The organism is Acinetobacter sp. P37, assembly GCF_057480965.1.
Genome location: NZ_JBLIYY010000015.1, coordinates 1 through 91,338 on the forward strand (window position 1 = coordinate 1; position 91,338 = coordinate 91,338).

The following is a 91,338-nucleotide window of genomic DNA, read 5'->3' on the forward strand; positions in this document are numbered from 1 at the left end:
TACACGTGGTGTTGCATACTGCCCGCACTGTGACGGCCCATTGTTTAAAGGTAAACGTGTTGCAGTCATCGGTGGTGGTAACTCAGGTGTAGAAGCAGCAATTGACCTTGCTGGTATTGTAGAGCATGTAACACTTGTTGAGTTTGATACTAAGCTTCGCGCTGACCAAGTCCTTCAAGACAAGTTAAACAGCTTACCGAATACCACTGTGATCATGAATGCATTGTCTACAGAAGTGGTCGGTGATGGTTCACAAGTGACTGCATTGAACTACAAAGACCGTGCAACTGATGAAATCAAAACGATTGAATTGGCTGGTATCTTCGTACAAATCGGTTTGTTACCAAACACTGATTTCTTAAAAGAAACAGCAGTTGAACTTTCAAACCGTGGTGAGATCGTAATTAACGAGCGTAACGAAACCAATGTAAAAGGTGTATTTGCTGCCGGTGACTGTACAACAGTGCCATACAAACAAATCATCATTGCGACAGGTGAAGGCGCGAAAGCTTCATTATCTGCTTTTGATTACATCATCCGCTCTGGTCAATAATTCAATTTAGACAGAACAGCAAAAGCCAGTTTTCGAACTGGCTTTTTTTATGACTGAAAATTCATGTCTTGTTTCATTTATAAATTAGCAATAAAACAAATATTTAACTCTCTGACGCTTTTCATTTACACAATAATGAGCAAAACAAACCGTTTAAAACTTGTACAGCAGCTTATTTGCACATTAAGATAAAACAATCATCACGGATTGATGGTTGACAATAACAACAAGAATGTTGGTCAAATTCGACTAAATGGAGAAAAGCAATGCACTATCAATATCACTGTGCTTGTTGCAACAAAGTATTGGCTTCAAGCGATAAAGAATGTTCCGAATGTGGCTCGCATAATATCCGTAGCCCATATGGCTTTTGGATATTTTGCATACTCAGTTGTTTGGCTGTTGCCATTCTATTTAAAAGTGTCCAAGTGTATTTGCAAAAGCATGATACTGAAGCGACAACCCAACTCAACATCTTTGAAGTACTCAAGCAAGATGGTAAAAATTAAGCTTTTTTACAACAGCCCAATACAGCCCTATGAACAAGCTGGCAATTTGTAAAATTTTAGCTAAGCTGAATTTAAGCACCGTTATAGGGTCGCGTTAAAGTCATTCAAAGAGATAAGTTAAAATGATGAAAGCCTGAATGATTTCAGGCTTTTTTATGCGCTAGCATCGCCCTGCTCACTTATCTTCACGAGGAAAATTCTTTAAACTATGACAATAGCAATGAGGTTCTAGACGATGGTGCAGTTAATCAAAAAAGGCGGTTTACGTGAACGCGCCAATCGTAGCCGATCATACAAAGGTTCTGAAAATACCGAAACCACCCTCAAGCCAAACCGCTATCGTGATCATGCTGAAACCACCGATGTTGCACAAGATCCATCAAATACAGCACCATCCAAAGACCAAGATCAAACCAATCCAGAGCAATAAAATTGGCACATAAAAAAAGCCAAGTTCTAAAACTTGGCTTTCGCTTTGCTGACAGCAATATATTCACTGCCCTTATAGATTGAACATTCTAATTGCGTCGAACCACAGCCAAATTGCAAAAATTAAAAATAACGCCCCTGAAACTACATCAATATAACTACCTGACCGTTGGTAGAGTGCTTTAATTTTAGGCAAAGACATAATCATCATAAACAAACTAAACACAATAAAGGTCTGAATCGGAATAATGACAGCTAGCTGTGCTTTTAGGTTACTACTGGCTGATGAACTCAACGCCAGTGAGAACACACTACTAAAATAAATCAATGTTTTCGGATTGGCTAAATTTGTAAATAAACCTAATAAAAAATAATTTTCAGTTTTCTGCTGACTTAAGGCCTGCCCATCTTCTAAATTGGCTGTTTGATTTAAACTTTTAAGCCCACCACTAAACATCGCCCAACCCATTTTCGCTAAGAAAAATCCACCAACAGCCATTAAAACTTGTTGTATCCATGGAAATTGCTCAACCAGCACCGTAAAGCCCAATAAGGTTAAAACGACCCATATCACAATCCCGACAGAGATTCCCGCAATAATTTTTAAGGTATTTGCACGGGTTGTTGATGCAGCACTTTTAGCAATTAATAATACGTCTGGACCTGGACTCAACTGCGCAACAAAATGAAGCACACAGATGGTGAATAACAGTGACATGCAAGCTGATTCATTTGAATTAAAACGTGAAGATTATATCGCTTGTTCAATTTTTTTGTTGGCAACACAATGTTTATTTTTAGGCCGTATCAAAATTTACGCAAAAAAAAAGCCGAATACACATTCGGCCTTTCATACTGAGTTAATTATTTTTTATTGACATCTTTCAGTTCAATTTGTTTCGCATCTGGCGTCACTTCACGAGCTTCACCATCAATAACGGATGAATCACGACCTGATTGCTGATTTTGCATATCTTGCATTTGACGCATCATATCTGCAAATGGGTTCTGACCTTGAGCACCGCCCATGCCTCCCATATCGCCCATCATGCCACCCATCATTTTTTCCATCATGGCTTGCTGACGCTTCATCATTGTTTTCATCATGACTGCTTTCATGGCATTTTGTACAGGTGGAATCAAAATAAGTAATGCCATAATATCTGAGATTAGACCCGGTAACAGCAATAAGAAACCAGCCAAAATTTTTGGTAAATTTCCAGTTAAAGCTGGATCATTACTCATTTGACCTGCTTGCATTTGCTGCATTTGAGGCATCAGACCTGATGAATATTTACGGATAATATTCATCCCTATAAAGAAGGCCGCCACGAACCAGAAAAAGACATACCACATGCTGCCGACGAGGTCGCCCACACCGATCCAGACAAACACTTCCAGGATCAAGCCTGCTAAAATCAGAAGAAATAATTTCATGAAAATTAAACAAATCTCAGTAAATTAATTTAAGGTGTTGCGTTCAACTGCTCAATCACTATCAAGCTTTTTTGACACGCTTATGTAACAATATGGGCATTATTTTATTTTTAAAGGGCAAATAGGGCAAACATGTCATTAATTATCGGTATTGACCCTGGGTCTCGCCTAACTGGTTACGGCATCATCGAAAAGGATGGTTCTAAACTACGTTTTGTCGATGCTGGCACCATTCGTACCGAAACTACAGAAATGCCTGAACGCTTAAAACGTATCTTTGCTGGTATTGATCGTATCGTAAAGTTTCACGGGCCTACTGAAGCTGCGGTTGAACAAGTATTTATGGCTCAAAACCCTGACTCGGCCTTAAAATTAGGTCAAGCACGCGGTGCTGCCATTGCCGCTTTAACCAATTTAGATTTACAAGTCGCTGAATATACTGCACGTCAAATCAAACAATCTGTGGTCGGCTATGGGGCTGCTGATAAAGAACAAGTCCAAATGATGGTTATGCGCATTCTGAACCTAAGCATCAAACCCCAGCAGGATGCAGCCGATGCTTTGGCTGCCGCAATTTGTCATGCGCATGCGTCTGGTAGTATGAGTAAAATGGCTGTACTGAATGCCTTAGGTGGTATGGCTCGTGGCCGAAGCCGTGTAAGCACTCGACGTCGGTAAATATTCCTCAAATCATATAGCTCAGTAATTCAGACTGTTTTCAAAACCCCACTCAATCTAGTGATCAAACTTAGCGAATCATTTTAAAACCCCTATAGTCTAATTCATGCATTGGAATTTCTTGCTGATCGATTTTAGTTACGTCTGCTCGTAAAGGCCCCACCAGACTGTGTTTAAGTATTTTATGAATGGCGTCTTCAGTTCCAATAATCAGCGCTTCAACTTCGCCCGTCGCTAGATTTTTCACATAGCCATTTAAACCAAGTGCAATCGCTTGCTGTTCAAACCAACGACGATAACCAACACCCTGCACTTTACCTTGAATTCGCAATTTAACTGCATGCATTTTAGTCTTCAACTCCTGAATGATTAACCACATGATAAACCGCTTGGGCCATATCCTGTGCCTGCAAACCTCGCATCCCCGATTTCGCCAATACATCACCTGCTAAAGCATGCAGGCTTACGATTTCATGCAGATGTATTTGCTGATGGAATTGTGCTTTTAAACTTGCAATCATCCCTGCAAGCACATCTCCCATACCGCCTGTACCCATTCCTGCATTACCTGCGGTGCAAATCCAAAGTTGATCTTCGAGTATCAAGCTGCCTGCGCCTTTAAGCACCCATTGACCTTGAAATTTTTCTTTTAAATACTGAATTGCTTGTAAACGATCTGCTTCAACTTCAGCAGTAGTAATACCCAGTAATTTCGCAGCTTCACCCGGATGTGGCGTTGCATAGGTTCGTGCATTCAAATTTTTAGGTGCTTCAGCTAGAAACCATAAGGCATCTGCATCCAAAACAATTTCCAAGGTTGACTGCTGAATCAATGGAAACCATGACTGAAACTGCTGTTGTGCCCAATCGTCACGACCAAGCCCCATGCCAAAGCTAATCGCATCGACATGATCGATCAGTTGCTGAATCACTTCTGTAGTTAAAGCATTGATATCGCGTAGCATAATATTCGGTGCGCGCGCCAAAATTGCGGTGTGATGTCGTGCATCACAAACAACCGTGACCTTACCTGCACCTGCATGGAATGCAGCCTCAGCAGCCATAATCACCGCCCCACCCATTTCAGCATGCCCACCAACTACCAAAACATGGCCATAACTGCCTTTATGACCAAAAGCTTGACGCGCAGGTAAGGCTATTTTCTGCGGCGACAAATACGCAAGTGGCTCTAGCTCTGCATCAGTCGGTATACATGCCATCACCGCAACTTCACCTGCATATTCCTTCGCTTGACCTGTAAATAGCCCTGCTTTTAGACCCAATGCCGTAAAGGTATAATCAGCTTGAAATGCGATGGGTAAAGGCTGCCCTGTATTGGCATGTAAACCGCTTGGAATATCAATCGCAACTTTGAGTCCCGTGCATGCATTTAATCGTTGAATAATGGCTTGCCATTCGCTAGAAAGTTCACGATTGAGCCCTATACCAAATAATGCGTCGATATAAACGTCATAGTCATGCTGAAAATCAAAATGTGTATAGATCTTGAGCTTGTGATCTATCGCTTCTTGTACAGCAGAATGTAAATCTTTCGATGCTCCAATTTCAGCGGCGTAAATATCGACTTGAAAGCCTGCTTGCTGTAGGTATTGCGCTGTAAGATAGCCATCTCCTGCGTTATTGCCCTGTCCACAACATACAGCGATATTTTTTAAATTTTGCTGCTTTAACCTTGGAATGAGTTGCTGAGCAATCGACCATGCGACCTGCTGCATCAGACCATAACTGCTATTGTGCTGAGCAAACCAACGCTGCTCCCAAGCTTGAATACTTTGGCTAAGATAAACAGGGCTATGGTAAACTTGCAGACGCATTGTTTTTCCTTGTTATGATTATGGCCGCTTCAACTCCTGCACAAAAAATTCCTGTCGATCAATATGATCCAGAAACCCTAAAAGCATGGATTAAAGCACAAGCCTTAAATTTAGGTTTTTCTGATTGTGTCATCGCAAAGCCAGATGCTCAAGAGGAACTCCCTCGTTTTAAAGAATATTTAGAACGTGGTTATCATGGCGATATGAAATTCCTAGAGGAAAACCTTGAAAAACGTGCCAATCCCGCACTTTTAGTCCCCGGCACCCGCAGTATTATCTGTGTCCGCATGGATTATTTGGTCGAAACCCCAAAACCACGTTATGTTCCTGATGAGCCAAATGCAGCCATCATTGCACGCTATGCACGAGGTCGTGACTACCACAAAGTCATGCGCGGTCGTCTAAAAACTTTGTCGAATATTATCCGTGAAAAAATCGGAGATTTTGAATCTAGACCCTTTGCCGACTCTGCACCAGTGTTTGAAAAATCCTTAGCTGAAAATGCAGGCATGGGATGGACAGGCAAACACACCTTACTGATCCATAAAAAATCAGGCTCATTTTTTGTATTAGGCGAGCTGTTTACATCACTCGATTTGCCTTTTGATTCGCCGGCAACCAAACATTGTGGTTCATGCAAAGCCTGTATTGATATCTGTCCAACTCAGGCCATCGTTGAGCCCTATATGTTAGATGCACGTAAATGCATTGCCTACTTAACCATCGAATACAAAGGCATCATTCCTGAAGAATTACGCCGTGGCATTGGCAACCGTGTGTTTGGTTGTGATGACTGTCAGCTCATCTGTCCATGGAATAGCTTTGCGCATAAAACTCAAATTGAGGACTTTTATCCACGTCATGGCCTCGACCAAGTGAGTTTATTAGATCTTTGGCAATGGGATGAAGCCACTTTTTTAAGCTGTACTGAAGGCAGTCCTATCCGACGAACAGGCTATCAAAGCTTTATGCGAAATATCGCGATAGGCTTAGGCAATGCACCATACAGTTCAAATATTGTTCAATCATTAAAAAATTCTCGCGAAAAACATGACGCGATTGTGCAAGTTCATATTGATTGGGCAATTGCAGAACAAAACTCAAAAATGCTTTAAGGACTTTTATTCTCTATTTTCCAGATCCTTACAAAGTTTTCATTTAAGCTAAAACTTAGTGACGTAATCCAAGAAAATTAATTTTTTAGCTCAAAATAAACATTGCAGCGATTGTGCTGTCATTTAGCATAACTTTGCAAGCATCTTAAATATCAAAAGTTCTTTGAAAAAGTCATTTCAATGCATTTTAGCTAAATTGCAATGTTACAAAATAGTCTTGGAAGTCTGCAAATTTTACGTATGATGATCTGCATTAGGCAGAAAATATGGATCATTTATGAGCTACCGAAATGACTGGACACATCCAGAAATACAAGAGTTGTATCAACAACCATTGATGGATTTATTATTCCAAGCACAGACCATTCACCGTGAATATTTCCAAGCCAATCATATTCAAGTCAGCACCTTACTTTCGATTAAAACCGGCAAGTGCCCTGAAGACTGTAAATATTGCTCTCAGTCTGCACATTATGACTCTGGATTAGAAGCTGAAAAACGTCTGGCTGTGGAAAAAGTCATCAATGAAGCGAAAGCTGCGCTTGCCTCAGGTTCTTCGCGTTTTTGTATGGGCGCTGCATGGCGCAATCCACATGAACGGGACATGCCCTATGTGCTAGAAATGGTGCGTGAAGTCAAAGCGCTGGGACTTGAAACCTGTATGACCCTTGGCATGCTGAATCAGTCTCAAGCAGAGCGCCTACATGAGGCAGGCTTAGATTATTACAACCATAACCTCGATACCTCTCGTGAGTATTATCCCAATGTCATTAGCACGCGTAGCTATGATGACCGTTTAACGACGCTAGACTATGTTCGCCAATCTGGAATGAAAATCTGTAGCGGCGGAATTGTGGGCTTAGGTGAAAGCCGTGATGACCGTATCGCCTTTTTGATGGAGTTGGCAACGCTGCCGATTCATCCTGAATCCGTGCCGATTAATCTCCTTGTCCCTATTCAAGGTACCCCACTTGCAGAGGTTGAGAAACTTGATGTGATCGAATGGATTCGCACCATTGCAGTCGCACGGATCATTATGCCAAAAAGCTATATTCGACTCTCTGCAGGTCGTGAATCCCTGAGTGATTCAGAACAAGCTTTGGCATTTATGGCAGGTGCAAATTCACTTTTTTCTGGTAAAAAACTGCTGACCACGCCAAATGCAGGCGAAGGCAAAGATCAGCTTTTATTTAGCAAACTCGGTTTAGTGGCTGAACAGCCCAAACCAAATGCTGCACAGCTTTCAACTGATGCCATGCAAATGGCTTAAAATAAGCCCCGAAGTTCGGGGCTTAGATCAATTGAATGATCAGTGATAGGTTTCAATGTGCAATGCAAGAGATGGTGCGAACAAATGAAATGGCTAAATCACCATGAGTAGGGAAAATATATTGTTTACTTAGCAAAGTTATGTGCTGTTATTAAAATTCCATAGCCTGCATTTAAATAATCCCCTTCACGGATGATGTCTTGGCCATTGACATGTTGAACCACCAATTGCTGCTGAATCACATCATAATGAAAAGATTCATAGCAATCTTGATGTTGTAATAACCATGCAATGGTATCTGCCATATTGGCATCGACGGTATAACGCTCGGCTTGAAAATCTTTACTCATATCTGCATAAAAACTGTGAATGTATTTCTATTTTAATGATTTAAAATTTAGCGGCATTAAAAAAGTGAGCTTTCGCTCACTTTTTTTTGGCTGAGACTCTGCATTACTTTGTCACACCGCACTTACGACATTCCTTGTGCGAACCGATTTCTTCCATTTGCTCGTATTCGTAAATATGCATGCAAAATAGTTTTCTGAATAATTGAAGCATGTTGTTAAAACTCCCATTTATTTATTAATTTGCTTCTGAATATTTCGTCCTGAAATATTATGAACATGCCTAAAACACGCCATAGCTAATTTATTATCATATTTTTCCAATGAGTCAAATATCTTTACTTTAAAATGACACAATTTCGGATAATCGGTTATTTTTAAGCCTCCCTTATATTCACCTGAGTTATAAGGATTTTTATTAATATCAACATCACAGATATAGATTAATTTTCAGCAAATTTCGCACAAAAAAACTCCCCCTTAGGAGAGTTTTTTCAAATAGATGATCACATGAGTAACGTTATTCACAAGCCCAGATTTAAACGTTCTGACTGGCAAACTTCGCACGTGCAGCATGCAATTTTTTATAGCTATCAATCAGACGTAAATGACGATCTAAACCTTCAAGTTGCATATTGGTTTCAGTTAAACCGTAGAAGCGAAGACTGCCATCCATTGAACCAATCACTGCATCCATACGTTCGTCACCAAACATACGACGGAAATTATGTTCATAGTCATTGAGATCTAAGTCATCGTCCAATTCAACTTCTAAAACCACATTCATGCATTGATAGAACAAACCACGTTCAACTGTATTAGTGTTGTACTGAAGGAAGGTTTCGACCAACTCTTTTGCTTCTTCAAATTCTTGTAAGGCAATATAGATCAGTAGTTTGAGCTCAAGAACCGTTAATTGGCCCCATACGGTATTGTCATCAAACTCAATCCCGATGAGCGTCACAATATCCGTGTAATCATCCACCTCAAGCTCTTCTAAGCGCTCAACCAGTGATACTAACTCATCTTCATCTAGGCGATGAATGTTTAAAATATCTTCACGGAAGTCCAAAGCTTTGTTGGTGTTATCCCAAACCAAGTCTTCAACCAAATACACTTCAGAATAACCCGGAACCAAAATACGACATGCCGTAGCACCAAGATGCTGGTAGACCGCCATATACACTTCTTTGCCCATGTCTTCTAGAATCGCAAACATCGCTGCAGCTTCTTCCGCATTGGCATTTTCACCTTCAGATGTGAAATCCCACTCTACAAAATCATAGTCTGATTGTGCGCTAAAGAATTTCCAAGATACCAAACCACTTGAGTCAATAAAGTGTTCTACAAAGTTATTTGGCTCAGTGACTGCATTTGAGCTAAACGTTGGTTTTGGTAGATCGTTTAGACCTTCAAAGCTTCGGCCTTGTAGAAGCTCGGTTAAGCTACGCTCTAAAGCTACTTCGAGTTTAGGGTGCGCACCAAAAGATGCAAAAACCCCACCAGTACGTGGATTCATTAAGGTTACGCACATCACAGGGTACTGACCACCAAGTGAAGCATCTTTTACCAATACAGGAAAACCTTGTTCTTCTAAGCCTTGAATACCCGCAACAATACTTGGATATTTGGCTAAAACCGCTTCTGGTACATCTGGTAGAGCCAATTCACCTTCTAAAATCTCACGTTTGACCGCACGCTCAAAGATTTCCGATAAACATTGCACTTGAGCCTCAGCCAAGGTATTCCCTGCACTCATCCCGTTTGACAAGTATAAATTTTCAATCAAGTTTGATGGGAAATACACTGTTTCACCGTCGGACTGACGGACAAATGGAAGAGAGCAAATACCGCGTGCTATATTTCCTGAATTGGTGTCATATAGATGTGTACCTAATAACTCATTTTCTGGGTTATAAATTTCACGTGTATAGTCATCTAAGATTTCAGTAGGTAACTCGCCTTCTGGGCCGGGTTGGAACCATTTTTCATCTGGGTAATGCACAAAGTCAGCATTGGCAATCTCTTCACCCCAGAACTGGTCGTTATAGAAGAAGTTGCAATTGAGACGTTCAATAAATTCACCCAAAGCCGAAGCTAATGCGCTTTCTTTGGTTGAGCCTTTACCATTGGTAAAACACATTGGCGATTGTGCATCACGAATATGTAGAGACCAAACATTCGGTACGATGTTACGCCATGACGCGATTTCAATCTTCATGCCTAAACCAGCCAAAATACCTGACATATTGGCAATGGTTTCTTCTAATGGCAGATCTTTACCTGGAATAAACGTGGTACTGTCTGACGCTAAATTTGGCATAAGTAAAGCTTGTGCATCTGCATCAATGCTTTCTACTTCTTCAATGACAAATTCAGGACCAGTTTGAATGACTTTTTTAACCGTACAGCGGTCAATTGAACGCAAAATACCTTGACGGTCCTTTTCAGAAATATCCGCAGGCAGTTCAACTTGAATTTTGAAAATTTGCTTATAGCGGTTTTCAGGATCAACAATATTATTTTGTGATAAGCGAATATTGTCTGTCGGAATGTCTCGCGCTGCACAATACACTTTTACAAAATACGCTGCACATAATGCTGAAGACGCTAAAAAGTAGTCGAATGGTCCGGGAGCAGAGCCATCGCCTTTATAGCGAATAGGTTGGTCGGCAATTACCGTGAAGTCATCAAATTTGGCTTCTTGTCGAAGGTTATCGAGATAATTAACCTTAATTTCCATGTGGGCACCTAAATATTCTTATGTGTCAGTGCAACACATAAAAATGAAAACATAAGCCGAATAACTCTAGGACATTGACTTAAAAATGTGAGGCCAGTACCAATCTAAGCGCTGTTGGGCACGGTACTGACAAGAATGGGCATTATTATAAGGTTATTTTGACTGTTTGATAACTTTTGTCGTGATTTACATCACGATAGGATTCGGCATTTTGTGCATTTTGATCGAATCCAAGCTCAACTGCTGCAACTACAGCCAATTTGTTGTGTTAGTGTGCAGCCGTGAAGAAAAAGGCTTGTCTTTTAAAAAAATCTTCGCTAGTATGCTTTTCGTCTGAACTTGTTGATAAATAACACATTCAGAATATAGGGCCTATAGCTCAGTTGGTTAGAGCAGCGGACTCATAATCCGTTGGTCCACAGTTCAAGTCTGTGTGGGCCCACCATATAAAACAACCCCTTACGTGCATTAATCGTGAGGGGTTTTTTAATGTTAAAAACTAAATAAAGTCAGTCTAAGCCTTTAAAAGATATGGCAGATAACATATAGATACGTACAAAATTTCAAGCCAACTTGAGTAAGCCACGATTGGTTAATACGAGAAGTGGGTTTCAAAGAAATACATTCAAGAAAAATTTAAAATCTTAAGTTCTAAATACCCGTAAATTAAGTCACGATTTGTTATACTTAAAAGATATTATTTTATTCATTATCAGCAAATGTTTTTTGATTCATGATTTTTAGAGATACTACATATTTCGCATTTTAAAAGCGCAAATATTAAGACTCAACCTGTTCAGGCTTTCTTAAGTCCAAATAAAACTCAACAATTGACCAAATAACAATCAAAGCAAACATAGCAACAGCGAATAACACAGCAGTTAAATAAATCATGCTTGAGTTCTCCGTTAGAAATCGAGTTAAGACCAACAGGCTAAAATTTTTAACCTACGACAAAAGTCTAATAAGAATTTCTGACGGTGCCTAGCCATATTTAGCAAATTTTTAAGAGTATTTTTATCTATGATGATAGCTTTGCTATATAAAATTTAACCGATTTATTGCTAAAAAGTATAATTTTTCAATCCGCCCTTCTTATTCCGATTTGAAATATCTGCACAATTCAGATCAAAGCTCACTTAAATCCTCTTGACTCATGATCCAAACAAGCAGAAATTACACCTTTTTAAAATCACCGTATCACCGACTATGTTGAAAAAGTTTATTGGCGAATCTGCATTTAAATTGGCAGGCTGGAAATACCACGTAGAACCTGATGTTTTAGAAAATAAACAAGTGATCGTCGGCTTTGAACACACCTCAATGATGGATGCTGTTCTTTCACTGGCCCTTTGCCAAATTTACGACATTAAAATTCACACGCTGATTAAAAAAGAACTCTTTAAAGGTCCATTTAAACCTGTTCTTGAAGCGATTGGCGGTATTCCTGTAGACCGTAAAGCCAATAAAGACATCGTGACTCAAATGGTTGAGCATTTTGAAGCTAGCGAAAAATTTAATTTAGTCATTGCTCCAGAAGCGACCCGTGCAGTACGTGGTGAAACACGAAAACCAATTCGTACAGGCTTTTGGTATATTGCTAAAGCAGCAGGTGTGCCGATTGTATTAATGTATGCCAACTCAAAAACCAAACAAGGTGGTATTTTTGGCAAGATTTACCCGACTGAGCTCGATCACGATTTAGCTTTAATTAAGCAACTCTATAAAGATAAAGTAGGTTTAGATATCGTGATCCCAGAACCTAAAAATAAAGACTAAGCACCATTCACGTTTTAACGATATATGTATTCAAAGATATAAATGTATCGTGCTCCACGCATTGTACATTTATATCTTCCTGTTATAACAAGATCAGACTCCCCCTTTTTGCCCGATTCTCATCATAAGAAAAATTACAGTACGGGCGTTTAGACATTTCGCATTATTTTCTCAAATTTGGATATTTTTTTTTCAACTACTCAATTCATGAAATCCAGTACTTTCACACAAAAAAGCCATTATGGTAGAATTTGCTCAATTTGATAGGCATAAGGCCAATCTACAAGGAGCATATTTCGCATGGCGGGTCATTCCAAGTGGGCTAATACTAAGCATCGTAAAGCAAAACAAGATGCAAGCCGCGCTAAAGTATTCACAAAATTTATCCGTGAAATCGTGACAGCTGCACGCTTAGGCGGCGGTGATGTAGCGTCTAACCCACGTTTACGTGCTGTTGTTGAAAAAGCATTAGTTGCAAACATGACACGTGACACCATTAACCGTGCGATCCAACGTGGTGTGGGCGGTGAAGAAAATACCGATCTAAAAGAAGTAACCTACGAAGGATATGGCGTTGGTGGTGTTGCGGTCATCATTGAAACAATGACGGATAACTTGAACCGTACTGTTCCTGACGTTCGTCATTGCTTCTCGAAAACTGATGGTAATTTAGGTACTGCAGGTTCAGTGGCTTATATGTTTACCAAACGTGGTGAGATTACTTTTGAAGATGTTTCTTTAGAAGATCAAATCATGGACATCGCTTTAGAAGCAGGTGCTGAAGACATCGAAGTAGATGAAGATGAAATTCTAGTTATCACCACACCTGAAACTTTCGGTGAGGTTCAGGATGCACTTGCAGCAGCAGGTTTAAAATCTGATAACGCCGAAGTGGTCATGAACCCTTCAACTAAAGCGTTAATTTCAGATATCGAACAAGCGAAAAAAATCATCAAAATGATTGATATGTTTGAAGATCTAGACGACGTTCAAAACGTGTATACCAACGTTGAATTTACTGATGAAGTAATGGCTGAGTTAGAAGCTTTATAATTCAATCGAGTGAAGTATAAAACGCACCCTTCGGTGCGTTTTTTATTGCCTAGCTTTCAACTGTTTGAGTTTATATATGAGGGCTGCATTTAAACCTTATTTAATAAGCCATTACAGTTAAAAACATTATATTGTTTAATTACAAAGCTCGAATGTAATGCAACCACATGTTCAATTTTACCAATACGTTTGAGTAAAATTTCACTATAATTTTCCATATCACGCGCAACGACTTCCACAATAAAATCGGCAGACTGCCCTGTCACTAAAAATGCATTAATCACTTCTGGAATACTTTCAAGTTCTTCTAAAAATTTAGCAAAGGTATCTGTATCATGTTTGCTTAAGGACACCTGCAGCAGCACATGCAAACTAAATCCCAATTTTTGATAATTAATTTCACGTTTCAGACCACTGATAATATTGTGATCAATCAATTGTTTGATCCGACGATGAACTGAACTGACCGATAAATTCACCCGCTCTGACAGTTCATTTAAATTGACATCTTCATGGGTCAAAATTTCTAAAATTTGTTTATCAAAACGGTCTAGTTCCATCAGTCTACTCCAGCCATTTTTGAAAACAGTGCTGATGATCCAGATTCATCAACACCTGTTGTCATTTTCAATGTTATTTTAACTTTTAAAATCAGCATTTATGTGCAAGTTTTCTCATGTATAGCATGATTTATTAAAAATAATAAAGCTCATATGCATTATGAACATAATAATTTGCATATATATCGTGTTTAAATGAATGTTTTTTCATCAAAGTTTAGTTTTTATATTCTAAATAACGTCTTTAGACAACCTACCAATAAAGCTTCTCGATGCATTCCATTGATCTGAATAAATCAATTTCAGATAAAAGGGAAAGATATTTTATTTATATTTTTCAATTTTTTATTTTTACTTTATTTTTCAATGTGCGCTCTATGTCACATTTCTTTTTTTTCACTTATTTACTTGGTTTGGTAATTACATTAAAAAATAGCGGCGGTTCATAAATATACAAAAAAACAAAAACGGAAGAATAAACATGGCAATTAAATCACTGAGTTCACTCAGCTCAAAATTAAGTTCTGTACTAAGTCCTTCCCTACAGCTCAGTACAATTAGCAGCACGGTCAGTAACCTACTTAGCCCACTTAAACCTACAACCAATATCACGGATACACTGACAGGATTATTGGGTAATTTAGGTGGCACAAAGTCTTTTGATTTTAGCGCACTGACTAAATCGCTTCCGCAAGTGATTAGCACGATTCAAAGTCTTACATCCAATAACGGTTCAAATTCGGATGCACTCAAGACTTTGATGACAACACTGCAACCGCTCCTACAAAATTTAGGTGGCAACGCTGGCTCAACAGAGATGAATCAGTTGGTTCAATCCTTACCTACCATTGTCAACAGCTTGCAAAGTTTACTGAGTAGCACCAATAATCAAGGTAATCTTCCTGACAATATCAGCAGCGCTGTAAATGCCATCAAACCACTGCTTGCTATGCTTGGAAGCGCAACTGGGTCAACGGATTCAACGCAAATTATCAATACATTCAGTCAAGTTTTAGAATATGCGCAACCCATTATTCAGATGATTGGGAGCTCGTCTTCTGGAAACATCGACTTTGGGCAAATTGCACAAGGTGCAACGACTGCCCTCCTGCCTTTATTAGCCTCAATCAATAAAGATAACTCAACTATTGATATGGAACAGTTGAGTCATGCTTTACCGACAGTGATTGAAAGTGTGACCAATCTAGTGACCGCCATTTCATCAGCCAACCAAGGGAATGTCCCTGAGACCATTTCAGGGGTGATCAAAGGACTTAATCCGCTGTTAGATTTACTGGCAAAAAGCGATGTCATCGATACGGATCAGGTTCAAACCGTCAAAGCGATTTATGATGTATTAAATAGCGTGAGCACCATTTTGGATGTGGTCAACAATCCATCCTTACTGACGCTTTCAACTGATTTAAATCAAGTAATTGATTCATTGAAACCAGTCATTGCTCTGATGGACAGTAATGGTGAAGCGACTCAGTTCCTCGATCAACTGACCATTCCAGATCTTGGCGATTTACTTGGCAATCTTGCTCCTGAAAAAATTGATCTTGGTTCTATCACGGATCAGTTCAACCAATTGACTGAAAACCTCACGGGCCAATTACCGAATATTAATGACCTATTGGAAAATTTAGGTTCTGCTCAAGGTGATTTTGATATCTCCACCATCATCCCAAGTATTAAGGATGCGCTAGGCAATATCTTCTACCCTGTTATGCCGCTGAATACTTTACAATCCGATAGTATCAGTCCAGTGCTGAATATTTTGGATATTCAACAACAAAGCTATATTTAAGGATTGAATGTCTGATGAAAAAGCGCGCTGTTAGGCGCGCTTTTTTAAAGCAGTATGACGCAAAGTTTTCATATAAAGAGCTTATACACCACGCCAATCTACCCGTGCGTTACGTTCTGTTTGGTATATACGTTGCACATATTGACCTAAAGGCAAATCGCTCAAATAGGCTTTGTAAGCTTTAAACTCTTCTGACAAGGTTTCGCCATGCTCTTTTTCCCACGGCGTTCCAACAATCTCTAATATCGGCGCCAACATTGAACACACTGCAATATCAGCCAAACCTAATCGGTCGCCTACAAAATAACGCCCACCTTGTTCGATCAGACGTTGATTTAAATCAACCACAATTTCGTCCAATCGCTCACGTGAAGCCGCAACCTTATCCGTATCTAATTGATAACCTTTAGAAACCAGTGCCTTTATAATGGGCTTGGAATATTTTTCAAACTGACGTAAATAGCCCTTTTCACCAATTAAAATATCAAGTGATTCTTCACTTTCATTTAATACATGTGCCAACCCCCAACGGCGCACATGTTGGCCTAACTCAATGGAGAGTTCATTAATTTCTAAAGCGTCTTCACGCAGTTTGACATCTGGACGGATCAGACTATGTTCGGGGTAGGTCGCATCCAAGTAAAAGGCGATTTGAGTTGAATCTGCAACCCAATGATCTTGATCACGTAAAATCGGTAATTTGTTTTGCCCTGTTTTAAGCTGTGCAAATGCACGATGTACACCCGGCATTAAATTATGAGCCACATAATCCAACTCTTTATGATCGAGTAACCAGCGCGCCTTTTCACAAAAATGTGAGAGTGGAAACTGGTAGAGAGTTCGCATAAATGCTCCATGTTTTTGTTGTAACTGTAGTTTATAAAACCCAGTAATTTTATAGGGATACTTTAGTCACTGTGTTATTGAAACACAATGTCATTTTTGCACCTATTCTGCATCCGTAGTGCAACTTAAATACCTATCCTGCCGTGAAATGATTTCGATAAAATCTATATTCAATAGCTGATGTTACGCATGTAAAAATAATTTCGCATTTTTAAAGTGATATTTGAGTCCTATTCAACGGAATCTTACATCTAAGGTTTGAATAAAGAGATTAGCCTTCGGCTGGAGGTACTCTTATGAAGCACGCTTCTCATTAGGCAAAATGAGAAGCGAAGCTTCGCAAGGAAACCATCTTGCGGAGCAGTGCTCCTCACCGCAAAATTCGTTCACTAGTGTTAAATTATTCAAAGTATCGCAAAAACATTTTTGATGAGAAGTATTCCCGTCTCAAACAGTTGCGGATGACGTTACCGCGTATCGTTTTTTATTTGAATCAAATTACACTTCTGATGTTACTGCGTAACATCAGTCAATAAGTTATACATTCTCCTGCCCATATCACCTGACTTTATTATGGCTTTCATGTAAAATCATCCACAATTTTTTTATAATACTTTGTGAGTTATTTCATGGGTTTTAACTGTGGTATTGTCGGCCTGCCGAACGTTGGTAAATCAACGCTTTTCAACGCATTAACCAAAGCTGCGATTGCTGCTGAAAACTTCCCATTCTGTACAATTGAGCCAAATACTGGGATCGTACCTGTACCTGACCCACGTATGGATAAACTTGCTGAAATTGTAAACCCACAACGTGTTGTCCCAACCACGATGGAATTTGTGGATATCGCAGGTCTCGTTGCTGGTGCATCTAAAGGTGAAGGCCTTGGTAACCAATTCTTAGCCAACATTCGTGAAACGGATGCTATTGCACACGTTGTACGTTGTTTTGAAGACGAGAATGTCATTCACGTAAATGGCAAAATTGATCCACTTGACGATATCGCAACAATCAACACTGAACTTGCACTTGCCGACTTAGAAGCTGTTTCTAAAGCAATTACACGTCTAGCAAAATCTGCAAAAGGTGGCGATAAAGAAGCGATTGCGACCAAAGCTGTTTTAGACAAAATCTTACCTTTACTGGATGAAGGTAAACCTGCGCGTGCAGCTGACCTTGATGAAGATGAACGTAAATTGGTGCGTGGTTATGGCTTCTTAACCCTTAAACCAACCATGTATATTGCCAACGTTGCAGAAGATGGTTTCGAAAATAATCCTCACTTAGAAGCAGTACAAAAATTAGCTGCTGAAGAAAATGCGATTGTGGTTCCACTTTGCAACCAAATCGAAGCAGAAATTTCATTACTTGAAGATGAAGATCGTGCTGAATTCCTTGAAGCTTTAGGCATGGAAGAACCTGGTCTAAACGTAGTTATTCGTGCAGGTTATGGCTTACTCGGCCTTCAAACATACTTCACAGCTGGTGTACAAGAAGTTCGTGCTTGGACAGTAAAAATTGGTGCAACTGCACCTCAAGCTGCAGGTGTGATTCACACTGACTTCGAAAAAGGCTTTATTCGTGCTGAATGTATTGCCTACAACGACTTCGTTCAATACAACGGTGAAGCTGGCGCTAAAGAAGCAGGTAAATGGCGTTTAGAAGGTAAAACATACATCGTTCAAGATGGCGATGTTTTACACTTCCGTTTTAACGTATAAGACAGTACTCATAAGAAGCCAGCAATTTGCTGGCTTTTTTAATTTCAGGCAAAAGCCCAAGCCAAAAAATAAGCATATTTAAAAACTTAAAACCTGCTTAAAAACAAAATTATATCGACACGAATACATGATTTGGTTGCTGAGTCACCACAGTGCAACGACTTAAATCTCTACCGTTCTGCTATAAATTTACTCATAGGCACTAATGCCTATTTTCATAGAACAATAGCAATGAAAAAAATCAGCACAATTCTAACAGCAGGTATCTTTACAATGCTTAGTGCAACTGCGTTTGCATGTCCACAAGGCACCACACTTACAGGTGGTACAGGTGCAAACCATAAAGGTGGTACTTGTGTTTCCATTGCTAAAGATGCAAAACATCAGGAACGTACTGCTACACATGCAGCACAAGTTGCGCAGCATGATGCAAAAGTCGCTCGACACGATGCAAAACAAGCCAGCCAATTGGCTCAAAGTAAAGTGAAACATAATCAAAAATTAGCAAAACATGATGCAGCTCAAGCACAGCATCTTGCAACACAAGCAAAATCAGAAGCTAAAACTTCAGCCCATGCTGCCAAAGCTGCAAATACTGACGCAAAAGCAAAAATCGCTGCACAAAAGGTCGCTGCGGAACAACATAAAGCAGCTGTTAAATCCTAAACAGTTGAGAATTAACACATCGTAAAAAAAAAGCCGGAATTATCCGGCTTTTTTATTTAAATCATTTATGGGTGAGCAGTATGTAATGCTTTTGCATCCATCTCTGCGCGCTGTCTTCTTGCTTCTGTCAGCATGCGTTGTTCAAGCTCTTTACGAAAGCCTAGTAGAAACACAAACTCAGCTAGAACAAATAAAGGCCCTATTGCCAAGCCAATGACATCATCCATAAACGCAGGCTTTTTCTTTTCATAATAATGACCGATAAATTGGATGATCCAACCCACTACAAAGATCCCCACACTCCAAATCAGCCATGACATAAGGCTCATTTTTTCGATCATTAAGGCTAAGGGATATGTGATTGCAAACATCAAAAGCATAATCAAACCGAAAATTTTATCTAAACTCAGGTAATAAATTACACTGGCAATAATCAACAACAATGCAAGGGTCAGTTCAAAACCTGAAATCATCAGCCCTGCTCGTGCGGTTAGACACATAATTGAAAACACAATAAGCGGAATACCCACAAAATGCGTCAGCACATTTTTTCGATCTAAATGATATGCTGCATATTGGCTCAGCAGTCTTTCAAATTTGCTCATTAACTTACTCCTTGTTCATTCACTCATTTCACTATATAAAAAATGCATCAATAAAGTTGTCATCTAATAGACAAGTTGGACCATAAAATAAGGATATGCTGTGCTGGACGCTCAATATGTGCATCAACTCAATAAAAATGTGTGGTATTCAGGCTTAAATATTTCCTTCCAAGACTTTATCTGCCGCCATGCCCTGACCTTAACTTTCGAAAAAGACGCACGTGTTTTTTTATCAGGACAGCGTTTTAATGGTATGTATGCTGTCTTAGAAGGCGCAGTTCGCTTAGGCTATATTGATATTCATGGCAAAGAAGCGATTGCCGCCATAGCTGAGCCGATTATGTGGTTTGGCGAAATATCCTTGGTTGACCAATTACCACGTTCTCACGATGCCGTCTGTACCAAAAAATCCACCTTATTACACTTACCAGCTCAAGCAATTCAGCAATTATTACAACAACACCCCGAGTTTTGGTTTCATATTGCCCAGCTCACCAGTCAAAAGCTTCGCTATGCTTTTATGGAACTCATTGCCTTACAAACGCAAAGTTTAAGTCAACGTCTCGCACAGCGCCTGCTGTTTATTTTAAATGGATATGGAAATCATTTGGAAATTGAGCAACACACCATACACATCTCGCAGGAACAACTTGCTCAACTTTTGAATTGCTCACGGCAATCAGTCAATCAGGAGCTTCAGCAATTTGAAAAAATGCAGGTGCTTCGTGTTGCGTTTAAAAAAATTGAAATTTTAGATCTAGCGCAGTTACATCAGATTGCTCATGCACTTCCTGTGCATGATGTCTGACATTTGTGATTTAAATAAGTGCATTTAATTGCACCAGAATGATTCTTTATAGTTATTTTGCTTTTATTTGTGGCACTTCGCTTTATCGAGTTTTGATCACGACAATAATTGGCAAACATTTACACTGTCAAAACCATTTGTACATGCTGCAACTTCTTGAGTTGATGCTTCTGATTTGTCTTCAGTCGCTGCTTGTACATTGACCGCTGTAGTCAAAACAGCCAAAACCGATAACTTCATTAATGTTTTTTTCATCTTAATCACCTATTCAACGTCTTTAATTTAACTTACATACTTCATCTTTTACGCAGTAATTTTTACATACTTTATCAAATAATGATAATTTTAATTTTTTATCACATTATCCATACTTTGTATTATTAATATTTTATAGATATTAATTAAAGAGAAGGTCAGACGACTGGCGTTCTAAAATGGGGGATTTTTATCAATAAATTTTTCTCAAAAGATATTTTTACTATTCATTATCAATGCTTTATCTATTTAACTTCAGAAAAAAACCATGCAATTTGGAATTTAGCTCAATACTACTGCAGCGCACTGATTTAATTTTTTATATGAAATAGCGATGCTTTTAGGAGGATTTTCCAATACTCTATTATAGATTTATTCTTGTTTTTTGATATTTTCTAAAAAAAAAGCAGTGAAAATTCACTGCTTTGATCAAGTTAAACGCCTATTTTTTTCGGATCGGTATTTCCGAGTTCAGGGTTTTCAATCGCACCTTTGCATTGATTTTTATCACGCTCATAATCTGCTTGCTTTTGTGCAACAGTCGAACTCTGATCAATACTTTCACGTGCCCAAATTTCCAGACTTGTCAAAGCCTTACGACACAGCGCGTATTTGCCTTCAGTCACAGAATCGGTCATTTTGACATTGATACGCCATTCCGTACTCAATTTACGCGCTGGAATACGAACTTTCTCTTCCATCTGATCGACTTGTTTTGCATAAACAATCGGATCGACTTCATTGATAAACGCCCAAGCTTTGGCAGCATACTCCGTTGCATCATTGGTTAATTTGGGTGCTGCTTTAATTTCGACTTGAGCTTGTTCAGCTCCATCATTACCACAGGCCTGCAACAACACCGTGCTGCTCAATAATGAAACAATCAGTATCCCACGCATCTTTAACCTCTGCATATCCAGCTCATTTCAGCAAACATATTCGGCAATATGCTAGTGAATTCGCGTACAATACTCAATCATCATTTGACCTGTTGTTCAACTCTTTCAAAGGTGTGTCGTGTCTGAGCACAAACTTCCTACAGTTCAGCCTGCGGGTTTTTGGCAAGGTGCTAAAGATAGTCAAGCCATTATCTTTACCTATCTTCCTGTTTCTTTTGCATTTGGGGTTTCTGCGACTCAATTTGGTTTCACTGCGTGGGAAGCCTTATTTTTATCTTGCTCTATGTATGCCGGTGCCAGTCAGTTTCTCGTCGTTGCGTTACTGGGAAGTGGAACATCCATTTGGATGACTGCACTCACTGTGATTGCTCTCGATATACGCCATTTGCTCTACGGTCCTGCTTTACAAAACCTGATTCAAGACCGACTCAATTTAAAGAAAACGGCAGTTTGGGCTTGGGGTTTAACCGACGAAGTTTTTGCATCAGGTATGATCAAACTGTCGCAACGTCGTCAAGAATGGTCAGAATCTTGGATGTTAGGACTCAGCTTATTTAGTTGGCTGTCTTGGGCAACAGGCTCATTTTTAGGCGGTTTATTTGCCGATCAAGTCAGCAACCTTCCACAATTTTTACAAGCTGCACTCGACTTCCTACTGCCTGCATTGTTTTTAAGCTTTTTACTCGCAGCATTTGAGAAAAAACATACATTTGTGGTCACGGTTACAATTATTGTTTCTGCGATTGCTTGTTACTTTATCGACTTGTCTGCTGCGATTTTTATCGGGATTTCATCAGGAATCATTGCAGGTTTGGTCAAACATTATGTCTTGAAAAAACCAGACCCTGAACATATAGGAGAAGCATCATGAATCTTGAAATTATCATGGTCGGTATCGTAGTCGGAATTGCCAATTTTGCTTCTCGCTTTGGGCCATTTTACTTTATTCAAAAACTTCAAAAGGGTTCACAACAACGTGGTTCCCTTTGGCTGAAAATTGCACTTGGCTCAATTGGTATTTCTGCCATTAGTTCCATGCTTGTTGTAGCAACCTTGCCGCCATTATTAGAAACACCTAATAAAAGTTTTGCCATGCTGGTGGGCTTCCTTGTGCTTGCGGGACTATATTTTAAGTTTAAGAAAATTGTCCCTGCGACACTAACTGCGGCACTGAGCTATGGTATTGTCTATACCTATATCCCTATCCCCTTTTAATCACCTATTAAAAAAGATGTTGTAAGTTGGTTGAAGCTTAGATATTTATCTTAAATTTCAATCAACTAGAATGATTTAATATTTAAAAACAACATATAAATACACAAATGCTAGGTAAAAGATGAAAAATCTATTAAAAAATTTAATCAAAAAATTAACCCCAAACCCAAATCATAATGAGCCAACAAGTTCAGAAAATATCGAAGATTTACCGTTATTTACACCGCAACTCCTTGATGAATGGATTAAAGCAGGCAAAACAGATGAAGTATTAGCTTTATTAGAAAAATACGAACCATATTTCACCACTGAAGACTATGCAATTAGTGGAGAGATCCTTTTAAGCCACAACCTGATTGATGAAGCAATTTATCATTTAGAAATAGCTGCAAATGAAAATGATCTTTACGCAATGAATCATCTGGGTTTCATCTACGGCTATCGCTATAAATATAAAGATTTGCCATTTGCACTAGAGATATTCCACACTGCAATTGAACTGGGCGATAAAAATGCATATTTCTCATTGGCAGATCTATATTCAGAAGAAATTGAAATTTTAGACCTGAATAAAGCCCTACATTATGCCGAGTTAGCGATCAAGAATGGCGAGTATAGTGCCTATTATATTATTGGTCGTTGCTACACAATCCGTCACGATTACGCTCAAGCACTGAGAGCATTTGAGCAACTTAAAGTCCATGGTTTAGTACAACATGCGTTAATGGGTATAGGTATATTGCATTATGAAGCGATAAATAGTGAGTTTTACAAACCTAGCTATGCCGAAGAGTTGCTCAAAAAGGTGGCTCTTGAATATGATTCTCCAGACAAATATTTTGAATTAGCCCGATTCTACACAGCCGAAACACCTTTTAAAGATATTGAAAGAGCCATTCAACTTTTCAAACAAGGAATTTCAATTGGTTGTATATATAGCGAAGCTGAATTAGAAAAATTGAGCGAATCAAGCGCACAGGACTAAATTTAAATACCAAACTTTATAAAAAAAATTGTTGGACAATATCATTTATTTATGTGAACACTCGCTTATCTCTCGAACAAGTTCTGCTATGCTTAAATTCCCATAAAATCAAGCATGGATGATTTACATGAGCGTCACTATTGGTACTCCACTTCAGTCTTCAGCGTATAAAGTCTTACTGTTAGGTTCTGGTGAACTCGGTAAAGAAGTTGTGATTTCATTGCAACGTTTGGGTGTAGAAGTTCATGCTGCCGATCGTTATGACCATGCTCCTGCCATGCAAGTTGCACATTTTTCTCATACTTTAAATATGGCAGATCCTGAGGCACTTAAAGCTTTAATTTCTCAAGTGAAGCCTCATTTGATTGTTCCTGAAATTGAAGCTATTGCGACTCAAGTTTTAGTCGAGATTGAAGAACAAAATATTGCCACTGTCATTCCTTCTGCAAAAGCTGTAAACCTGACAATGAATCGTGAAGGGATTCGCCGTCTAGCTGCCGAAGAGCTTGGACTACCGACTTCAGCCTACCGATTTGCCAACACACTTGAAGCGTTTCGTGCTGCATGCGATGACATTGGCTATCCAAACTTTGTTAAGCCTGTCATGTCGTCTTCGGGTAAAGGACAGTCACGTGTAAAAAGCTTTGATGAAGTCGATGCTGCTTGGGAATATGCACAAACAGGTGGACGTGTAAATCAAGGTACAGTGATCGTAGAATCACAAATTGACTTTGACTTTGAAATCACCCTGCTGACTGTTCGTGCAAAAAATGCAGAAACAGGTGAAATTGAAACATCATTCTGCGACCCGATTGGCCACCGCCAAGACGCTGGCGACTATGTTGAAAGTTGGCAGCCACAACTCATGACTGCTCTTGCTTTAGAAGAAGCCAAGCGTATTGCCAATAAAGTAACCATTGCATTAGGTGGATGTGGCATTTTTGGGGTGGAACTGTTTGTCAAAGGCGATAAAGTATGGTTTAGTGAGGTATCACCTCGTCCACACGATACAGGCCTTGTCACTCTTGCATCGCAATTCCAAAGCGAATTCGAACTGCATGCACGTGCCATTCTTGGTCTGCCTGTGAATACTGCTCGACACAGTACTGCTGCGAGCGCAGTCATCTATGCAGGCGTGGATGATACCAATTTATCATTTACTGGCTTAAATCTTGCTTTGGCTAATCCAGACACCGATTTACGCCTCTTTGGTAAACCAGAAGGCTTTAAACGTCGCCGTATGGGCGTAGCAACAGCACGCGCTGAAACCACAGATCACGCGCGTGAACTTGCTCAACATGCTGCACAACAAGTCAGTGTTCAACAAAACTAAGTTTGTAACACCTTAACGGACCACTGTTCATGATCAATACGCTTCCTCTGCTGAATTACATTAAAAGTAACCACGACATTCAGGCGATTAACCAATGGCGCTCAGATGTTGAAAATCAGCTACAGGAATGCTTTGAAAATGGACAGTCGATTCGTGATGTGATTTTGGCTCGATCAAACCTGATCGATGAAGCCTTAAAGTTCTTATGGACACATGCTGAACTCGACCAAACCGATCTCGGTTTATTTGCTGTCGGTGGCTATGGTCGCCGTGAAATGCTGCCATACTCCGACGTCGATATCATGATTTTGTCTGAAGATGAAATCAGCCCAGAACAAGAAAAACTCATCTCTAGCTTTATTTCAACACTTTGGGATGTTGGTAATTTCAAGCCGGGCATCAGTGTACGTACTATTAACGATTGTGTTACTCAAGCCACCAATGATTTAACCGTGGCAACAGCGCTGATCGAAGCACGTTTGATTGTGGGCAATGAACACCTAGCCAAATGGCCACGCCGTATCGTGTCACAGACATGGACGGATAAAACCTTCTATGATGCCAAAATGCAAGAGCAAGCCAAACGCTATGCTCAACATAACAATACCGAAAGCAACTTAGAACCCGATATTAAAAATGCGCCCGGCGGTATCCGTGATATCAACCAAATCGGATGGATTGCTAAGCGTCATTTCCGTGTCAATCGCATCTATGACCTTGTACATTTAGGTTTTATTTCAGAGTTTGAACTGGGTGTTCTTGAAGAAACAGAAAGCTTTCTTTGGGAAATCCGCCATCATTTACATCGCTTAACCAAGCGCGACGAAAACCGATTATTGTTTGATTATCAACGTGACATTGCTGCTAAATTTGGCTATCAGCGCGAAGAAGGTAAATCACCGAATTATCCAATCGAACAGTTCATGAAACGTTACTATCGTAGCGCTCAGCAAGTGACGACGTTAAATGAAATGCTCTTGGCTTATTTTAATGAATCTGTCATTACGCCACGCTTACCTGACTATGAACGTAAGATTGAAGAGATCAATGCCAATTTCAAATTAGTTGATGGTAAATTGGCTGTGCAGCATCATAAAATTTTCTCTGAAAATCCAAGTGCTATTTTAGAAATTTTCTACCTCTTGGCGAATCGTCCAGAAATTGAAGGGATTCGTGCCCGAACTTTACGTCTATTGTCTCTTGCGGCAAAACGTATTGATCAAAACTTCCGTGACAATCCTGCACATCAAGCCTTATTTATGGCGATCATTCGCTCACCCTACCGTTTATATGACACCATGGTGGCGATGAAACGGTATGGTGTGCTCGGCAACTATATTCCTGCCTTTGGGCAAATCATGGGACTCATGCAATACGACTTGTTCCATATTTATACTGTCGATGCCCATACCCTATTATTACTGCGTAATTTAAACCGTTTTAAAGAGCCTGAATTTGCTAAGGACTTCCCTGTCGTTAGCTCTGTATTCCAACGACTGGCGCGCCGTGACATCGTATATTTAGCGGCAATTTTCCATGATATCGCCAAGGGTCGCGGCGGTGACCACAGTGAACTTGGTGCAGCAGATGCGATTGAATTCTGTCGTACCCATGGGTTTACTGAACGTGAATGCAACCTTGTCGCATGGTTGATTCAAAACCATCTCCTAATGTCCGTCACTTCTCAGAAGAAAGACATCTCCGATCCAGATGTGGTGAAAGAATTTGCTGAGAAAATGGGCGATATGGAGCATCTCGACTATCTCTATACCTTGACAGTTGCTGATATCAATGCAACTAATCCTACGCTTTGGAATACATGGCGTGCATCCCTCATGCGCCAACTGTATACACAAGCGCGTGATGTGATTCGTTCTGGATTGGGTCGTCCTGTAGATTATCCAATGCTGATCGAAGACACTAAATTTTCGGCCAGTGAACTATTAGTCAACGATTTTTCGCTCTACGATGTAGAAACTGTTTGGCAAGAACTCGGTGATGAATATTTCCTAAAAGAATCTGCCGATGAAATCGCATGGCATACGCGCGCAATTTTAAAACATGGCAATAATGCAGAACCTTTGGTGATGATGCGAGCACATCGTAAATTTGCACAAGATGCAGTACAGATCTTTATTTACACTCAAGATCAACCTAACTTGTTTGCAACAACAGTGGCAATTTTGGACAGAATGAACTTAGACGTTCAGGATGCTCGGATTATTACTGCATCCACTGCATTTAGTTTGGACACCTATGTTGTACTTGACCGTTTTGGCACCTTATTAACAGATCCAGAGCGTGAGCAAACCGTTATTGAAGCGCTTAAAAAAGCCTTGAGCCAATCAGACAAGTACCCAGGCCTGATGCAACGTCGCATTCCACGTCAACTGCGTCATTTTGATATTGAAAATACCGTGAGTATTTCTTTTAATGAAGCGCTTCAACAAAATATGGTTGAAATTGCGACACTTGACCATCCGGGCTTACTTGCTAAAGTCGGTGGTTTATTTATGATGCAAGGCCTAGATATTCACTCTGCGAAAATTGCGACGCTCGGTGAACGTGCTGAAGATATTTTCTATGTCACTAAAAAAGATGGCTCACCTATGAGTGATTCAGAAGCGGAAACGTTTGCTGCACAGTTAAAGTCAGCACTTGATGAAGCTTCGAATCAGGTTTGTAGTCATCATTAACTTAAATTGATCGGTATCCATTCCATGAACTCCAGTTTGTCATTATTGCACCCTTATCCATTTGAAAAGCTAAATAAGCTATTTCAGGATGTGAAACCCGCAGATTTGCCTTTGATTCCCCTATCGATTGGTGAACCAAAGCATCCTGCACCGGAGTTTGTGAAACAGGCCATTATTGATAATTTTCAGCACTTATCCACTTACCCAAACAGCAAGGGTTTACCTGAGCTTCGCACAAGTATTGCAAACTGGTTAACCCGTCGCTTTAAACTGAATAGCATCAGTGCAGAGACCAACGTACTGCCGGTGTCAGGTACGCGTGAAGCGATCTTCTCGTTTGTACAAGCTTTGGTTAAACGTGAAGACACCCCTTATGTGGTGATGCCAAATCCGTTTTACCAAATCTATGAAGGCGCAACTTTACTTGCGGGTGCAGAACCTTACTTCATCAACTGTACAGAAGAAAATAACTACCTTGGCGACTTTGACGCTGTGCCAGCTGAAGTTTGGGAAAAAACCGCTTTACTGTTTGTCTGCACACCGGGTAATCCTACAGGTGCGGTACTTTCTAAAGAACAGTTTAAAAAACTGATTGCACTGTCTGACCAATATAATTTTGTGATTGCGTCGGATGAATGCTACTCAGAGCTTTGGTTTGATGAAGCACCTATTGGTCTGCTTGAAGTCTGTGCTGAAATGGGCCGTGATGACTATAAAAACTGCGTGGTATTCCACTCACTGTCTAAACGTTCTAACCTACCGGGTATGCGCTCTGGCTTTGTGGCAGGTGATGCTGCGCTTTTAAAACCTTATTTACAATACCGTACTTATCATGGCGCTGCGATGCCTGTTCAACACCAGTTGGCTTCAATTGCAGCTTGGGATGACGAAGCACACGTCGAAGAAAACCGCGTACAGTACCGTGCAAAATTTGAATTATTCCAACGCGAACTGGGTCACCTACTACCATTACAAAAACCTGATGCAGGGTTCTACTACTGGTTAAAAGTGGATAATGATGAAACTTTTGCCAAAATGCTGATGGAAAAAGCACACGTTAAAGTGCTTCCAGGCCGTTATTTATCACGTGATACAGCACAAGGTAATCCGGGTGAAAATCATGTCCGCTTAGCTCTGGTTGCAGATATTACCCAATGTGAAGAAGTGATTCGTCGCTTAAAAGCAGTACTTTAATTGATTTAAAGTGTTTTGCCTAAAACAAAAAATGCCCCAGATTTGGGGCATTTTTATTTGAGTCATTTCTTAACATTCGTTCAGAGCTAATCATCTAGCAATAATTACTTATAAACAATCATTGAGAAATCATTGAAAACCATTAGAAATCAAATGTACCACCCAATTTAAATGTTCGAGGTTCGCTCAGTGTTTAACGCTGTATGAAAAATAAATATGGTCATAACGGGTTGTTGTAAAGCGAATAGATAAACAGACATCCGAAAGGTTTTAGTTACTTGCAAAGTAATATCTTTCATTATTCATTAGATCCACCAGTAATAACAGATCGTTTATGGAACTTAAGACTTGCCTCTTGCTAGCGCTTATTGAGGTGGATGAACAGTAAATTCATGTTCAACAGTATAACTGAGATTTTTATCGACCATCGGAATAGGTTCAAGTCGTGCAACTAATAAGGATTTTTGTACTTTTTGATCAAAGTTTTTAGAGCCCGAACTTGCAATGAGTTTTGAGCTACCAATATAGCCTGTTGCAGCAATCACAGTGAGCTGTAGTTTGACAGGTTGCTTATATGTTTTTATCTCAGACGCAGACAGCACATATTTCGGTGCATTAACCCAAGAGACTTCATACATTTTCGGTTTTACATGTGGATCAATTACATCGGCAACACGCGTAGGTTGGTATTCTTCTATAGGTGTTTTTAATAATTGCAATAATGCGTTAATACGAGCATCTGTCGTACGGTCTAGATTGCTTACTACAACAGAAGTGTCCACAGACTCAGATATAGTCAGATTATTATCCGCCCATGCTTTACTCAAATATACGAGTAAAAAAAACGTTAAAACACAAATTCGACGTTTAACCATCTGCTTAAACAATGTTATGACCTTCAAATAAAGACACTTCAGTATAAAACATCCAAAAAAAATAAAGACGCTTCCGCGCCTTTATATCAACCTCAGTTCGGCCAATGATTCACTTCATTTTGACTGAGCCAAAGCTTTTTCAATATCTTCATTCAATGTTTCAGGCTTGGTCGTGGGTGCATAGCGGTTTAAGACCTGACCATTTTTTCCAATTAAAAACTTCGTAAAATTCCACTTAATGCCATTTCCCAATACGCCTTTCGAGTTATTGGTTAAATAACGGAAAATCACATGCGCTTCTGGGCCTTTTACATTCACTTTGGCAAACATTGGAAAAGATACGCCATAGTTTTTTTGACAAAATGCGCCAATTTGATCATTTGAACCCGGATCTTGTCCGCCAAATTGGTTGCATGGAAAACCTAAAACCTCAAAACCTTGATCTTTATATTGTTCGTAAATTTTCTCCAAACCAGCAAATTGAGGAGTAAACCCACATTTACTAGCGGTATTTACAATTAATAAAACCTTGCCTTCATAATCTGCAAAGGATTTATTACTTCCGTCCAGTAATTCTGCTTCAAACTGGTGAATGGTGGTCATGGATAAGTTTCCTCATCATTTTTTTGTTTTGTTTCTAATTCTAAGGATGCCGAATTAATACAATAACGTAATCCAGTCGGCTGTGGGCCATCATTAAAAACATGACCTAAATGTGCGTCACAATGATGACAAACAATTTCTGTTCTGACCATACCGTGTGTCGTATCTACATTTTCTTCTACCGCAGCAGGTTCAATCGGCTTATAAAAGCTTGGCCAACCACAACCGCTATCATATTTTGTTTCAGAAGAAAAAAGCGGTTCCCCGCAACAACGACATACATACGTGCCAGCTTGTTTCGTATTCCAATATTTTCCAGTGAAAGCTTGCTCCGTGCCTTTCTGACGCGTTATGCGAAACTCTTCTGGCGACAATTCTCTTTGCCATTCTCTTTCTGTTTTATTGAGTTTTCCCATGATGACGTCCCTTTATATCGTGGTATTTAAAATAGGATAATCCTATATTTACGTCATTCAATCTTAAATTTCTAGTCTTTATTCAACAATTTACAAAATCTATATAATGACCCAAAAAGCAAAAAGTAAGCAAATATAAAATCGTGGTGAGCAAAATACAAAATTAAATGCTTTTTTGTGAGCACTTTTAGTGATAATCTTAGCGCTACTCTTGCTCAGGATTAAAAAATGTCGCAGAAAAAGAGCGTAATTTTTAAAAATCTGCTGCCCGTGATCAAACAATATCAACAGGCAGGGTTTACGCATGAAAAAATAGTTGCTTTACTCAGAGACGAACATCATCTCGATTTAGTAACGACCGAGACATTTAAAAGCTATTTATACCGTTATGCAAAAGTGACCTCCACTCTTTCCGAGAATATAAAAATGCCGAATACGTTTAACACCCCCCGCGAAATTAAGAAATCGTCTAAGCTCGAGCATGTTTGCTACGACATTCGCGGACCTGTGTTACGAGCGGCCAATGAGATGGAAGAGGCTGGCCATAAAATTATTAAATTAAATATTGGTAACCCTGCTCCTTTTGGTTTTGAAGCACCTCAAGAAATTATTAACGACGTGGCACTCAACCTGCCTAATGCAATTGGTTATACCGACTCAAAAGGCATCTTCCCTGCGCGTAAAGCGATTTGTCAGTATTATCAACAAAAAGGCATCTTAAACATGCACGTCAATGACGTGTATGTCGGAAATGGCGTATCTGAACTGATCGTGATGGCAATGCAAGGCTTACTCGACGATGGCGACGAAATGCTAGTGCCTATGCCAGATTATCCGCTTTGGACAGCAGCAGTTAACCTTTCTGGCGGTACAGCTATTCACTATAAATGTGATGAAGAAAATTTCTGGTATCCAGATATTGCCGACATGGAAAGTAAAATCACCCCGAATACCCGCGGTATCGTGGTGATTAACCCGAACAACCCAACAGGTGCGGTTTACCCACGTCATGTGCTTGAGCAAATTGTAGCTCTTGCGAAGAAATACGACTTAATTTTATTTGCTGATGAAATTTACGACAAGATCGTTTATGACGGTATTGAGCACGTCTCTGTTGCTTCATTGGCGGGCGATCAGCTGTGTATTTCTTTCAATGGCTTATCTAAAGCGTATCGAATTGCCGGTTACCGTTCAGGCTGGATGGCAATTACAGGCGATAAATCACGTGCACTAGACTATATTGAAGGTTTAGACATGTTGGCGTCGATGCGTCTGTGTGCCAACCACCAAGCGCAATATGCGATCCAAACAGCCTTGGGCGGTTATCAATCGATTAATGATCTCATCCGTCCGGGCGGTCGTTTATATGAACAACGCAACATTGCTTGGGAAATGTTGAATGATATTCCGGGTGTGTCTTGTGTGAAACCAGAGGGTGCTATGTACTGCTTCCCTAAACTAGATCCAGAAATTTACCCAATTCAAGACGATGAGAAATTCATGCTAGATTTCCTCCGTGCTGAAAAAGTACTGTTGGTTCAAGGTACGGGTTTTAACTGGCCAACACCTGATCATTTCCGTGTGGTGTTCTTACCTGCTGAAAATGAACTACGTGAAGCACTCACTCGTTTAGGTCGTTTCTTGGCGAAAATGCGTTAATTCATAAGTGCTTTAAAAATAAAAAACCGTACGCCATGTACGGTTTTTTTATTACTGTATCTTTAAATTTAATTTCTTACTGTACGCACACCACAGCTATCTTTTTTGAATAGTTAAGTTTTTAAGAATTAATTTTTAGCTTAGACCTTAGTCAAAACTTTAAGATCTGTTGATTTTTCTATAGCCTATTCATGTTATTTTTTAACCAATCATAAAAATACATGAGTACAGGATGTTCTCAAACAAAATTAAACTGAGCTTATTTCTCTGTCTAAGTATGTGCCTTGGCATCGGGATCTTACGTTTTTCCTATACCGCACTACTCCCTTCAACCCGTGAAGCATTTGGTTGGAGCCCAAGTTTTGCCAGCATCTTAGGCAGTGCCAATTTGCTCGGCTACTTGATCGGTGCATTTTGGGCCATGAAATTACCCCAAAATAAAAGCATGGTGAGCTACATCCAACTCGCGGCTATTGCAGGGACACTCAGTTTACTCAGTTGTGCATTTTCAGGTTTTTCAGAACTTTGGTATAGCACTTGGCGCGTTATTTCAGGGATCAGCGGCGGCTTACTAATGATCCTCTCCCCAAGTGTCGTGGCCCAATGTTCACAGCTTCAAGACCGCTTTAAAATCAACTTTATTGGTTTCAGTGGTATTGGCTTAGGGGTGTTAATGGCAACGCTATTTTTGCCTTACATCCAAGATATTTCGACAATGTGGGCTTGGTTGATTTTGTTTTCTTTTTCAGCCCTGATTTGTATTTTAATCAGCGTGCTTTTGAAGAGTTTTAAATCACAGCTCACAACACTCACCGCGATTCCAGCAGTAGAACATAAAGTCGATGGAATTTTCTATTGTCTCTTAATTGTGTATAGCACCAGTGCTTTTGCTTACGTGCCCCATTCATTATTTTGGATTGACTATTTAACTCACACCCTACACCTGAGCCCGATCGGGATCAATTTCAATTGGATTTTATATGGTCTAGGGAGTGCTTTAGGGGCATTTGCTGCTTACTGCCTAGCACAAAAACTGGGAAATATTAGTGCTCTTAAAATTTTATATAGCAACTATGTCTTGGCGATTTTTATAGCGATTATTAATATCCATCCACTTTTTACTTTTGTTTCTTCTTTTGCTACAGGTTTGCTCAATCCGGCAGTGGTTTTTCTCACCTCTTATACCATTCTGCAAATCTATGGCAGCGCCTATAAAAAGCTCTGGAGTATTGCAACCCTGTGCTTTGCATCTATTCAATTGATTGGCGGTTTAAGCTTTAGCTTTTTACAGCGAATTGGTATTGATTATTCACAGCAATTTATTTTAGCCGCATGCGTACTCGGCATTGGAACAATGCAACTCTTTTGGTTCACTCGCACAGCAAAATTGAGCAAAAATACCGCCTAGGTAGATCACAAGACATTCAACTGCATCATCATTCACACATACAAAAGTCATGCATACAAAGAAAAGACCTATATAAATAGGTCTTTTCATTTTGATAAATGGTGAATGGGCTAAGCTTTTTTCAGCTTTTTCTTTAATTTTTTCAGAGCAGAATTATGCTTTGAAATTTTGTTCAACCTCGCTTTAATTCCCTTTTTAAGTGATTTGGTTTTCTTAGACAAATTCATCTCCTTCTCGTCTACGTATAAAACTTAAATTTCGTTCAATTAGAAAATCGTTTGACCAAATGAACTTTGACTTACAAAGTCTTTAGCCTATTAATGATGTTGTTGACGCTGATTTCGTTGATGTGGCTGTTGTTTCTGTTTCTTTTGGTCTTGTTGCTGTTGCTGTTGCTGTTGCTGTTGCTGATCAGTTTGCTGCTGTTGATCAGTTTGTTGGTTTTGTTGATGCTGTTTACGAGACATTTCATTTCTCCTTTTCATCACAAGTGTCGCAATGTACTACTACTAGATGTACTTCTACTAAAGGACAACAACCAATGTACCGCTAATTTTTAAGGATCCAAGCCGATAAATGTTTCGAATTACGTCATTGTAAAATCACTGGCGAATAATTAATTTGAAATCAATCCCCCTCTTTTTTTTGCATTACCTAAGTTCACGCTAATAGTGCGGTTTTAAACTTTTGGTAACATGACAAGCATGCCAGACCATCTGATTGATTGCGTGAAGTCACCTTTTGATTGCTGTTTTTTGAATGGTATTGAGAAGCTATGATTCTGTGTTTTTAATGTTTAGTCCTAAAAAAAGGACTGAATGATTCAATCCTTTTTACCTAGCCTTTTATGCATCTAGCTTTTTTACACCTAGATTAGCAAATAAAGTTAGTCCATATGCTCAATGATGGCTTGTCCAAACTCCGAACAACGCAAGAGTTTTGCACCTTGCATGAGTCGTTCAAAATCATAGGTCACTGTTTTGGCTTCAATCGCCCCCGCAATACCTTTAATAATTAGATCTGCCGCTTCAGTCCAGCCCATATTTCGCAGCATCATTTCTGCAGACAGAATAATAGACCCAGGGTTTACTTTGTCTTGACCCGCATATTTAGGTGCAGTGCCATGTGTCGCTTCATAAACTTGTACCGCGCCACCAATATTGGCACCCGGTGCAATACCAATGCCGCCAACTTCAGCCGCCAAAGCATCTGAAATATAATCACCGTTTAAATTTAGAGTAGCAATCACTGAATAATCGGTCGGACGCATGAGAATTTGTTGTAAAAAAGCGTCTGCAATCGCATCTTTAATCACGATCTCTTTGCCAGTTTTCGGATTTTTTATTTTGACCCAAGGACCACCATCTAGCAATTCACCACCAAAGCGCTCAAGTGCGACTTCATAGCCCCACTCTTTAAACGCTCCTTCGGTATATTTCATGATATTACCTTTATGCACCAAGGTGACATTCGGCTTATCGTTATCAATGGCGAATTGAATAGCTTTCCGAACCAAACGCTGAGAACCTTCTTTAGATACAGGCTTAATCCCGATACCGCAATTTTCCTCAAAACGAATCTTAGTAACACCCATTTCCTCTTTGAGAAACTTAATCATTTTCTTGGCTTCAGGTGAATCTGCTTTCCATTCGATCCCAGCGTATATATCTTCAGAGTTTTCTCGGAAGATCACCATATCTGTACGCTCAGGATGCTGAACAGGTGAAGGAACGCCCTTAAACCAACGGACAGGACGCACACAGACGTAGAGGTCTAATTCTTGACGTAGTGCAACATTTAGCGAACGAATACCACCACCGACTGGCGTCGTTAACGGCCCTTTAATTGAAACCACAAATTCACGTAAAGCCTCAAAGGTTTCTTCGGGCATATAGGTGCCATAAATTTTATTGGCTTTTTCACCACAATAGACTTCCATCCATTCTATGGCACGTTTTCCACCATAAGCTTTTTGTACTGCTGCATTCACCACGGTTTTCATCACGGGCGTGATATCAACACCAATACCATCACCTTCAATAAACGGAATAATTGGATTATTGGGAACATTGAATGATAAGTCTGAATTTACTGTAATTTTTGTCCCATCCACTGGAACGACGATCTTCTGATAACCCATTTTTATGATCCTCCCTGAGAAGCGAGTGAAAAAATAATTGCTGTTTGATAAGACTTTTAATTGCGCTTCACGCATAATACTCTAAAGCAAATCTACCTTTTTTGAGATTTAGATGGGAAATAGCTGCATTTCCCTATTGAATAAATCTTAACCAATTTGAATTATTGTATTTAATAGAAGTTATTTCCTATGAAAATCGTCATCTTAAACAAGCCATATGACGTGCTCTCCCAATTCCGTAAAGACGAAGCGCATATGACCATATCTGACTTCGTGGACGATCCTAGTCTACGTATTGCAGGTCGTTTAGATATGGACTCCGAAGGTTTGGTATTTTTAACCGATCATGGTGGTTTAAATCAGTACATCACCAATCCTGAAAATAAAAAGTTCAAAACCTACTTAGTGCAAGTCGATGGCGACATCACAGAAGAAGCGCTTGAACAATTACGTAACGGCGTTGAACTGAAAGATGGTATGACTTTGCCAGCCAAAGCCATTAAAGTGCAACAGCCAGAATGGTTATGGGATCGTGATCCTCCTGTACGTTTCCGTGCAAACATTCCAACCTCTTGGGTTGAAATCCAAATTTGCGAAGGCCGTAACCGTCAAGTTCGTCGTATGACTTCAGCAGTAGGTTTCCCGACTTTACGTTTAATTCGTACACGTATTGGTGCCATCGATTTAGTTCAATTGGGTTTAAAACCAGGTGAAACCAAAGAAATTGAGCCTTTACTGTACCCTGACTTTCAAAATGTACCTGCAGAAGAACCTTACCGTTCGCGCTCTTATGTGAAAAAACCAGGCGGTACAGGTGGTAAGCCAATGGTTCGTAAGAATAAAGATGGCTCAGTGAAAAAGTCAGGTACAAAACGTATCTGGCAAATGGATGAGAGCGAAAAACCAAAACGCCGTACCAATGGCACAACTCGTCCGAATACTAAAGCCCCTCGTGGCCGCGGTCGTAACGGACGTTAAGATTTAAGAATTAAAGCTCACGAAAGTGGGCTTTATTTTTCTAGGAAAAATTCTGCACCAAATTTTAATTCATTACATTTATAAACAAACAATCTAAGTTTCTTACTTAATTTTTTTCCATTTTTACAAGTAAAATTTATATTAAATTCAACCAATAATTCTTGTTCACGATTTAATAAATCTATTTGAAAATCCGTTAATTCTAAATTTATTTCTTGAATCACTCCTTTTTCTACACGGTCAATTTTTACTGCTAATAATTGCTTGCCACTTTCTTTAATTCTAAGATCAAAGATTTCTTCTCCAAAATTAATTAATTTAAAAATAACTTTGACAAATACATTTTGTTTTGAAGTTAATAGATGACTATTCGCTGAATTCCTATCAACATCTTGACCTAATACATTAAAAACTTCTGTATTAGAAATAAAAAATAGAGGCTCGAATAGCTTCTGCTGCTCAGCAAATTGATTTTTCTGAATAGTCACTAATTCTTTTTGTTGCTCAACATTTTTTTTCATCTCATCAATTTGCAACTGCAATGCTTTTTCTTGCTGTTCCAAAGCTTTGGTATTTTGATCTAATTGTTTACCTTGCTGGAGATACCCGAGTATTAACCAAAGAAAAGCAACTGGAGCAAATATACCTGCGAGAAAATCCCCTAGTGAATTCAGCTCTCTATTGGTAAATACAAAATTGTTTTGAACGCAAAATAGTCCTATAACTAAGAACCAAACTATAGTTATCGAAATTCCAATTATTAAATTTTTACTATTCATTTTCTAATAAAAAAACCCATACCTAAGTATGGGTTTTACATGAAAATTAAATACTTATCAAATTAAGCTTTCAACCACTTCTCAGCTTTAGCTTGATCTTCCACTTTAAGTTCAACTTCAGTTAATTCTGAACCTGCTGCTTTCACTTCAAAGCTCATCAGTTCATCGCGGCGGAATGCCAGTACGTTATAAGCTCCGTCTTGCTTGGCATATTTTTCTACCAATTTAACGGTCGCTTTTAGACCATCAATCGCAATAATCACATCGTTCGCAGACAAACCAGCTTTTGCCGCTGCACCATCACGACGAGCAGACTGAACCAACACACCTTCAGGCTTATCAGCCAGTTTTAGACCAAATGGCAATGATTTGTCATTTTTTAGCGTATAGCTTAAGCCAAACTCTGGGAACAACTGGTCTAACGGCAATTCATCCGTAGTATTAATCAAATGATTGATTTGTTCTAACCAATCATCACCTGTTAATTCATTACATAAATTGAAAATAGTCCGTTCATTCACTTGAATGCCGTTTTGTGCATTTTCATATAGCTTACGCATTAAGGCATCAAGACTTGAACCACGTAGGCGTAAGCCAAGGTCTAAACACAGCGCCACGAGGCAGCCTTTATTATAGTAACTGGTACCTGCATTATTTGAGTTTTCATCCTGACGGTAGAATTTCACCCACGCATCAAAGCTTGACTCAGCAACGGTTTGAATTTCACGACCCGGATTTTGCAAATAGCGATCAATTTGTGCTTTCAAAAGCTTGATATATGAATCCTGATTAATCACGCCGCTGCGCAATAAAATCAAATCATCATAATACGATGTAAAACCTTCAAATATCCAAAGCAAAGAAGTGTAGCCTTCTTTGTTCAAATCATAATTCACAAAGTTTTCTGGACGGATAAATTTTACTAACCATGAATGGAAATATTCATGGCTGCATAAACCTAAAAAACGTTGATAATCTGCCGAAGGCTCTACAGGTTCATTGGCTTTTGGTAAATCATCACGCGGGCTAATTAAACTCGTACTGTTTGGATGTTCCAAACCACCATAGCTATTCGCCGTTGCCATGGTCATAAAGGTATAGTCTTTAAATGGTGCTGAACCAAACATGGAAATTTCTGTCGAACAAATTTTTTCGATGTCTTGCTGCATACGCTGCGCGTTCATGGCATGTTTGCCCGAAACCACAAATTCGTGTGGAATGCCGTTAGCTTCAAAACTAAAACGGGTTTGTTCCGCCAGTTCAAACGGTGCATCAATTAACTGAGCATAGTTATCTGCATATAAGGTATAACGACCTTTCACTAAACTTTTTGACTTTAATCCTGTCGCAAGTTGGAAATGCTTTAACTCGGGTGGCAAGAAAACTTCAACCTCAATGGCTGTATGTTCTTGGTCAACTAAACCTAAACATGCGCAAGCTGGATTGACGTATAAACGGCTTTGATCAACATAAGCACCACGGACCGACAAATCGAAGGCATATACATCATATTCAACCGTGATCAACTCATGATCTGTATTGAATAAGCGCCATTTATTTTTTTCAAATTTCTCAATTTGTAACAAACGCCCATCTTCATCATAAGCTCGAACAGCTTCGATATGCTTCGAAAATTCTCGGATTAAGTAACTTCCGGGAATCCAAGTTGGTAAAGAAAGCACCTGTGTTGGATTTGCCAAGAAACGTGCAGTGACATGGACTAGATGCTGACGATAATCGTCAAATTCGATTTGATAATGCAACATAATGGGCGATATAAAATTAGTAAAAGATAACTTATCAATTAGATTAACATTTTTTACAACTGAATGCGGAACTGTCGCAATTGTCTACAATTATGACTAGTCAGCAGAAAAAAAAAGGCATAGCATGCCTAAAAATTTTTTCGTTTTACCACCAACGGAATGGTTGGTTAAGGAACCTCATTGAAACACGTGATCTACCTCATCGCGCTGCTTAGTTTTCTATGCTCCACGATAGCAAATGCTGCCCTTTTAAATATTGTCCCTGAAACCGTGGAAGCTGAAGCTTGGACCATTTTAGACCCTCAGTCGGGTCAGGTAATTGCAGAACATAATAGCCATGTTCAGCGTGCTCCTGCTTCACTTACCAAAATGATGGTGGCTTATATTGCTTTAAAGGAAATTAAAGCAGGTCATTTAAAGAAAAATGAAATCCTAACCGCAACCCCAGTTGTACAAGTGGTTCAATGGGATGAATCACAAATGTATCTCAAAGCTGGTGAACAAATTTCAGTTGATCAGCTTTTAGCAGGTCTTGTGGTCATGTCAGCCAATGATGCCGCAGTGACTTTAGCTGAACGTATTTCTGGTGATATTCCAAAATTTATTGAACGCATGAATAAAGAAGCTAAAGCTTTGGGCATGAATGATACCAATTTTCAAAATCCAGCCGGTATTACCATGCCAGAACATTATTCATCGGCGGCTGACCTTGCACGTTTAGGGCAAGCACTGGTGACTGAAACACCTGACTATTTGTATTATTCAAAACAACAAAGTTTTAGTTATAACCAACGCTTCCACCGTGCAACCAATATCTTATTAAAACAAGATCCCACCGTTGATGGCTTAAAAACAGGTTTTACTAAAGCTGCAGGTTATAATTTAGCTTTAACAGCCAACCGTTTGATCGCGAATCCTGACGCGCCAGAACGTCGTTTGATTGTTGTGGTATTAGGGGCAAAAAGTGGATTAAAACGTGCAGAAGTAGCACACAACCTCATGAACTTGGCTTATACCTATACACGTAATGAAGTTGCAATCAAAGATAAGCAATTAATTGCAGAATTACCTGTGGTTAAATCAACCTTGAAAATGTTTAAGGTAGAAACTCAACAACCTAAGCTGATTACTACTTCACTTTATGGTCAAGCTTATGCCATCGATTTAAAAGCTTTTGACCCTACACAGCAACGTATTCTTTTAAATACAGGCAATGGCCAAATTCAAGCCATTGAACCACTTCATGAAACACAGACTAAACTGAGTGTTGAAGTAAATGAAAAAGAACTCACTGCGCCTTTAGCTGAAGTGATGAAATTAGCCACCGTTACGGTTTATCAAAATAACCAATTGATTAATACCTTTGATATTGAAGACGACGTGCAAATTGAAGAAGCCAATATTTTTGAGCGTTTCATGATGTGGATCAAAGGTCTTTTTAGCATCTTTAATACGGATTCAGCAGAAGTTAAAACCTACCCTTTAGGTCAATGATGTGATTATGTAACTTGTAAGACAATTCGTTATTCGTGCAAAAAAGAAGATGGCATACTCGTGCCATCTTCTTTTTTTCAACAATAATAAAATAGGTAATTCAATGAATAACGCTGATGACTCCAAATTACACCATATTGTCATTGTCGGTGGTGGTGCCGGTGGTTTAGAACTGGTCACTCAACTCGGTGATTTACTCGGGAAAAAAAAGAAAGCACGCATTACCCTCGTAGATATGAAACTCACACATGTCTGGAAACCCCTTTTACATGAAATTGCCGCAGGGACTATGTCGGTTAGTGAAGAAGAAATTAACTACTATGCACATGCTGCGAAGCATCATTATGAGTTTGTCTTGGCTAAGTTTGAGAATGTTCATCCTACTGAAAAAACCATTCAGCTTAGCAAAGTCCAACAAGGTAAATATGAATCTACTCAAGAACAACTGCAACTGAGTTATGATACCCTTGTTCTTGCTTTAGGCTCAGTTTCCAACGATTTTAATACACCGGGCGTGTATGAACATTGTCACTATTTGGACAGCCTGCAACAAGCTGAAATCTTCCAACAAGATCTCTTACAGTTGTATTTGGATGCGCAAAATAGCAATACAGCACGTGAGTTGAAAATTGCCATTATTGGCGCAGGTGCAACGGGGGTTGAACTTTCAGCAGAATTGGTTGAAGCCAAAAATAATTTTTATAAATATGGTTTAAATAAAATTCATCCTCAAAGCGTACAGATCAATTTGATTGAAGGTGCTGATCGGATTCTGCCTGCACTCCCTGAAAAAATGGCCGAGCATGCTCAGCAGCAATTAAAACGCATGAAAATTGAAGTCTTAACCTCTAAACGTGTGGAAAAAGTCGATGCTGAACATGTTTATTTTAATGATGGCAGTAAAATTAAAGCTGAACTGAAGGTTTGGGCAGCAGGCATTAAAACACCAGAAGTAATTTCGAAGCTTGAAGGCTTTGAAAAAGACCGCATGGGGCGTTTGAGTGTATATGCAACATTACAAACTAAGGCACACCCAGATATTTTCGCGTTTGGTGATTGTGCACATTGCCAACCGCGTGCAGATGAGCCTGTCCTCGGCCCACGCGCTCAAGTTGCTAGCCAACAAGCGTCATTTCTCGTGGATTGCTTAAAGGCGCGTATCCGTGGTCAGCAACTCCCGATGTTCGTATTTTCAGACAAAGGTTCCTTAGTCTCATTAAGCAAGCATAAAGCGGTTGGTGAACTTTTAGGTCAGGTCAATGTTCAAGGCTTTGTTGCCAAATCAATGTACGTTTCACTTTATCGTATGCATCAAGCCACAATTTACGGCTACGCACATGCAGGACTATTAACGGCTAAAGATTTTGTTACACGAAAAATTGCGCCTAAAATTAAATTGCATTGAAATTTACAGATTTGCCCCGATTAATGAAAAAAGCATCATAAGCATTTAAAAATTGCATTTTTTTGATAAATTTAGTCTACAAAAGTGCAATTTCACTTTATGATGTAACCCTTAAAAAATTGAATGGATCAATAACATGACTGCTATTGCAAATAACTCTGTGGTTTCTTTCCACTACACATTGACTAATGCAGAGGGTGAAACTCTCGACCAATCTCAAGGTGAGCCACTAGCATATTTGCACGGCGCTGGTAACATCATTCCAGGTCTTGAAAAAGCTCTTTTAGGCAAAACAGTTGGTGAAAAATTCACTGTAACTGTACCTGCTGCTGAAGGTTATGGCGAATACAATCCTGATCTCGTTCAAGAAGTTCCTGCTCAAATGTTCCAAGGCGTGGATAACATCCAACCAGGTATGCAATTCCAAGCTCAAACTGATGACGGCGTTCAAATCGTGACAGTTAAAGCGGTTGAAGGCGACAACGTTGTTGTTGATGCGAACTTTCCACTTGCTGGTCAAGATTTAACTTTCGAAGTTGAAATCGTTGAAATCCGTGAAGCTTCTGCTGAAGAACTTGAACACGGTCACGTACACGGTGCAGGCGGTCACCACCACTAAGATCTTCTGATCTCTAGTGCAAAAAGGCAAAGTTTTTACTTTGCCTTTTTTATTGCGCCTGATATAGGTATGCCATATAAGAACTTTTCAAACTATTAAATACAAAAAAGCAGGCCACGGCCTGCTTTTTTAAAACGGATAATTAATTCTTATGAATTAACGACGTTGGTTATAAATCTGCTGCGCTGCAGGTAGATTTTTACGCATCGCTTCAATACGTTGTGAGTTTGATGGATGCGTTGATAAGAATGATGAACCTCCCGCACCTTCAAGCTTATTCATTTTTTCCCAAAGCGTAATCGCCGCTTGTGGGTTATAACCTGCACGTGCCATTAACATTAAGCCACCTTGGTCTGCACGGCTTTCCAAAGAACGTGAATAAGGCAGACCTATACCAATTTGACTACCCAACTGCGCGGCCGCAGTACCCAATTGACCGACATTATTACCTGCCGCACTTAAACCAATATTCAATGCAAGATCAGTTAAGGCTTGCGCTCCCAATTTACTTTTTGCATGCTCTTCAAGAGCATGGACCATTTCATGTCCCATAACTGCTGCAATTTCTGCATCGGTTAAATTCAGTTTATTGACGATACCTGTATAAAATACAACTTTACCGCCTGGAGCTACAAAGGCATTGACTTGATCAGATTTCATGACTGCCAATTGCCATTGGAACGCTTGACCCGTTTGGTTCATTTGGTCTGCAAATGGGCGAAGTTTGAGGAATACTGAATTAATTCGTTTATACGTACTTGATGAAGTATCTAACTGATTTTTAGAACGCGCATCCGCCACCATTTTGTTATAACTTTGTGTTGCTTGCGCGTTCAATGTAGCAGTATCCGCTCCTGCCATATCTGCCACTGTCGCACAGCCCGAAATCGTCATTACACCGGCCATACACAGGCTCGTTAGAATTATTTTTTTCATTAAGGATACTCCAGACCATTAAAATATAAGTGAATTTATGGATATTATATTCTTATGGTTTGGAGCTTAAAACGAAGTTATAGCGACTTATAATAGTATTTATGTAATTTTTTTAAGCTGAAAATTGAAGAACCAACCAATAGATTAAACAAACCACATTCAAGCCCAAATACACATGCATTAATGGCTTAATTTTTTCTTCTAACTGCACATTTTTTCGCTTAAAAAATAGGACAGCATTTTGTATCAAAACTATGGGTACAAGAATACAGGCAATAATCACCGACAACCCAATCAGGGCTTGATAAATTAATTGTGGATCTTGAGTTTGGGCACGAATGATCATCATAGCAATAGTGGGTGCTCCCCCCATCGCAAATAATAAAGAATAAAAAATGGTGGTCGAAATATTCTTTTGCATCCTGCACTTCTCTTCCTAATTCAAATTGCATTTTAGCAACTCACCACAAAGTGTATAGCGTACTAAAATGCAACTTTAGTCTTGAAAACCGCAGATATTAACGACGTACACTCGATGGTGTCGCATTTTTATAATATTGCTGCGCTTCCGGCATCATTTTTTGCATAGCAGCAATACGGTCATTATTGCTTGGGTGTGTAGACATAAATTTGCTCAGTGCGTCGTTGCCACTGTTATCATTCGCATTCATTTTTTTCCACAATGAAATCGCCGCTTCTGGATTGTATCCAGCCTTTGCCATCATCACTAGGCCACCTTTATCCGCGCGGCTTTCCAAATTACGTGAATACGGCAAGCCCACACCAAATTGACTCCCCAAGTCAAGCAAGGTTGCACCATAGCCACCTGCTGCATTACCTACGTATTGTGAACCTATACTCACTGCAAGATTGGTCAGTGCTGAAGCGCCAATTTTATTTTTTGCATGTTCTTCTAAAGCATGAACCATTTCGTGACCCATGATTGCTGCGACTTCATCATCCGTGAGTTTGAGGGTTTCGACGATTCCTGTATAGAAAACAACTTTCCCGCCGGGTGCAACATAGGCATTGATTTCTTTAGACTTGATTACGGCAACTTTCCAATCAAAAGCCTGACCCGTTTGATTCATCTGATCCGCAAATGGTTTCATTTTCCAGAAAACACGGTTTACTTTTTGATAAGTCGCAGACTTGGTATCGAGCACTTGTTTGGTCTGTGCGTCTTTCAGCATTGCGTTATAAGACTGTGTTGCCTGTAAGTTCAAAGATGCAGAATCAGCACCTGCAAGATCAGCAATCGTGGTACAACCTGATAAAGAAGCTGCTACGGCAAAGCATGCCAAAGATTTTTTATAATTCATCATGATCTCTAGTTATTTATAAAGAGTGTCAAATATATACAAAAAATTGACTGACTCAATATTTTTATGCTTATTTTTTTCAAAATCTTTATTTTTCCATGATTTAAATTTAATATCTGATGTTACCCCGTAAAAATAATTTCACATTTTTTAAATACTTTTAAGTATATTCAACGGAGTCTTACATCTTGGGTTTAAATACAGGGATTAGCCTTCGGCTGGAGGTACACACATGAAACAATGTTTCTCATTAGGCAAAATGAGAAGCGTGCTTCGCAAGGAAACCATCTTGCGGTGCAATGCACCTCACCGACAAAACTCGTTCACTAGTGTCAAAATATTTACAGTATTGCAAAAACATTTTTAATTAAAAGTAGTCCTGTCTCAAACACTTGCGGATGAATTATCGCGTATCATTCTTTTATTTGAATCAAATGGCACTTCGGATGTTACTGAGTACTATCAGTTTATAATACATGCCGTTTTTTGAAGTTATGTTCTTCGCTATATAAAAAAAGCCCCGCTTTCGCGAGGCTTTTACATCTTAATTCAACAGCACATTATGCGTCGAATGGATGACGTAATACGATTGTTTCATCACGGTCTGGACCAGTTGAAATGATGTCGATTGGACATTCAATCAATTGCTCTAAACGTTTCACGTAGTTAATTGCATTTTGTGGCAATTGATCTAGTGATTTCGCACCAAAAGTAGACTCTGACCAACCTGGCATAGTTTCGTAGATTGGTTTTAAAGTTTCAAATGCAAGCGCATCAGAAGAACCTACACAACCAGAATCAGCTGCTTCGTAACCTACACAGATTTTCACTTCTTCTAAACCATCTAGAACGTCTAGTTTAGTTAAGCAAATACCAGAAAGTGAGTTTACTTCTACTGAACGACGTAGAATTTCAGCATCGAACCAACCACAACGACGTTGACGGCCAGTAGACGCACCAAATTCAGAACCTACAGTACCCAAGTGTTTACCGATTGCATCACCAACATCGTTAGCAGCATCATAAACAAGTTCAGTTGGGAACGGACCAGCACCTACACGAGTTGTGTACGCTTTAGTGATACCCAATACATAGTCAAGGTGCAATGGACCAAGACCTGAACCAGAGCTTACGCCACCAGCAGTTGTGTTTGAAGAAGTAACATACGGGTATGTACCGTGATCAACGTCAAGAAGTGAACCTTGCGCGCCTTCAAACATGATTTTCTTACCTGCTTTACGGTAAGCATGAAGTTCGCCAGTCACGTCCATCACCATAGGTTCGATGACTTTACGCCATTCGTCACATAGAGCGATTACATCTTCAACTTTAACGGCTTCAACACCGAAGAATTGAGTCAATTGGAAGTTATGGTATTCAAGAAGCTCTTCTAGTTGAGCTTTAAGATGAGCACCACCACGAACCAAGTCAGCAACACGGATTGCACGACGAGCCACTTTGTCTTCGTATGCAGGACCGATACCACGACCTGTTGTACCAATTTTCGCATCGCCACGTTTTTTCTCACGTGCTTGGTCAAGGGCGATATGGTGTGGAAGGATCAATGGGCAGTTTGGAGAAATACGTAGACGTTCACGTACAGGCACGCCTTCTTTTTCTAAAACTTCCATTTCATGGATTAAAGCTTCAGGTGATAAAACAACACCATTACCAATTAAGCACAATACGTTGTCACGTAAAATACCAGATGGAATGAGGTGTAATACAGTTTTCTTACCACCAACCACAAGTGTATGACCTGCGTTGTGTCCACCTTGATAGCGAACTACCGCAGCCGCTTGATCTGTGAGCAGGTCGACGATCTTACCTTTACCTTCGTCGCCCCATTGGGTACCAAGTACCACAACATTCTTGCCCATAATAGCCTCATTGCATCATGCTGTTAAAATTGGAAAAAACGTGTGTGCCCGCAGGCACATTCGCGATTAAATTTGTTTGATTGTCCACTCGCCATTTGCATTCACCAACTGGTGCGTTGCATAAGGTGCTGAGCTTAAATCATCATTACCTAACAATTGAACAACACTGAATCCTTCGGTACGTGCTGCCTCAATTGCCTTTAATAAATCTGCTTCGATGCCTTTTGGCGCAACCAAAACTTGGCTTTTCTGAACTTGACCAGCAGTTAATGCATATAAGTCACAAGAGAAACCTGTCGCTGGACGCGCGCGACCGAAGTGTTCACCAATACCGTCATAGCGACCGCCTTGAGCCAATGGCGCAGCACGGTTTGGTGCATATACGGCATACATTAAACCAGTGTGATAATGGTATGAACGAAGTTCTACAACATCGATACCAATATGTAGTTCTGGCCAACGCACCTGAATTGCGGCTTGTGTCGATTTCACTGCATCAAATGCAAGTTTAAATGCTTCGTTATTTAAAACTTCAGCACTTAAATTTGCTTGTAACGCATCTAAATCACTTGCAAAACGACCTAATGTATAGAAGTCATCACCATTTGGAATGCTTTGTGTGAATTCAGCAAGTTCAGGTAGTGCTTTACGTTGATACAAGTCAGATAACTGACGTTCAACTGCTTTGCTCAAGCCAGCTTGTTTCACCATGCTGCGGAATAAACCGACATGCCCTAAATCAAGATGGATACCATCTGCATGACCTGCTTTAGCAAGCAAGTTGATCATGACATCAATCAGTTCAACGTCAGCATCAATGCTGTCTGAACCAAATAATTCTGCACCTAACTGTAAAGGTGCACGTGTGGTATTAAAACCCTGTGGCTTAGTATGTAGTACTGTACCAGCGTAGCAATAACGAGCCACACCTTCGACAGGATGTACATGCGCATCAATACGAGCCACTTGTGGTGTCATATCGGCACGCACACCAAGCAAACGACCTGAAAGTTGGTCGATCACTTTAAAAGTGGCTAAGTCTAAATCTTGATTCGATTCTGAAAGAGAAGATAGAGATTCGATGTATTCAATGAATGGCGTGTACACCAACTGATAACCTCGAGATGCGAGGAAATCTAATGCTTCACGACGCAAAGATTCAATCACTTGCGCCTGTTCTGGCAGTACATCAGCTACACCATCAGGTAATAACCATGTCTCTGAAATGGGCATGTTGTAAACCTAAATTCTTGTCAGCGCGGAACAAATCCGCATAAAAAAATCGGGAGCACACCCGATTTCTCCTAGTTTAGCACGATAGTTTTACGCTTGCACACGACTTTTTCATAAAAGATGCTTCAGCATTCATTACTTCATTTACAGCTTTAACTTTTACAACTAAATACATGTTTATGCTTAGATTTTAAAATCCTGTGAACGTTATTTTTTTAACCATTTGATAAAAAATAATCAGCACCCTGCTTTCTATAGATGAAGTTTTAAACAAAGTTATAAATATGATCAGGCTCAATAACTTAATTTAAGACACGAACATCAATCCAATGGAAGCGCTGTAGTTTGTTTAACGGCCTGTAACGGTATCTCTGTTTTTACATTTTGCACACTGGCAATCTGCGTTAAATGATGAATCTGAAACTTTCGATAGGCTTCTAAATCTGCCACGACGATACGTAAGAAAAAGTCACAATCCCCTGCCATGAGTTGACATTCAACCACCTCAGGCATCGTTTGAATCGCTGCGACAAAATCATTCACGGTTTTTGCATCTTGACCTTTTAGCCAAATCCGCGCAAATACCGTTAAACTTAAATTCAATTTTGACTGATTCAGTAAAGCCACATATTTCTCAATATAGCCTTCATCTTCTAGTTGCCTAACCCGTCTCAAACACGGCGAAGGTGATAAACCAACTAGTTGGGCCAATTCATTATTTTGTAGTTTTCCATTTTGCTGTAATGCTTGCAAAATGCGTTTATCTATCTGATCCATCAATAAAGGCACTAAATTTCACAATAATCTATATTTTAGCAATTTCATTGCACAATAAAAGCAACCTTTCCTAAAATAGCTGCCAAATGCCGCTCAGATATTCATAAAATATTGCTTTCGATCTCGCTTCATGGAAAACGTCATGTTGATGTTTAGACAAAGTACACTCAATCACACCCATTCACAGCATTCTATGGAGTTTAAACGAGGTCTAAAAACATCTATTCCAATGCTGCTGGGTATTATTCCTTTTGCATTAGTTTTGGGTGCTCAGGCAACACATAAAGGATTTTCTAGTTTAGAAGTTCCGCTTTTGACTGGCCTTAACTTTGCCGGTGGATCTGAATTTGCCATTTTGGAAGTTTGGACCAATCCCCCTAATATTCTCATGCTGATGTTTATTACGTTTTTAGTGAATAGTCGGCACCTATTAATGGGGGCGAGCCTTGTCCCGTATTTACGACATCTACCGAATCGTAAGGTTTATACCGCTTTATTTTTTATGTGCGATGAAAGTTGGGCTGTGGGTTTGGCTGATGCGCAAAAAAAATCTAATGTTTTGGGAATTCAGCGCGCCTTTAGTTTGATGTTCTATGCAGGCTTATGCTGTGCTCTATATTTGATGTGGGTTGGCTTTACCACGCTAGGGGCAATGATCGGGCCGATACTTGGCGATATTAGTCGACTTGGTTTTGATATGGCCTTCCCTGCTGTATTTCTTGTTTTACTGCGTGGCATGTGGAAAGGCTTTAAAGCGGCGCGTCCATGGCTGGTCAGTTTGATTGCCGCATCTTTGGCTTACTTGTATCTCCCTGCGGGCTGGTATGTTCCGATTGGCGCAGTTACTGGCATTGCTTCTGCATTTTTCCTAATTGGAGATGATGCATGATCCACACTAGCACCCTGATCGCGATTCTATTTATAGCCTTAACCACTTACCTGACCCGCATCTTGGGTTATATGTTACTGAAAAACCGTAGTCTCACCAACAAACAACGTCAAATTATGGAAGTTGTCCCCGGCTGTGTGTTGATATCAGTGATTGCGCCCTATTTTGTCAAAGATAATCCTGCCGATCTGATTGCGATAGCCATTACCCTATTTGCAGCATCACGTTTTTCGTTATTGCCTACCGTTGTGATTAGCATGCTTTCAGCAGCAGTATTAAGACAAATTTTGATTTAACTAAGTAATACGCGATCATGTTTTGAATAACGAAAGAACTACGATTTAAACCCAATGATGATGAATATTAGGAATCATCTTATTGGATAAAAAATACCTATACCTTGAGATCACATGCATTCAGTAAATATCGAGGTATGGGCAGTCTTTTGTATTTTTTTGATTAGCTTTGGTCTGTCTTGACCACTTTTGCCAAAAGGTTCACCAACTCTGCATTTTGCAATTCAACTTGCTGTAATTTATGTGTGGTCTGATCTAAAACTTCTTGCTGGATATGCATTTTCTTTGCAAGATCTTGCATAATTTCCAAGGTCTTTTTCAAGTTCGCTTCTAGATGCACCACTTTTTCCTCGAGTGGCAAGGTTTCATGCGCGGTAGATTGCGATACGTCACGATTAAACTGTAGCCAAATTAAAAAAATAACCGCCAGCGCCAATAATAAAATAAATCCCCAAAGTAACATCAACATCATGCTCAATACTCTTTATATATTTCTTTGACTTTCATCTTAAACAATAAATCGGCTGTGCTTGAATATTTTTTAAAGTTTTTCAATATTTTCAAGCCATATGTAGGTCATTAAGCATGATTTTTCATCTAATTTTAGAAAATAAAAAACACCTACAAGCTAGTAGATGTTTTCTATATTGGATAAGTTTGAATTTTTATAGAGAATGAAAACTTTCACATAAATCGAGCAAGCGGTTCGCATAACCCCATTCATTGTCATACCATGCGAAAACTTTTGCTTGTTTTCCTACCACCATGGTTTGATTCAAATCGACAATCAATGAATAAGGTGAATGATTAAAATCACTTGAGACCAAAGGTTCATCGGTTACTGACATAATTTCATGATAATCAAAACGTGCAGCTTTGCTTAACACTGCATTTAACTCATGCTTGGTGATAAGCGATTGGGACACAAAACTTAAATCGATTGCAGCAACATTGATAGTCGGTACACGAATCGAATAGCCATCGATTCGATCTTCCATTTTCGGCATGACCCGTTTCAATGCCCCTAGAGCTGAAGACGTCGTTGGAATAATATTTTGACCCGAAGCTCGCGCACGACGTAAATCACGATGTGCATGATCCAATACAGACTGATCCGCAGTCACAGCATGAATTTCTGTCATGAGTGCTGTGTCTATACCAAAGGCATCATCAATAATTTTGACTAAAGGCACCAAAGCCTGCGTGGTACACGACACACTCGAAATAATTTGATCCGTCGCTTTGACTTCATGATGATTAACACCATACACAATCGCAGCATCAACACTGTCAAACGGCGCCGCACCAATAATCACACGTTTGGCACCTGCACCAATATGTTGTGTGGCTGCCTCTCGCGATCTAAATAAACCTGTGCATTCAAGTACCACATCGACATTCAGTTGCTGCCAAGGCAAAAGACTCGGCTGTGCTTCATTTAAAACTTGCACTTTGAGATGTGCTTGGGCACAAGAGATGTCTAGAAAAATAGCGCCATCTTGTTCAAGAATTTCGACTTGGCCTGCAAAACGACCATGCGTGGTGTCATATTTAAACAAATGCACCATGGTTTCCACATCAGCGACATCATTTATGGCAACAATTTCATAATGAAATTCTTTTGGATTTTCAAACCAAGCGCGTAATACATTGCGTCCGATTCGACCAAATCCATTAATTGCCACTCGCTGCATGACTTACCCTTCATTTTGAAACAGTTATAAAGCGCTTATATATTAAAGGATTTCAACAATAATTCGTAATCATTAATTCTCTTAATACTTATTAAAATGGGTGTTGAGTGAAAATATTCAAAATAGCTTTTCGACTTTATAATGAAGAAAAATATTCTATAGACCATAAATCACAATGATGAAGCAAACACTACAACCATTTTATTTGTTCTGGCAAAAGCTTAAACCTACAAAGCTCTTTTACGCTTCCATCTCAATATTTTTGATATTTTTATTAGGTTCAACCGAGACTACAGCGCAAATATATCAACACTGTTCATCAGCGGAGATACAAAAATTACAACGCCTATTCTCAGACAATAATTCCTCCAATGCCAATGAACCTGTATTTCAGGACTGCATTCAACTTCAGCATAGTCGTCGATTATTAGCCCTTTCTAGTAATGCGACTGACGTGATTCAGGACAATGCGGGCAATTATGATCTAAAGCTTTATCTTATAGATAAAGGCACATTTCAAGTACTAAAAGTATTTAAGTCACCTAAAGGCATTGTGCCTACGACACGTTTAGATAATGTTCAATTTGATCTCACCCCCTATGCAAAAGATCAGGACTTGGTGGGTATTGCTTTAAAACAATCGCACATAGGCGGTATTCATTCATCAAGACGATTGCTTTACCTTTATGCCATTCAAACTGATTCAAAAATTTTAGCTGTCTTAAATGGACTAATGACCAACTACAACAGCAGTACACAAAGTGCTTGTGATGACTGGAATACTGAAGAATTAAAGCGCACCTTGCACATCAGCAATCAAACCCATAAGGGCTTCCCTATTTTCTTAATCAAAGAGTCGAGCATTAGCAGCCATTACAATCACAAAAACTGCAAAGCGTCCGCTGAACATGACCAAGGTCGTTATCAGCTCAAATTTGATGGCAAGGAATACCCCATTCAACACATAAAAAAGACAGATCCTGACTTATAAGCTGATTAATTCACGCCTTTAAAATTTGAAAATGCGTTTAGGATTTAAGTAAAATTTCATCTTAAATTTAAAAATAAACCAAAGTACCATTGAGTAAAAACTGCCAAAATTTTCACAACCATAATGAAAATGAATCAATTCAAATGAATTATATAAAAAGTCATATAGTTCATTGAAAATCATTGGTCACTACACCTTTTTCCGTTATAATTTAGCGTTTTTAAATTTTATGTCAGCATCTCAAGCCAGCTTTAAAATTTTGTAAGACTTGCTTGATATGCTATTACCAAATCGAAATTAGGAGAGACTTGGTTGTGAGTACTCGTTTTATGACATCAGCTGAAATTCGCGAAGCTTTTTTAAGCTACTTTGAATCGCAAGGGCATACACGTGTCGCGTCGAGTTCTCTGGTACCTGCCAACGACCCAACACTATTGTTCACAAATGCTGGTATGAACCAGTTTAAAGACTGCTTCCTTGGTCTTGAAAAACGTGACTACGTTCGTGCAACTTCTTCACAAAAATGTGTCCGTGCCGGTGGTAAACACAACGACTTAGACAACGTTGGTTATACAGCACGTCACCACACATTCTTTGAAATGTTGGGTAACTTCTCATTTGGTGACTACTTCAAACGTGATGCCATCACATTTGCTTGGGATTTCTTAACCAACGAAAAATGGTTAGGTCTACCAAAAGATAAACTTTATGCCACTGTTTACCATACAGATGACGAAGCATTTGATATCTGGAACAAAGAAATTGGTCTAGACGCTTCACGAATTATCCGTATAGGTGACAACAAAGGCGAAAAATACGCTTCAGATAACTTCTGGGCAATGGGTGATACAGGTCCATGCGGTCCATGTTCTGAAATCTTCTTTGACCATGGCGACCATATTTGGGGTGGCTTACCGGGCACTCCTGAAGAAGATGGCGATCGTTTCATCGAAATTTGGAACAACGTATTCATGCAGTTCAACCGTACTGCTGATGGCGTACTGCATGCCCTTCCTGCACCTTCTGTAGATACAGGTATGGGCCTTGAGCGTATTTCTGCAGTTTTACAGCATGTAAACTCAAACTACGAAATTGATCTATTCCAAAACCTACTTAAAGCTGCTGCTGAAATTATTGGTTTAGATACCACTGAACTTGAAGCAAAAGCGCAAGCAGAAAACAAACCAGTTGAATACCCTGCTTCACTTAAAGTTGTGGCTGACCATGCACGTTCTTGCTGCTTCCTGATTGCAGACGGTGTTAACCCGTCTAACGAAGGCCGTGGCTATGTACTTCGCCGTATTATCCGTCGTGCAGTACGTCATGGTAACAAATTGGGTGCGACTGGTTCATTCTTCTACAAAATGTTGCAGCCGTTAATCGAAGTGATGGGTGCTGCTTATCCTGAACTTGCTGCTAACCAGGCACGTATCGAAGCACAGCTTTTGAAAGAAGAAGAACAATTCGCAAAAACTTTAGAGCAAGGTTTGAAATTGCTTGAAAGCGAATTGGCTCAACTTAAAGGTTCAGTGATTCCAGGCGAAACTGTATTTAAACTTTACGATACTTACGGCTTCCCGACTGACTTAACAGCAGACATTGCACGTGAACGTGATCTCACCATTGACGAAGCTGGTTTCGAAGTCGAAATGGCGGCTCAACGTCAACGTGCGCGTGATGCTGGTAAATTTGCTATCGACTACAACTCAATTGTCAAAGTTGAAGGCGAGACTCAATTTGACGGCTATGACGCGACTCAAGGCCAAGGTCAAATTGTTGCAATCTACAAAGATGGCGAACAAGTTGATGAAGTTTTTGAAGGTGACGAAGCGCTGATCGTTCTAAACCAAACTCCTTTCTATGCAGAAAGTGGCGGTCAAGTTGGCGATACAGGTATCTTCAAAAACGAAACTGGTATTTTTGAAGTTCAAGACACCAAAAAATCAGGCGGCGCTTTTGTACACCAAGGCATCGTGACCATGGGTAACTTAAAAGCAGCTCAAGCAGTTGAGGCTATTGTTAAAGCGGATATCCGTGAAGCAACTTCACGCAACCACTCTGCAACTCACCTATTACATGCAGCACTTCGCCAAGTTTTAGGTACGCACGTACAGCAAAAAGGTTCATTGGTTGCAAGCGAACTTTTACGTTTTGACTTTGCCAATGACCAACCTGTTTCATTTGAACAGCTTCAAGAAATTGAACGCATTGTCAATGCCGAAGTGATTGCCAATACTGCTGTTTCAACTGAACTTTTAGACATCGATGCGGCCAAAGAAAAAGGCGCAATGATGTTGTTCGGTGAGAAATACGGTGACGAAGTACGTGTACTTTCAATGGGTACAACCAAAGATGAGAAAAACTTCTCTATCGAACTTTGTGGTGGTATTCACGTAAAACGCACAGGTGACATCGGCCTATTCAAGATTACATCTGAAGGCGGTGTTGCTGCAGGCGTACGTCGTATTGAAGCCGTTACGGGTACTAAGGCAGTTGAAGCTGCGCAAAAAGCAGATCGTGACATTCATGCAATCAACGATTTGCTGAAAGCGCAAAAAGATCAAACTTTAGAAAAAGTTGAAGCTTTGTCTCACACAGCATCTAGCTTGCAAAAACAAATTGAACAATTGAACCAAAAATTGGCAAGCTTCCAAGCCGCTGAGTTATTGAGTCAAGTTCAAGAGATTGCTGGCCGTAAAACATTAATCACCACGGTTCAAGGTGTAGATGCGAAATCACTTCGCAACTTGCACGACGGTGTGAAATCTAAGTTAGACAATGCTGTGATCGTGATCGCAGCGGTTGATGCCGACAAAGTGAGCCTCATTGCTTCGGTTGCTAAAGAATACACTGCTGCTGTAAAAGCAGGTGACATCATCAAACACCTTGGTCAAGAACTTGGCGGTAAAGGTGGTGGTAAACCTGATATGGCTCAAGGTGGTGCGCCTTATAGCGACAAACTTGAAGCGGTAATGACTGACCTCGTTGCATGGTTAGCTGCAAAATAAGACCAAAAGTCCTATAGCTCAAAGTGACTCACCTCCTTTGAGCAAATCAACAGGTTTAAGCAGTGTGTTTTTTAATGCTGGATCCTGCTTAAACACTGTTGATGCGTGAAAGCGCAAACTCAATCATCATGTTGAAACCAATATTCAACCTCTGGCTAAATGATGAAAATGGAGTCTAAAAGGCTGGGTTCATGTGAATCCCCTGCAGACACAAAGTATCTATTTGAACTCCTCCTACCTTGGAGTTCATAAGCTACGTGGTATATTAAAATCGCGCCGAAGTGCGGTCTTAAAATATGTGTAAGTGCTTTAAGTCTTTAGACTTATTTACTTGGTAAGGATAGTTATGGCATTAATCGTTCAAAAATATGGCGGTACCTCAATGGGTACTCCAGAGCGCATTTTAAATGTTGCTCGTCGTGTAAAGCGTTGGCATGATCACGGTCACAAAGTTGTGGTTGTTGTATCTGCAATGAGTGGCGAAACCAATCGTCTACTTGCTTTAGCGAAAGCCATTACCGAAACCCCTGATCCACGCGAATTAGACCAAATGGTGTCTACGGGTGAACAGGTAACGATTTCTATGTTAGCAATGGCACTTAACTCTATTGGTGTTGAAGCTAAATCACTTACAGGCCGTCAAGTCGGTATTAAAACTGACAGCGCATTTACCAAGGCGCGTATTGAAGCGATTGATACGGATGTATTGACTTCAAACCTTGACGCTGGACGTGTCATTGTAGTGGCAGGTTTCCAAGGCTTTGATGCCGAAGGTAACACTACGACTCTAGGTCGTGGTGGTTCTGACACTTCGGGTGTTGCATTGGCCGCCGCACTTAAAGCTGATGAATGTCAGATTTACACAGACGTTGATGGTGTTTACACCACTGACCCTCGTGTCGCTCCAAAAGCGAAAAAAGTTGATCGTATTTCTTTTGAAGAAATGCTTGAAATGGCATCACTTGGTTCTAAAGTCCTTCAAATTCGTTCTGTAGAATTTGCCGGTAAATACCAAGTGCCTTTACGCGTATTATCAAGTTTTGATAATGACGATGATGGCGCATTCGACGAAAACTTTAAACAAAACGTCGGGACACTAATCACCACTGAAGCGGAAGACAACATGGAACAACCAATCATCTCAGGTATCGCGTTCAACCGTGATGAAGCTAAATTAACTATTCTTGGTGTACCGGATAAACCAGGTATCGCTTCAAACATCCTTTCACCAATTGGTGATGCCAATGTTGAAGTGGATATGATTATCCAAAACGTTGAAGAAGACGGCACAACTGATTTCACATTTACAGTTAACCGTAGTGAATTATCAAAAGCGAAAGCCATTCTTGAAGCGACTGCACAAGAAATTGGTGCACGTGAAGTTGCAACTCGCGCAGACATCGTTAAAGTATCGATTGTTGGTGTTGGTATGCGCTCACACGCAGGTGTTGCAAGCAAAATGTTTACTGCTCTTGCAAAAGAAGGCATTAATATTTTGATGATTTCGACTTCTGAAATCAAAATTTCAGTGATTATTGATGAGAAATACTTAGAGCTTGCTGTACGTGCTCTACACACTGCATTCGGTCTAGACCGTGAAACAGGTGAATCAAGCGCACGTGCTTAATTAACCTTGCTGTGTGTCAAAATTTGTCATTGTTAGACAGATTTTGAAAAACATCGTAAAAATTCAGAGCCACTATAGTTTTTTTTATAGTGGCTCTGTTATATTAAACCTGAGGATTTTAAAATTTACTCAGTTTGCGACTGTCACAATGATTGTTTCAGATGCACTGCTAAATTTTTTGCTTTTACAAGTTATGAATTTTACATAACAGATCATTTGCAGGTTTTGCATTTTGCAAGGAGAGAAACATGCTGATTCTGACTCGTCGTGTCGGAGAAACATTAATGATTGGAGACCAAGTTAGCGTGACTGTACTTGGTGTTAAAGGTAATCAGGTTCGTATTGGCGTGAATGCTCCAAAAGAAGTATCTGTTCATCGTGAAGAAATTTACCAACGAATTCAACATGAACGCGCAATGCACGAACATCTCCAAAACATTGATCAAGAATATCAGCCATCTTTTGAAGAAACTGATTATTCCCAAAATAACTATAATCGCTAAGATTTAAGTTGTTTAAATCATAAAGCGGCTCATTAGGCCGCTTTAAATTTATCTAGAACATGCTTTTACTATAGACGTTCAACTAAGCTTTATTACTACCCTTCTAGAACTTTACGTACGGGGCCAAAACTGCGGCGATGTTCATCAATCACCCCATACTGCGCAATCGCTTCGAAGTGCGCTTTGGTTGGATAGCCCTTGTGTTTCGCAAAACCATACTGTGGATATTTTGCATCTAGTTCAACCATTTCGTGGTCTCGAGTCACTTTTGCCAAAATACTCGCAGCCGAAATTTCAGGATGAATCGCATCACCACCTACGACAGCATCACAGCTCATCGCTAAACCGGTTGGGACTTTATTACCATCTACCAACACGTGTTCTGGCTGTACATTGAGTTTTTCCACTGCACGACGCATTGCAAGTAATGATGCTTGCAAAATATTGATCTCATCAATTTCTTGTGCGGAACTTTCAGCAATCGCCCAAGCCAAGGCTTTTTCTTGAATCTCAATAAATAACTTTTCACGTTTTTTTTCAGTGAGCTTTTTAGAATCGTTTAAACCTTCAATCGGGTTATTTGGATCTAAAATGACAGCTGCCGCAACAACCGAACCCACCAATGGACCGCGACCCGCTTCATCTGCACCAGCAATTTTCATATATCTCTCACTCAAAATAAAATACGACCCTTAATTTGAATTTGCTAATACTCAGCAATACCAATGTCTGGGTCGTATAAATTGTTCTAAATCTTAGTTTTTAAATGTTTCGATCACGCAAGCATTTAAAGTATTTGTCACAATTTTAGCCGCAAGATTTGCTTGTGAAGTTTTATCCATTGCTGCTACAACCAAATCCGTTGCAGTCACGCTAGTTGTCGCTTTCTCGCCTACACATGAACACACTTCAGTTTGTAGTTCAGATTTTTGAGTTTCTGTTAATAGTTTTGAACCTGTTTTCCAGTAGCTGTTGTTATTTAGCTCAGTCACGCATTTTGCTTGAACACCTACTTTAACAGCCATCATTGCCAAGCTGTTTGCTGAAGTTGTACCTGTAGATGTACTTGTACCTGTTGTACCAGTCGCAGCACATGCAGAAAGTACAAGCGCTAATGGCGCTAGAACAGCAACTAATTTTTTCACGAATATTTCCTTTGTTCTGTTAATTAACGCGCATATTGTGCCCCAAATCACACACCATCTGATATGACTATTTAAAATAAATTCGGTAGTTGTGTAGTTAATCATCAAAGCCTGTGTTGCATATTCACAACACAGTGTCCCGATTTTAAACGACGCATATTTTTGTGGTCTGTATTAGAATCTGCATAAGATTAGACGCTTAAATAATCAACATGAGCAATAACACACAATACTACACTCGAACAGCTCAGGTCTTACATTGGCTGATGGCGATCATATTCATCGTGGCATGGTTAATTGGCTTTTATAGTGGTAATTTTCTGAGTTATGACGTCGATGGCAGCTTTAAAGGGCAAGTCATTACCCTCCATAAAAATATTGCTACTACGATTATTTTTCTGGTGGTGATACGAATCTTTTGGCGCTATACCCACCCCGCTCCAGATTTACCTGACAACATGTCCTCCGGCATGAAAACCTTGGCACATTTGGGTCATTTAGCACTGTATTTTGTACTACTGGCTTTGCCGATCACAGGTTGCTTATTCAGTTGGAGTGCAGGTCACCCTGCTCCCGTATTGTATTTGTTTGAAATACCACGCTTGGTACAAGATAATTCTGAATTATTAGCCATCGTGAAACCATTACATATTTGGATTTCTTGGGCAGCAGGCTTTCTCTTAGTGGGTCATATTTTGGCAGCGCTGAAACATCATTTTATAGATAAAGACCATGTGCTCAAAAGCATGACACAACAACCAAAACTTAAATAGAGACAAAATAAAAGCCACATCATGTGGCTTTTATTTTAAGCATTATCTTTTAATTCAGTACTTGCTGAGCACAACCGCGCATACTATTCAAAACAGCTTTAGAAATCAGTTTATTCTTTTCAGTTTCATTCACTGCAGCAGTCATCAGATCTTTCGCACCGATATCATCCATAGCATGCTCACTCACGCACTGACAAATCGCAGCTTGATTGTCTTTTTTCTGTTGAGCACTCATAAACAACGCAGCACCTTTCCAAATTTTAGAACTATTTAACTCTTGCGAGCATTGATATTCAATCACGGGCTTTAGCATACGCTGACTTAAACTTGATTTATCTGCACTAGCAGCGGATGAAATCAATACTGCGGCTAAAAATGTAATCGATGAGGCAAATATAGAGCGATTTGAATGAGAGAAAAGCATGATTTAAACATAAAAAAGGCAGTGAATATTCACTGCCTGAGATTATACGCTGATTATTAATTCAACGCTTCAATCTTTTTAATCCAAGTTTGTTTTTCCGCATCTGAAATAAATGATGCTTCAAAAGAGTTAATTGCCAGTTGCTTTAACTCTGCATTGCTTAAATCAAGTGCTTTGGTGATCGCAATAAAGTTATCATTCATATAGCCACCAAAATAAGATGGATCATCTGAATTGACGGTCACATGCACACCTTGTTGCAATAGTCGGCGAATATTATGATCAGCCATATCATTCACAACACAAAGTTTTAAATTACTCAGCGGGCAAACTGTTAATGGCATTTTCTCTGCAATTAAACGCTGCATTAAGACAGGATCTTCTTCTGAACGTACACCATGGTCAACACGATTTACTTTCAGTAGATCCAAGGCTTCCCATACGTATTCTGCTGGACCTTCTTCCCCTGCATGCGCAACAATAAGAAAACCTGCTTCACGTGCTTTGGCAAAAACACGTTCAAATTTTGATGGCGGATGCCCCACTTCACTCGAATCTAAACCGACACCAATAATTTGATCTTTATATGGCAAAGCCTGTTCTAGAGTTGAAAATGCTGCATCTTCAGATAAATGACGTAAGAAACACATAATCAGATGTGAGCTAATGCCCAGTTTTACTTTGGCATCATTACAAGCGCGTTGTAAGCCATTCAAAACAGTTTCAAAAGCAACGCCACGATCTGTATGAGTTTGTGGGTCGAAGAACATTTCAGTATGAACCACATGATCTTCTGCACATTTTTCTAAATATGCCCATGCTAAATCATAAAAATCTTGCTCATGAATCAGTACATTTGCACCTGCATAATAAATGTCTAAAAAAGACTGTAAATTATGAAAGTTATACGCTTCTTTTAATTCTTTGACTGACTGATAAGGAATTGCAATATTGTTGCGTTGGGCAATTGCAAACATGAGTTCAGGCTCAAATGTCCCTTCAATATGCACATGTAGCTCTGCTTTTGGCAAAGCGCGAATCAGCTCAAGTTGATCCATCTTTTATCCTCATAAAAATAAAAAAGGGTGCAAACTGAGTTTACACCCTTTCGCTATTTGACAGTATTAACCGCCAAATGCAGCAAATTTTAATGCCCAAAGTGCAGCAATAATCCAGACCATATACGGTACAGTTTTCGCCTTACCTGTAAGCAATTTAACTAATGCATAGCTGATGAAGCCCATTGCAATACCGTCTGCAATTGAATAGGTAAACGGCATAAATACAATTGTCAAGAATGCAGGGACTGCTTCAGTAATATCATCCCACTCAATAAGAACGATACCTTGAATCATCAATACTCCAACAAACAACAATGCTGGCGCAGTTGCAAAACTTGGTACTGACTGAGCAAGTGGTGCTAAGAACAATGCCAAAATAAACAATACAGCAACTACAACTGCAGTTAAACCTGTACGACCACCGGCAGCAACACCTGCTGATGATTCAATATAAGGCGTAGTCGAAGACGTACCCAATGCCGCACCCGCAACAATTGCAGATGAGTCTGCAAATAATGCTTTCTTCAAACGTGGTAATTTACCATCTTTTAATAAGCCTGCACGGTGTGATACACCGACCAATGTACCTGTAGAGTCAAATAAATCGACCAAGAAGAATACAAAGATCACGCCAATCAAACTTGCGGTGAATAGACCTTCGAAGTTCATTTGCATGAATGTTGGAGCGATTGAAGGAATAGCACCTACAACACCTTTAAATTCGTTGAAGCCCAGCAGGGTTGAAATTGCAGTAATCACCAAAATACTGATGATGATTGCACCACGTACTTTAAAGTGATGCATAACCACAACCATCAAGAAGCCAAGTAAAGCTAACAAGACAGACGGCTGTTTTAAATCACCCAGACTAACCAATGTTGCAGGGTTATCAACAATAATGCCGGCATTTTTCAAAGAAACCAGCGCAAGGAATAAACCAATACCGCCTCCGATCGCCAGTTTAAGCGACATTGGAATCGCATTGACAATCGCTTCACGGATTTTGAACATGCTGATAGCGATAAAAACAAGGCCAGAGACAAATACAGCTGCTAAAGCAGTTTGCCATTCCACGCCCATACCCAAACATACAGAATAGGTAAAGTAAGCGTTTAAACCCATACCGGGTGCTAAGGCAATTGGATAGTTAGCAACAAGACCCATCACCAAACAGCCAATGGCTGCTGCTAAACAGGTTGCGACAAAAACAGCGCCATGATCCATACCCGTTTCGGACAAAATCATTGGATTGACAATAATGATGTAACACATTGTCAAGAAAGTAGTTACACCTGCAATGACTTCTGTTTTGAAACTGGTTTTGTTTTCGCTCAGTTTAAACAGACGTTCAAGCATGTTCTCGGAAGATGGATTAGGAGTCGTCATGACCTAGCCCCTATGAAGTAAACTTTATGCATATAAGCATTCCACAAAATTAATCATGTCATGTATTCATCATTAATTTTGTGTATGCCTAAGCAACGAATATGCCAATTCGGCAGATTGTAGGCTTTAAAAAATCCTATTTTCAACAGCATACAACACGGTACAAATGTTGAAATTTGCAAACAAAAAAGCTGCATAAACTTATGCAGCTCCTCTATTTATGTCATTTAATTCGTATTTAATATCAATAAATACTGATCAAATTAATTTCGGCAAATTATAACACATTGATTTTTTAATGTTTCCAAATTTTCATCGCTTTTCAATTTAGTAAATTTAAGACATTGTTTTCTTTAAAAAGTTTCAAATTATTATATATAAAAATAAAATATCAATATTTAGACGAACTCTTCAAGATCATGCTTGAGCTCAATTCAAAAGCAGCAAGATTGATTTTTTAGCGCATATAAGGTGATGCGTTCAAATCATCATTGAACACCTGATTAATTTCTTGCTGTCGCTTTAACTCTGCATTTTTATAAACACTAAACCCTAAGAACACAATGCTGAGTATAAAAATTGGTATCAGTATTTTTTTCATAACAAAATTTTATTCATGTTTAAATATTTGGCTATAATAACAAAAAACTTAAACAAAAAAGTGACGTATTTCACAATTTTATATCTTATTAAGTCATTTAATAAGCTATTTGTTCGATCAATGTTAACTTTGTAATATATTTTAGACTGATAGACAAGATAATCGCTGAATGATTTTTCGAATCCTTTTCCCCTCAAAGCTTCAAATCATAGATCATTTCACATATGAAATTTAAAGCACGATCAATTTCACAGACCCACTATTAAGTCTCGAATGAAGAAGATGAAAAAAGCCGCTGACTTCTAAGCAGCGGCTATTCATATTTTTTACAGATTCAAAATTTTCAATCTTGAACTTAAGCGGCTTGTTGCTCATCTCGCTTAAAGACCAATTCGCCCTTTAAGCTACTCTCAGCATCGAAATAATATCCATCGGTATTAAACGACTTGATATCTTCAATACGTTCAATTTTATTTTCCAACAAATAACGCGCCATTAGGCCACGTGCTTTTTTGGCATAGAAGCTGATGACTTTATATTTGCCGTTCTTTTGATCGAGAAAAACAGGCTTGATGATTTCGGCTTTGATTTTTGATTCTTTGACCGACTTATAGTATTCATCTGAAGCAATGTTGACCAAAAGTTCAGAGCCGGCTTTTTCCAAATCGTCATTGATGAGATTGGTGATGGTATTGTCCCAAAACTCGTATAGGTTATGTCCACGTGGATTTTGCAGCTTGGTCCCCATCTCTAAACGATATGGCATCATTAAATCCAGTGGACGCAATAAACCATAGAGACCTGAGAGCATACGCAAATGGGTTTGTGCATATTCAAGGTCTGAGTTTGTAAGTTTATAAGCATCTAAACCGGTATATACATCACCTTTAAAGGCAAATATTGCTTGGCGTGCATTGGCAAAATCAAAATCAGGCTGCCAATCTCGGAAGCGCTCAACATTTAAAGTCGCAATTTTCTCACTGACACTCATCAAGCTTGAAATTTCACTTACCGACAATTTACGTGCGACTGAGATTAATTCTTCAGAATGATCTAATAGCCGTGGTTGAGTGAATTTTTCAGTCGGTAAAGGGGTTTCGTAATCTAAAGTTTTTGCTGGAGAAATTAAAGCGAGCATAAACATCCTGATTAATTTTTAATTAAACAAACTATAACAGTAGAGTATTTTCAAATCCAATCTGTGTTTTTGATAAACATAATCTGTAAACTATGCGACTCTCCCGCTTTCACATTTTAGTCATTATGTCAGAACAACTGTTCATTCAAGGGCCTGTTGGTCAGCTTGAAATTTTTGTTGATTATCCACAGGGTGAAGTGAAAGGATTCGCGGTAGTTACACACCCTCACCCATTGCAAGGTGGCACACCACAGCACAAAGTACCTGTGCTTTTAGCGCAAATGTTCTTAGAACGTGGCTATGTTGTCTATCGCCCAAGTTTCCGCGGCTCTGGCCAAAGTGCAGGAATACATGACGAAGGCAATGGTGAAACCAAAGATACCATGCAAGTCATTGAATTTGCTCGTAGCCAACACCCAAACTTGCCATTTTATGCAGGCGGTTTTAGTTTTGGTGCAAATGTCATGACTAAATGCTATGCCCTATTGCCAGTGGAGTTACAGCCTGTACAGACTATTTTATGCGGCTTACCAACCACAACAGTTGCAGGTGTACGTCACTATGTGACACCGCATATTAAGGGTGATATTTTATTTATTCATGGTGAAGAAGATAATGTCACACTGTTATCTGACTTGATTCAGTGGGCCAAACCACAGCGCCATTTAATCACGGTTTTGCCAGGTGCAAACCACTTCTTTACAGGTTATCTCAAACAGCTTCGTATTGCGATTTCACGCTTTTTAGTATAAACAATACCAAAAATGAGTCAGGCTTAACTGGCTCATTTTTTTTGCCTAGTGACCGCTCTATTCCCCACCAATATTTCAGATAAATTCACCCACAGCAATTCGATTTATCCATCTTTTTAATGCATTGGCGATCATTAGCTATTCAACATGTAAAGACCTAAGCCTATGCTCGTTTAATTTTGATTACGCCTCAATTTTTTATCTTAAAACCAATTATTTACTTGTTTAAATAATCAACTACAGAAATAATACCCAGAAAAATTAAGATAAAATTTAGAGGGAAAAATGAAATTTATTGTTGCTGTGATTTTAAGTCTAAGCATTGCAGCTTTGGTTTATTATTTTAATTCAACCCCATCCACAACGACAAATTTGCCAGCGTCTACGGTTGCTGCGAACGATGGTCCCAAAGCCTATTTGACTGCGTCATACAAGATGAATGTCGATGGTCGTGATTTTAGCTTAAAAATGGTCTACGACTTTCCCAACAGCCAAGTGTGTGAAGCCCAACTCAACAGCACTGACACCATGAATATGATTTCAACCTTTAAGCAACGCTGTTCGAGTGACTCAGTATGTAAAGAAGCAGATATTTCGTCTTGTTCATCTTTTACCGATCAAAAATATAAAGATATGCTCGATAAAAACTATCATGACACTCATTATATTTATTTAAGCGATAGCAAATTGACTGATCAACGTGGTGTGATCGTGTTTTGGGGACTCAATGAACAAGAGTCAGAAAAAATGTGTGACTATGTGAAAAAGAGCAATCGAACTATTAATCCTATCAATATTGAATGTCTATAACGTTGTTCGATATATTCCGTTAAAAATAAAAAAGCAGCGCTATGCTGCTTTTTTATAGATGATTTTTAATTCGATTTTTCAAATCATTTTGTCATTTGTTTCCATTGAAACTCACTATATGACTCTTCTTCTTTTAAACTGTTTTCGACCGCTTGAGCCAATTGGTTCAATAGACTTTGCTCAGTAATACGATCTAACCAATCTTGGTCTTCATCTGGATAAGAGGTAATTTCACAGACTAGACGACCGGATTCATCCTGCCCCTGACATGTCACTGAAAGCGGCAATTCATGCTGATCGACACTGACTGCAATCTGATCACCACTTTGCGATAACGTTTGAAAGCCATATTTCTCAAGCTTACTTGCTAAAAACTCAGCCACTTGAGTTTGAGTATCAGTACTGCTTTCAGCTCGATTTGAATCGCTATGGGCGGTGAATTGTAGTTTTCTCATGTATCTATCCAAAGACATTCTTGTTGTATAGTTTTAGCATAAGCAATTAAAACCAAACAGCCAAGCATTTGCTTGGCTGTTGTTGAATAAATATACAAATTTAGTGAATTATTTATTCACTTACCGCAATCGTTAAACCGGCTTGAGTCGCTAGCTCTGTAAATGTTGGGAAACTTGTTGCAACAGTTTCTGTACCCACGATATTAATTTCACCCGAAGTACGTAAACCTGCCATTGAGAAGCTCATTGCAATACGGTGGTCATGATGTGATTCGATTTGACCACCTGTGAAGATTGCTCCCCACTCACCCGCTTTGCCTTGACCTTCAATGATGATACCGTCCTCGGTTGGCGTACAATCGATACCCATAATTTTTAGGCCATCTGCCATCACTTGAATACGGTCTGATTCTTTCACTCGAAGTTCAGCTGCACCAGTCAAAATGGTTTGACCCTCTGCACAAGCTGCTGCGATAAACAGCGCTGGAAATTCATCAATCGCCAATGGTACTTGATCTTCTGGCATATGAATGCCTTTGAGTGTACGTGAACCACGAATACGAATATCTGCAATTGGCTCACCGCCAGCGATACGTTCATTTTCAACAGTCAGGTCAGCACCCATCTGTTTTAAAATTTCGATCACACCTGTACGTGTTGGATTAATGCCGACCGCTTCAAGTGTGACATCTGAACCTTCAGTAATCGCTGCACCCACCATAAAGAATGCTGCAGATGAAATGTCAGAGGGTACTTGGATATCCGTACCGACTAACTTGCCGCCACCTCGAAGTGAAATGCGGTTGCCTTCTGTTTTAACGTCATAACCAAATGCACGAAGCATACGTTCAGAATGGTCACGTGTCGGTTCTGGCTCAGTGACAACAGTTTCACCTTCCGCCCAAAGACCTGCCAACAAAATACCAGATTTTACTTGTGCAGATGCCATTGGTAAGTCGTAGTGAATACCTTTCAGGTTTTGACTTCCGGAAATAGACACGGGCGGCGTACCACGCTCACCTGTAGTTTGAATTTGCGCACCCATTTCACGTAATGGTTTAGCAATACGTTCCATTGGACGTTTTGATAATGACGCATCACCCGTCATCACTGAATCAAACTTCTGTGCCGACAACATGCCTGAAAGCAAACGCATTGAAGTACCTGAATTGCCCATATACAAAGCGCCTGCAGGTGCTTTTAAACCATGCATACCTACACCATGAATAGTAACTTCGCCATTTTTAGGGCCTTCAATACTCACACCCATATCGCGGAATGCTTGAAGGGTTGCCAAGGCATCTTCACCTTCAAGGAAACCCGTGACATGCGTTGTGCCTTCTGCAATAGCACCAAACATGATAGAGCGATGTGACACAGATTTATCACCTGGCACAGTAAATTTACCTTGGAATTGCTTTGGACCCGGTAAAATTTTGAATTGCTGTGTCGTCACTTTATTTTTCTCCATCAGTGGTTTCTTTGCGAGCATGTGATTGAAATGTTGACGTGCCGCTTGTGCATGCCCCAACAGTCCCATCAACGCTTGTGAATTTTCATCTTCAATCAGTTTGCGAAGAATAGCCAATTGTTTTTCAAAGCCATCTACCGCATTTAAAATTGCCTTTTTATTGGCAAAAAAGATGTCATGCCACATATGTGGGTCGCTTGCAGCAATGCGTGAGAAATCACGAAAACCGCCAGCGGCATAACGGAAAATATCTAAATTGTCTTCTCGGTTCGCGAGTTGCTCAACCAAGTTAAATGCCATCAAATGCGGAAGATGACTGGTATGGGCCAACACTTCATCGTGTTTTTCCACATCCATGCAAATTACTTCCGCTTTGGCAGCTTGCCACAATTGAATTAGTTTCTCTACAGCCCAATCTGCACTGCTAGGTAAAGGTGTCAAAATCACTTTGTGATTAGCAAATAAATCTACCTTACCTGCATGCACACCTGTTAGTTCAGCCCCAGCAATCGGATGCCCCGGTACAAAACCAGCAGGTAATTGCTCACCATAGACTGCTTTCGCTGCATCAACGACATTGCCTTTGGTACTTCCAACATCGGTAATAATCGTCTGTTCGGATAGATAAGGCTTGATCGCTTCAAGGACTTTTTGTGTCGCTCGTACTGGCAAAGCCAAGACAACGAGATCTGCACCTTTGACCGCTTCAGCAGGATCGCTATAACCCTGCTGAATAAGTCCTAAAGCTTTTGCATCTTCTAGAGTTTTTTGTGAACGCGTAGATGCCACAATTTCCTTAGCCAATCCTTCAGCAATCATGACACGAGCTAGGCTTGAGCCAATTAGCCCAAGCCCAATAAAAGCAACTTTTTCAAATAGTGGTACAGACATGACTTAAGCTTTAGCCTCTAAGCCCAAAACTTTAGCCAATGCCGCTAAGAATTTAGCATTTTCAGCTTCAGTCCCAATTGATACACGTAAATGCTCGGGGATACCAACTGGACGAACAATTACACCTTCTTTTAATAAAGCATTGAAAGTCTGTACAGGATCTGCTTTTACATTTACTAAAATGAAGTTGGCACGTGAAGGCACATACGCTAAACCTAAAGCATCAAAGCCTGACTCAAGTTGAGCCATACCCGCTTTGTTCACTACGCGTGATTTTTCAATAAATGCTTCATCTTTAAGTGCAGCAACTGCAGCCACCATCGCAAGATGGTTCACGTTAAATGGTTGACGAATACGATTGAGGAAATCCGTCACTTCAACTGAAGCCAAGGCAAAACCAACACGTAACGCAGCCAAACCATAGCATTTTGACATGGTACGGCTAACGATTAAGTTTGCGTATTGATCTAAGAATTTCAAGCTATTGAAGTTTTCTGGGAAATATTCCACATAAGCTTCATCTAAAACCACGATCACATTTGCAGGTACTTTTTGCATGAACGCTTCAAATTCAGCTTCTTCAAACCATGTACCTGTTGGATTATTTGGGTTCGCAATAAAAATCAATTTAGTATTGTCTTTAATTGCCGCAGCCATTGCATCTAGGTCATGTGAAAAACCTTTTGCAGGCACTTCAATCGCTTCAGCATTAATGGCTTGTGTCACCAGACCATACACAGCAAATGCGTGTTGGCTATACACCACAGAGTCTTGCTCTGAAACAAAAGCACGAGCGAAAATTTCTAGAAGATCGTTTGAACCATTACCTAACGTAATGCGGTCATGTGCAATACCAAATTGTTTTTCAACTTGGTCTTTCAAAATAAAACCGCCACCATCCGGATATCGACCAATTTCTGCAAGTTCAGCAGCAACCGCTTCTTTCACTTTGTCAGAACAACCCAATGGGTTTTCATTTGATGCGAGTTTTACGATATCTGTAATACCCAACTCACGCTCAAGTTCACTAATTGGTTTACCTGGTTGGTAAGGCTTTAGCTTTGCAATGCCTTCATTGGCTGGGACAAACGTCATTTTACACTTCCAGTTTTTTCAAATGATGAAGGTGATCAACTCCTGATGGAATTGATCACAGTTGTGATCTTAAAGAACAGCAATCGGATATGAACCCAATACACGAATTTCTTTTACTAACGGACGAATTTCTTCAATTGCCGCTTTCACGTTTTCTTGCTCAACATGACCTTCAAGGTCAACAAAGAAGACATAGGCCCATTTTTCAGGCAAGGCAGGACGTGTTTCAATACTGGTCAAACTGATATTGTGTTTTGCAAATGGTGCAAGAATTTCAAGCAGCGCCCCTGCACGGTCATGCGCAGAAATCAACAATGAAGTTTTATCATTGCCCGATTGCGGTACTTTCTCACGACCAATCACCAAGAAACGAGTAGTATTTTCAGGATTGTCTTCAATATTGCTATGCAAAATTTCAAGGTTGTAAATGTTCGCAGCGACTTCAGAAGCAATTGCTGCTGAGTGCCATTCATTGCGAATACGGCGTGCAGCTTCTGCATTTGAACTGAGTGCAACACGTTCTACACCTGGATAATGAGCATCTAACCAACCACGGCATTGCGCCAAAGTTTGTTGATGAGCATAAATTTGTTTAATGCTGTCTTTACGTGTGTTTTCAGACACTAGGAACTGATGATGAATACGCAGCTCCACTTCACCAATAACATTCAGATGTGAAGATTTGAAACAATCTAGGGTGTGGTTCACTACACCTTCAGATGAGTTCTCTACAGGCACAAGACCATAGTGCGCACTGCCTGCTTCTACTTCGCGGAATACTTCATCAATCGTTGGAAGAGGGCGAACAACAGCGTCTTGACCAAAGTGTTTCAACACCGCCGAATGTGTATATGTCCCAACTGGACCTAAGAACGCAATACTTTGCGGTGCTTCAAGAGCTAAACAAGCCGACATGATCTCACGGAATAAACGTGCCATTGTCACATCAGACAATGGGCCTTCGTTACGATCCATAACTTTACGTAAAACTTGCGCTTCACGTTCAGGACGATAAAACAATGGATTCTCTTCAGCAGCAAATTTTGCTTTTGCAACTGCCTCAGCTAGTTTCGCACGACGGTTGATAAGTTGTTGAATCTGCATATCAACAGAGTCGATATCTTCACGAATTTGAGCTAAGTCCAGAGAAGTCGGAGTGTTTTGATCATCGTTGATCATTGTTATGTCGCCCTTCAAAAAAATTTTGCAAACAGTATAACAATAGTTAGCTTTCAAATGTTGCGCAATACGACTTTGATGGTTTCAGCCTTAAAAACATACAGTTGATTAAAGCTTCATCAGCTTAACTTAAGAGCCAAAACAGCCAAACTGATAGGTAAAGCCATAATTAAGACAAATCTTACCTTTTGACGGCTTTATTGATCATTCATCTTGAGCAGCACAATAAATAGACCTTCTCTTTTCCTCCAAATTTGCATCAGATCCATCCCCTTGTATAAGCCCATCAATCAGTTTATTTCATTGGTCATTGCAGTTTTAAATTTTGCTCTCAATACCTGTAGCAAAATAAAAAATTCTAAACTTGGTTTTCATGGCATAGAAATAATTTGAAACTTAAAGATGATCTATATAAACACTTGGTCATTGATCGTTTTTTCAGTGACTTAATAGGCACTTTCATCTAGTGTTTACAGTCATTGACGCATTTATTACAAAAGACACAGGTAATTTTTTTCATTGCTTTGTAGTCTAAATATCAGAAAAAAAATAACAGACCCATAGGTACAAGTATGCACAAGAAAATTGCAGTGTTAGTGACCTACGATTTTGAAGATATTGAATACCTTGAGCCTGTGGAGGCCTTTCGAGCCGCTCGGCACAGCATTATCAATGTCGAAGATCAGGTTGGAAAAATCGTTTACGGTATTAAACGCCGTTCCCAGATCACCATTGACCAGAGTATCGAAGACGCCTCTGTCCATGATTTTGATGCCTTGTTTATCCCCGGCGGTTATTCCCCCGAGAAACTCGCTTTAGATGACCGTTTTATCTATTTTGTACGTAATTTTGCAGATAGCCAAAAGCCGATCTTGAGCAGTTGCCATGGTCCACAGTTGTTATTAGAAGCTGGTGTCATACAAGGTCGCCATTTCGCCCAATCTGAAACGCTGAAATCCGCTTTGTTAAACGCGGGTGTGGTGGTTTCGGATCAATCGGTCGTAAATGATAATAACCTGTATATATCGTCTCGTAGTACTTTAGATACGCCTGAATTTATTGAAGTCTGTTTGCAAGTTTTGGGGCAACCGTCATTATCATAGGTTTCAAAATATTCACGCAAAATTAAACACACAATCTAATTCAAATAAGCAAATCTATAGAAATACATCGTCTCTATAGAAATACATCCTAAAAAAAATAGCGAAGTCTTCACTTCGCTATTTTAATTTCAGCCTGATAAATTGTTTATCGACCTAAAATACTTCGTGCCACGATTTCTTTCATAATTTCATTGGTGCCACCGTAGATTTGCTGAATACGTGCATCAACAAAGAAACGTGAAATTGGATATTCGGTCATATAACCATAGCCACCAAATAATTGAAGTAGATTATGGGCCACTTTCATTTGCATATCGGTAGAAAAGCTCTTGAGTGCTGCTGCAGTTTCAACATCAAGTTTGCCTTGCATATAAAGTTCAACATTTTGATTATAAAATGCCGCTGTAGCCAATTCGTCAATCTTAGCCTGTGCCAAGACAAAACGAGTATTTTGGAACTGTCCGATCGCCTGTCCGAACGCTTGTCGCTCTTTAACATACTGCGTTGCCACATCAATGGAACCACGAATCGCACCAATTGCAGTCGAGGCAATTGCGGTACGTTCACGCGGTAACTCTTGCATCAAGTAAGCAAAGCCTTGTCCAGCTTGTCCCAAAAGTTGCTCTTTTGGCACTTTGACGTTGTCATAAAACAACTCAGAAGTGTCTTGTGCATGTAGACCAATTTTGTCGAGGTTGGTACCTTTCTTAAATCCATCCAAATGTGTATTGACTAAGAGTAGTGACACGCCTTTGGCACGTGCTTGTGGATCGGTTTTCGCGGCCAATACCACTAAGTCTGCATGTTGACCATTTGAGATAAAGGTTTTCGAACCATTGAGCAGATAATGATCACCCTGCAAAATTGCACTACTGCGCATAGACTGCAAGTCCGAACCTGCACCCGGCTCTGTCATACCAATAGCACCAACCACTTCACCCGTGACCATTTTCGGTAACCAATATTGTTTTTGTTCTTCTGAACCAATGTGCAAAATATAAGGCGCTGCAATCTCAGAATGGCATGAAATACCTGTCGATAATGCACTAAAACCTGCTCGCGCAGATTCTTCGACTAGCATCAGTGAATAATGCGTTGGGACGCCACAGCCGCCATATTCTTCAGGCACATCCACACATAAAAAGCCATTTTCACCCAAAGCATTCCATACTGAACGCGGCATAATACCTTCACGTTCCCATTGCTCATAATGTGGTGCGACATGCTCTGCCATAAAGCGGCGAAAGTTATCTCGAAATAATTCTAAGTCTGCATCATAAGCCAGCATGTGTTTCTTCCTTGGTTGAGTTTGTTATTTTGTTGAGCTCCATCCTATTGCAGTTTAGAACAGCCGTCATGCCTAAAAACTAAAGCGTTCAAATTTGGCTTTGACCTTGCATTAAAAAAGGAAGCCGAAGCTTCCTTTTTAATTACATCTTTTACATCACAGCATCAGCGTTATGCATGATGTGCATTGCCTTCTTCTTGCATCTGACGGTCAATTTCTTCAGGATTTGCTAAAGCAAAATCCAGTTTTTCTTTGTCTAATTGACCCACCCATTTCGCAACCACAATCGTTGCCAATGAGTTACCTACAAGGTTCGTTAATGCACGTGCTTCTGACATGAAACGGTCAATACCAAGAATTAATGCCAAACCTGCAACAGGAATATGACCCACAGCAGACAATGTTGCAGCCATCACAATAAAGCCTGAACCCGTCACACCCGCAGCACCCTTAGATGAAATGAGTAGAACCAATAACAATGTGATCTGATGCGAAATATCAAGCGGTGTATTGGTCGCTTGTGCAATAAAGATTGCTGCCATGGTTAGGTAAATAGACGTACCATCTAGGTTAAATGAATAACCTGTTGGAATAACAAGACCCACTACAGATTTTTCTGCACCAGCAAGTTCAAGTTTTTTCAACATACGTGGCAGTACAGACTCTGAAGATGACGTACCCAGTACGATCAGTAACTCTTCGCGAATCATGCGAATCATTTTCAAAATACTGAAACCGCAAATACGTGCAATTGAGCCAAGTATAATGAAAATAAACAGCAAACATGTGATATAGAAGCAGATGATCAATTGACCCAATTGCGCCAAACTACCAATACCATATTTACCAATGGTATAAGCCATCGCACCGAAAGCACCAATTGGTGCAAGCTTCATGATCATGTTTACAATGTTAAAGAATACATGTGCAATTTGATCAATAAACTTCAATACAGGCTTACCTGCATCACCAAGTTTATGCAAAGCAAAACCAAATAATAAGGCAAATAATAGAACTTGAAGAATTTCACCCTCAGCAAACGCACCAACAACGGTGTTTGGGATGATATTCATAAAAAATTCTTGTGTAGATTGTGCTGCACCAGATTCAACATATTTAGAAATACCTGCAGTATCTAAAGATGCTGGATCTACGTTCATGCCCACACCTGGTTTTGCAATATTAATCACTGCAAGACCAATAATGAGTGCGATGGTCGAAACGATTTCGAAGTATAGTAAAGCGACCCCACCTGTCTTACCCACAGATTTCATGCTTTCCATGCCTGCAATACCACTCACTACGGTACAGAAGATCACAGGTGCAATAATCATTTTAATTAGCTTAATGAAACCTTGTCCTAGTGGATAGAACAATTCACCCCAGCCTTTTACGTATTGCTCGGTACCATTGATGATTTGCGTACCACTTGGTGAGAAATGACCCACCAATACACCCGCAATAATGGCAACGATCACTTGAAAATATAGTGACTTATAAATTGGTTTTTTAGCCATGACATTACTTCACGATATATTTCTACTTCAAAGAAATATTCAGTTTTTGTCTATTTTCAAAAAATAAACAGCCCAAAACCCCTTTGTCTTCGACAAAAGAGCACCAAAGGTATTTGACTTAGCCAAATACAGAAAAACGAAATATGTATGGTGATTAAATAATCACATCAGGACCTGATATAGAATCAGCACATTGATCAGGAGATGAAACACATACTAAAGTAGGTTAAATTTTACCTGTTTTTTAATGGCTTGTTCTGCCACAAATGTTAATTTCGGTTAAATAATAGACCGAGATCATTAGACTATAGTCTAAAGACTGCATTTTTTACGCTCATTATCAGGCTGAAAAATACCAACTATAGAAGTAAACTACCCTTAAGTCCTAATTTTAAGCCCAGTATTTGCATGAACAATAAACGAAATATTTACAAAGATTTTGAACATCCTTTTGCGCAATTTGTCCGTATCGTGGGTAAAGGTAAAAATGGCGCACGTTCGCTCACTTATGATGAAGCCTACCAAGCATTCAGCATGATCTTAAAAAATGAGGTTTTAGACGTTCAATTGGGCGCTTTCTTGATGTTATTGCGTGTAAAAGAAGAATCAGTTGATGAACTTACAGGCTTCGTCCAAGCTACACGTGATCAACTCAAGTTTAAAAAGCTAGATGTCGATTTAGATTGGTCATCTTATGCAGGTAAACGCAAACATTATCCTTGGTTTTTATTGGCCGCATTAACGCTAGCAAAACACGGCTACAATGTCGTAATGCATGGCGCTTCAGGTCATACCATTAACCGCCTTTATACAGAACAAGTATTAGAGTATTTGGGTTTTCCTATTTGCCAAAATGATACAGATGTGGAACAGCAACTAATACAACGTCATTTTGCTTATATTCCGCTCGACGTCATTTCACCAATACTCAGTGATTTAATTTCACTACGCAATGTGATGGGTTTACGTTCCCCAATTCACACCCTTGCGCGTCTGATTAACCCATTTAATGCCAAAGCCACCATGCAAGCTATTTTCCATCCAGCCTATCGTGGATCACACCAACGTGCGGCATTTCAATTGGGTTATCAAAATAGTGCTGTCATTAAGGGTGAAGGTGGTGAATTCGAACGTAACCCCGATGCAAAAACATTAATTTGTGGTATCAAGGATGGTGAAATGTATGAACATGAGTTGCCTAAACTGACGGACAACCGTAGTCCAGTCGAAGAAGAACTTGATTTGGCCGTTTTTAAAGCCGTTTGGGACGGTCAGCAGACACATGAATATGGTGAAATCGCAGTCACCGAAACCATGGGAATCGCACTATATACCATGGGTGCAGTCGCAAGTTTTGATGATGCAATGCAAACTGCCAAAACCATGTGGGCAAATCGTCACGCTTAAATAAGCAGATATGAAGAAATAAATCTAGGCATGCATCAGCTAATAAAAAAGCCAGCATTAAGCTGGCTTTTTCAATCAGAAAGAAAAAGGATTAAACGAAACGAATCGGCTTGAACTCAGGTTCTTCCACATGTGAGTCGCAATGCTCATCTTCTTCTTTGGTCCCGCGGTCGATATAACCACTACGCTCATCTTCTGGCAAATGTTTAATTTCCCATGCATACACCGCTTGCATACAAATTTGACGTTGTTCTTGAGTCAGCGCTACACCATTTGGCCATTTACCAATTTCAATTGCCGTTTTTAATCGACCAACAATTTCAGGATCGAGTACGGCAAGCATCTGTTCAATATTCATAATTAATCCTGCTTTAATGAGTCAAAATCTTGGTTCCAGCCTAGCTTGGTACGACATGCCATATAGAAGTCATAACCAGGTGGATGTAATAAGTTGAGCTTAAATGGATGTTTGCGGATATGTAAACTATCGCCTACACCCAATGATACACTGTGTTGACCATCGGCACTGACCATTGGCAATACACGGTTTTCACGAATCAAAATTTTAATTTCACTTTGTCCGCCCACGACAATCGGACGTGAAGACAAAGTATGTGGATGCATTGGCACTAAGGCAATCGCATCCATACTTGGGTGGACAATCGGACCACCACCAGATAATGCATAAGCTGTAGAGCCAGTTGGTGTCGAAACAATTAAACCATCACTGTGTTGGCGGTATACATATTGCCCATCAATATTCAGTTCAAAGTCGATCATGTGTACCGATTTACCCGAGTGCAGCACAATATCATTTAAAGCCACAGCATCATAAATCGACTCACCTTTCGAGCGAATTTCCATTTCCAACAAGAAACGTCGGTCTAGCTGAAACTCACCTTTGAGCACTTGATCTAACTTGAAAATCACTTCTGTCGGTTTGATATCGGTCAGGAAGCCCAAACGACCACGGTTCACCCCAATCACAGGAGTATTATATTTCACCAAGGCACGTGCAGCATGAAGCAATGAACCATCACCGCCGACTACGATCACCAAATCGACGACTTCACCCAATAAGTTACGGCTGACCGTCTGAGTATTGTTATAGGGTACCAGCTGCGCTGTTTGCGTATCAAATACAGGATGTAATCCCAAACTTAAAATATGATCGTGGATCAAACATAGGGTTTCGATCACTGATGATTTGTCTGGACGACCAATCAACCCAATGTTTCGAAATGATTTATGTGAAATTTGCACCTGCGCTTTTGCTCCGCTTCGCCTCATTGGTATCATATCACTAACAGAAATGATTTAAAAAAACTTTAAAGTTTCGACTTTAGTGAAGTAGCTTCCAATATTTTGCATACATATAACAGTTTAAATATTGCAAAATACTGAAAAGCTTCGCATGATTAGCAAAATTTCTCAGGGTCTTATCACTATTTATGAAGTCTGAACGTGGCATAGGCATAATTGCACTGATTTTTTCGCTGTTGATTATCGGCGGATTTCTCGTGTTCAGCATTTATCTTATTCGTCTAGATAATATTGTACGAGACAAATTCGAAGGTCAACGTTGGGATATTCCAGCCAAGGTATTTGCTCGTCCTTTAGAAATTTACACCAATGCGCCTGTAAGCCAAGCAGACCTCAACCAAGAACTGAAACTTTTGGGCTATAACGCTCAAGACAGCTATGCGAAAACGGGAAGTTACGTTACTTCTGGCAATGTGACCTATATCCATACGCGTGGTTTTGACTTTGGTGATAGTGTCGACCCTGAACAAGTCCTTAAAGTGACCTTTGGTGAAGATCAAATCACTGAAGTAAGTGCGACTAAGCCATCAAGTAGTGGTATTGCCCGTTTAGAGCCGATGTTAATTGGTGGTATTTATCCTCAGCACAATGAAGACCGTGTGCTGATTAAACTTGATAAAGTACCTAAGCCTTTAATCCAAGCTTTAATTGCTACAGAAGACCGTAATTTCTATCAGCATCATGGTATTTCCATTCGTGGTACAGCACGTGCCATCGTAAGTAATATCACTGGTGGTAAACGTCAAGGTGGTTCGACCCTCACTCAACAATTGGTGAAAAATTTCTATTTATCGCCTGAAAAAACCATTAAACGTAAGGCCAATGAAGCCTTAATGGCGATGCTGATTGAACTTCACTATGACAAAGATGAAATTCTTGAAGCTTATTTAAATGAAGTGAATTTAGGTCAAAACGGTAACTATTCAATCAATGGTTATGGTTTAGCCTCACAATTCTATTTTGGTTTACCCCTACGTGAACTAAATATTGCTCAGCAGGCTTATTTAGTCGGTTTGGTACAAGGCCCGACCCTATTTAATCCGTGGAAAAACCCTGAAGGTGCGATTAAACGCCGTAATATTGTGTTAAACAATATGGTAGTGATGGGCTATTTAACTCAGGAACAATATGAAACTGAGTCAGCGCGTCCATTAAATGTCATTACTAAACCAACATTGGGCCCTTCTCGCTTCCCTGACTATATGGATATCGTGCGTCGTCAATTGCGTACCGAATACCAAGAAAGCGATTTGACCAATCAAGGTCTGCGTATTTTCACCGCGATGGACCCGATTGCACAAACCCGTGTACAAACTGCATTTAAAGAATCTGTGGCACGTTTAAGTAATGCCAATCCAGCACGTTTGAAAGAATTACAAGGCGCTGTACTGGTGTCTCATCCTGAAAATGGTGAATTGGTTTCAGCAGTCGGTTCAACGCAGGACTTTACCGGCTTTAACCGTACGATGGATGCTAAACGTCAAGTTGGTTCATTGCTAAAACCTGTGATTTACCTCAGTGCGATAGAATCAAACCGTTATAACTGGGCGAGTCAAATCGAAGATAGTCCGATCAGCATTCAAAGTGATGGCAAAGCTTGGACCCCGAAAAACTATAGTGGTGGCGCACATGGTGTCGTACCAATGGTTGATGCCCTATCAAACTCTTATAACCTCTCTGCGGTACGCTTAGGTCAAGAGTTCGGTATGTCCACGTTTATTAACCATCTGAAAAAGTTTGGTGTGACGTCTAATATTCCAAACTACCCTTCGATTTACCTCGGCGCTATCGATATGTCACCGATGGAAGTGATGAGTGTCTATGGAAACTTTGCAACCGGTGGCTTCAAATATCCAGTGAAAGCTATTCGTTCAGTGGTCGATGCCAATGGTCGTTTATTAGATCGTTATAGCTTAACGGTACAACCGACTATTGCACCTGATGCAGCCTTTATCTTGAACTATGGTTTACAACAAGTGATGAGTTCAGGGACAGGCCGTTCTGCTTATGCATCATTACCAGCTTCACTCAAACTTGCAGGTAAATCAGGGACAACCAATGATACGCGTGACTCATGGTTTGCAGGTTATTCAGGTAATTACTTAAGTGTGGTTTGGTTAGGTCTAGACAACAACAAAGTTACAGGCTTAACTGGTTCGTCAGGAGCACTTCCTGTTTGGACCAATGTGATGAAGCAGTTACGTCAAAAACCAGTTAATTTACGTCAACCAGACAGCGTACAGTGGCATTGGTTAGACCGTTATTCAGGTAATTTATCTGCGCAGCATTGTACAGGTGCGATGTATATTCCTCTGTCGCGCAACTCTATTCCAAATCAAGCTACGGCATGTGGTTCGACACAATATGAAGTAGAACCTTACACAGTTGATACTGAAGAGACGCAGCCAACTCAGGAGCAAAATGATAGTTTAGGTGACTACATTCGTGAAAGTGATGTCGATAATGATCAGGGTTCATCTGATCAACCTCGCATCATCTCAAGTGGAGAGTATTCAAATTAAACTGCACAACATTAAAGTTTTAAAAACGTTCAGTATTCTGAGCGTTTTGACGATTATTTTGGCAGGTTGCCAAACCATGATCGAACCTGAGCAAAAGCCGCCTGCTGCACCTGAAAAAAAGGCAGATATCCATGACCCTTCTGGGGTCATTATTACGCCATATGACCATCCAGAAATTAAGCGTCAACGTATCGTTATTCCTGAACAAAGAACCCAAATTCAAAAGTTTGATGATGGTCGTGACTTACCTGCATTCAAAAAATTGATGCAAACTACGCAAACCGCTTATGCCAAAGGAAAATGGAATGAAGCTGAAAGTGCGGCAACTCAAGCACAGCGTTTGGCACCACAATCTGCGGAAACTTTTTTATATTTGGCAATGATCGCCAATCGAAAAAATCAACCTGCGAATGCAGAATCGTTGGCACTGCGTGGATTAAGCTATGCTCAAACCAAGCCGATGAAACAACAGCTTTGGAATGTTGTTTTAAAAGCTGGTCAAATGCAAAAGAAAAGCAGCACCATTCAAAAAGCCCAACAAGCCATCAAAGCTCTTTAAGCACCCATAAAAAAGCCTGTTCTTAATTGAGATCAGGCTTTTTCATTTAAAACATACTAAAAGTAAGTTTATTTCTCATAGTTATTATTAAATAATGTTACGCAGTAACATCAGAAGCATAATTTGATCTAAATAAAAGTACGATACACGGTAACGTCATCTGCAAGCGTTTGAGACAAGACTACATCTATTTAAAAATGTTTTTGCGATACTTTGGATAAATTGACGCTAGTGAACGAGTTTTGTCAGTGAGGTGCATTGTACCGCAAGATGGTTTCCTTGTGAAGCACGCTTCTCATTTTGCCTAATGAGAAGCATCGTTTCGTAAGAGTACCTCCAGCCGAAGGCTAATCCCTTTACTCAATCTCTAGATTTAAGACTCCGTCGTATCGGTTTAAAAATCATTTAAAAAATGCGTAATTATTTTTTATGGGCGTAACATCAGTTATAGCTTACAAATAGTAAGTCTATTTCTAACCAACCTTCACTGAATTTTACATAACGACTTTCAAATACAAATTTAATTCAATATACACATTCTAGTTTCTAAAAACTGCGAATACCTGCCACCCCATAAGCATGATGCTGCTGTGCAATAGGTAGCAATTCAGGATGCATGCCACCTAAAGCAAAAACAGGGATTTCTATGCTTCGTGCAATCTCAGAAAAATGCGCCCATCCCATACCTTGCGCCTCTGGATGACTTTGTGTCGCCAGAACTGGGCTCATAAAAATAGCCTCACAGCCAATTTTTTGCGCATGCAGCGCAGAAACTTGATCATGACAAGCTGCGATATAGCGCTTCCCAAGCTGTAAATCACCTTTATTTTTTTTCAGCAATTGGTGCTGCTTAAGATGTAAAGCCGAAATATGTGCTTGCACCTCTGTAGAGAGTAATGACCATAGATCTTCATTAATTATCAATTGCTTTAAAATCACGGTAGGTAATTGATTTAATGCCTCTGCATTTTCTGCGCTGGCATCGACTCGCCAATAATACAACAGCGTCTCTTGAAGCGTTTCAAATGTTGGTAGATCGGCGGTGATTTTGATCTGTTGCTGCCAATATAAGCGCTGCAAAATAGCTTGATTGGCCTTTGGAAAATTCAAACTCATAAGTTGTTGACGCGAATACCAGGCCCATGGCTTTTGGATTTCATTCAGCAACGCATGCGGGACGGTGGCATGAAATAAATGCAATTTCACAATAACATCATCGTATTCATGTTGAATAAAATCAAAAGCATGCCAGTCATGTAAACCAATTCCAACCTCTTCAAAAATTTCACGACGACACGCTTGTTCAGGACTTTCACCCTGCTCGACTTTACCACCCGGAAACTCATGTTTATTGCCCTGATGTTGTTTTGCTTCACGCCAACCCACCAGTACTTTGTCTTGATGCAATAAAATCGCAATGGCGACATCAATTTGCGGTTTAGACATAGTTCCCTGCTCTCTACTCTGTTCCGATTGATAACCAAGTGTAAGCAAATTTATCTTTTTTATAAAATCCTAAAATTACCGTTGACAGGTCTATTCGATAATGATTATCATTTAAACCATTCAAAAATACACCACGGAGTCGACGGAATGAACGCACCATTTAGCCTTTTTACTCGTAGCAATGAAGCACACCACTCGCTGCCAATGCTACATTCAAACAACCTTTTTGCCTTAGGACGTGAAATTCGCATTATGCATGCAGGTGAAGAATATCGACTACGTTTAACACGAAATAATCGCCTTATTTTGACCAAATAATTTCTGATAAAAATAATAATTATCAGCGCAATAAAAATAATCGTGGACACAAGCAGTAAGCCATTCGCTTACTGCTTTTTAAGTTTTGTACTTAGTTAAATTAAGCTTTATAGCTACTCAAATTTAATTTAAATCGCAACACTCATCTTCCTCTCACAATACTCTTTCTCTCAAATTCAATAGGGCAAATTATGTTTTTAGCGGATTGGAAAAATGAGTTGTACCTTTAAGCCACCCAGTTCAGATGCATCCACACTTAAATGGCCTTGATGTAACTGTACAATTTTTTGGGCAATTGAAATACCTAAACCTGAACCTTGCGTCTTCGTTCCCAATACGCGGTAAAACCGCTCGCCAATGCGTTGCAATTCTGCGGCTGTCAGTCCTGCACCTTGATTCTCGATCGTCCAAATCGCTTGCTGCGCTGTTACCGTTAAATCAATCTGGACCTGTCCTTGCTCAGGACTATAGCGGATGGCGTTATCGACTAAATTGCGTAGACAGCTAAACATCAACTCTGCGTTCATAGCAAACTGTACAGACTGGGTCTGTAGCTTTAATTCGATCTGTTTTTCTTCAATAAACGGCTGTAAAGCGTCAAGGACTTGTAAACTCAGCTGTTCTAAGTCGTCTTGTATTTTATCTAATTGCTCCGATTGCGTCGGGTCGAGCCGCGCCAAAATCAGTAGATTTTCTAAAACCCTTGTCCCTCGATTAACATCGTGCTGTATGCTCAATAAATCCTGCTGAATGTCAGGATATTTTCGTTTTAATACCTGAAGTCGCATTTGAATCGCAGACAATGGTGAGCGTAATTCATGTGAGGCATCGGAGGTAAAGCGTTGTTCCGCCTCTAAGGCTTGATCTAATCGGTTTAATAAAAAGTTCAGCTGTGTTTGGATCGGCTCTAGTTCCAGTAATACAGGTTCAGCTAAGACAATGGCTTGTAAGTCATCTACATTTTTTTCAGCGATTTGTTTTGAAAAAAGCTGTAAAACTTTCAATTGACGCTTAATCAAAATATGTAGTAATAGCCATTGGATCAACCAGACAATCAACAAAATCCCTGCATAGCCTAATACACTCTGCAGCGTTTCTCTGAGCCGTGTTTTCATCGGTTGAACGATTTGTACGGTTAATCCATCGTCCTGAAGTGCATAGCTACGCCAAAGCGCGCCTTCTCTCCATTGATAATGTAACCCTTGTTTTAAACTGAGCTGATGTTCAAATGCTGTGTGTTGTTCCGACGTGGTTAAGACTTGCGACCCTTGCATGAGTTGATATTGCATATCAAACTCTTCACTCAGTTCATCTATTTGTTCGTCCTGCTTCAGCGTAAGATCTGTAGCAGTGAGCATATCAGCCACTTCATCCATCAGGGCATCATGTACACTCATGATGTGATACAGACCAAATCCCAACATCAGACACAGAGAGATTGCTCCCGCCCAAATTGCACTGAGCAGTGAAGTTTTAATCAGTTGCGACTGTAAAGAAATGCTTTTTTTATCACTCATAGACTTAACTTTGTTGCGGAAGATTCATGCGATAACCCAAGCCCCTTAAGGTTTTGATGTAATCACTGCCAATCTTCTTACGCAATTGGTAAATAAAAACTTCGATCGCATTACTTTCAACTTCATCGCCCCAAGCATAGAGTGATTCTTCGAGTTGGCTACGCGTCATAATATGCTCAGGATTTAACAACATCTTATGCAAGATTTGATATTCACGCGATGTCAGCGTAATCAATTCCGCATTTTTACGCAGCGTTTTGGCTTGTACATCTAAACTTAAATCTCCGAAAGTCAAACAATTATCACGCTGTTGATGATGCAAGCGTAATTGGGCACGCACCCTTGCTGACAACTCTTCTAAGCTAAAGGGTTTCACCAAATAATCATGGGCTCCCAGATCTAAACCTTCAACACGATCTGCAATACTGTCCCGAGCAGTAATAAATAAAACTGGTGTAAGCGGATGCAACTGTACGATACGTTTTAAAATTTCGTCACCAGTTACTTTTGGTAAGCCACGATCTAAAAGTATGCAATCATATTGATGTTGTTCTAAAGCCAAAATAGCGTGATCGCCTCGCTCAACCCAATCAACACTGTAGCCATCCATTTCAAGCCATGTTTTTATACTGTCGGCTTGGGATGCATCATCTTCTGCCAATAAAATTCGCATCTTACCTACCCTATTTCTATGGTTCCGACTTCAGTGTATCGAACTTTTGCTCATATCTACTCAAATCATAAAAAAACCACAGCAAGCCGTGGTTTTTTTATAGTGCAGCACTGTATTGAATGACAGGCTAAATTAAAATTTTACTTGATCGACATCAACTTCAACGCGTTTCGTCGGTTTGTAATCAATGTCGATTTCACCAATGAGCGTTACTGGTGTTTTAGCTGAAATCGCTTTGCCTTGCCAAAGTTCATCATCAATATCCACTGTAATGCTGCCTGTGCTATCGCGGAACTGATATTTTTCATCGCCCATCGATTTCACAACATAACCTTTCAATTGAACTTTACTATCATCTTTTAAGCCTAAGGCATGTTTCACTGATGTGGTTTTCATCGGCGCAACTGCTGTTTGATTGACTGCTGTATTCGCGACTGCAACCGATGCCACACCTGCAAATGCTAAACCACATACCAATTGAGTGAATGTTTTCATCTTCGATCTCTCTTACTTTGTCTATTTCGATAGCGCTATTTAAACAAAGCAAGATGAGTCGAATCTTAAGCTGAAGAGACGTTTTTATTTATTTGATCAAACCATTAGTTGAGCGGTACGACACGCAGGACTTCCTCTAAAGTCGTCACCCCTGCAAGTACTTTACGCGCACCTGCAATTCGTAATGGCTCGACATGCTCTTTACGTGCCTGTGTACGTAGTTGGGTTAGATCTGCATTAGCACCAATCAATTGCTTGGTCTCAATACTGAGCGGCATAAATTCATAAATCCCCACACGGCCTTTATAACCCGTTTGACGACATTCATCACAGCCCACCGCTTCGTAGACAAAATCAGGCATTTGAATCGCATAATCAAAGGTCAGATGTTTCCACTCTTGTTCATTGATAAAAGTCTCACGCTTACAATGTGGACACAGTTGACGAACTAGACGTTGTGCCAAAACCCCTAATATGGTCGCTGCGGTTAAAAAAGGCTGAATACCTAGGTCATGTAATCGCGTCAAACTCGATGGTGCATCATTGGTATGTAAAGTTGAAAGCACCAAATGACCTGTTAATGCAGCTTGGATTGCCATATTTGCCGTATCATGATCTCGGATCTCCCCGACCATGATAATGTCAGGGTCTTGACGCATTAAAGCCCGTACACCATCGGCAAAGCCTAGATCAATCCCTGTATTCACCTGCATTTGGTTAAAACTTGGCTCTAACATTTCAATCGGGTCTTCAATGGTGCAGACATTCACTTCTTCGGTTGCCAATTGTTTGAGTGATGAATAAAGCGTGGTGGTTTTACCCGAACCCGTCGGACCGGTCACTAAAATAATACCGTGACTATGACTGGTTAAGGCCTTCCAATCATCCAACAGACGCCCTTCAAAACCGAGCTGTTGGAAACTACGTACCAAGACTTCAGGGTCAAAAATACGCATGACTAACTTTTCACCAAAGGCTGTTGGCAGCGTCGATAAACGTAGCTCTGTTTCTTGGCCTTTGGGTGTACGGGTTTTTAAACGTCCATCTTGCGGCTTACGCTTTTCCGCCACATTCATCCGACCTAAGATCTTAATTCGTGAAACCACAGCTGTCAGTGTATTTGCAGGCATGTTGTAGATGGTATGCAATACGCCATCGATACGAAAACGCACCTTTCCTGTATCTTTACGCGGTTCGAGGTGAATATCACTTGCACCTTGTTCGAAGGCAAACTGTAAGACCCAATCCACAAGCTTCACAATATGCTGATCATTGGCATCTGGATTTTGTGTATCACCTAATTGTAATAGTGCTTCAACGCCTTTATTTTCACGGTCATAACTCGATGATTTTTGCGAATTACTGACTGCGCGACTCACTTGGTAATATTCAACCAAATAACGCTGTAGTTGATCTGGACTGAGCAATACACGCTGAATCTTGCGTGGTAAAACTGTTCTCTCTAAATTGGCAATCCATTCATTTTTATAAGGTTGATCCGTTGCAATCAGCACATGCTCATTTTGCAATTCCACCGCTAAAATGCGATTTCGTACTGCAAATTCTTGCGACATAATTGCAGTCAGTGCAGGCACATCAGCTTTTAAAGGATCGATAATATAAAACGGTACACCAGACTTTTCTGCTAACCATTGACAGAGTCTATTCAATGTTAAAGTAGACTGTGGATGACTCTGATCGACTAAATTAAAATTGGCAATCCATTGTAAAGGATGCCATTTCAACTGTTCACGCTGACGGTGCGTGGTTTGAATCAGCATTTTGTCTCTTTCAGTAATGCGGCCGTCTTTTTGTAATTGGTCTAAACACCACGATGTATCGATTTCAAAATTAAAAGTCATTGTTATATGTCCCCAAACATAGGGAATACTATAACAAAACTAGAATAGTTAAACTTAATATTTTCACTTAAATCGTTAAGTTAAATTTAACTTAAATTATTAATTTTAATTAGTTATTTTTTAACATACCTTTTTTTCTATTTTTCTATACTATATGCCACAGTCACAAATAATAGTGACGTAATTCATAATTTATTAAAGAGGGTAACATGAAATTTAAAACTTTAAGCACAGCTATTGTAAGTTCATTTATTTTAACAGCTTGTGGTGGCGGTGGAGGTTCGTCAGATAAATTTAATGATAGTGAAAATAATAATATCACTACTTCACCTTTCCAACAGTGGTCAAATTTTTTTATAGACTTCAATTTAAATACTAATAATATTGAATACTATTCAGATACACTAACACTTGATAATGGTAAAAGTTATTCTAAAAGCGAGGATACTTTTTCTGAAATTTATGTAACTCAAAATGGTGTATACGATCAAAGTTCTACAAATAATCAGTACGGAAAATATCAAGGCACCGTTGTTACGAACAATAGCTCTTGGGTTCTTAGTCCTTACTCAAGTATTGGTTCAAATGACCTCAAATTAACAACGAACTTTAAGATACTCAACATTAGTAATCAACCAATTGCGCAAATTGTTTCACCAAATGAATACTGGATCGCTAAAAATAATCTTAATGATTCCTATGAATATCCTGAGCAATTAATGAGCTACTTAAAGCAATTAAATGAGCAGAAATTCCCTACAGGCTCATACTGTCTACAAATTATAAGTGAAACAAATAATCAGGATTATCTATCATTAGATAATGATGAATATTCTGACACTGAATATCAGCAAAATATTCTTAAAAATCAATGGATTAAATACTCAACACAACAAGATAACACTAATATTAAAAAATATAATTTTAAAGATACAACGGCATATCTAGAATATTCCCCTGAGTATAATGACAATCATGGGGTAGCCTCGTATAAATCAAAATATTATTGGGCTAACCTAATAGATTCACGTACAGAATATACTTTTGCAGATGAAATTAAAGAATTAGAAGACATAAGTGCAGATGCAACAAATGAAGAGAAAAAGCTTATTCAAGAGCTAATAAATTTAAGAAAAAATTCATGTTATCTCTTCAATAACATTGCATCTAAAGCAATTACTGATGATTTAATTAAGTAAATTAGCAAATCTGAAAGAGATTACTCTCTTTCAGATTTTAAAATTTTTAATAGTAAAATTTTTTCACTTTCAATCCTAAACTTCACATTCAAGCCAGCAAACAACATGCCATATACACGCTCCTCATCTTGTTGATATGCAGGTCGTGGATCTAAAGATAATACCTCTTGTAATTCTAAAACTGTCTGCATCTCTAAAGAACCCATACCGATCAACTGTTTTTTTTGCAGTTCTGCTGCTTCTGACCAAATTACAGATTTTCTTTCTGGCTCATCCTGCGCATAACCACTTTGCGCATCCATCACTGCATCAGAATATTGAATATATGGTTTGATATCTAAAATTGGTGTTCCATCTAACAAATCACTGCCGACCACATAGACACGTACCGATTTACCGACTTTTTTCACCCCTTTGAGCTGCACAACCGACAAGCCCATAGGTGACGGCCGGTACATACTTCGTGTCGCAAATACCCCGATTTTTTGATTACCACCTAAACGCGGAGGACGAACTTGCGGACGAAATTTTGTCGAATTTGCATTTTTATTTTCATGAAACTGCCAAATCAGCCAAAGATGACTAAAATCATTAATCCCTTCGAAAGCCAATAAATCGTTATAAGGTTCCACCATTTCAATATAAGATTCGACTTGCACCAAATTCGGCTGACGTGGAATACCAAACTTTTCTCGGTAGGGAGATTTCATATACCCGATAATTGGCATTTTAAGCTCAGACATAATCACTTTTTCTGATAAGTTCAATTAAATATATTCAGTTTATCGAGAATGATTTTAGATTAGAATAGTAAGCTGTTCTAATTTGATAATTTTATTGAGACCTTTAATGGCTGCTTTTAACGTCGAAAAGATTACTCACGTCCACCATTGGAATGACACTTTATTCTCTTTTAAAACCACTCGCGATACTGCGTTACGTTTTAAAAACGGTCAATTTGTGATGATCGGCCTTGAAGTAAATGGTAAGCCTTTAATGCGCGCTTATTCTATTGCAAGCGCAAACTATGAAGAAGAATTAGAGTTTTTCTCTATTAAAGTTCCAGATGGTCCTTTAACGTCTATTTTACAAAAAGTAAAAGTTGGCGATGAAATTTTAGTGTCTAAAAAACCTACAGGTACTTTAGTTCTAGATGACTTAAACCCTGGTAAAAACTTATACCTACTTTCTTCAGGTACAGGTCTTGCACCGTTCCTTTCTGTAATTCGTGACCCTGAAACTTACGAACGTTTTGAAAAAATCATCGTTGTACATGGTACACGTTTCATTTCGGAATTGGCTTATCAAGATTTAATCTTAGATGAAATTCCTAACCACGAATTCTTTGGTGAATTAGGCGCGAAAGAAAAATTGGTTTACTACCCTACGGTAACTCGTGAAGAATTCCATACTCAAGGCCGTGTAACTACTGCCATTGAATCTGGTCAACTTTTCGAAAAAATTGGTCTTCCACGTTTCAACCCTGAAACTGACCGCGCAATGCTGTGCGGTTCACCTGCATTCCTAGACGACGTTGCTGCACTACTTGACCAGCACGGTCTGAAAGAATCTCCTAAGATGGGCGTTCTAGGCGACTACGTGATTGAACGTGCATTCGTTGAAAAATAATTAGCTGAAAATTAAAAAGCGCATGTCATCATGCGCTTTTTTTTATCTATATGCCACTAATGACTGATACAGCTATTTTTCTTCTTTTACCTTCAATTCATCAATAATTTTTGCTCTCCACTCTAAACCTTTCTCAGTAGCATCAGGTAATTCATTCGATAAATTAATTTCTACACTGTCATCTGGATATATATGTACAGCTAAATATTTTTTATCTTTTAAATTTTCATTCGTCAATGTGGGGACATTGGTTGCAATATGCTTTTTAGAGCTATTACCTTCTCCCCATTTAATATATTGAGCTCCTGTTATCACTGCTGATCTTTTCGTTCCACTACCTAGCCCTCCACCTAACTCCTCTCCATTTAATTCAACAATATATGGAATATAACTTGCATCATAACCATAAGATGTTGTCGTCAACACATAAGTTTTTGTTGAATGTGTATTACACCCTATTAAACTCATTGCTGAAAGCATAATAAGCATTAAATTCGTTTTTAAAACTTTCATCATTATCCTTTTAAAAATATTGGGTTTTAATTTATTTAATTAAAAATTAATAATAGACTTCTTTCATAATTCATTTTTTGCTCAGCTCTAAATTATAGATTCCCGCAATTAAATTGAATCTTAAGCCCAGTCTTTTTCCTCGATTAC

Annotated in this window: 87 protein-coding genes and 1 tRNA gene; 41 read left to right on the forward strand and 47 right to left on the reverse strand. The window is 39.6% G+C overall.

What is annotated here, in order from left to right; translation table 11 throughout:
* The 3 genes from AC25JC_RS13145 to AC25JC_RS13155 form a co-directional block, all read left to right on the forward strand.
* A partial coding sequence (locus tag AC25JC_RS13145) for an FAD-dependent oxidoreductase (RefSeq protein ID WP_486924205.1) occupies positions 1-553 on the forward strand: 553 nt, incomplete at its 5' end.
* Between the two features lie 266 nt (positions 554-819).
* Entirely contained in the window at positions 820-1,062 is a 243-nt protein-coding gene (locus AC25JC_RS13150) for a hypothetical protein (protein WP_486924206.1), read from the forward strand.
* A gap of 235 nt (positions 1,063-1,297) precedes the next feature.
* Positions 1,298-1,492, forward strand: coding sequence for a hypothetical protein (locus AC25JC_RS13155; RefSeq protein ID WP_111885752.1), 195 nt, complete (start codon positions 1,298-1,300; stop codon positions 1,490-1,492).
* 72 nt (positions 1,493-1,564) lie between these two features.
* Here the strand turns inward: AC25JC_RS13155 and AC25JC_RS13160 are convergent, their stop codons facing one another.
* Both AC25JC_RS13160 and AC25JC_RS13165 read right to left on the reverse strand, forming a co-directional pair.
* A complete protein-coding gene (locus tag AC25JC_RS13160; protein WP_486924207.1) occupies positions 1,565-2,209 on the reverse strand; it encodes a LysE family transporter in 645 nt (214 codons plus the stop codon).
* Between the two features lie 146 nt (positions 2,210-2,355).
* Complete coding sequence (locus AC25JC_RS13165; RefSeq protein ID WP_078192890.1) at positions 2,356-2,928, reverse strand: FxsA family protein; 573 nt, start codon at positions 2,926-2,928, stop codon at positions 2,356-2,358.
* 132 nt (positions 2,929-3,060) lie between these two features.
* On the opposite strand from AC25JC_RS13165, the gene ruvC reads away from it, so the two are divergent.
* Positions 3,061-3,606, forward strand: a complete 546-nt coding sequence (gene ruvC, locus AC25JC_RS13170; RefSeq protein ID WP_078189034.1) for a crossover junction endodeoxyribonuclease RuvC — start codon at positions 3,061-3,063, stop codon at positions 3,604-3,606.
* A 70-nt stretch (positions 3,607-3,676) separates the two neighbouring features.
* On the opposite strand, the gene AC25JC_RS13175 is transcribed toward ruvC, so the two are convergent.
* Both AC25JC_RS13175 and AC25JC_RS13180 read right to left on the reverse strand, forming a co-directional pair.
* Entirely contained in the window at positions 3,677-3,952 is a 276-nt protein-coding gene (locus AC25JC_RS13175; RefSeq protein ID WP_486924208.1) for an acylphosphatase, read from the reverse strand.
* 1 nt (position 3,953) lies between these two features.
* A complete protein-coding gene (locus AC25JC_RS13180; RefSeq protein ID WP_486924209.1) occupies positions 3,954-5,441 on the reverse strand; it encodes an NAD(P)H-hydrate dehydratase in 1,488 nt (495 codons plus the stop codon).
* Positions 5,442-5,461: 20 nt separating this feature from the next.
* On the opposite strand from AC25JC_RS13180, the gene queG reads away from it, so the two are divergent.
* Both queG and bioB read left to right on the forward strand, forming a co-directional pair.
* Positions 5,462-6,556, forward strand: a complete 1,095-nt coding sequence (queG, locus tag AC25JC_RS13185; protein WP_486924210.1) for a tRNA epoxyqueuosine(34) reductase QueG — start codon at positions 5,462-5,464, stop codon at positions 6,554-6,556.
* Between the two features lie 277 nt (positions 6,557-6,833).
* Positions 6,834-7,826 carry a biotin synthase BioB gene (gene bioB / locus AC25JC_RS13190; RefSeq protein WP_486924211.1) on the forward strand — a complete coding sequence of 331 codons (993 nt, stop codon included), beginning with the start codon at positions 6,834-6,836 and terminating at the stop codon, positions 7,824-7,826.
* A gap of 125 nt (positions 7,827-7,951) precedes the next feature.
* Here bioB and AC25JC_RS13195 read toward each other — a convergent pair whose 3' ends face one another.
* Together AC25JC_RS13195 and AC25JC_RS13200 are read right to left on the reverse strand one after the other, a co-directional pair.
* Positions 7,952-8,176 carry a hypothetical protein gene (locus tag AC25JC_RS13195; protein ID WP_486924212.1) on the reverse strand — a complete coding sequence of 75 codons (225 nt, stop codon included), beginning with the start codon at positions 8,174-8,176 and terminating at the stop codon, positions 7,952-7,954.
* Between the two features lie 535 nt (positions 8,177-8,711).
* On the reverse strand, positions 8,712-10,916 hold the full coding sequence (locus tag AC25JC_RS13200) for an OsmC domain/YcaO domain-containing protein (protein WP_486924213.1): 2,205 nt from the start codon (positions 10,914-10,916) through the stop codon (positions 8,712-8,714).
* A gap of 368 nt (positions 10,917-11,284) precedes the next feature.
* On the opposite strand from AC25JC_RS13200, the gene AC25JC_RS13205 reads away from it, so the two are divergent.
* From AC25JC_RS13205 to AC25JC_RS13215, 3 genes are all read left to right on the forward strand, one after another.
* Positions 11,285-11,361, forward strand: a tRNA-Ile gene (locus tag AC25JC_RS13205).
* 764 nt (positions 11,362-12,125) lie between these two features.
* On the forward strand, positions 12,126-12,695 hold the full coding sequence (locus AC25JC_RS13210; RefSeq protein ID WP_078194352.1) for a 1-acyl-sn-glycerol-3-phosphate acyltransferase: 570 nt from the start codon (positions 12,126-12,128) through the stop codon (positions 12,693-12,695).
* 300 nt (positions 12,696-12,995) lie between these two features.
* Positions 12,996-13,748, forward strand: a complete 753-nt coding sequence (locus AC25JC_RS13215; protein ID WP_078194353.1) for a YebC/PmpR family DNA-binding transcriptional regulator — start codon at positions 12,996-12,998, stop codon at positions 13,746-13,748.
* A gap of 89 nt (positions 13,749-13,837) precedes the next feature.
* Here AC25JC_RS13215 and AC25JC_RS13220 read toward each other — a convergent pair whose 3' ends face one another.
* Positions 13,838-14,308 (reverse strand): Lrp/AsnC family transcriptional regulator, encoded by a 471-nt coding sequence (locus tag AC25JC_RS13220; RefSeq protein ID WP_067763303.1) that lies wholly within the window; start codon positions 14,306-14,308, stop codon positions 13,838-13,840.
* 481 nt (positions 14,309-14,789) lie between these two features.
* Between AC25JC_RS13220 and AC25JC_RS13225 the strand changes: the two genes are divergently transcribed.
* Positions 14,790-16,118 (forward strand): hypothetical protein, encoded by a 1,329-nt coding sequence (locus tag AC25JC_RS13225; RefSeq protein ID WP_486924214.1) that lies wholly within the window; start codon positions 14,790-14,792, stop codon positions 16,116-16,118.
* 81 nt (positions 16,119-16,199) lie between these two features.
* Here the strand turns inward: AC25JC_RS13225 and AC25JC_RS13230 are convergent, their stop codons facing one another.
* Positions 16,200-16,964 carry a glutathione S-transferase family protein gene (locus AC25JC_RS13230; RefSeq protein WP_180012150.1) on the reverse strand — a complete coding sequence of 255 codons (765 nt, stop codon included), beginning with the start codon at positions 16,962-16,964 and terminating at the stop codon, positions 16,200-16,202.
* A gap of 629 nt (positions 16,965-17,593) precedes the next feature.
* On the opposite strand from AC25JC_RS13230, the gene ychF reads away from it, so the two are divergent.
* Positions 17,594-18,685 (forward strand): redox-regulated ATPase YchF, encoded by a 1,092-nt coding sequence (gene ychF, locus AC25JC_RS13235; RefSeq protein ID WP_111885996.1) that lies wholly within the window; start codon positions 17,594-17,596, stop codon positions 18,683-18,685.
* A gap of 273 nt (positions 18,686-18,958) precedes the next feature.
* The gene (locus AC25JC_RS13240) at positions 18,959-19,351 is read left to right on the forward strand and encodes a hypothetical protein (RefSeq protein WP_257223712.1); all 393 of its coding nucleotides are present in this window, start codon (positions 18,959-18,961) and stop codon (positions 19,349-19,351) included.
* Between the two features lie 65 nt (positions 19,352-19,416).
* On the opposite strand, the gene AC25JC_RS13245 is transcribed toward AC25JC_RS13240, so the two are convergent.
* Positions 19,417-19,956, reverse strand: coding sequence for an Mpo1 family 2-hydroxy fatty acid dioxygenase (locus AC25JC_RS13245; RefSeq protein WP_180115302.1), 540 nt, complete (start codon positions 19,954-19,956; stop codon positions 19,417-19,419).
* A gap of 100 nt (positions 19,957-20,056) precedes the next feature.
* Here AC25JC_RS13245 and AC25JC_RS13250 point away from each other — a divergent pair, with 100 nt between their 5' ends.
* Positions 20,057-20,764 (forward strand): Crp/Fnr family transcriptional regulator, encoded by a 708-nt coding sequence (locus AC25JC_RS13250; RefSeq protein ID WP_486924215.1) that lies wholly within the window; start codon positions 20,057-20,059, stop codon positions 20,762-20,764.
* Between the two features lie 96 nt (positions 20,765-20,860).
* Here AC25JC_RS13250 and AC25JC_RS13255 read toward each other — a convergent pair whose 3' ends face one another.
* Together AC25JC_RS13255 and AC25JC_RS13260 are read right to left on the reverse strand one after the other, a co-directional pair.
* Positions 20,861-21,019: a hypothetical protein gene (locus AC25JC_RS13255; protein WP_227591814.1), complete on the reverse strand. Its 159-nt coding sequence runs from the start codon at positions 21,017-21,019 to the stop codon at positions 20,861-20,863.
* A 434-nt stretch (positions 21,020-21,453) separates the two neighbouring features.
* Positions 21,454-21,933, reverse strand: coding sequence for a hypothetical protein (locus AC25JC_RS13260; RefSeq protein WP_180115304.1), 480 nt, complete (start codon positions 21,931-21,933; stop codon positions 21,454-21,456).
* Positions 21,934-22,036: 103 nt separating this feature from the next.
* Between AC25JC_RS13260 and AC25JC_RS13265 the strand changes: the two genes are divergently transcribed.
* The 6 genes from AC25JC_RS13265 (at position 22,037) to dapC (ending at position 29,341) form a co-directional block, all read left to right on the forward strand.
* On the forward strand, positions 22,037-22,789 hold the full coding sequence (locus AC25JC_RS13265) for an AzlC family ABC transporter permease (protein ID WP_180115305.1): 753 nt from the start codon (positions 22,037-22,039) through the stop codon (positions 22,787-22,789).
* Positions 22,786-23,133: an L-valine transporter subunit YgaH gene (gene ygaH, locus AC25JC_RS13270; protein ID WP_180115306.1), complete on the forward strand. Its 348-nt coding sequence runs from the start codon at positions 22,786-22,788 to the stop codon at positions 23,131-23,133. The genes AC25JC_RS13265 and ygaH overlap by 4 nt, the downstream gene beginning before the upstream one ends.
* A gap of 121 nt (positions 23,134-23,254) precedes the next feature.
* Positions 23,255-24,118, forward strand: a complete 864-nt coding sequence (locus tag AC25JC_RS13275; protein ID WP_180115307.1) for an SEL1-like repeat protein — start codon at positions 23,255-23,257, stop codon at positions 24,116-24,118.
* Positions 24,119-24,236: 118 nt separating this feature from the next.
* The gene (gene purT / locus AC25JC_RS13280; RefSeq protein WP_171263820.1) at positions 24,237-25,451 is read left to right on the forward strand and encodes a formate-dependent phosphoribosylglycinamide formyltransferase; all 1,215 of its coding nucleotides are present in this window, start codon (positions 24,237-24,239) and stop codon (positions 25,449-25,451) included.
* 29 nt (positions 25,452-25,480) lie between these two features.
* On the forward strand, positions 25,481-28,147 hold the full coding sequence (gene glnD, locus AC25JC_RS13285) for a [protein-PII] uridylyltransferase (RefSeq protein WP_486924216.1): 2,667 nt from the start codon (positions 25,481-25,483) through the stop codon (positions 28,145-28,147).
* A gap of 24 nt (positions 28,148-28,171) precedes the next feature.
* Positions 28,172-29,341, forward strand: coding sequence for a succinyldiaminopimelate transaminase (gene dapC / locus AC25JC_RS13290; protein ID WP_486924217.1), 1,170 nt, complete (start codon positions 28,172-28,174; stop codon positions 29,339-29,341).
* A 365-nt stretch (positions 29,342-29,706) separates the two neighbouring features.
* On the opposite strand, the gene AC25JC_RS13295 is transcribed toward dapC, so the two are convergent.
* The 3 genes from AC25JC_RS13295 to msrB form a co-directional block, all read right to left on the reverse strand.
* Positions 29,707-30,123: an energy transducer TonB family protein gene (locus tag AC25JC_RS13295; protein ID WP_486924218.1), complete on the reverse strand. Its 417-nt coding sequence runs from the start codon at positions 30,121-30,123 to the stop codon at positions 29,707-29,709.
* Between the two features lie 207 nt (positions 30,124-30,330).
* Positions 30,331-30,819 (reverse strand): glutathione peroxidase, encoded by a 489-nt coding sequence (locus AC25JC_RS13300; RefSeq protein ID WP_078194370.1) that lies wholly within the window; start codon positions 30,817-30,819, stop codon positions 30,331-30,333.
* Complete coding sequence (gene msrB / locus AC25JC_RS13305) at positions 30,816-31,235, reverse strand: peptide-methionine (R)-S-oxide reductase MsrB (RefSeq protein ID WP_249748803.1); 420 nt, start codon at positions 31,233-31,235, stop codon at positions 30,816-30,818. The genes AC25JC_RS13300 and msrB overlap by 4 nt, the downstream gene beginning before the upstream one ends.
* A 228-nt stretch (positions 31,236-31,463) precedes the next feature.
* Between msrB and AC25JC_RS13310 the strand changes: the two genes are divergently transcribed.
* Together AC25JC_RS13310 and AC25JC_RS13315 are read left to right on the forward strand one after the other, a co-directional pair.
* Positions 31,464-32,894, forward strand: coding sequence for a pyridoxal phosphate-dependent aminotransferase (locus tag AC25JC_RS13310; RefSeq protein WP_078189059.1), 1,431 nt, complete (start codon positions 31,464-31,466; stop codon positions 32,892-32,894).
* A gap of 232 nt (positions 32,895-33,126) precedes the next feature.
* Positions 33,127-34,302: a YbfB/YjiJ family MFS transporter gene (locus AC25JC_RS13315; RefSeq protein ID WP_486924219.1), complete on the forward strand. Its 1,176-nt coding sequence runs from the start codon at positions 33,127-33,129 to the stop codon at positions 34,300-34,302.
* A 317-nt stretch (positions 34,303-34,619) separates the two neighbouring features.
* On the opposite strand, the gene AC25JC_RS13320 is transcribed toward AC25JC_RS13315, so the two are convergent.
* Positions 34,620-34,769 carry a hypothetical protein gene (locus tag AC25JC_RS13320; protein WP_486924220.1) on the reverse strand — a complete coding sequence of 50 codons (150 nt, stop codon included), beginning with the start codon at positions 34,767-34,769 and terminating at the stop codon, positions 34,620-34,622.
* Between the two features lie 419 nt (positions 34,770-35,188).
* Positions 35,189-36,442: an NADP-dependent isocitrate dehydrogenase gene (gene icd, locus AC25JC_RS13325; RefSeq protein WP_180004095.1), complete on the reverse strand. Its 1,254-nt coding sequence runs from the start codon at positions 36,440-36,442 to the stop codon at positions 35,189-35,191.
* A gap of 189 nt (positions 36,443-36,631) precedes the next feature.
* Here icd and AC25JC_RS13330 point away from each other — a divergent pair, with 189 nt between their 5' ends.
* Positions 36,632-37,420 (forward strand): rRNA large subunit pseudouridine synthase E, encoded by a 789-nt coding sequence (locus AC25JC_RS13330; protein ID WP_486924221.1) that lies wholly within the window; start codon positions 36,632-36,634, stop codon positions 37,418-37,420.
* A 32-nt stretch (positions 37,421-37,452) separates the two neighbouring features.
* Here AC25JC_RS13330 and AC25JC_RS13335 read toward each other — a convergent pair whose 3' ends face one another.
* Both AC25JC_RS13335 and AC25JC_RS13340 read right to left on the reverse strand, forming a co-directional pair.
* Complete coding sequence (locus AC25JC_RS13335; protein WP_486924222.1) at positions 37,453-38,199, reverse strand: hypothetical protein; 747 nt, start codon at positions 38,197-38,199, stop codon at positions 37,453-37,455.
* A 62-nt stretch (positions 38,200-38,261) separates the two neighbouring features.
* Positions 38,262-39,965: a M61 family metallopeptidase gene (locus AC25JC_RS13340; RefSeq protein WP_486924223.1), complete on the reverse strand. Its 1,704-nt coding sequence runs from the start codon at positions 39,963-39,965 to the stop codon at positions 38,262-38,264.
* 180 nt (positions 39,966-40,145) lie between these two features.
* Here AC25JC_RS13340 and AC25JC_RS13345 point away from each other — a divergent pair, with 180 nt between their 5' ends.
* The 3 genes from AC25JC_RS13345 to AC25JC_RS13355 all read left to right on the forward strand — a co-directional run bounded on the left by AC25JC_RS13345 (position 40,146) and on the right by AC25JC_RS13355 (position 43,483).
* Complete coding sequence (locus tag AC25JC_RS13345) at positions 40,146-41,459, forward strand: D-alanyl-D-alanine carboxypeptidase PBP6B (RefSeq protein WP_486924224.1); 1,314 nt, start codon at positions 40,146-40,148, stop codon at positions 41,457-41,459.
* A gap of 103 nt (positions 41,460-41,562) precedes the next feature.
* The gene (locus tag AC25JC_RS13350; RefSeq protein WP_486924225.1) at positions 41,563-42,864 is read left to right on the forward strand and encodes an NAD(P)/FAD-dependent oxidoreductase; all 1,302 of its coding nucleotides are present in this window, start codon (positions 41,563-41,565) and stop codon (positions 42,862-42,864) included.
* A gap of 136 nt (positions 42,865-43,000) precedes the next feature.
* Positions 43,001-43,483 carry an FKBP-type peptidyl-prolyl cis-trans isomerase gene (locus tag AC25JC_RS13355; protein ID WP_078194383.1) on the forward strand — a complete coding sequence of 161 codons (483 nt, stop codon included), beginning with the start codon at positions 43,001-43,003 and terminating at the stop codon, positions 43,481-43,483.
* Positions 43,484-43,639: 156 nt separating this feature from the next.
* Here AC25JC_RS13355 and AC25JC_RS13360 read toward each other — a convergent pair whose 3' ends face one another.
* The 6 genes from AC25JC_RS13360 to AC25JC_RS13385 form a co-directional block, all read right to left on the reverse strand.
* Positions 43,640-44,419 carry a M48 family metallopeptidase gene (locus AC25JC_RS13360; RefSeq protein ID WP_111885895.1) on the reverse strand — a complete coding sequence of 260 codons (780 nt, stop codon included), beginning with the start codon at positions 44,417-44,419 and terminating at the stop codon, positions 43,640-43,642.
* Positions 44,420-44,531: 112 nt separating this feature from the next.
* Positions 44,532-44,840 (reverse strand): hypothetical protein, encoded by a 309-nt coding sequence (locus AC25JC_RS13365; protein ID WP_078194385.1) that lies wholly within the window; start codon positions 44,838-44,840, stop codon positions 44,532-44,534.
* A 97-nt stretch (positions 44,841-44,937) separates the two neighbouring features.
* Positions 44,938-45,741 (reverse strand): M48 family metallopeptidase, encoded by an 804-nt coding sequence (locus AC25JC_RS13370; RefSeq protein ID WP_078194387.1) that lies wholly within the window; start codon positions 45,739-45,741, stop codon positions 44,938-44,940.
* Between the two features lie 560 nt (positions 45,742-46,301).
* Positions 46,302-47,621, reverse strand: a complete 1,320-nt coding sequence (locus AC25JC_RS13375) for an adenylosuccinate synthase (protein ID WP_486924226.1) — start codon at positions 47,619-47,621, stop codon at positions 46,302-46,304.
* A gap of 66 nt (positions 47,622-47,687) precedes the next feature.
* The gene (locus AC25JC_RS13380; protein ID WP_180115318.1) at positions 47,688-48,854 is read right to left on the reverse strand and encodes an ATP phosphoribosyltransferase regulatory subunit; all 1,167 of its coding nucleotides are present in this window, start codon (positions 48,852-48,854) and stop codon (positions 47,688-47,690) included.
* 321 nt (positions 48,855-49,175) lie between these two features.
* Positions 49,176-49,631, reverse strand: a complete 456-nt coding sequence (locus AC25JC_RS13385; protein ID WP_078194390.1) for an Lrp/AsnC family transcriptional regulator — start codon at positions 49,629-49,631, stop codon at positions 49,176-49,178.
* A 142-nt stretch (positions 49,632-49,773) separates the two neighbouring features.
* Between AC25JC_RS13385 and AC25JC_RS13390 the strand changes: the two genes are divergently transcribed.
* Positions 49,774-50,520, forward strand: coding sequence for an AzlC family ABC transporter permease (locus AC25JC_RS13390; RefSeq protein WP_486924227.1), 747 nt, complete (start codon positions 49,774-49,776; stop codon positions 50,518-50,520).
* Positions 50,517-50,816, forward strand: a complete 300-nt coding sequence (locus AC25JC_RS13395; RefSeq protein ID WP_486924228.1) for an AzlD family protein — start codon at positions 50,517-50,519, stop codon at positions 50,814-50,816. Before AC25JC_RS13390 ends, AC25JC_RS13395 begins: the two co-directional genes overlap by 4 nt.
* Positions 50,817-50,979: 163 nt before the next feature.
* Here the strand turns inward: AC25JC_RS13395 and AC25JC_RS13400 are convergent, their stop codons facing one another.
* A complete protein-coding gene (locus AC25JC_RS13400) occupies positions 50,980-51,282 on the reverse strand; it encodes a hypothetical protein (RefSeq protein ID WP_078189224.1) in 303 nt (100 codons plus the stop codon).
* A 199-nt stretch (positions 51,283-51,481) separates the two neighbouring features.
* Complete coding sequence (locus tag AC25JC_RS13405; RefSeq protein WP_180023959.1) at positions 51,482-52,510, reverse strand: type I glyceraldehyde-3-phosphate dehydrogenase; 1,029 nt, start codon at positions 52,508-52,510, stop codon at positions 51,482-51,484.
* A 175-nt stretch (positions 52,511-52,685) separates the two neighbouring features.
* Here AC25JC_RS13405 and AC25JC_RS13410 point away from each other — a divergent pair, with 175 nt between their 5' ends.
* The 4 genes from AC25JC_RS13410 (at position 52,686) to csrA (ending at position 58,639) form a co-directional block, all read left to right on the forward strand.
* Positions 52,686-53,501, forward strand: coding sequence for a hypothetical protein (locus AC25JC_RS13410; protein WP_180115319.1), 816 nt, complete (start codon positions 52,686-52,688; stop codon positions 53,499-53,501).
* Positions 53,502-53,815: 314 nt separating this feature from the next.
* Positions 53,816-56,509: an alanine--tRNA ligase gene (gene alaS / locus AC25JC_RS13415; RefSeq protein WP_171263822.1), complete on the forward strand. Its 2,694-nt coding sequence runs from the start codon at positions 53,816-53,818 to the stop codon at positions 56,507-56,509.
* Positions 56,510-56,855: 346 nt separating this feature from the next.
* Positions 56,856-58,136, forward strand: a complete 1,281-nt coding sequence (locus tag AC25JC_RS13420) for an aspartate kinase (protein WP_078194395.1) — start codon at positions 56,856-56,858, stop codon at positions 58,134-58,136.
* A gap of 248 nt (positions 58,137-58,384) precedes the next feature.
* On the forward strand, positions 58,385-58,639 hold the full coding sequence (gene csrA, locus AC25JC_RS13425; RefSeq protein WP_078189080.1) for a carbon storage regulator CsrA: 255 nt from the start codon (positions 58,385-58,387) through the stop codon (positions 58,637-58,639).
* A 95-nt stretch (positions 58,640-58,734) separates the two neighbouring features.
* On the opposite strand, the gene rnhB is transcribed toward csrA, so the two are convergent.
* Together rnhB and AC25JC_RS13435 are read right to left on the reverse strand one after the other, a co-directional pair.
* Positions 58,735-59,301 carry a ribonuclease HII gene (gene rnhB / locus AC25JC_RS13430; RefSeq protein ID WP_180115320.1) on the reverse strand — a complete coding sequence of 189 codons (567 nt, stop codon included), beginning with the start codon at positions 59,299-59,301 and terminating at the stop codon, positions 58,735-58,737.
* Positions 59,302-59,394: 93 nt separating this feature from the next.
* Positions 59,395-59,784, reverse strand: coding sequence for a hypothetical protein (locus AC25JC_RS13435; protein ID WP_078189082.1), 390 nt, complete (start codon positions 59,782-59,784; stop codon positions 59,395-59,397).
* 212 nt (positions 59,785-59,996) lie between these two features.
* Between AC25JC_RS13435 and AC25JC_RS13440 the strand changes: the two genes are divergently transcribed.
* Complete coding sequence (locus AC25JC_RS13440; protein ID WP_180115322.1) at positions 59,997-60,557, forward strand: cytochrome b; 561 nt, start codon at positions 59,997-59,999, stop codon at positions 60,555-60,557.
* A gap of 49 nt (positions 60,558-60,606) precedes the next feature.
* Here the strand turns inward: AC25JC_RS13440 and AC25JC_RS13445 are convergent, their stop codons facing one another.
* From AC25JC_RS13445 to yaaA, 4 genes are all read right to left on the reverse strand, one after another.
* Positions 60,607-60,981 carry a hypothetical protein gene (locus AC25JC_RS13445; RefSeq protein ID WP_111885321.1) on the reverse strand — a complete coding sequence of 125 codons (375 nt, stop codon included), beginning with the start codon at positions 60,979-60,981 and terminating at the stop codon, positions 60,607-60,609.
* Positions 60,982-61,037: 56 nt separating this feature from the next.
* A complete protein-coding gene (locus AC25JC_RS13450) occupies positions 61,038-62,039 on the reverse strand; it encodes an adenosine deaminase (RefSeq protein WP_180115323.1) in 1,002 nt (333 codons plus the stop codon).
* 66 nt (positions 62,040-62,105) lie between these two features.
* Positions 62,106-63,428 (reverse strand): NCS2 family permease, encoded by a 1,323-nt coding sequence (locus AC25JC_RS13455; RefSeq protein ID WP_180170615.1) that lies wholly within the window; start codon positions 63,426-63,428, stop codon positions 62,106-62,108.
* 956 nt (positions 63,429-64,384) lie between these two features.
* Complete coding sequence (gene yaaA / locus AC25JC_RS13460; RefSeq protein ID WP_180122637.1) at positions 64,385-65,167, reverse strand: peroxide stress protein YaaA; 783 nt, start codon at positions 65,165-65,167, stop codon at positions 64,385-64,387.
* A gap of 125 nt (positions 65,168-65,292) precedes the next feature.
* On the opposite strand from yaaA, the gene AC25JC_RS13465 reads away from it, so the two are divergent.
* Entirely contained in the window at positions 65,293-65,919 is a 627-nt protein-coding gene (locus tag AC25JC_RS13465) for an alpha/beta hydrolase (RefSeq protein ID WP_078194407.1), read from the forward strand.
* A gap of 285 nt (positions 65,920-66,204) precedes the next feature.
* Positions 66,205-66,729, forward strand: coding sequence for a hypothetical protein (locus AC25JC_RS13470; RefSeq protein ID WP_180103173.1), 525 nt, complete (start codon positions 66,205-66,207; stop codon positions 66,727-66,729).
* 83 nt (positions 66,730-66,812) lie between these two features.
* Here the strand turns inward: AC25JC_RS13470 and AC25JC_RS13475 are convergent, their stop codons facing one another.
* The 4 genes from AC25JC_RS13475 to pheA all read right to left on the reverse strand — a co-directional run bounded on the left by AC25JC_RS13475 (position 66,813) and on the right by pheA (position 71,820).
* A complete protein-coding gene (locus AC25JC_RS13475) occupies positions 66,813-67,184 on the reverse strand; it encodes a hypothetical protein (protein ID WP_486924229.1) in 372 nt (123 codons plus the stop codon).
* A gap of 112 nt (positions 67,185-67,296) precedes the next feature.
* On the reverse strand, positions 67,297-69,546 hold the full coding sequence (locus AC25JC_RS13480) for a bifunctional prephenate dehydrogenase/3-phosphoshikimate 1-carboxyvinyltransferase (RefSeq protein ID WP_486924230.1): 2,250 nt from the start codon (positions 69,544-69,546) through the stop codon (positions 67,297-67,299).
* A 3-nt stretch (positions 69,547-69,549) separates the two neighbouring features.
* Entirely contained in the window at positions 69,550-70,641 is a 1,092-nt protein-coding gene (gene hisC, locus AC25JC_RS13485; protein WP_180103175.1) for a histidinol-phosphate transaminase, read from the reverse strand.
* Positions 70,642-70,710: 69 nt separating this feature from the next.
* Positions 70,711-71,820, reverse strand: a complete 1,110-nt coding sequence (gene pheA / locus AC25JC_RS13490; RefSeq protein WP_078194414.1) for a prephenate dehydratase — start codon at positions 71,818-71,820, stop codon at positions 70,711-70,713.
* A 572-nt stretch (positions 71,821-72,392) separates the two neighbouring features.
* Between pheA and AC25JC_RS13495 the strand changes: the two genes are divergently transcribed.
* Positions 72,393-72,923 carry a DJ-1/PfpI family protein gene (locus AC25JC_RS13495; RefSeq protein WP_486924231.1) on the forward strand — a complete coding sequence of 177 codons (531 nt, stop codon included), beginning with the start codon at positions 72,393-72,395 and terminating at the stop codon, positions 72,921-72,923.
* A gap of 145 nt (positions 72,924-73,068) precedes the next feature.
* Here the strand turns inward: AC25JC_RS13495 and AC25JC_RS13500 are convergent, their stop codons facing one another.
* Positions 73,069-74,211, reverse strand: coding sequence for an acyl-CoA dehydrogenase family protein (locus tag AC25JC_RS13500; RefSeq protein WP_486924232.1), 1,143 nt, complete (start codon positions 74,209-74,211; stop codon positions 73,069-73,071).
* Between the two features lie 170 nt (positions 74,212-74,381).
* Positions 74,382-75,728 (reverse strand): dicarboxylate/amino acid:cation symporter, encoded by a 1,347-nt coding sequence (locus tag AC25JC_RS13505; protein WP_078194416.1) that lies wholly within the window; start codon positions 75,726-75,728, stop codon positions 74,382-74,384.
* Positions 75,729-76,136: 408 nt separating this feature from the next.
* Between AC25JC_RS13505 and AC25JC_RS13510 the strand changes: the two genes are divergently transcribed.
* A complete protein-coding gene (locus AC25JC_RS13510; RefSeq protein ID WP_486924233.1) occupies positions 76,137-77,135 on the forward strand; it encodes a glycosyl transferase family protein in 999 nt (332 codons plus the stop codon).
* Between the two features lie 91 nt (positions 77,136-77,226).
* On the opposite strand, the gene AC25JC_RS13515 is transcribed toward AC25JC_RS13510, so the two are convergent.
* Positions 77,227-77,493 (reverse strand): YeaC family protein, encoded by a 267-nt coding sequence (locus AC25JC_RS13515; RefSeq protein WP_078189099.1) that lies wholly within the window; start codon positions 77,491-77,493, stop codon positions 77,227-77,229.
* 2 nt (positions 77,494-77,495) lie between these two features.
* Positions 77,496-78,434: an NAD(+) kinase gene (locus AC25JC_RS13520; RefSeq protein ID WP_078189100.1), complete on the reverse strand. Its 939-nt coding sequence runs from the start codon at positions 78,432-78,434 to the stop codon at positions 77,496-77,498.
* 152 nt (positions 78,435-78,586) lie between these two features.
* On the opposite strand from AC25JC_RS13520, the gene mrcB reads away from it, so the two are divergent.
* The gene (gene mrcB / locus AC25JC_RS13525) at positions 78,587-80,980 is read left to right on the forward strand and encodes a penicillin-binding protein 1B (protein ID WP_486924234.1); all 2,394 of its coding nucleotides are present in this window, start codon (positions 78,587-78,589) and stop codon (positions 80,978-80,980) included.
* Between the two features lie 76 nt (positions 80,981-81,056).
* A complete protein-coding gene (locus AC25JC_RS13530) occupies positions 81,057-81,539 on the forward strand; it encodes a tetratricopeptide repeat protein (protein WP_486924239.1) in 483 nt (160 codons plus the stop codon).
* Between the two features lie 546 nt (positions 81,540-82,085).
* On the opposite strand, the gene AC25JC_RS13535 is transcribed toward AC25JC_RS13530, so the two are convergent.
* Complete coding sequence (locus AC25JC_RS13535; RefSeq protein WP_486924235.1) at positions 82,086-82,985, reverse strand: NUDIX domain-containing protein; 900 nt, start codon at positions 82,983-82,985, stop codon at positions 82,086-82,088.
* A 147-nt stretch (positions 82,986-83,132) separates the two neighbouring features.
* Between AC25JC_RS13535 and hemP the strand changes: the two genes are divergently transcribed.
* A complete protein-coding gene (gene hemP / locus AC25JC_RS13540; protein ID WP_078189103.1) occupies positions 83,133-83,303 on the forward strand; it encodes a hemin uptake protein HemP in 171 nt (56 codons plus the stop codon).
* 197 nt (positions 83,304-83,500) lie between these two features.
* Here hemP and AC25JC_RS13545 read toward each other — a convergent pair whose 3' ends face one another.
* The 4 genes from AC25JC_RS13545 to tfpB form a co-directional block, all read right to left on the reverse strand.
* A complete protein-coding gene (locus AC25JC_RS13545) occupies positions 83,501-84,820 on the reverse strand; it encodes a sensor histidine kinase (RefSeq protein WP_486924236.1) in 1,320 nt (439 codons plus the stop codon).
* Positions 84,821-84,824: 4 nt separating this feature from the next.
* On the reverse strand, positions 84,825-85,493 hold the full coding sequence (locus tag AC25JC_RS13550) for a response regulator transcription factor (protein ID WP_180023970.1): 669 nt from the start codon (positions 85,491-85,493) through the stop codon (positions 84,825-84,827).
* A gap of 132 nt (positions 85,494-85,625) precedes the next feature.
* Positions 85,626-85,988: a NirD/YgiW/YdeI family stress tolerance protein gene (locus tag AC25JC_RS13555; RefSeq protein WP_168379331.1), complete on the reverse strand. Its 363-nt coding sequence runs from the start codon at positions 85,986-85,988 to the stop codon at positions 85,626-85,628.
* 104 nt (positions 85,989-86,092) lie between these two features.
* Positions 86,093-87,850: a type IV pilus assembly ATPase TfpB gene (gene tfpB, locus AC25JC_RS13560; RefSeq protein ID WP_180108770.1), complete on the reverse strand. Its 1,758-nt coding sequence runs from the start codon at positions 87,848-87,850 to the stop codon at positions 86,093-86,095.
* 209 nt (positions 87,851-88,059) lie between these two features.
* Between tfpB and AC25JC_RS13565 the strand changes: the two genes are divergently transcribed.
* Entirely contained in the window at positions 88,060-89,049 is a 990-nt protein-coding gene (locus AC25JC_RS13565) for a hypothetical protein (RefSeq protein ID WP_486924237.1), read from the forward strand.
* A 20-nt stretch (positions 89,050-89,069) separates the two neighbouring features.
* Here AC25JC_RS13565 and tsaA read toward each other — a convergent pair whose 3' ends face one another.
* Positions 89,070-89,792: a tRNA (N6-threonylcarbamoyladenosine(37)-N6)-methyltransferase TrmO gene (gene tsaA, locus AC25JC_RS13570; RefSeq protein ID WP_486924238.1), complete on the reverse strand. Its 723-nt coding sequence runs from the start codon at positions 89,790-89,792 to the stop codon at positions 89,070-89,072.
* 106 nt (positions 89,793-89,898) lie between these two features.
* Between tsaA and AC25JC_RS13575 the strand changes: the two genes are divergently transcribed.
* Complete coding sequence (locus tag AC25JC_RS13575; protein ID WP_078189109.1) at positions 89,899-90,678, forward strand: ferredoxin--NADP reductase; 780 nt, start codon at positions 89,899-89,901, stop codon at positions 90,676-90,678.
* A gap of 72 nt (positions 90,679-90,750) precedes the next feature.
* Here AC25JC_RS13575 and AC25JC_RS13580 read toward each other — a convergent pair whose 3' ends face one another.
* The gene (locus tag AC25JC_RS13580) at positions 90,751-91,191 is read right to left on the reverse strand and encodes a hypothetical protein (protein ID WP_111885342.1); all 441 of its coding nucleotides are present in this window, start codon (positions 91,189-91,191) and stop codon (positions 90,751-90,753) included.
* Positions 91,192-91,338: the final 147 nt, after the last annotated feature.

Bases quoted from the DNA above. Each gene is read 5' to 3' on its own strand.
- AC25JC_RS13220 (WP_067763303.1), bottom strand. From the start codon at position 14,308: ATGGAACTAGACCGTTTTGATAAACAAATTTTAGAAATTTTGACCCAT.
- AC25JC_RS13215 (WP_078194353.1), top strand. From the start codon at position 12,996: ATGGCGGGTCATTCCAAGTGGGCTAATACTAAGCATCGTAAAGCAAAA.
- AC25JC_RS13450 (WP_180115323.1), bottom strand. From the start codon at position 62,039: ATGGATCAACTTGAGCTGATTCGCGCTTTGCCAAAAGCAGAGCTACAT.
- AC25JC_RS13495 (WP_486924231.1), top strand. From the start codon at position 72,393: ATGCACAAGAAAATTGCAGTGTTAGTGACCTACGATTTTGAAGATATT.
- AC25JC_RS13300 (WP_078194370.1), bottom strand. From the start codon at position 30,819: ATGACCACCATTCACCAGTTTGAAGCAGAATTACTGGACGGAAGTAAT.
- AC25JC_RS13445 (WP_111885321.1), bottom strand. From the start codon at position 60,981: ATGCTTTTCTCTCATTCAAATCGCTCTATATTTGCCTCATCGATTACA.
- AC25JC_RS13470 (WP_180103173.1), top strand. From the start codon at position 66,205: ATGAAATTTATTGTTGCTGTGATTTTAAGTCTAAGCATTGCAGCTTTG.
- AC25JC_RS13320 (WP_486924220.1), bottom strand. From the start codon at position 34,769: ATGTCTCGTAAACAGCATCAACAAAACCAACAAACTGATCAACAGCAG.
- AC25JC_RS13385 (WP_078194390.1), bottom strand. From the start codon at position 49,631: ATGGATCAGATAGATAAACGCATTTTGCAAGCATTACAGCAAAATGGA.
- AC25JC_RS13475 (WP_486924229.1), bottom strand. From the start codon at position 67,184: ATGAGAAAACTACAATTCACCGCCCATAGCGATTCAAATCGAGCTGAA.
- bioB (WP_486924211.1), top strand. From the start codon at position 6,834: ATGAGCTACCGAAATGACTGGACACATCCAGAAATACAAGAGTTGTAT.
- AC25JC_RS13390 (WP_486924227.1), top strand. From the start codon at position 49,774: ATGTTGATGTTTAGACAAAGTACACTCAATCACACCCATTCACAGCAT.
- AC25JC_RS13165 (WP_078192890.1), bottom strand. From the start codon at position 2,928: ATGAAATTATTTCTTCTGATTTTAGCAGGCTTGATCCTGGAAGTGTTT.
- AC25JC_RS13365 (WP_078194385.1), bottom strand. From the start codon at position 44,840: ATGCAAAAGAATATTTCGACCACCATTTTTTATTCTTTATTATTTGCG.
- AC25JC_RS13500 (WP_486924232.1), bottom strand. From the start codon at position 74,211: ATGCTGGCTTATGATGCAGACTTAGAATTATTTCGAGATAACTTTCGC.
- AC25JC_RS13575 (WP_078189109.1), top strand. From the start codon at position 89,899: ATGGCTGCTTTTAACGTCGAAAAGATTACTCACGTCCACCATTGGAAT.
- AC25JC_RS13210 (WP_078194352.1), top strand. From the start codon at position 12,126: ATGTTGAAAAAGTTTATTGGCGAATCTGCATTTAAATTGGCAGGCTGG.
- ruvC (WP_078189034.1), top strand. From the start codon at position 3,061: ATGTCATTAATTATCGGTATTGACCCTGGGTCTCGCCTAACTGGTTAC.
- msrB (WP_249748803.1), bottom strand. From the start codon at position 31,235: ATGGGAAAACTCAATAAAACAGAAAGAGAATGGCAAAGAGAATTGTCG.
- AC25JC_RS13375 (WP_486924226.1), bottom strand. From the start codon at position 47,621: ATGGGCAAGAATGTTGTGGTACTTGGTACCCAATGGGGCGACGAAGGT.
- AC25JC_RS13580 (WP_111885342.1), bottom strand. From the start codon at position 91,191: ATGAAAGTTTTAAAAACGAATTTAATGCTTATTATGCTTTCAGCAATG.
- dapC (WP_486924217.1), top strand. From the start codon at position 28,172: ATGAACTCCAGTTTGTCATTATTGCACCCTTATCCATTTGAAAAGCTA.
- AC25JC_RS13360 (WP_111885895.1), bottom strand. From the start codon at position 44,419: ATGAAAAAAATAATTCTAACGAGCCTGTGTATGGCCGGTGTAATGACG.
- purT (WP_171263820.1), top strand. From the start codon at position 24,237: ATGATTTACATGAGCGTCACTATTGGTACTCCACTTCAGTCTTCAGCG.
- mrcB (WP_486924234.1), top strand. From the start codon at position 78,587: ATGAAGTCTGAACGTGGCATAGGCATAATTGCACTGATTTTTTCGCTG.
- AC25JC_RS13275 (WP_180115307.1), top strand. From the start codon at position 23,255: ATGAAAAATCTATTAAAAAATTTAATCAAAAAATTAACCCCAAACCCA.
- AC25JC_RS13195 (WP_486924212.1), bottom strand. From the start codon at position 8,176: ATGAGTAAAGATTTTCAAGCCGAGCGTTATACCGTCGATGCCAATATG.
- AC25JC_RS13370 (WP_078194387.1), bottom strand. From the start codon at position 45,741: ATGAATTATAAAAAATCTTTGGCATGCTTTGCCGTAGCAGCTTCTTTA.
- AC25JC_RS13565 (WP_486924237.1), top strand. From the start codon at position 88,060: ATGAAATTTAAAACTTTAAGCACAGCTATTGTAAGTTCATTTATTTTA.
- AC25JC_RS13555 (WP_168379331.1), bottom strand. From the start codon at position 85,988: ATGAAAACATTCACTCAATTGGTATGTGGTTTAGCATTTGCAGGTGTG.
- hisC (WP_180103175.1), bottom strand. From the start codon at position 70,641: ATGACGTTTGTCCCAGCCAATGAAGGCATTGCAAAGCTAAAGCCTTAC.
- AC25JC_RS13180 (WP_486924209.1), bottom strand. From the start codon at position 5,441: ATGCGTCTGCAAGTTTACCATAGCCCTGTTTATCTTAGCCAAAGTATT.
- AC25JC_RS13465 (WP_078194407.1), top strand. From the start codon at position 65,293: ATGTCAGAACAACTGTTCATTCAAGGGCCTGTTGGTCAGCTTGAAATT.
- AC25JC_RS13255 (WP_227591814.1), bottom strand. From the start codon at position 21,019: ATGAAAAAAACATTAATGAAGTTATCGGTTTTGGCTGTTTTGACTACA.
- AC25JC_RS13545 (WP_486924236.1), bottom strand. From the start codon at position 84,820: ATGAGTGATAAAAAAAGCATTTCTTTACAGTCGCAACTGATTAAAACT.
- AC25JC_RS13455 (WP_180170615.1), bottom strand. From the start codon at position 63,428: ATGACGACTCCTAATCCATCTTCCGAGAACATGCTTGAACGTCTGTTT.
- yaaA (WP_180122637.1), bottom strand. From the start codon at position 65,167: ATGCTCGCTTTAATTTCTCCAGCAAAAACTTTAGATTACGAAACCCCT.
- AC25JC_RS13245 (WP_180115302.1), bottom strand. From the start codon at position 19,956: ATGAGCAAATTTGAAAGACTGCTGAGCCAATATGCAGCATATCATTTA.
- AC25JC_RS13410 (WP_180115319.1), top strand. From the start codon at position 52,686: ATGATGAAGCAAACACTACAACCATTTTATTTGTTCTGGCAAAAGCTT.
- AC25JC_RS13230 (WP_180012150.1), bottom strand. From the start codon at position 16,964: ATGCGAACTCTCTACCAGTTTCCACTCTCACATTTTTGTGAAAAGGCG.
- rnhB (WP_180115320.1), bottom strand. From the start codon at position 59,301: ATGAAAATTGCTGGTGCAGATGAAGCGGGTCGCGGTCCATTGGTGGGT.
- AC25JC_RS13480 (WP_486924230.1), bottom strand. From the start codon at position 69,546: ATGTCTGTACCACTATTTGAAAAAGTTGCTTTTATTGGGCTTGGGCTA.
- AC25JC_RS13340 (WP_486924223.1), bottom strand. From the start codon at position 39,965: ATGTTGCATTATCAAATCGAATTTGACGATTATCGTCAGCATCTAGTC.
- AC25JC_RS13515 (WP_078189099.1), bottom strand. From the start codon at position 77,493: ATGAATATTGAACAGATGCTTGCCGTACTCGATCCTGAAATTGTTGGT.
- ychF (WP_111885996.1), top strand. From the start codon at position 17,594: ATGGGTTTTAACTGTGGTATTGTCGGCCTGCCGAACGTTGGTAAATCA.
- tfpB (WP_180108770.1), bottom strand. From the start codon at position 87,850: ATGACTTTTAATTTTGAAATCGATACATCGTGGTGTTTAGACCAATTA.
- AC25JC_RS13310 (WP_078189059.1), top strand. From the start codon at position 31,464: ATGTCGCAGAAAAAGAGCGTAATTTTTAAAAATCTGCTGCCCGTGATC.
- AC25JC_RS13440 (WP_180115322.1), top strand. From the start codon at position 59,997: ATGAGCAATAACACACAATACTACACTCGAACAGCTCAGGTCTTACAT.
- AC25JC_RS13225 (WP_486924214.1), top strand. From the start codon at position 14,790: ATGGCAATTAAATCACTGAGTTCACTCAGCTCAAAATTAAGTTCTGTA.
- AC25JC_RS13330 (WP_486924221.1), top strand. From the start codon at position 36,632: ATGAAAATCGTCATCTTAAACAAGCCATATGACGTGCTCTCCCAATTC.
- AC25JC_RS13260 (WP_180115304.1), bottom strand. From the start codon at position 21,933: ATGCAGAGGTTAAAGATGCGTGGGATACTGATTGTTTCATTATTGAGC.
- AC25JC_RS13350 (WP_486924225.1), top strand. From the start codon at position 41,563: ATGAATAACGCTGATGACTCCAAATTACACCATATTGTCATTGTCGGT.
- AC25JC_RS13355 (WP_078194383.1), top strand. From the start codon at position 43,001: ATGACTGCTATTGCAAATAACTCTGTGGTTTCTTTCCACTACACATTG.
- AC25JC_RS13395 (WP_486924228.1), top strand. From the start codon at position 50,517: ATGATCCACACTAGCACCCTGATCGCGATTCTATTTATAGCCTTAACC.
- AC25JC_RS13200 (WP_486924213.1), bottom strand. From the start codon at position 10,916: ATGGAAATTAAGGTTAATTATCTCGATAACCTTCGACAAGAAGCCAAA.
- AC25JC_RS13380 (WP_180115318.1), bottom strand. From the start codon at position 48,854: ATGCCCATTTCAGAGACATGGTTATTACCTGATGGTGTAGCTGATGTA.
- tsaA (WP_486924238.1), bottom strand. From the start codon at position 89,792: ATGTCTGAGCTTAAAATGCCAATTATCGGGTATATGAAATCTCCCTAC.
- icd (WP_180004095.1), bottom strand. From the start codon at position 36,442: ATGGGTTATCAGAAGATCGTCGTTCCAGTGGATGGGACAAAAATTACA.
- AC25JC_RS13510 (WP_486924233.1), top strand. From the start codon at position 76,137: ATGAACAATAAACGAAATATTTACAAAGATTTTGAACATCCTTTTGCG.
- hemP (WP_078189103.1), top strand. From the start codon at position 83,133: ATGAACGCACCATTTAGCCTTTTTACTCGTAGCAATGAAGCACACCAC.
- AC25JC_RS13315 (WP_486924219.1), top strand. From the start codon at position 33,127: ATGTTCTCAAACAAAATTAAACTGAGCTTATTTCTCTGTCTAAGTATG.
- AC25JC_RS13535 (WP_486924235.1), bottom strand. From the start codon at position 82,985: ATGTCTAAACCGCAAATTGATGTCGCCATTGCGATTTTATTGCATCAA.
- AC25JC_RS13155 (WP_111885752.1), top strand. From the start codon at position 1,298: ATGGTGCAGTTAATCAAAAAAGGCGGTTTACGTGAACGCGCCAATCGT.
- csrA (WP_078189080.1), top strand. From the start codon at position 58,385: ATGCTGATTCTGACTCGTCGTGTCGGAGAAACATTAATGATTGGAGAC.
- AC25JC_RS13550 (WP_180023970.1), bottom strand. From the start codon at position 85,493: ATGCGAATTTTATTGGCAGAAGATGATGCATCCCAAGCCGACAGTATA.
- AC25JC_RS13150 (WP_486924206.1), top strand. From the start codon at position 820: ATGCACTATCAATATCACTGTGCTTGTTGCAACAAAGTATTGGCTTCA.
- AC25JC_RS13160 (WP_486924207.1), bottom strand. From the start codon at position 2,209: ATGTCACTGTTATTCACCATCTGTGTGCTTCATTTTGTTGCGCAGTTG.
- AC25JC_RS13175 (WP_486924208.1), bottom strand. From the start codon at position 3,952: ATGCATGCAGTTAAATTGCGAATTCAAGGTAAAGTGCAGGGTGTTGGT.
- AC25JC_RS13335 (WP_486924222.1), bottom strand. From the start codon at position 38,199: ATGAATAGTAAAAATTTAATAATTGGAATTTCGATAACTATAGTTTGG.
- pheA (WP_078194414.1), bottom strand. From the start codon at position 71,820: ATGATCAACGATGATCAAAACACTCCGACTTCTCTGGACTTAGCTCAA.
- AC25JC_RS13420 (WP_078194395.1), top strand. From the start codon at position 56,856: ATGGCATTAATCGTTCAAAAATATGGCGGTACCTCAATGGGTACTCCA.
- AC25JC_RS13405 (WP_180023959.1), bottom strand. From the start codon at position 52,510: ATGCAGCGAGTGGCAATTAATGGATTTGGTCGAATCGGACGCAATGTA.
- AC25JC_RS13520 (WP_078189100.1), bottom strand. From the start codon at position 78,434: ATGATACCAATGAGGCGAAGCGGAGCAAAAGCGCAGGTGCAAATTTCA.
- AC25JC_RS13530 (WP_486924239.1), top strand. From the start codon at position 81,057: ATGATCGAACCTGAGCAAAAGCCGCCTGCTGCACCTGAAAAAAAGGCA.
- queG (WP_486924210.1), top strand. From the start codon at position 5,462: ATGGCCGCTTCAACTCCTGCACAAAAAATTCCTGTCGATCAATATGAT.
- AC25JC_RS13505 (WP_078194416.1), bottom strand. From the start codon at position 75,728: ATGGCTAAAAAACCAATTTATAAGTCACTATATTTTCAAGTGATCGTT.
- glnD (WP_486924216.1), top strand. From the start codon at position 25,481: ATGATCAATACGCTTCCTCTGCTGAATTACATTAAAAGTAACCACGAC.
- AC25JC_RS13240 (WP_257223712.1), top strand. From the start codon at position 18,959: ATGCTTAGTGCAACTGCGTTTGCATGTCCACAAGGCACCACACTTACA.
- ygaH (WP_180115306.1), top strand. From the start codon at position 22,786: ATGAATCTTGAAATTATCATGGTCGGTATCGTAGTCGGAATTGCCAAT.